The sequence below is a fragment of the Alteromonas sp. 5NS40-0096 genome (genome assembly GCF_057544385.1).
In genome coordinates this window covers 57672-173014 of record NZ_BAAJLQ010000002.1, presented here as the reverse complement: position 1 = coordinate 173014, position 115343 = coordinate 57672, and the positions used below count along the sequence as shown (strand labels likewise).

Below are 115343 nucleotides of genomic sequence, written 5' to 3'. Positions count from 1 at the left end.
AGTGCACTGACGAGTTTTTCGTTCTGGCGAACGAACTCAACTTCGTTATCCGCACCACGCGGTGTTGGGAACTCTGGGCCATTGAAGTAGTTAAGCACGTTAAAGCTTGCAACACGTAAGCCGCCTTCTACTTCAAATAATGGCGCATCTGTACGAGGGTTGCTCTGCACAAACGACAAACCGTTAGTTGGGATCAAGTTGTAGTTATTGAACGCGTAGTGTAATACCCCTTCAGGGTTTACCACACTGTCACCTAGACGCAGTGTATCGTCGTAACTCAGACCCGCTTCAGGGAATGGCACAACATCTGGATTTTGTGCGCTGTTGCCATCGTCGATTAACAGACGATCAACATCATTGGCTGCTTCCAATGCAATTGCTTCTGGGCTGCCCGCCGGGTATTGGTTGGTAGGCGTAAACAAACGCTGAGACGACACTTGGAACTGACCAAAACGGCCTAGATTGAAGTTATCCGTAACAACCAACTCTTGATTGAACGAGATAACCATGCCCTCATAGGCTTCAAGCGAATCCACGCTCTCGAAAGGCATAGCGAGGCTAACTGCATCAATCACATTACCAGAAGACACAACTTCAACACCGCCATCAAGAGTGATTTGAGTCGCATTTCTAAACTCAGAAACCGCACCTGCTAAACGAACCAAATCGCCTTCTGCAGGGAAAGTTTCAAGATTTCTTGCGAAAACAAACAGGCCTTCAGATGTTAAGTCGTTGTCATCTTGGTCAGCACTTTCTTCTTGGATAAAGAAGCCATTCAAGCCAGGAAGTGAGCGAGTCACAACCGCTTCGACATTGACAGTTTGGCCCGCTAACGGCGTTGCCGCACCATCACCTTGAATAGTACTGATTAGCACGTATTCAGTCGGACCTGTTGGATCTGTAGGATCGGTTGGGTCTACGCTGTCAACCGTATGCGAAGCAAAGAAACTGAACGTGTTGCTGCTGTAGCTATCCCATTCAACATCTCTGTCAAAGTTAGGGTTACGAGTTGGGTTACCTTCAGAAATTGATGCTTTGCGCACCAAGGTAACGTTCGCGCCCCAGCCAACACGATTGCCGTACGTACCAAGCGCATCAACAATAGCACCGTCAAAAGACAGTTCAATGTAGTCATCACCGTTGAAGTTAGCTACACCTGAGACCAAATCAGCGCCAGAGGCGATTTGTGCATCAGCTTGGCCATTAACAATAGTAAACGTGCCATTGGCTGGAATCGTGCCGCTGAGTGCGACTGTAGTACCAGCAGAAGTAGAGCCATTAGAATACAAAGCAACTTCGTAACCCGTTAAGCTCACAGGCGCGTTTGTTGGATTGTAAAGCTCTAACGCTTTATTGAAACTCGAGCCTTCGATGTATTCTGAGATAAATACTGCAGCAGATGTCGTTGGTGGTTCAACTGGGTCTACCGGGTCTACTGGGTCAACCGGATCTACCGGGTCAACTGGATCTACCGGGTCCACTGGATCAACCGGACCAGAACCATCACAGCTTGACGCGAAAATCATGTCAGCAAGTTCAGGCTTATCGATAAACGGGTTACGGTTACCTTGGTATTCATAAATGCGGTCGTTACGGGTCGCTTCAAAATCGTCAACTGGGTCACTCTCGTGCCAAGCTAAAAGCGTACACAACTTACCCAAATTCGGTGTGCCCGTGCTTGTCGTGCGGTCAACCAATACCAAATCCGGTGTATTGTCACCTAGACCGTCGTAACGAGTGTCCATGTAGAACATCATACGCGCTACATCACCTTTAACAGCATCACGAGGCTCGAATGAATCGCCGTCAATACGGTTAGCTGGTGCTTCGGCTAATGGGCTATCACTGATATCGAAGTCCAAATTGCCACGCGAGCCATTTACAGAGATATCAGTAGGACGTAAGTGATGGATATCGGTGTAGGCTGATTCGCTGCGAGTTGGGAAGCCATGACTACTTGCCCATACGTGTTCACGATTCCAGTTATCGGGATTGCTCGACTGAGAACCACTGCCGTTGCTCGTTTTTGCAAGTGATTCGCCTTTGTAGAACAAGATCACGTTGTCTGTAGATGACGGGTCTTCGTCAGTTTTCGTCAACGCAGTCCATACTTCCGAATACGTTAGAACTTTATGGTCAAGCGTAATCGTATTGTTGATGATGGCGCGCAATTCTTCTGCAGTTTTGCCTTGAGCAATTGCTGTATCCACATCCATATAATAGGCAGTGGCATCGTATTCTGCGAGTGATTTAATAGGCGCCAGTTCAGGGCAATTGAAACACACGGCTTCACCAGTTCCGGTATCACCACCAGCGCCAGTATCGCCGCCTGTGTCGCCGCCAGTACCTGTATCGCCGCCAGTATCTGTCGAACCGGCTGTCACGCGCACTTGGTTAATAAGCAAGTACTCAGAGCCCGCGCCATTTTGCATAGCAATACGGACTTGTAACGTATTACCAGCGGGAATAGATGCAGTGATGGTAGCATTGGTAAAATCATCGCTCACGGTATGACCATTGCTACTCACGTCAGTTTGAACTAACTGGAAATCACCGCCGTCTACACTGTAGAACACATCGATATAGTCTGATGGTTCGTGATTACCATTCTCAGTTAAGGTGACTTCAAGGGTCGCGCCAGATGCGCCGCTGATATCGATACTGCTGGAATTCCAAATCCCCTCGCCGTCGATATCTCTGGCTTCGAATGCGCCGTTTTGTACTCTAAACCAATCGCTTGTCGCTGTCAGCTGAACGCCAGATGTGTCAATTGACCAGTTTGTGATGCCATCGAGATCAACGACTACGCCGTTGTCTGAAGTGTAGGATGCACCTTTTCCGTCGCTAGACGCAAAATCTTCAAAGTAAAGATTTGCATTTGCACCGAAAGTGCCAGTGGCTAGAACCGCTGACAAAAGGAGCGCTGTTTTACTGCGATTAAAGCGAAGTCGAGACTTAGCTTCTGCCGTATTATTATACATACCCTCGTTTCCCCTGTGTTAAAGTACAGCCAGTTTTAAAGGTTCTGTTAACACAGCAAGGAATTGACTTAAATCTTAAAAAAACTTTAATAAAGTAATAAATTCATAAACTTAAAATCAATAAATAAGTTTATTAATTGAATAGGTAAGCTAATTTCCTAATAAGTTTCGCTTACTGTTAACAAATCAATAAAAAACTCATTAGCTTTGAATTTTTGAACGTATTAATAGATACACCTAATTGGATAAATGCTAGGCAATTTTGCGGGAAATTAGAGGTGACCGACTCAAACGCCCACCATCTGAGTCGGTCTAGGCACAATTAGAAATGAAGATAGAAAGTGGCTTAGTTTTTAACGATTTGGTCACCAAACTCTTTACCAAACCAATCTTTCAACATGGCCTTCTCATACACAAAGGCATCAGAATTTCTTCTCGAAACGATCCTGTCTTGAAACACCATGTCTTTAAGTGACACTTCAGCGGTTTTAATCTCATTGCCGTCGGCGTCAGATAACGAATATGAAAAATCCATTCTTGGGATCCATGGTCTGTCGATTATTCGAACATCCGCCGCCCCAGCTCCAAAACCAGCGAATCGACTCGGCCAAACTTGACCAGCCAAATCTACATCCGTCACTGTCATACTCAGTGAATAGCCTTCAGGGAGGTCTTCTGAAAGGTGCTCCATGTATTTCTCTAGATTGGCAAAAACCCGTTTGCGAAACCCGGCGCGGGTCTCATTCGCGGGGCGAATATCAGTATATGATTTAGGTTCTTCCCAAGTAATTTCTACCCGCCCCTCTTCTTGTGCAAAGCACGAGGCAGAAGCGGCTATGGCAAGCGTACATAACAAAACAGATTTACGCATCATGGCTCTCCGTCGACGTCATTAAGTGATATAAGAGTGTGACCACGCTTAGACTAACAAAGTTTCATTAACTGAAACTGAATTGGCTAGATAAAGACAAAAGTGCTTATTTTGGCCCGCTACCGATCAATGATGTGGACGCCAGTTCTGAACAAAAATAGCGCAGAGATGCGCCTTGAATATGGGGGTTTTTATCGCCTTTTTGGCAGTAGAGCCTATAAAAGTGGTTAACCCCTTCCTTACTTTCCATTACCCCGAACAAGTACTCTTTTTGAAACGGACGCATCGCTTCAAAATTGGGGGCCACTCTGGACTTTAAGCTATCTAGTTCCGCTCTATCTGGGATTTCTGACAGCTCAACCAGCCAATCAGACAAATCCTTTTGAATATCGGCAAAGAAATACTGTACGAAGGGCGAGCGAAGTATAAACAACAACACCACAATCTCTAGTACGATAACTAAACCGCGAAACATGACTCACTTTTCCTCTTAGGCCGACATGTACTAAGCATAATAGACTCATTTAATGACGTACAGACTACCTGTTAATACCTTGATATAGCAATTGATATATTCATGTATAAATGAATAAAAAGGCGCAATGGTGATACACTTAGATGAACAAACGGCGCGAATCATTGATCCATATTAAGTCTTGCTTATATGAGCGAGGTATACTGTCGCCGACTTTGCTAGAAGATGTGAAAAAAGGCTACTGCTATGAATGAGAGAATCCCGGTCAAAAATGTCACACCGGTCAAAATCCATAAATCGGATAAACAAGAATCTCAAAAGCGCTATTCGTCACGAAGCCGTATCTATGTCCGTGCGGTAAAGGGGCCGCTAGAAAACTTCAGGCGGGTATTTGGGCTCTTTTTTCTGGGCTTGTTTGCGGTCATCCCTTGGATTCAATACGACGACCACCAAGCCGTTTTGCTCAACATTGTGGACCAACGTTTCACTATTTTCAGCCTGACCCTATGGCCGCAAGATTTAACCCTATTGGCTTACATTTTTATCGTTGCAGCGTTTGCTTTGTTCTTGGTCACGACTTTTGCTGGTCGAGTTTGGTGTGGGTTTATGTGCCCCCAAACCACGTGGACGTATATTTATACGTGGTTTGAAGAAAAAATAGAGGGCAACAGGAGCAAACGGATCAAACTCGATGAGCGCGCAATGGATTTTGATAAGTTCTGGCGCAAAACACTAAAGCATTTCGCTTGGGTAATGGTCGCTTTACTGACATCACTGACATTTGTAGGCTACTTCACACCAATTGACCGCCTTTTCGTCGATTTTTTCACATTCCAAACCAGTTTTTGGGCAGGCTTTAGCGTCTTGTTTTTTACTTTCTGTACCTATGGCAATGCTGGATTTATGCGGGAAATCATGTGCACTCACATGTGTCCTTATGCGCGTTTTCAGTCCGCGATGTTTGATAAGGATACGTTCACTGTAAGCTACGACCCCAGTCGCGGTGAAAAACGCGGACCTCGTCCTAGAAAACTTTCCCATGGGTCTCTTGCCGAAAAAGGCTTGGGCGAATGTATTGACTGCAACCTTTGTGTGCAGGTCTGCCCCACCGGTATCGATATCCGCAACGGCTTGCAATACGAATGTATCAATTGCGGTGCTTGTGTAGATGCCTGCAATGGCGTCATGGAAAAGATGAATTACCCTACGGGCCTAATTAGCTTCACCTCTGAGGAACGGCTATCTGGTGGCACTACGCATATCATCCGCCCTAAACTCGTCGGTTATTTTGTTGTGCTGCTGATCATGACGGGATTACTCATCACCAACATTATGATGCGAGTCCCTCTTGAAATCGATATTATCCGAGATCGTAATTCACTTTACCGAGAGACCAACCTTGGCCTTATTGAAAACGTCTACACCATCAAAGTACTGAATAAATCTCAGCAGACTTATACATACAACATTCAAGTAGAAGGGCTTCCCGAATATGAGTTTACAGGCGATACTCAGGTCACGGTGAGAGGCGGAGAAGTATTTAGTCTACCGGTTTCTGTCGCAACAGACCCATATAACTTGACAGAACGAGTCACCGATATACATTTCCATGTTTCTACTACAGATGAAAACGGTAACCAAATAGAGGTTAAAGAGCCGACGCGCTTCCTCTATCGTTAGGAGGCATATTTGTCAGACTTTGACTTTTCGGGACTAAACCCCGATACCATTCTCGACGGGATAGAGGCCATCGGTCTGTATCCCGAATCTGGTTTACTAGCACTGAATAGCTATGAAAATCGCGTTTACCAATTTCTCGCTGACGACCGCAAACGGTATGTGGCTAAATTTTATCGCCCCCAGCGATGGACAAACGAACAAATTTTGGAAGAGCACCAATTTGCGAAAGAATTGCAATCGCAAGAAATTCCAGTCGTCGCTCCTCTGACAATTAATGATTCAACTCTTCACGATATCGCTGGGTATCGCTTTGCGCTATTTCCCTCAGTAGGAGGCAGAGAGTTCGAGGTCGATAACTTAGATCAGTTAGAGTGGATGGGCAGATTCATCGGCAGGATTCACAGCGTATCGAGTGCTAGCGCTTTTCAATTTCGCCCGCCACTCAACACAGACACACATTTAGCAACACCGCTAGCGACACTCGAACAGTCTGAACTCATTCCCGATGGTTTAAAAACGGCGTTTTTCGCAATATTAACGCCTTTGATTGAAGCAACACTTTCGCGATATCGTGATTTTGACAAGATTCGTCTGCACGGCGATTGTCACCCCGGAAACATATTGTGGCGCGATGGGCCGAGTTTCGTAGATTTAGATGATTGCCGCATGGGACCAGCGATCCAGGACCTTTGGATGATGTTAAGCGGTGATAGAATGCAACAGCAACTTCAACTCGAAACCCTAGTTGAAGCTTATGAAGAGTTTCATGAATTTGATACGGCGCAACTGGCATTGATTGAGCCCCTACGCGCGATGCGTATGGTGCATTACATGGCATGGCTCAGTGATAGATGGCAAGATCCCGCATTTCCAAAAGCGTTCCCTTGGTTTGGTGAACCCAAATATTGGGAGCAGCAGATTCTGGCACTAAAAGAGCAGTTGGCTGCGCTCGACGAGCCTTTGTTAAAAATAGGATACTGACGTCTAACGTAGAATACCGTTTAGTTGGCGCGGGCCACTACCCAGCCTCGTTAAGGCTGTGTTAACCTAACCCCATTAGAATAAATCAGACGTTAATGTCGATAAATACAAAATCCATACGGAAATATTAATGATGAAAAAAATAGCAGTATTGTTTGTTATGGCGTTACTTCTGCCGCTTCAAGCCATGGCAGTAGAGAAATATAAAGAAGGCGAACACTATGAGGTGTTAGACCACCCTGCGACAGCGAAACCAGAGGTGATGGAGTTCTTCTCATACTGGTGCCCACATTGCTACGCTTTTGAGCCATTAGTTGCTCAAATGAAACAAAAACTCGACCCAGGTACAAAATTCAACAAAGTTCACGTGAACTTCTTGCGCTTCACAACAAAAGCCATTCAAGACGAAGCTACACGTGCACTCATGATCGCAAAAGCACTTAAACAAGAAGAAAAGTTTAACAACGCGGTGTTTAAGTACATCCACGAACAGCGTGCTTCAGTTGCAGGCTTGAATGACCTTCGCAGTTTATTCATCGTCAACGGTGTTGAAGCCGCCGATTTTGACAAAATGAGCAAAAGTTTTGGCGTAAACAGCATGGTGAAGAAAAACGCCAAGCTAATGCAGACTTATGCAAGAGACTTAACTGGCGTACCGACATTTATCGTAAACGGTAAATATAAGCCAACTTTCACTAACGATATGTCACCTGACGATATGGTTGACTTAGTTGTGTGGTTGAGCCGCCTTCAAGACTAATTCATCAAGCCCTCGTAACGAGGGCTTTTTTTGCTCGCGCTACACAGGCTCGCCATTGGTCAGGCGTATTCACATTGCTTAACTGATGTGGGGCATTGTGGGCAATACTCACTCCTCGCAACCACCCCAATAACTTTCGCATTGGCATATTCGACCAAAACTCGCTGTTAGTTTGATTGACTAAATTATTGAGCGAAGGCAAATGAATAACACAGGGTAAATAGCAGCGATTAAAGTATGTGCTACTTTGCAACTTATGTGCTTGCGCAAGTAAAAATTGGACGTTTTGGCTGCTCAGCTCTGGCATATCGACAGGAGAAACAACAAGATATTCATAGTCTTTGGCTAATGACAATGCTTCTACTGCATTGACAATGCCTGCAGCCGGCCCTTGAAAAGGTTTAGATTCGACAACATCGGTATGTCGAGAACCCGCGATGTAGACCGTGCCACATACCGCTTCTAACGTTTCACGACTGATAGAGAGTAAAGAGCGCTGATTCAGCCGCAAAGCGGTCTTGTCGCTTCCCATACGCCGAGAAGCGCCACCTGCCAATACCAAACCAACGCAACGAGTCATAATAGATATTGAGCAGGTTTTACCCCGCTCTTTTCGCCTTTAAAACTTAGTACTAAACCAGATCCAGAGACGATCTGTGTCAACTTTGGCATCGTCTGCAGAATAGGTTGCATACTTGATCGCCGCATTGACATGCTCACCGATTTTAGTCGTGTATTGAATATTAAATTCACTACCGAGATCAGTAACGTCAGCCGTATCTTCATCGGTATCAAACTGATGGAATACCGCTAGCCATTTCCCGCCTAAAGCTTTAGTCGATAACGACAAACGCATGTCCACAAGACCTTGAGCCGGTGTGGCTAGGAACTGATCGCTCCAACCATTAAATTTGTGCAGCGTTGCCAATGGTGTAGAGAAACCATACATACCATCATCAGAACCCAACACTTCATAGCCAAGCTTAGCCGTGATACCAGAGAATACCGCCCCCCCCTCAAGGAGGAAGTAGTCAGCGTCAAAGCTTGTAGTTGCTGTATCGCTGGTCTGTGTTGCATACTGAGCAGTGTAAAGCCACTTCACACTATCAGCTTTATAGTTGCCATCTAGCTTGATACCGTAAGTGTCCAAACTGTTATCCGTATCATTGTCCACTTCTAGCAAATACGCGAAAGAAGTGATCTTACCGATACTCGAGTTGTAAACCGCGTGAATCAAATGATCTTTTGCGTCCAGATCGGCATCTTCGCCAAAAATACGGTTGCGCTGATCAATATAGCTGTATTGAACAGACAAATCTTTGCTAGGCGCATAGATTACTGTAGCAGCATCAAATGTTTGGCGGTCTTGTCGCCACCCAACGTGCCCAACAAAACGATGATCATCTAATGCGATAACTTGGCGGCCTACTTTTACCGTAAGCGCGTCGTTCTTGTACTGAACAAAACCCTGGTCCAATTCAGTAAACTCTGGATCCGCTATCACAGAATAAATACCAGGATTGTAGCCTGAAGGACCAACCGTGTAGTCCCCTTGTCCTAACATGATGCGGTTATCTTCCATCTCAACGACGGCTGAGAAACCATTGTAACTACCCGTTTTAATACCAATACGCGTTCTCAATGTCAGTGCATCTGCGTCTTGCAGTGCATTGTCTTGTTCTGCACTTTCGTATCGAATTCGAAAATCTGCAGATGCTTTAATATCGCTAAGTGCTTTGTACCAGTCTTCAGCCGCGTGCGCTTGTGTTGAAAGTGCCGCACCTACAGACATTGCCAATAAACACAGTGAGCTAGTCAGTTTGGTTGTTTTCATGTGTGTTCCCTAAATTTTGGTTGAGCTTGGCTAACCCACAGTTTCCCGTGGGGTGCCATCTTCATTTCTATGCCTGAGTGTTAAGCTAGCCGTAGCTAGTTGCTATGCCGCGTCAGAATTTTTATTACTGCTTCCTGCGCTGGTTTTCCCTTTTGTATTGACGGGTTCGACCTTTTTTTGCTTCTCATACAAGAAGCGTAGTACATCATGGCGATAATGGTTATATTGCTTATTATCTGCCAATGCGATCCTGTCTCTTGGGCGTGGTAAGTCCACCTCCAAAATTTCACCAATGGTCGCTGAAGGGCCATTGGTCATCATCACGATACGATCAGATAGCAATACGGCTTCGTCCACATCATGAGTAATCATGATTACCGTATTACCAAGATTAGCGTGAATCTCCATTAACGAGTCTTGTAAATGGGCTCTGGTCAATGCGTCAAGTGCACCAAAAGGTTCATCCATCAATAGTACTTTTGGCTCCATAGACAAGGCTCTTGCAATACCCACACGCTGCTTCATTCCACCGGATATTTCACTTGGCAGCTTGTCGATGGCATGAGTCATGTGCACTAATTCTAAGTTATGCATTACCCAGTCACGCGTTTCCGCTTTACTCCGAGCCCTAGTGGTTTGTTTTACCGCTAATTCAACATTTTTGTAGACAGACAACCAAGGTAATAGCGAATGGTTTTGAAACACAACCGCGCGCTCAGGGCCTGGTTCTCTTACTTCTTTGCCGTCTAGCAATACGCCGCCCGTTGTCGCCTCATGTAGTCCTGCCACTATGTTTAGTACAGTAGATTTACCGCACCCAGAGTGGCCAATCAAAGAAACGAACTCACCTTTTTTGATTTTAAGGTTTACGTCGACAAGTGCTGTAAAAGGCCCTTTAGGGGTTGGGAAATCAATACCAACCTGACTCAGTTCTAAATGTGCTCTGTTCATCATTGATTCCTTTAAATTAACGCAATGCGCTGTTTTTATCCCAACTAACCCAACGCTGAATACTCAACATACCGCGGTCTAATACAAAACCTATCGCCCCAATCGTTAGCACCGCCACCATGATTCTCGCCAGCGATTCCGAGCTACCATTTTGGAACTCATCCCAAACGAATTTGCCAAGACCTGGGTTTTGCGCCAACATTTCCGCGGCAATTAACACCATCCAGCCAATCCCGAGTGACAAACGCAAACCGGTGAAAATCATCGGTATTGAAGCGGGTAGTACAATCTTGCGCAAATGCGTCAGCTGATTTAAGCGAAGTACCCGACTGACATTGATCAAATCCTTATCGATATTAGATACACCTACTGCTGTATTAATCAGTGTTGGCCACAAACAGCACAGTGAAACCGTAAATGCAGAAGTGACAAACGACTTTGAAAACATCGGGTCATCGCTCACATAAAGAGCACTTACCACCATAGTGACTAATGGCAGCCAGGCCAACGGTGATACGGGCTTGAACAGCTGAATTAATGGGTTGATAGCGGTATAAGCCGATTTGCTCAAACCACACAAAATACCAACGGGAATGGCTATCAATGATGCGATGACAAACCCTATCATTACCGTATACAAACTCGTCCAAATCTGGTCAAAGAACGTAGGCGCGCCAGTGAATGGGCGAATTTTTGGTTGATAGTCAGGGTCTTTCGCCATTCTCGCTTCGTTGCGTTTTTGTTGGCGCTCGTAAAACTGTGTCGCTTTATCCCGTTGAGCAAAATGCTCATCAATCAAGGTATTGCCCTGTTCCCACACTTGTGCGGGACCAGGAAATTGACCTAATGACGTATCGATAGTTTTTGCTACACCATTCCACAAGGCGAGGAATAACAACAATCCAATGACAGGCAACAGGAAAGCCGGCCCCACAGTAAACAAATTTCGTTTGACGGATTGTGCGTTCAAGTTGGTGATTGAAGTTACAATTTGTGCCGACTTACTCATAGATAATTCCTCAGTCTCATGCAGGTGCTACAGCACTGTTTCGCCTTTCAAACCAATCGAGAATTTTTCGAGGTACGCATTGGGTTTCGTCCCATCGAAAGTCACTTCATCGATAAACTCGGTTTGCGGAGGCTTAAAGCCAGATTCTGTCGCGAAATCCGGGAAATCAGACGCCTTAGCTTTTCCTTCAGCGATAAGCGCTTTAGCCGCTATCGCGTAGATATCCGGGCGGTAAACTTTTTTAGCAGTGTCCATGAACCAGGTATCGGATTTAGGCTCTGCGATTTGTCCCCAGCGGCGCATTTGAGTGAGGTACCAGATGGCGTCACTGTAATAAGGGTATGTCGCGTTATAGCGGAAGAAAACATTGAAATCCGGCACGTCGCGCTTATCGCCTTTTTCATATTCAAAGGTACCTGTCATGCTGTTTGCAATCACATCAGCATCTGCACCAACATAAGCACTTTTTGCCAGAATCTTAACCGCTTCGGGGCGATTAGCATTGTTGTTTTCGTCTAACCACATGGCTGCGCGAATCAAAGCTTTTACAACTCTTAAGTGTGTATTTGGGTTCTTGTCCGCCCATGCTTTACTCACACCGAACACTTTTTCAGGATTGTTTTTCCAAATTTCGTAGTCAGTGATTACGGGCACGCCAATACCTTTAAATACCGCTTGTTGGTTCCAAGGTTCGCCAACGCAATATCCGAAAATAGTTCCCGCTTCCATCGTTGCAGGCATCTGTGGAGGAGGCGTTACACTGAGCAGTGCCTCAGCATCAATTTGGCCCGACGTATCGCCTTTGTGAGGCGCATAGTAGCCTGGGTGGATACCACCAGCAGCTAGCCAGTAGCGAAGTTCATAGTTGTGCGTAGAAACGGGGAATACCATACCCATTTTGAATGGCTTACCCTTCGAGCGATAGTCGTCAACAACCGGCTTTAGATAGTCAGCTTTGATAGGGTGCACAGGCTTGCCATTCTCTTTTGGCACATGAGCCTGCATCTGGCTCCAAATGTCATTTGAAACAGTGATGCCGTTGCCGTTTAAATCCATGCTGAACGCGGTGACAATGTGCGCTTGCGTACCAAAGCCGATAGTTGCGCCCAACGGTTGGCCAGCCAACATGTGAGCACCATCTAATTGACCATCGATGACGCGGTCAAGCAATACTTTCCAATTGGCTTGTGCTTCTAAAGTGACATAGAGACCTTCGTCTTCAAAATAACCCTTTTCATATGCGATAGCTAAAGGCGCCATGTCTGTTAGCTTTATGAAGCCAAACTTGAGTTCTTCCTTTTCAGGCCAATCAATTTCTTCCGCCTGAAGCTGACTCACTACCACAGGTGCTGTCGCTAAAAGAAGCGATGTACTTGCGGCTTTAACCCACTGTTTTACCCTAGAAAATGGGGTAGATGTTTTCATTTGCCTTTCCTCGCAGCCAAAAAAAAAGCCCACCAGCATTGAATGGCGAGCATTCGCTGAGTGGGCTACGTTGCCTTGCTAATAAACCTAATTAGCAAAATATGTTCATTGTTGTTTTCGGTATCCAACTCGCAATACCGCTTTGTTTATTAGTTATTTGCATTATCGATGCCAAAATAAATAAATCTTTTAATTCATGCACTTAACATCATTTTAACGTTGGTAAATATGACTTTCTGATTCGTTGTTGTGCAATGCACGAATTTGTGCACCTTTATGGGGTTGTACCCATTTAATGTCTGCGTAATTGTACCCAACAGATATCAGTGAACAGGCCTAAAAAACGCGGCTTATGCCGCGTTTATTCTTGTTATTTGATTTAAGCTAAAGGGTTTACTCGTTCGCCTTCGTCCTTGCCAGATTTCTCTTGCTTGTCGACTCGCAAGTTCGATATCCAGGCCATCCACCAGCATTAAGTAGGCGGTCAACGAGCGAAGAATAGCGGTATTGCCGTATTCGTGTCTGAACTCGCCTTGCCACACCGATAACATCACTTCAGGCTGGGTCATATCGTCTTTCATAAACCAGCCTTTGCCCTCTGCATCTAATACAGTGGGTTGAGAGTCACATGACAAGAACAATTCGCTTCGTTTCTCAGGTGAGACTTCCGGATCTCCCGCATCGCCTCTAAAGCAAAGCGATTGATTCGCGTAGTGTTGGTTGATGGCTTGGTGCCGTTCATCAACGTGATCGTGGTAAACGCCTTGCACACAAAAAGGGGCATCACTGGGGTTCAATAGCCTTGCTAAGGTGTTAGCGCAGGAACGCAAACCAAGAACTTGGCGCAATAACATCAATTGATGAAGCTGAGGATGTATATGACCTAAATCGACATAAGCTGCACCAATAGTATCTAACTGGTGCTGAGCTTCTCTTGCATTGGTGGCAGGTAAAAGCCCTAACATAGGCAGTACATCACTCGCGAACATACGCGTCGTGGCCTGCTCTTTCGCGCCGTGAATAAATACCTTTTTCCCTTGTTGTACTAGGCATGCTAAGGCCAATAAATACCAGGGCAAATGACGCCTTTTACCGGCATAACAACCAATATCTAGATCTGCCGACAAATTTGAAAACGCCGAAATTTTTACCGCTCGACATGCATCAGTAAATCCGAGTAGCTCATCAACTGTTTCTTCGCGAACCCGCAATAGCATCAAAAATGCGCCTCGTTGGTCCCCGCTAACTTGGCCGTTAAGTAATTGACTCATCGCGTCATAAGCTTGCTCTCGAGTTAACGCCTTACTGCCTTTCTTACCGCGGCCGATGATTTTGATGTACTCATTAAACTCCATGGATTTGCCCTACCTTGCTAAGCAAATCAGTACAAACACCTTGTTGTTTATCCACAACATGACCAAAAATCAATAAAGCTGGACCTTTTAAATCTGCCTGATTAACTCGAGTAGTAATATCGCCTAACTGACCTTTTACAATCCGTTGATCATGACAACAAGCTCGGTCTATCACCGCACAAGGCATAGACGGACTAACGCCTTGGTTCAGAAGACGACGGCCGATGGTTGGAAGCTTTTTCAGCCCCATGTAAAACACTAGCGTTTCGTTATTGAGGGAAGCCGCTAGCTGCTGCCAATCAGGCTCAGCTTCAGCATTTTTTTGATGTGCCGTGATTAATCTTACCCCTTGCGCACACTCTCTTTCTGTCAATGGGATGCCGGTAAAAGCCGACGCTCCAGATGCTGTAGTAATGCCAGGGACAATCGCGAAAGGGATTTGCGCGTCTGTCAACGCGTCAGTTTCTTCCACTGTTCGAGCAAACACTGCCGGATCGCCGCCTTTTAATCGGACTACGCGATTACCTCGCTGGGCAAGTGCTACCATACGCTGCGTAATCGCTGATTGAGCCATACTGTGTTTACCACTGCGTTTGCCAACAAACTCTCGTTTTACGTGACGCGGAATTAACGCAAGTACAGACTCATCGACTAGCCAATCAAATAACACCACGTCAGCGCTTTGTAATAATTGGTAGGCCTTTAGCGTGAGGAGTTGTGCATCGCCTGGGCCAGCGCCAACGATGAAGACCTCACCACCATTTGGGGTCGCGCTTTTTACATCTCGTTGGGTGAAAATGGGATGAGTAAGCCAGCTATCTATCGCGCCAATTAACCTTGCTAAAGGTTTTGAAAATCGTTGTGTAGTTTGTACAAAAGTCATGATTCACTCTCCTGCAACGCCAATTGGGCAGATCTATTTTGGTCAATCAATTGAGCAAGTTCACTACGACATGAACCACAGTTGGTACCGCACTTCAGCTGTGAACCAAGTGTGTCCACACTATCAGCACCTTGCTCAATGGCGTCCAGTATTGGATTTTTTCTCACATTGAAACAGCTACAGACGAGTGGCCCTTGTAGAAACGCGTCGTCTGGCTGTAAGTTCATCAGCTGGCTCATTTGCTGAGGGGAAATCTCACTGTTATCGAAAAGACTATCGACCCAATCGCCGTTTATTTCAAAATCAGTATCACCAATCCAACTCGCCCCTATCAGGTGTTGTTCATGGCAATACACTTGGCGAGACGAGGTTGGGGAGTCGACCGCCAAGTGCTCACCACTTCCACTAAACAAACTGGCAATTTCTTGTCGACAAACCGACAACGTCTGATTGGTTGCAAATCGATACATAGCGTGATGTTTGGATTTGATAAGTGACCAATACTCAAAACACTCCGGAAGTAACCGACTGTCCAGAGGTTGTTTAGTGACCAAGTACCCCTGATTGGTATAACTCACCGGCGTTATGGCGACTGCACCATGCTTGAGTTCTGGCTGTCCTGAAATGCTGTCATGGGCACCAGAAAAGTTTTGCCCCAACGCAATATGACTGCCCCAGGTTTTCGACCAGTGAATAGGCGCGAAAACGGTTTTTCGTCTCAAACCAGATTCAGCCTTCACTGGTAAAACAACGGCATCCCCGCGATTAAAGGCAGTAGTAATCGAAATCAGTGCTTCGTCAACGACTCCCAACTGCTTCATGTCATCAGGATGCATTTGCAGATAAGCTTGATTAGCATGTTGCAATAGTGCTGATGCTAACCCCGTGCGAGTCATGGTATGCCACTGGTCTCGCATTCGACCGCTATTTAATACATAAGGAAAAGCGTCCGATACTTTCTGTGCAGGTAGCTTGGGGATCACTTTAATGAATTGCGCACGGCCTGATGGCGTGAAAAATTTACCGTCTGAGAACAATCGTTTTTGCCCATCGGGGTTTGCCTGGTTCACAGGCCATTGAACGGGTCGTAGCGTGTCGTAATCACGTTGCGTCATCTCACTCAGCCCTGATATATCAAAACCTCGTGTACCCGCATTTTCCTCGCCACTTAGTCGGGCATGCTCTAAAAACACTTCGCGGGGTGAAGAAAAGTCGAAAGCGTCGCCAAACCCCAGTTTTTGAGACACTTCACACATGGCTAACCAATCCGGCTTTGCTTCACCAGAGCACGGTAAAATGCCTCTTTGACGAGAAATTCGACGTTCAGAATTAGTTACTGTCCCGTCTTTTTCTGACCAACCCGCTGCGGGTAACCGGATGTCAGCAAATTTCAACGTATCAGTGTTATCGATACAATCCGACACAACCACGGTATCGCAACGCTTGAGTGCAGCTTCAATGCGCTCGCGATTGGGCATGCTGACAACTGGGTTGGTTGCCATTATCCAAACAAACTTGATTTTCCCATCAGCCATTTGGTCGAATAAGTCGACCGCTTTTAGCCCAGGTTTTTGTGCCATATTGGCAGCATTCCAGAAACGAGCGACACGTTGAATGTCTTCGGGGTTCGCAAAATCCATATGTGCGGCCAATAAATTCGCTAACCCGCCAACCTCTCTTCCCCCCATGGCATTGGGTTGGCCAGTAATCGAAAATGGTCCAGAACCCGGCTTACCTATTTTCCCAGAGGCAAGGTGAACATTGATGATGGCATTACCTTTATCGGTACCTGTATTTGACTGGTTTATCCCCATTGAAAAAAACGTTATCGCTCGTTCAGAACCGCTAAATAACGCATAGAACTCTTTTATTTTATTAACGCTAAGACCACAGTAAGTACTAACTTTCTCTACTGACCATTCTGCCGCGTATTCCAGTGCGGCTTCAAAGCCTTCGGTGTGTGACGCTATGTAACCTATATCCACTTTTCCATTAGCGTGAAGATAGGCTAGCAAACCGTTAAACAGCGCAGCGTCACTACCCGATTTCAGCGATAGGTGAATATCGGCGATAGCACAAGAGGCCGTTTCTCGCGGATCGATAACAACCACATTCATTGACGGATTCGCTTGTTTTGCTCGCTCAATACGTTGATACAAAACCGGGTGTGTCCACGCAGCATTACTTCCAGTTAGGACAATTAAATCGGTGCACTCGAGGTCTTCATAACAGCAGGGAACCAGGTCACCACCAAAAGCGCGTTTATACGCTGCTACGGCCGACGACATACATAGCCTAGAATTGGTATCGATATTAGCGCTGCCAATGAAGCCCTTCATGAGCTTGTTAGCGACATAGTAGTCTTCGGTCAACAACTGCCCTGATACGTAGAACGCGATCGCCTCTGGGCCATGAGTCGCCAAAACATCCTGAATTTTTTGCGCTATGGTGTCGGTGGCTACTGGCCAACTAACTCGATGACCGTTTACTTCAGGGAATAGCAAACGATTTGACGGCGTAATAGTATCGAGTAAATGGCTGCCTTTAACACACAGCTTTCCAAAATTTGCAGGGTGTTCCGGCGACCCATTCAGTCCTACTGCTGTTCGTTGGCTGCCATCGTGTTGTATGTCTATATCTACGCCACACCCCACACCACAGTAAGGGCAAGTGGTTTTTTTCACACAGCTTTGCACGCTGCCTTGCTTCGCTGATTCGTTGCTATCGATGGGGTTTGCCTCATTCATGCATTTATACCCACAGCTCAGCTTAAGACCAAGACTCTGTCGCCATTAATCTCTACATCAAAGGTCGCTACACTCACACTTTCATTTTCGTAGCACTTGCCCGAAATCAATGAAAAGTGCTGTTTATAAAGCGGTGATGCGACTACGACGTCTTCTTCAATCGAACCGATAATCCCACGGTACAAAACGTTGGCTTCGCCAATTGGGTCCCAGTTCGAAATAGCGTAAACTGCTCTGGTTCCCCCCATGGCCACACTGAAAATGGCAACTTCCTGGCCATTAATCAGCGCACAAATACCACTGTTATCGATTAAATCTGCTGTAGAACACACGTCTACCCAATTTTCACTTGCTGCTACCGACACATTCGTCATCACAGTTCTCCTTACAAAACTTCTACTGGAATGAGGGCTTCTTTACTGTGCTTTTCCACTTTTGTGGCTGGTCTCAGCTGACCACGCTCTTCAACAAATTGAATATTGACGTCTTTGCCATCGCTATTGACGAAGCGGCGGAAACGTTTGAGGGATTCGGGGTTTTCGATGGTCGTTTTCCATTCGCACTGATAGGTATCAACCACGTGTTGCATTTGTGCTTCAAGTGAATCGCAAATGCCTAAGGCGTCATCGATCACTACAGATTTGAGGTAATCTAAACCACCTTCCATGTTTTCCATCCATACGGATGTGCGTTGCAATCGGTCTGCCGTTTTGGTGTAGAACATCAACACTCGGTCGATATACTTAACGAGAGTTTCGTCATCTAAGTCAGTTGCAAACAAATCGGCGTGACGAGGCTTCATTCCTCCATTACCGCACACATAGAGGTTCCAACCATTTTCAGTCGCGATCACACCAATGTCTTTGCTTTGGGCCTCGGCACATTCTCGAGTACAGCCTGAAACCGCAAACTTAATTTTGTGTGGTGCACGAAGTCCTTTGTAGCGGTTCTCTAGGTCTATCGCTTGACCGACCGAATCTTGAACGCCATAGCGACACCACGTACTGCCTACACAGGATTTAACAGTACGCAATGCTTTGGCATAGGCGTGACCTGTTTCAAAACCACCTGCAACTAACTTGCCCCAGATGTCCGGTAATTGTTCGACTCGAGCACCAAACAAATCGATGCGCTGACCACCCGTAATTTTTGTGTAGAGCTTGTATTCCTTGGCAATTTCTCCAAGCAATATGAGCTTTTCGGGCGTGATTTCGCCGCCTGGCACACGGGGGACTATGCTGTAGGTACCGTCCTTTTGCATGTTGCCTAAGTAGGTATCATTGGTGTCTTGTAACGGCAAGTGTGACGGTTCGAGAATGTAATCGTTCCACACCGAGGCTAAAATAGACCCCACGGCGGGCTTACAAATGTCACAACCCAATCCTTTACCGTGTTTGGTCAGTAACGTTTCAAAGTCTTTGATACCTTCAACTTTGATAATATGGAATAACGCTTCTCGTGAATGAGGGAAGTGAGAACAAATATCCGTGGACACTTCCACACCACGTTTTTCTAATTCGCCATCGACGACGTTCTTCAATAGCGCCGCACATCCGCCACAACCTGTGCTGGCTTTCGTTTCGGATTTCACATCACCCAAACTGCAGCAACCGCTATCAATAGCCGTCACAATATCGCCTTTGGTGACATTGTGGCACGAACAAATGCTGGCTGAATCTGGCAGCGAATCTGCACCTAGGGATATCGCCTCACCGCTGGACGGCAATATTAACGATTCCGGAGTGTCTGGCAGGGCTATTGAATTCAACGCGTATTGCAGTAAGGTGTCATAGTCTGAGGTATCCCCAACCAGAACGGCACCAATTACATTGGTTTTGCTAGCATCAACCACTAACTTTTTGTAAACACCATCCGGTTGGTTGTGGTAAACATAGGTCAAAGCGCCCGGCGTCTTACCGTGCGCATCGCCAATAGAACCGACTTCAACTCCCATTAGCTTGAGTTTAGTGCTCATATCTGCACCGTTGAAGGTTTCACTACCGCCAGTCAGCGCGGAAGCGACGGTTCTTGCCATCGTGTAACCCGGTGCGACCAAACCAAAAATTCGGTTATCCCACAGTGCACACTCACCGATTGCAAAGATATTCGGGTCAGAGGTTTGGCATTGATTATCGACAACGATGCCGCCTCTTTCGCCAAGGGTTAGCCCCGTCTGTTTAGCGAGGTGATCATTGGGTCGAATACCAGCTGAAAACAGAATCATATCGGTTTCCAACTCAGTGCCATCGGCAAAACACATCTTGTAGCGACAAACGTCTCCTGCCACTATCTCTTGCGTCGCTTTTTGGGTGTGAACCGTCACACCTAAATCGGTGATTTTCGTTTTGAGTACTTCCCCGCCTTCTACATCGAGTTGCACGCCCATTAGTTGCGGCGCGAACTCGACAACATGAGTTTGTAGGCCCGCTTGTTTAAGTGCATTGGCGGCTTCTAAACCAAGTAATCCGCCACCAACCACAACACCTACCTTACTTTGCTGGGCAGACGCCGAAATCGCTTCCAAGTCTTCAATCGTCCGATATACCAAGCAGTGCTCTTGGCTGTTACCCGGAATAGGTGGCACAAAGGGGTAAGATCCTGTCGCCATGACAAGGGTATCGTATTGGTAGGTTTCACCTGCTTCGGTGGTGACAGACTGCTGCTCGCGGTCAATTTCCGTCACCATCGCATTGAGCACATAGTTAATGCCCCAGTCTTGATAGGTTTTCTCATCGGTGAGAGCCAAGTCATCGGCGGTTTTACCAGTGAAAAACTCCGAAAGGTGTACTCTGTCGTAAGCCAGCCTTGGCTCTCCAGACAGTACCGTGATATCGGCATGGACATTTTGCTGCACAAGTTGCTCCACAAAATGGTGTCCCACCATGCCGTTACCAATCACGAGAACCCGCTTTGAACTGATAGATTGATTCATGTAAAAACCCTTTACCGATGCAAAAAAAAACCCACGACTAACTGATGTTAGTCGTGGGCTTCGTTGCCTTTGCTGCCAAGTGGCAGCGATAAATGTTGTGATTTACGCTACATGCATAAACCGATAATTAATTGTGTCCGACGCAGTATCACCACGGAGGACGGCATCGCCGAGCCAGACACGTGTATTCTACTCTTTCAAGTTAAGTGCCAGTCTGAATTATATTAAAAACCCTAATAATTTCAGCACTCTAATGTAAAACCTTATGTATATAACAACCAACTAATGCACCAATAGGGAGCAATTGCTTCCTATTGGTGACTGTTTTTACGCCAGTTTATCCGTAGCTACTCGGTAGCGAGGGTCTTCGTTGACATTGATTTCAACAAACTTGCCCGCTTTGTTTAGCAACCCTCGACACTCCGCACTGATATGGCGAATATGGAGTTTCTTGCCTTGTTGCTCGTATTTCGCAGCAAGACCGTCAAGTGCATCTATACCAGACGAATCCCAGATACGAGACTCATCAAAATCGATTACCACATCTTCTGGGTCATTGTTCACGTCAAACAAATCGCGGAAGTGAGATACAGAACCAAAGAACAATGGTCCTTCGAGCTTATACACTTTCCAACCGTCATCATCGATGTGAGTCGACGCGGCAATATGACGAGCGTGCTTCCAAGCGAAAACAAGCGCTGACACTATCACACCAACAACAACTGCAATTGCTAGATCGGCAATCACGGTCACCGCAGTCACTAGAAACAGGACAAACGCATCCTCTTTGTTCACACCACGAATAATTCTAAATGATGCCCATTCAAAGGTGCCAATTACCACAACAAACATAACGCCAACGAGAGCCGCCAAAGGAATCATCTCGATAAGTGGTGCAGCAAAAAGAATAAAACCGAGTAATACCAGTGCAGCAGTAATACCTGACAATCGACCTCGACCGCCTGAATTAATGTTAATCATGCTTTGACCAATCATGGCACAACCACCCATGCCGCCAAAGAAGCCATTCACCGTATTCGCAACACCTTGGCCAACACACTCTTTGTTACCGCGACCACGAGTATCAGTCATTTCATCAATTAGTGTTAACGTCAATAAGGACTCAATTAAGCCGACCAAACACAAGATGACCGAGGTCGGCAAAATTATCATCAAGGTGTCCCAGTTAAATGGCACTGTAGGAATAGCAAACGTAGGTAATTCACCCGCTAGTGTGGCGCTTTCTCGTTGATCAGCAGGTAACATATCGCGTACGAAATCGATGACGGTACGCGCTTCTAAATCGATGCCGTGAACGATAGCGGTAACGGTAACGATTGCCACCAGCGATGCTGGCACCGCTGTCGTCAATTTAGGCAGTAAATAAATGATTGCCATGGTCAACGCAACTAGACCCAACATGATGTAGAGCATCGAACCTTCCATCCAAGTGTGGACGCCAAGCTCATTGACCATTTTAAACTGACCAAGCTGTGCAAGGAATATCACTATAGCCAAACCATTGACGAATCCAAGCATAACCGGGTATGGCACGAGCCTTATAAATTTACCAAGGCGGAATATCCCGGCCAGTATTTGTAAAATACCAGCGAGTATCACGGCGGCGAACAAATACTGCACGCCATGAGTCGCAACTAGAGCAACCATCACTACAGCCATGGCGCCGGTTGCACCACTGATCATGCCCGGACGGCCACCAATTGCGGAAGTAATCAAGCCCATCATGAAGGCAGCATATAACCCGATCATTGGCTCCACACCCGCAACAAAGGCGAATGCTACAGCCTCGGGAACGAGTGCTAATGCAACTGTAATCCCTGACAACACGTCGTTCTTAACGTTGCTGTCCTGGCGAGTAAAAATGTCAAACATAGGTGTCTCGCGAAGCGTGTCTAAAAATTGGTCGGCGATTCTACCACTAAAAGTAGGGAAAAGCTTTTAACAGTTTGTTAAACACAATTCATGTGAACCATCGAGGTAAGAATTCACTGATTATGAGCATTACTCGCCAAACGTCCCGATATAGGCCACTACCACATTCTTGACATACACTTGGCAATCAACGGCTGTTGAAGGGTCATAATGGCCGCCATTGGTGATGTTGTTTGACAGCACTCGAATACCTAAAAACGGTACATCATAAGCGTGAGCAATCTGAGCAGCCGCGGCGGTTTCCATTTCCTCAACGCTAGTACCAAAATGTTGATGTAGCCAAGCAATACGGTCTAATTCATTGTTCCAAAAGTTGCCACTACCAATGGTCCCCTCCACTACAACACCGCGTTTGTACTTGGATGAGACTGACCTCGCTATGCGAATCAATTGACTGTTACCTAAGTAGTATCGAATCTTTTCGGCGTCTGCAGCACTGTCTCCTTCACCGGCACTGCCTTCAGACGCCATGATATCCATAGGCAGCCATTGCATGGGGTCTGAACCTTCGCCCTTTAACAACCGAGCAGTTTTAAAGTTATTGGCATTGACTGAACGTTTTCCCAATACGATGTCGCCAACATTTAACGTCGGGTCGTGACCACCTGATGTGCCTTGATTAATGATCGCAATCGGCCGGTAACGTTCAATGCCTATCGCGGTGGCCGCCGCCGTGTTTTCCAAGCCCTTGCCAGTTTGCGCCACAACAACTGGGTAGCCATTTAACGAACCAAGGTAAAATGTCGCGTTCCCCGAATGCTCAACTTTCACATCCTGTAACAGGCTGGCGAAATATTCTGCCTCAATAGGCATGGGCCCTTGGATCATTATGGGCGATTTTGGTGCATCGGCAGCACCAATCGAAACGGATTTAAACTGGCTACTTTGGGCCAATGCCCAATGACTCACGAAAAATGAAAAAATGACAACGAGATAACGCACCTGTGTTCCCCATTTTCTAAAATGATGATTCAACCTCTACCAACAAAGGTCATACTGACGACAGATAAAGCCTCTGGTAGTTAAGCCATTGGGCCTGGAAAGCGGGATGTTTCCTTGCGCAGCACGTTCCTCAAACAGGTCGATAGCGCTTTCGTAATCATCGAGTAACTTTTCCTTTGTCTCTTGTTGCACAAAACTATAAGTAAGCGAATTGCGCGACAACTGCTTGATTTCCGACCACGTTAAGTTGAACGCTTTCACGGCAACGAAAAACTCGTCGGTCAAGGTAGAATCCCACATTCCTCTGTCGTCGGTAGATAAAGCAACCGGAATGCCAGTTCGCAAATACTCGGGAAACGGGTGCTGACTAAAATCGTCAACATAACCCAGTAAAAGATTACTAATTAAATTGATTTCAATAAGGTAGCGATTGTTGCGCATCAACAGCATCGTTTGCGGGTCGGAGATCAGATTGACACCATGACCGATGCGGTCAGCCCCTAACATTAACGTATCGCGAACATGAAAATTAGGCTCATCCACTTCACCGGCATGAATCGACATTGGGATCTTGGTAGCGCGATTCCTCAGCTTTCTCAGAACCGGAAGAAAGCGGCTTGGATAACCCTTATCATTATCCTCTCTTCCCGCCATATTGATGCCAACATAACGGTCTCGATGTTGGCCAACAAACTGATAAATCCACTCCAATTGTGCCTCTGCATCTGGCCTAAACCTCAATAACATGTATTGAAAGCGCACTACGACATTCGTGGCTTTAGCATCGGGTTGCTCGAGGCGCTCGTTAAGTATGGCAAGTACTTGTTGTGGTTTGTAAGACGTTCCATCGGGCTTAACCATGTACTCGATGTTGACTTGGGTCTCTAGGTAGCGCACGCCTTCTTCTTGATAAGACTGCATGTTGTGAACCAGCATTTCACCTATGATGATGGGGTTGCGAATGAGCTCATTTAATCTTGCCCAGTGCCGCTCGAAGAATTCGTCACGACCTTCGTGTGGTAGGTGCAACCTTATGCTATCCATCCACGCCATTTTGAGTTGCTCATTTAGCGAGGTGAGAGGCTGATATTCGTTTTTTTTACATTCGCTTAAGCTTTGGTAAGTACTGTGTTGTATCGTTTTAAACAACACTAGCGATTTGTTTCGCCCGAATTCATTGGAAGCCAAACCATCGCACAACAACAATGATGTTTTCGTGTAATAGCGGTAACCGCCATTGCGCTTTTCGTCTGTTGCTAAGGCCCACCACCATTCAGAAAAATTGCTTCCGGTAATGTGGTGATGGATATCACCGCCCTTGGGCATTTGATGCAGCAGCGCATACAGCTGCTCATCTGAATGGGTTTGTTTAAACAGCTCAAACCAAGCGTCCTTTGGCTCAGCACTCAACTGACTGGAAAAAATAAAAACAAAGAGGCCTAGCAGTGTGTATCGAATCGTGGTCATAAAAGCGATGAAAATGGGCCTAAAGATAGTTTCAGACTACTTTAACAACCGCATCAATGACCAGCTAAAATTGAAAATACAGAGTATTAGGTTGCGGATTTATCACCACCGAGGCAAGCGGGTGACGACAACACGCTACCTCCCCTCGCTTCCCATTCACTTGGCGTATAAGTATGCAACGCTAGCGCGTGGACCGGGCCAGAAAGCGCATCAGCAAGCAACCCATTGATTTCTCGATGGCGACCAATTAAACGCTTCCCTTCAAACGCCTCACTGACAACCGTCACTTTAAAATGACTTTGTGCACCGTCAGGCACATTGTGCATGTGACTCTCGTCCAACACATCCAACCATACCGGCGTTAATGCCTCGGTTAATGTTTCGGTAATAAACGCTTTTACTTGCATCGCTATCGCTCGTGTTTAATTTGTCTAAAAGTAAGGTTGATTCTATCACTCAAGGCTTTTTTCGTCTTGTTGATACCGTGGTGATAATATTGCTGGGTTTTGCCCGCCATAATGAGCAAACTGCCGTGCTCCAGTGAAATTACGTGTTTTTCGTTGGTGTGAATATGTTTCAACACAAAAGGTCGAGTTTGCCCAAATGTAACCGAAGCAATAACCGGTTCGGGACCCAATTCAGGCTCATCATCGGCGTGCATTCCCATACTGTCTTGTCCATCTCGATACCAGTTGGCCAATACGCTGTTAAATTTGGCCCCAGTACACAATTCACAATCTCGCTTGATTTGTTTCAGCAAGGGTGTCCAAGGTTGTGGTTTGAGGGTCAAATCTGAGTACTGGTAAACGCAATGAGGTTCACCATGCCAAGACTGCAATCTGGGAATTTTTACCAGTTTGCCGAACATTTTAATGGTATCCTGACGCCACGTCAGTTCTTCCACCAATGCCTGCTGATATTGCGAGGCAACGTCTGGCGCGATCCAATTTGGATAATAAGTGACTTCTCCGTCAATAAGATCGACTTGGTAACAAGGATCTGGTTGAGAGTCGAACAAAGATTGCTGCATAAAATAAACCGAATTACCTTCATTGAGTCATGAATACGCATTTAGAATTACTGAACCGAACACTGTCATTACATCGTTACCCAGCCAAGCACCAACACGTAAGCTTACAAGCATGGGACAGTGCTGATGAATTGGCTATTGAATATTTGCATGACCACTTCGACAATCAAAGTGGTGACAACTTAGGCATTTTCAATGACGATTTTGGTGCGCTGGGCTGTTGGTTCGCTGATAGCACTCCTGTATGGGTGTCTGATTCTCATATCGCGCATTTATCCCTTGCTGAAAATCTAGATGCCAACGGTATCAATACGGTCACCAGTGATTATCGCGTGTCGTCTCCTGTCATGGCGCTGCCAAGTACCAGTCAGTTATCTACGAATTTTGATTGGGTTGTGATCAAAATCCCAAGAACCCTTGCACTACTAGAGCATCAGTTAATTCAATTGCGACAGCACGTCTCTCCAAACACCAAAGTTATCGCTGCAGGCAAAGTAAAATCCATCACCAAAGGCGTACTCGCACTCTTTGAAAAGTACTTGGGCGCTACGAAAACCTCTTTAGCCAAGAAAAAATCGCGACTGATATTTTGTACCCCAGACCAAGATAAGCTTACGCAACCCGTAACATCGCCCTATCCAACGGTGTGGTCTACTCAATTGCCCGGTGGGAAAAGCGTCTCATTGGTCAATCACGCAAACGTATTCTCCAGACAATCACTGGATATTGGCGCGCGAGCGTTACTGCCACACATGCAAGTTTCACCTCATGAGCACATCGTCGATTTGGGATGTGGTAATGGCGTGTTGGGGCTACATGTACTCAATATTGCTCCCGATAGCCAAGTGACGTTTGTCGACGAATCATACATGGCGTTGCAGAGTGCAAAAGACAGTGTTTTGGCCAACTTCCCAGATAAAATTGGACAATGTCAATTTGTCGCAAGTAATTGCTTAGAGTCATTACTCAGCAGCGACTTAGCCACCCCTGTCAGTAAAATCTTTTGCAATCCCCCCTTTCACCAGCAGAATGCCATCACTGATCATATCGCGTGGCAAATGTTTAATGACAGTAAAACACTGTTACAGAAGGGAGGTCACTTAGTTGTAGTGGGTAATCGCCACCTTGATTATCACATTAAGGTCAAACGCGTATTTGGTGGTGTGAAGTTACTTGCAAGTGACAAAAAATTCGTTATTTTGGCTGCAGCAAAACGATAAGGAATGATCATGAAACGTATATTGTGTGTGATGGCGCTTTGCCTGACATTTTCTGCCTTCGCAAAAAAACAAGATGATGGCTCTCAAATCCAGCCAGACAACTACTATCCCGTCGTCAAAATCATCACGTCTATGGGCGACATAACGGTGGAGCTTGATCGCCGCCGAGCGCCGATTACGGTGAACAATTTCTTGCGTTATGTCGACAAGAGAAGTTATGAAGACACCATTATTCATCGCATTGTCCCGAATTATGTCATTCAGGGCGGCGGTTATGACGAAGAGTACAATTCCAAACCCGAATACCCTGATATCTTCAATGAATCGGGAAATGGTTTGAAAAATGACACCTACAGTATTTCCATGGCACGTCAAAATGAACCACACACCGCCAATCGCCAATTTTTCTTCAATATGAAAGACAACACTAATTTAGACCCCGGCAGCCAATGGGGTTATGCCGTGTTTGGGCGGGTAACTGATGGAGAATCTGTGTTGGACGCCATGAATGAAGTCGAAACCGAATACAAGGTACTTGAAGGTTTTGCCGATGCTCCCATCGAAAACATAGTCATTAAAAAGATTGAAATCTTGCCCGCCTACTAGCTCATCATAGTTCAACACGCTGCGTTGTGAATAAAATACTCAACGCAGCGTGACGATGGCCTCGTTCCCCCGTATAGCAGCCCCTAAGGCTTAAAATTGACGCGCTTATCCACGCCGACTTGTCGACGGCAATCTCGCGCTTATCGCTGTGGCGTGTCCTCTTGTGTTTTTGATATCCGTTTTGCCAATACAGGCCTATACTGACTATCAGTTGGACTAACACTTATTGTAAAAGGGTTAATTATGGTTTTCGTAAAACGTTTGTTTCTGCTCACTTGTTGCTTGGCATTTGTAGGTTGCGCTTCCATGGGAGATGGCAGTGTCGCGACCAAAAGGCAAAAGATTCTGGATATGAGAGAGGCCGCCCTTAACCAATTATATCGAGAAAAACCCGACACTCGCTCTCAAATCCAAAGTGCCGCAGGGTACGGCGTGTTTTCCAATGCCAATATTAACTTGCTCATCGTCTCAGCAGGCACAGGTTATGGTGTAGTTAAAGACAATCGTTCTGGCAATCAAACTTATATGAACATGGCTGAAGGCGGTGTTGGTTTGGGACTCGGGGCTAAAGACTACAAAATCATCATGGTATTCCACAACGCCAACGCACTGAACAACTTTGTCGAGAACGGTTGGACCTTTGGAGGCAACGCCGATGCCGCTGCCAAAGCAGGAGAGAAAGGTAAATCGGTAGAGGCAGAGGCCTATTACGGCGATGTGTCAGTCTATACTTTCACAGAAGCAGGCCTGGCGCTACAAGCGACAATCAAGGGCACAAAATTCTGGAAAGACGACAAGCTAAACTAGTGTGTTTGAATCCAGACGCTTAATGTAAAACAGCTGCGCTTGTCCCTCAGACATACTTGAATTGTAAAGCGTGCCTAACTTATCAAATCCGGAATGATGCAATAAACGCATACACGCCGTATTGTCTGTTGCCGTAATTGCCGATATACAAGCGACATCGCCCTGTTCGCGAAGGGTTTCTATCGCTATTGGAATGGCCCGTTGCAGTATGTTTTTACCCCGCGCTTTTGGCAATAAGGCAAAACCTAAATCCGGCTGAGACAAAAACTCGCGCTGAACAAAACCACACAAACCAGCGGCTTGGTTGTCTGATTCCACACACCATAATCCAAAACCCGACTCTGAAAACGAAAGCTGACACTGGCGAATATATGCCATCGCCTGTGCGATGGTTTTTATGTTGCGATCCCCAATAAAACGCAACCACATGGGATCATTGACCAATTCAAGAATAAAATTGGCATCGTCTTGATGTAACATGCGTAAGCTAACTGACACAGTCCCTCCAACGGCAACACTAGATTACCCAATCATACCCAAGAGCCTATCAATAATGGTAGTGGCATCGTTGTCGACTTTTCCGAAGCGAGGATAAACTGGCGCTTGTCTATCCGCTTTTCTCGGGTGCTCCCAATGAGTGGTAGTGTCGATAAAGCATTGTGCTTCGGTTTCACCACCATGCTCTAAACAACCTGCCAAACACGTATCAATATAACTTTGACTCACTGGATAGGATTCGTCGGCTGGTAAAATTTTCAGCGTCTCACATATCCAAAGTTCAGCGTGACTGAGCGCTTCTCGTAATCGCATTTCGTCATCAACATTGTCGGTGAACGACAGTGCATCGCAAGGTACATTGACGAACCGATAGTCTTGCTCCCGGGTTTGAAATGACGGGTTCAAATCTACTGGCAGAAGTTGCGCATTTAGCGAACCAGAGCGATTGGGTGTGGCACCAACATAGGTTTGGGATTCGTGATAAGCACGGGTATACCAGCCTCTTTCAAACCCAGAAACGCGAGTCGCAATACCTGTGGAAAACATATTTGAATGACGTTGGCGACTATCGCGATTAAGCAAGCTGCCGTATGCCAAAATATAATGTGCAGAGTCGTGCTCGGCGAGCCAGCATTCAGTTTGTAACGATTTACGATTCACAATAGGTCTTTCTCACCATAATCAATACACAGCGAGAGCGTAATCTGAATGACCGCTGTAACGCAACTGTTAGCGTTGTCGTATCAGAAACAAAAAACGCAGGCACAAGCCTGCGTTTTCGTTCTTTCAAAGTGGCGTTAGAAGATAGCTCTTACGCCCAACGTGATGTTTCTACCTGGCAACGGTGCCTGATCTTTAAGGAAAGATGTATGCACTCGTGCCTCCTCATCAGTCAGGTTCTCACCCTGTAAGAAGAACACCATGTCAGTTTGGTCGATTGTCATCTCGTACTGAACACGTGCATTGACAAGGGTATAGCCGTCTGTTTGTGTTTCAAATGAAGAGACTTTACCTTGTTCGTCGTACCAAATCGCACCCAGTTCTCCGCTCCACTGGTCAGCATCGTAATTCACTGTTGCACCAACGCGTAAAGGCGGAATACGCGGCAGGTCTTCGTTGTCTAGCTTAGCGCGAATGTAGTCACTGAACACGGTGACACGCCATTCTGGTGACACATCGATAAAGGTTTCCATTTCGAAACCATACAGGTCAGCATCGGCTTGACGGAAATACAGCACTGGGAAGCCTTCTTCTTCCTCATGACCATGCTCATCTGCGTGGTCCATTTCGTCTTCGTGCATTTCATCTTCATGCTCTTCGTCTTCGTGCTCATGACCTTCTTCTAGTGCGATCAGGCCAGTATCAGAAGCGTAAATATAATCATCAACTTGATTGTAGAAAATGCCGAAGCTGTAGCCCCAGTTCCCCGTGTACTTACGGAAAGTTACATCGATATTGGTGCTGACTTCTTCTTTGACATCAACTAAACCTTCACCAATCTCTCCATCTTCATCCAGATCGTAGACTAAACCGAGATCATAAGTTTGAGTTGCGAGGTGTTGACCAGCAGAAAACAGTTCTTGTTGGCTTGGGGCACGTTCACTGTGTGAAACTGATACGGCGATAGAACGGCCTTCATCGTATTCCCAATTTACGCCAGCAGACAATGATAATGCTGTAAAGTCATAATCGGGAAATGCGAAATCTAAGTGCTCTTCGCCATGCTCGTCGCCGTGCTCATCTTCATGCTCTTCGTCTTCGTGATGTTCTTCACCACCTTCGAAGACGGAGTCAATTTCCGTATCCGCTGCTGAATATTCTGTTTGTTCTAAACGCGCGCCCAACTCAATAGTAAAATCGCCAACGTTTTTCTGTTCAATCAAGAATACCGCGTAAGAGTCTGTGTCGACTGCTGGAGTGAAAGCTTCCTCACCCACGGCATCGTATTCAGAAGTATTGGCTTGTACACCAATGACGCCATGCCAACCACCAACACTTTCGTGATGGGCAGAAAAACGAAGGTCTGTGGCTTCATTTGAAAACCTTGTGCCCACCTCTCCTTCTTCGAGCTCAACGTGCTCGTAGTCGGTGTAAGCAGCAGAGAATTTAAGTGCAGAGAAACCTTTAAATGGCGAGAGTAATTCACCTGCCAGTTGATAACGCGTCATATCGACGTCAAGCAATACGCCCTCTTCTTCGCCGTGCTCCTCTTCACCTTCGTGCTCATCATCATGTTCTTCTTCCTCTTCATGATGATGGTCATGTCCCGGTACGCCATATTCGTTGTCTAACTGCTCTACAGAAAATCCAACGAACCCGCGGTCGCCCACATAAGACAAACCCGCATTGAAATTTGTTGTTTCCATCTGGCTGTTTTCTAAGATGCCTTCTGGCTCATCCTCATCGGGCTCGACTGACGCAAAACCAGGAATATCCGCTTCATCGGTTTTACGGGCAAAACCGTCAAAGTGGAAGGCGACATTACCACTGCCCGCAGTGACATCTACCTTACCAAATCGCTCATCATTGACCGTGCTATATCTTAGCTCTGCTTCGCCTTCTACCGATTCAGGCACGTATTGAGGAATACGATTGTCTACGACGTTGACCACACCACCTATCGCGCCACTTCCATATTGCAGAGTCGCCGGGCCTCGCAATACTTCGACTTGCACGGCATTTGAAGTGCTAACCGCAACATTGTGATCCGGGCCAATACGGCTTACGTCTGATACATCGAGTCCGTTTTGAACAATTTTCACTCTAGGACCATCATTACCGCGGATAATTGGGCTGCTCGCAACCGGACCGAAATACGTGCTGTGAACACCCGGGGTGTATTTAATGGTTTCACCAAGCGTCGGTGCTTGACGATTGCGCAACGTCTCGGCAGAAATGACCGAAACTGGCGTAACAGACTCAAGTACCGATGTTTGTAGGGCATTGGCTGTAACCAAAACATTTTCGATGCTTGCTGGTGCCAGAGAAAAATCGACAGTTGTATCGGCAGTAACAGCGCCTAGGTCTTTATCACCGTGAATGTATTGCGGTGAATAGACATGAATATGAACATCATCAAGGTCGACACCAGTAATTTGGTAAACCCCTTGTTCATTGGTAAAAGCGACTTTACGCGATCCTTCAACTTTGACTTCAGCGCCAACAATCGCCTTGCCATTTGTGTCAGTCACTTTTCCAGAGACAGTAGCCGCATGAACATGGGCACCAAACATCGACGCCGCGACGGCGGATGCAATTGCAGTGTGTTTCAACATAGTGAACCTTGAATGTGTGTTATTTTTCGCGATGTTATAACATTTTTCAGGATCAGCCGCTGCAAGTCAATAATGTAACGTTATCACATGTTAAAAAAAAGGGACGAAATGCATTAAAATGAGGCGATATACACTCGTTTAGCCCGTATATCGCCCTATCGCTATATTAATGGAGCTTGAATTTTGGCCCTAACAAGTGGCCAACTTTGCGGCTCAGTAAGGTAAAGATTCCTTTAAAGCGCCCATGCACCGCTAGCTGGTGAAAGGTGTATAAGGACATGTAGACCATTCGCGCCAAACGCCCTTCAACAAACATATTGCCGTTGCTCAATTTTCCCATCAGACTGCCCACTGTGGAGTACTTACTGAAATGCACTAGCGACCCATAGTCGACATATTTGAAGGGCTTCATGGCCGCAGCTTGCATTTTTAATCTGAGGTTAGTGGCAACGGTATCTGCCATCTGATGAGCGGACTGCGCCCTTGGCGGCACCCAACTGCCATCAGGTTGTTGTACGCCAGCACAATCACCAATAACAAAGATATGTTCATCATTTACAGCTTGTAGCTCAGGCGTAACGATGATTTGCCCGATGCGATTTTGTTCAATGTCGGCAATGTTAGATAAAAATGCAGGTGCTTTGACCCCTGCAGCCCACACCTGCATATCACTTTCGATGAGGGTACCGTCAGCAGTGACAAACCCTTGACTCGTGGCTTGGGTGACACGGGTCTCTTCCTTTACCTGAATATCAATTTTCGCTAACGCACTGCGTGCGGCATAGGAGATACGTTCAGGCAATGCAGGGAGAATACGCGGTCCAGCTTCGATAATGGTGATGGCCAATCGATCTGCAGAAATGTTAGGCATGCCATATGTCTTGGCTAGATCACCAATATAATGCAGTTGGGCTGCCAATTCTGTTCCCGTCGCGCCACCGCCGACAATGGCGACATTGAGCTTTTTGCTATTGTCTTGTTGATGGTTAATCTTCAATAGCTGATTGAGCAAGGCTTTGTGGAACCGCTCTGCTTGCGCCAGTGAGTCGAGAAAATAGCTGTGGTCTTTAACGCCTGGCGTACCAAAATCGTTACTGATACTGCCGACAGCAAGCACAAGCGAGTCGTACGCCAAAGTACGCGCAGGTAAAATCTCCTCGCCATCATCACTGACAAGCGGGTCGAGTTGAATATGCTTGTTTTGTCTATCGACACCACTGACGTTACCAAGCTGAAACTGATAACCGTGTCTACTGGCATGGATTGCATATTCCACACCATCGGACTGTTTATCAATAACACCGGCTGCCACTTCGTGTAACAAAGGTTTCCAGACATGTGTTCGGCTACGATCTACTAGAACGATTTCGGCTTGTTTTCGCCTACCTAACGTTCTACTGAGTTTCGTAACCAGTTCTAAACCACCAGCACCTCCACCGACAACAATGATTTTCTGCATAATAATTCCCGTAAGTAATGAAAAATCTGGCTGCTATTGGGAAAGCCAAGCTTCATTTGCCAGTGGTCGGGCAGAAAAAGGGTGAGATTGGGAAATGCCACGGTCATAGAAGGTATCTAAAAATAGCGATGACGTAAGCATGCCTAAAATTGACGGAAAAGTCCAGTTTTCATAGGGGTTACAGGGCAACAAGACCATGTATTTAGCCATCGATTTCCACGTTTGTTTACTACACTTTATTTCGGTGTAATTCAGCATCGATGTAATAGTCGGGCTGTTTCGCAATGGCAATGCTATCATCAAAAGCAACGTCGAATTATCAGAAACAAACAGACCATAGTGACTGAACAAGAAAAAATGTTAGCAGGACTCGGCTATCGCCCAGATGATAAAGCACTTACCGAAAAACGCCTCGCCACCCGCATCAAGCTAGAGCAATTGAACACAACGAGTATGGCCAACGAAAAGAGTCGACTCAAACAAATTCAAGCTTTGTTTGGCACTTCTAGCGACGCTATCCACATTGAGTCGCCTTTTCATTGTGATTACGGTGAAAACATTCACGTTGGCGATAATTTTTACGCCAACTTTGGCTGCGTGATATTAGATGTGGCAGAAGTGCGCATTGGCAACAATTGCTTCATAGCGCCACAAGTTGGTATCTATACCGCCACCCATCCTATTGATCCCACTGAACGGGCAAGTGGCGTAGAGTATGCAAAACCTATTACGATCGGCAATGATTGCTGGATTGGCGGCCACGCTACGATTAACCCCGGCGTTACCTTGGGCAACAACGTTGTGGTAGGTTCAGGTGCCGTCGTGACCCGTTCTTTCGGCGATAACCTCGTCATCGCAGGTAACCCCGCCAAGGTCATAAATACAATTCCCGCTGAATAAAACTCCGGCCTTTGGGGTAGCTAACTGGGGCCGAAAATAGGCCTTGGTTGAATGAAAGACTGTTCCCCTAAACTCAAGCCCTTCTGAGTTTTTTCGCTACCTGTGAAAGAATCTTTTCTCCTTGTTGGTCGTATAATTATCTCCAATGTGTAATGTTTATCGAGGCGTTTTATGAAGTGGTTTTTGGTTGTGTTATCCATGATGTTTTCAACGGTGAGTCTGGCTGACGAAATTAAGTGGCTAGACTACGAAGATGCAAGAGAATTGAAATCGGATAAACCCATTTTCGTTTTTGCAAAGATGCGTTTTTGCTCGACCTGTATCGCTATGGAAGACAATGAATTAAGTGATCCAGCGTTTGTTGCGATGATTAACGATAACTTTATTCCTGTTAAAGAAACCATTAACTTTGGGTTTTCTCGATTTGTGTTTGACGATTTGAAAGACAAGAATGGTGATACGTTAAAGTTTCGTGGTTTTCCGTCGGTAATGATTGTGCAAGGCGACGACTACGCGCTAAGTCAAGGTTACAAGTCATCTAAAGAGCTCACATCTCTGCTATCTAAAGTATTAGAACTCGACGCTAATGCAGGTGAATCCGCAGGCCATTAGTTGGCTTTTATCAACTGAAACATTCGACGTCGCTACACCTCTAGTGTAGAGCTACAAAAAAGTATCATACTTTTTTATTTATGATCTCAAAGGCGTTATCAGACAAGGAGTCGAAGGTAACGTTTCACTAACGGGTGCAGGCATGTGGAGCATAATGGTGAAGCCGCATTGTGTTTTTGTCCCAGCAGCCCGCAAAGAAGGTTGCGACTTTAGCGTTTTGTTGAGTTCACTTTTTTAATAAGACTTTGGCGCATAGGGTTTAGGCTCTGGAAGTAGAGATGGCGTTGAGTCAACATAATTTAAAAATGACTGCCATAAAACAATGGTTCTTTGGTGAGTTAATTCTAATTTGCAGCCTAACCCCATTGCCGTTCTGATGGTTCCGTCGCGCCATGTGTCATAAACCGCACCACAGTGTTCTTCCCGATAACTGAGCCAAGCCTCTTGCCCTTTTTTAATAGAAGCCACAGACACCTCATCTTCCAAGTACCGCTCTAGGCTTTTTGCTAAATATTTAGCCATTACTTTTTCGGCCTCCACAAGATCTTTGTACATGCACTGATTTATGGCGGGCGTTGTCCAAGCCTTATCACAATCTATGTCTTCTTCGGCCAACGCAGAAAAGCTAAAAAAGGTTAGTAGAAAAATCCAAATTTTCATCAATACTCCATGTGCACTTAACGGCCCGCATAACGGGCCCAAATTCGTGGGCTATAATAATGGGCGAAGCGAAGGGAGCCTACGTGTTTTTGTTCCTAGCGAGGCTGTTAATGCGTTTGTTGGTCACACTTCTGTACCTGTTACTTCATACTTAGCAGTTACTGATTTTAAAGAGTGGAACGTATCCCAGTTTTCAACCTTATCCAAAACGTTTGTGAACGATAACAATGACTCCCATTCTTCTATCACCCCTTTTTTCAAACTTGGATCAAACACAAGGTGACTCAAATCATACTCACAATAAACTAACTCATAAAAGTCATATTCTTCGCAATCGATTTTGCAATGTACTCTATAGTGAAACGCAAAGTAAAAGATCTTTTGAGCGCGAGTTTCATCTACGAAAAACTCAGATTGGAGACCAAAATCAGTAATTGTTTTAGGCTTTGATTTTTTTAGCTTTTTGTATTCTTGTTTAAATACTTCCCAACCGTCGCCAATAGTTTCGACCTTTGCATCGTCTAACGCACGGGAAAGAAGAGAACTGATTTGAGGATAAAGATTCAATAGAACTCCGCGTGATTAACATTTAAAAAAAGGGCGCAGACATGTGGGCTATAATGCGAAGCAGCTCCGCGAGTATGCGTCCCAGCGAACGCATTGAGCGTATTAATTGGGTTGTTGTGTTACATTACTGATTCGTCCTTTTGCCTGCAATACCGATAAACAAAAATAGGAAAAACAAAATGCAAGGCATGATGGCAAATAAGGGGCTTTGCAAGAATGCCAAAAGAATTTTTGAAAGAAGGCCTATGCTAAAGTCAGTATTTTCAGGCCAATGCATGAACAAGGATAAAGGAAATAAGACAATAAGTAGTTTTAGGTAAAATATGACCGCGGCCAGTAATGCCTTCTTTGCAGTATCTCTCAATTCATAAATGTTCAATTGTGTAGTATCCAACTGCAGCTAACGCCCGCCATAAACGAGCAAACTTATTTTTAGTTGTGGAGCAGTGTTAATTTGTCCGGCGCACGAAGTGCACGTATTTAATGGCATTGTTATGCGTTTACTGCTCAAATATTGCGTATACTAACTCATTAATTTGAAAAAGATCTGATTCGGTTAAATGTATTTTTAGCTCAACTCCCTTGATGACAGCGCCATTGAAGTTGCCTAGGGCTTGATCGGATATCTCAAAAACCCAACCTATTTGGGTTTACCTGTCACAGATAATTGAAATAGGCCTGAATATATGACCTTAGATACCTTGATACTGTTTTCTATTGCTTGCCTCTCGCTAAATCTGATCCCAGGTCCAGATGTGATTTATATCGTGTCTAACACGATGAAAGGCTCGATTAGTAACGGTATTAAAGCTTCACTTGGCTTAGGTATCGGCTACTTTTTCCACACACTTGCTGCTTGTATCGGTCTATCGGCACTCATTTTAAGTTCTTCTGTCGCCTTTACTCTTGTCAAGTGGTTAGGCGCCTTGTACTTGGCATACCTTGGCTGCACTGCCATCTACCACGCTTGGAAAGGCAAACCTAAACTTGCGGTGGATAACCAAACCGTGCACAACAGAGGCGTGTTAAAACAAGGCATCATTGTCAGTATTCTCAACCCCAAAGTCGCCTTGTTTTTTCTGTCTTTCTTACCTCAATTTGTCGATACCGCAGCAGGTAATACTACATACCAACTGCTGTTTCTCGGTGTATGGTTTACGCTGTTAGCAACGATGTGCAACCTCTTATATGCCCTAATAGGAGGATGGCTTTTGTCTCAGCCCAAAGCCGCAAGCTATGCAAAAATCATCGAGTTTATATCTGGTGGGCTGTTACTCGGTCTAGCTGGGAAAATTGCGCTCGATGATGCCGCGTAAACGCTAAGCTCGAGATACAGGGAAACTCAGTACTTCTTCAATTCTCGCCGCACCGGTTTTTAGCATCAAAAGCCTGTCAACGCCGAGAGCCACGCCGGCACATTGTGGCAATCCGTTGTCGAGAGCGTCAAGGAGATGGTGATCGATTGGCCGAACGGGTAAGCCTTGTGCCTGACGTTGTTCATTATCTTTTATAAAGCGACGAGATTGCTCGTCAGCCCGCTGTAACTCATTAAATCCGTTGGCAAGTTCACAACCTTTGTAATAAACCTCGAATCGGTCTGCAACTCGGTTGTCAGCGTCATTAAGCTTAGCCAATGACGCTTGAGAAGCCGGAAAGTCATAAACAAAACACGGAACATCAGCACCAATTTGTGGTTCGATCACTTCTGAGAATAGCAACTGAAGTTTACTGTCGTCGTCGATATCGTCACCGAAGACATCTATCTTATGGTCACTCATCAATTTGTTTAACTGCGCACTGCTGGTAACTAAAGGATCTATGCCCAAGAAGCGTATAAATAAGGATTGATAGGTGTAACGATCAGCGCTACCACATGCCAAAACAAGTTGCAGCAAACTGTCGACTTCACTCATCAATTGGTGATGGTCAAAGCCCACGCGGTACCATTCCAGCATGGTAAATTCAGGATTGTGCCACCGCCCTTCACCTTCATGGCGAAACGCTTTACAAATTTGGAAAATAGAGCACGAATACATACTCAGAATACGCTTCATGGCGTATTCAGGGCTAGTTTGCAAATACAACGACTGAGGCTGTCCAGATTGACTAAAATCAAACTGGCAAGAAAAACCGTCTATGTAAACGTCTGTAACCGTACTGTGACTAAGCAGTGGTGTTTCCACTTCCAGTACATCTCGGTCGGCAAAGAATTGACGTATTTGGGATAGTAGCTCGGCTCGTGCTTTTATTGCCGGCAGTCCTGCCGTTGGTTGCCAAGTAGAATGAGTAGACACAAAGAAAGAGACAGAGTCTTTCGACTCCGTCTTTACTTATTATTTTTGTACGCGAGAGACGTATTCGCCACTGCGCGTGTCAACTTTGATCACTTCACCAATTTGAATGAACAAAGGTACGCGAACAACAGCGCCAGTAGATAAGGTTGCAGGCTTACCACCAGTACCCGCAGTGTCACCTTTCAAACCAGGGTCAGTTTCAGTGACTTCCAGTTCAACAAAGTTTGGCGGCGTAACAGTGATAGGTGAACCGTTCCACAATGTGATAGTGCATACATCGTTTTCTACCAACCATTTTTGGTTGTCGCCAACGGCTTTTTGGTCCGCAGGAATTTGTTCGAATGTATCATTATTCATAAAGTGATAGAATTCGCCATCATTGTACAGGTAGGCCAGTTCCGTATCCAAAACGTCTGCGCCTTCCACCGATTCACCAGAACGGAAGGTTTTTTCCAGCACTTTGCCAGTGATCAGTTTACGAATTTTTACGCGGTTAAACGCTTGGCCTTTACCGGGTTTTACGTATTCGTTTTCTAGGATGTTACATGGTTCGCCGTCCAGCATAATCTTTAGGCCGGCTTTGAATTCGTTAGTGCTGAAATTAGCCATAATTCCTCTGTTTGAACATAGGTTGAGCAAATAAGTGGCGCAAATAATACCGAAAAAACCCATCTCTGTAGAGCAGAACTGGCAAAAAGAATTAGCAAATAGCTTTACAAGCCCTGAAAAACTGCTGGAATTTCTTGATTTAGACGTGGAAACCTACCAAAAACACGGTAGCGCAAGGCGCTTGTTTCCCATGCGAGTCCCTCGCCATTTCGCCACTCTTATGAACAAAGGCGATTGGAATGACCCCTTGCTCAAGCAAGTCATGCCGCACGCGGACGAGTTTGTTGTCGAGCCCGGTTTTAGTACTGACCCATTGGAAGAGCATGATACCGCCGGGCGCGGTGTATTACACAAATACTTAAATCGCGCCCTCTTTATCGTTCGCGGCGGGTGTGCGGTAAATTGCCGATATTGCTTTCGCCGGCATTTTCCTTACTCGGACAATGCAGTAAACAAACAGCAATGGCAAGATGCGATTGATTATGTTGCGAATGACAAAGCACTAGATGAAGTGATTTTTTCTGGTGGCGATCCACTCATGGCCAGAGATGATCATTTGGCGTGGTTGGGTAATGCGTTAACGACAATACCACATATGAAACGCCTGCGTATTCATACCCGTTTACCGGTTGTATTGCCAGAGCGACTCGACCACGACTTTGTTCAGTGGTTTACACGAATCCCTCTACAGCGCATTCTCGTGTTACATATTAATCATGCCAATGAAGTCAGTGATGCGCTCAAGCAGCGATTGAAACCGCTTAAAGAGGCTGGTGTTACGCTATTGAACCAAGCCGTCCTGCTCAAAGGCGTCAATGACAGTGTGAATGCACAAATTGCACTCAATGAAGCCGTGTTCGACGCAGGTATTATGCCCTATTACCTGCACCTATTAGACAAGGTACAAGGTGCGGCACATTTTGATATCAGTGAATTCGATGCCAAGGCAATGATGGCGGAAGTGATAAAGCGTCAGCCAGGCTATTTGGTACCAAAACTCGTGAGAGAAATTGGTGGCCAACCTGGCAAAACGCCGGTCGATCTCGGTCTCTACCCTAGTGATTAAGCAAACGTATTGATGTTACCACCAATAGCTGGATTCGCTGAGCTAGGTTGTGGTACGTCAGCTGATTCTAAAAGCTGAAGCGTCGCTTGGCCTTCTTGTTCTTGCTGACCTTTGGCAAGTTTAAGAGAAGCCACTTCAAGTGACGCACCGGACGAACTAGGGGCTTGCGCACCTTGAATATCCATACCAGTATCCTTGTATTGTTGTCTCTTAACTTGAGACATCGTTAAAAAGCGGGCAGAATTGCCCGCTTCAGATTCTTATCGGCCGTTCATTAGTTATCTTTAGCAATTTCACTAAAAAACATTGTACGAGCCGTTAACCTTGGCAGAGGTAGCAAGATGTCGGCGTACTAAACCGACTGCACACTCGCTAAAACCAAAACAAATAGGCAATTTTTTCATGCAAGCAATTCATGAGCAGTTACAACAAACAGTCGCAGACCTGCATCGCAAAGCCATTGATGCAGATAAAAAGTTAGATCAACTTCAACAGTCACAACAAGGCAAGTTTTCTGCGATTTTTGACAAAGACAGTGGGTTTGAGTCAGATGCCAAGCGCTTTGGCCCATACGTGCAAGAAATTGCGCAAGACTGGCAAGCGTTGAAAACGGCACCGAGCCAAGAGTTCGAAACGCAACTCACTTCACTGGTCAAAAAAATTGAGACTATCCTGACCACTATTGCCCAATTCAATGGCGCATTAAAAGGCTAGGGAATACAACGGCACTTGCGCGATGCGCCCTTTAATATCATCGACTTGTGCCAGATATTGGGGGCTATCTACGGTGTAATAGTCACGTTCAAAATCGCGCTTAGAAATGCCTTCTGGTAAACCTAATATGGAAGGAAAAAACGTTCTCTCAGAGGCATTGGAAGCCAATATTCGTTGAACCGCTTGTGCCGTTTTTTGATCGGTAGAGACTTGTGCAAATTCCATCCCCGCCATATCAGCAGCTAAATCAACAAAGCTATATCCGCTACCGCCAATCGCTCGGTCCATCAGCTCTTTGAATTCTCCAATAGCCAAAGACACCCCCCGCTCAGACAATAATTGAATCGCTGCAGACAAAATAAAGTGCCTTGCTAAGTCATTACGCCCCGCTATCTCAGCGTGAGAAACTGGTTGTAAGGGCCGACTAGGTATCGGCTGAATGTCGCCAATTAAAGGCGAAATACGTTGATGGCCGATGTAAGCAGCAAGCGCCAAAATAACAGCTTGGTTATGCCTGTAGGCGTCACGCTCATTACTTTGCCTTTTGGCTAGCGCCATACCAACAGATAGATAATCTGATACCGACACTGGAGTGGCGCCCCGCGAGACAGAATGATCGTGAAAGTAAGCGAGGTAATAAGCGGTTAATGCCTCTAACTCCTCGTCTCTGTCTCCACCAATATTGGCCGACGCGTCACGCATTGCTTTGAGTAAAGGATGCAAGGGTTTCATCGTCAGTGTGAGCGTTTGCTCATCCATCTTCACCGCCGACACACTGGCAATCGCTTGAGTCGCAATATCCGAATGCGTGTATTGATTGGTAATAAACTCCAGCATGGATAAGCCAAATTCGCCTGGGATATAGAGATCACCAATTCGAAAGTAGTCAAAAGAAAGGGAGTTTCCCGGTAATAATTTCGTTTCTAGATTGAGAAAATAGCCGTCGAGTGGCGAGGGTAATTCAACGGTTACCTTAGCAATACTACCGTCGCTCTCCAATGCCACTTCCCCTTTTATTTCATCTCGAGCTCGCTGAACTAAACCCACGACACTAGCAAACTGGTTTTCAGAGATGATGAGAGTGTGTTGGGCGTGGCGCTCTTTAATGCTGCGGCCAAGTTGGTCCAATAGTTGTTTAACAGTATCAGCATGATCGACCTGTTGCGATGCTGACACATCGACATCAGGCGTCGACTGCACTAGGGTCACAAAACCAATGATCGGGAGTAAAAGTATCAATAAGAATAAGAAAACAACACGCATAGCAACAGCAAATCAGCCTACGAAGACAAATGGAATTTGGAATACGCGCCAATCATATATCAGACGGCGACTGATGTAATCAACGATTCTCCCGTGCCATTGAGTCATACCAATCACTTAGTGAGTTGAAGCGCCCACACGCCCCTTCAAACGCCAAACTCTCGGTTAAAACTGTTGGGATAACTGCGCAGCTTATACCCGCACCTAATGCCGCCCGCATGCCGTGTTCGGTGTCTTCTACTGCGACACATTGACTCGCATTCACACCCAATTGTTGCATGGCCAATAGATAACAGTCAGGGGCAGGTTTACTGTGAATCACATCTTCAACCGCCACAATAGTTGAAAAGCACTCACCAATGCCATACGTTGATAGCGTTGTGTTGACAGATTCGCGAGACCCACCAGTTACGATACCCAAAACGTATCCGGCGTCGTAAGCCCGGCGTACCACATCAACCGTATCCGCCATAGCGGGGAATGCCTGTTTGGCGAGATAAGCCGTCAAACTTTGGTGTTTTTTACCTTCTAGTACAGATGCCTCTACTGACAAAGAGAATGCCTTCACCACATCAATAGCATTTTGCGTCGTTGGTACACCAGCCATATTTTCTTGATAAAACGCGAAACCCAAATCGACACCATAGTCCTTTAATACCTGTTTCCAAAGGGCATAATGTGTGGTTTCTGAATCTATCAAGGTGCCATCGTGGTCAAATAAAATTGTCGTTTTCATATCTAGGGCCTGTTGACCTTTGTGGTGCGAATGTTGTTCTGCCTGAGCATCGTTGATAGCAGTAAAGCGTCATCTTCGAAAGAAAGGCGTTTAGGATGTATCTCGACCAGAGTATCGAATTTTTGCTCGGTGCGCCCCTTGAAATTATTGAAGTTTCGCCAAGTTGCAATCTTTATAGGGTAGATTACCCAGTGCCAATGCTCGAAATTTCACAATATCCATGAAATAAATCGGGATTTAGCAGGGTCTACATGACAAATCAGACCAAATGACGCTATACAAACCGATCATTTTATGGGCAAACTAGCGTAGTAGGAAAAGGCTAACTAGTCTTGTATCTGAACAAGTGTTGTTTGTTCTTAGAGTTAGTTGATGGGTTGTATTTTGTCGAGCCATTTTAGGCATGGGAGCTGGCAAGGCATATTTGGTCGCCTAGACCTTACAACAAGCGGGAAAGTATTTTGAATCACCACTATATAAAAATAATCGGCCAAGGTTTGGGCTTCATCAATGCGCTGACGGACGAGCAGTTTACTTCGAGTCCTGGTAATGGAGCTAGCCCTGTAGGCAAGCACTTTAGACATATTTTGGATCACTTCACGTGTATTATCGACGGTTACAAAGATGGTGTGATCAATTATGAAAATCGCCGCAGAGGTAGCAACCTCGAATCCAACCGCCTAAGCGCGATTGTGGAGTTTGAGCGCGTTCAAGCTTGGCTTGACTCTCTTTCTGCCACGGAAGCCGGTAAAACGGTTACCGTCATTTGTGATGTCGGTGTTGGCGAAACGGCAATTGCTTCTGTACCAAGCAGTGTTGGTCGCGAGCTTATGTTCGCTACGAGTCACGCCACTCACCATTACGCACTCATCAAAAACCTCGTTAAAGGGGTGGCGACGGAAGCACATTTTGGTATTGCGCCATCAACAGTCAACAACGACGCAAGTTTGCAGGCGCAATAAACGCCTGCCCCCATTACTCTTCTTCGGTAGTGTCTAACGCTGCCTCAGCTTCTTCTTTCTCCGCTTGCTTAACAAGTTCGTCGACAAATTGTTCGTAAGTTGCCGTCATCGACGATAAATCTACGTCGATTTCTGTCTTCCATGTTTTACCAAAGTCAGCAGTACTGACGATTTGTCCTTGGTCACACAGAAAATACAGAACGTCTTCACGAGTTAGTTGGGGTAAGAAACTGTAGCACCCATCCTTTGCGTCGCCATGTGCCGTCCATCCATTTCTATCGTCACTTGATTCAACAGGAGCGGTCAAAATTTTCAGATCTGATGCTTTCGTTTGGTTTCTACCTTTCACACGTCCAACCGTGATAACGCCAGCGGTTGACGTATAGCCCGGCAAACTGACATCCGTCTTGCTGTCGTCAAACAAATTTAATCGGCGCCAGATCGATGTCCAAGAATCGCCATCATCAAAACTGATAACTTGATCGCCCACACCGTCCCACTGACTCACCTCTACTCCAACCAACACGTTGTTTTCAAGTTGAGCCACGCTGCGCATAGACTCGCCTTTTTTGGTTACCCAAGTGTCGCCGTTATAGTCGAGGATTTTATTATCATTAAGGATTCGTAAACCACCTGATTGGGTAATGAATGGGAACAAACCGCCATTTTGAACAAGCCAGTCATTTGGGTCTTTACGGGTAAAGGCGCCCATTCGTTTCCACTGTTGCGTAATTTGGTCAAACGTATAAGCCGAGTATTGCTTAGCAGAACTGGTCAAAGCGAAATTAGTTTCACTTCCCTTGCCAAACCAGACGATGGCTTCTCTGGGAGGCACAGGTTGACTCACTTGCCAGTCACCATTTACCAACGAAAACAACTGCCCTCGTTCGCCGCCAATGTGCAATCCTTGCTCGCTCTCAAATACAGCAGATATGCGCGAGTTTGTGGGCAAATCGAGTTGCTGCCAATTGCCATCATTGGAAAGAACACGCAATTGACCAAATTTCGACGCGAGTGCGCCAACACCGTAGCCATCCAACCTCAATGCTTGCGACGAATACGCATTTTGCCGACTTAACTCGCTTAATTTACCGCGAAATGAATCAAGTCCATCGTCTTCCCAGCCCAGAGTGATATCCGTTTTTAGACTAGACGCGATAGCTGGGTAGTGACTCAGCACAAAATCACTCAACTTCTGTTTTTCTTCAACCCGCGTAACAAACGCTTTTGATTGGGAAGAATTACTCCAAAATGATTTCTCTTTAATGCTAAGCAGTGGCTGAAATACTACAGTCCCCAAGTCCGAAACGTTATTAGCGCCAACGGAAAAGCGGCCAGCTGAGAACATTACAGGCATCGTTAACCATGAGCTCATGTCACCATTGCTAAAAAAGCTATACAAGGTAGAAATCATGTACTTGCCTTCGGGCATGCTACCGACAAACAATTGGCTGTCGATAGTGCCTTGATTAACCGGTGTAAGAGAATAAAATTCAGGTTCCCAATCGACTTTTTCAGGGTCAAACTTCTCTTTCTTTGACTTTGCCTTTTCTTTGGCTAATGCAATGGCATTGGCTTTTATTTCGTCGATATTATCTGTGCGAAACGCTATCACTTCCGTCCACCCCTGATGGAATGTGCCGAGACGGTCCGTATTGTTGACGACTTGCACCACAACCGCACCATGGCCAGCTTTTAACGGTTCATTGGCCGAAATGCGTGTGTTTTGGATGGTATTTACCGCACAACCGGACAGTACAAATAGGAGTAATAAACTTAACAACGCAATGCGCATAGTGTCATTCCTTTGAATAGGGCGTTCAACTTGAGTGAAACAGTAACAGTGAAGATTACTGTAAAAGATAATGCCCTACGACACAAATTATCATCAACTAGACGCTTGTTGAGTTTTGTTTTTTCTGCTGTATGTTTAGCGGGTGAGCCACGTTATTGATCGAGATTAATACAGGAAGAACAGAAATGCTCATTACCCGAGTCACCACTATTTTACTTATCCTATGCCTAACGCTCGGTATAGCGATGAACACTAATGCGCAAACGCCTACAAATACTCCAATAGCCAAGGCTTTGGACCAATTTCACCAAGCAGCCAGTGAAGCCGATGGTGAAACTTACTTCGGCTTACTCGCAGAGAATGCGGTTTTCATTGGTACTGATGGCAGCGAACGATGGACTAAAGCACAATTTGAACAGTTTGCTTCCCCCTATTTTGCAAAGGGGACGGGCTGGACCTACCACCCCAGAGACCGCCACGTTCAATTAAGCGCAGACGGCAAAGTGGCGTGGTTTGATGAAATGCTAGATAACCAAAGTTATGGTGAATGCAGAGGAACAGGTGTGCTCGTACTGACAGAAAACGGCTGGAAAATCATGCAATATCATTTAACGATTCCCTTACCCAATGATTTGGCTAAAGATATCGTTCAGCAAATACGAGCTTACCAACAATAGAATTTAAATCGCGGGTGTGAATCCGCGATTTCATTTATTGATTTGCTGCCAAATACCCATCTAGCCCCTTGCCTAGGTACATTTTTAACAACTTCTTTGGCGCGGTAGGTAGATGAACACTGAGCAACAACCCCGGCGTCTGAGCAAAATTGGGGTCTAATCCCAAACAATGAAACTTTGCCCCTAAATTATGATACTGCTTTACCAGCACAGGCACGCCTTTACCGTCAGGTTCAAGTTGTGAAATCACCCAATCTAAACTGTCAATGTCTCCACCATGAGTGACCAAGTATTGCTCAAGCTCTTCAAATCGAGGATGGTCAAACGTGCATTTCGCCGACACGTGGTCGCCATTTTTAATAAGAAAACGTTGAATAAAGTAAACCGATAAGGGTTGGTACATTTTGCTCAATGACACTGTACCATACAACGTCTGGTATTCAGGGTGTTTGGTAACAAAATGGCCAATACCTTTAAACAGCAATAGCAAGCCGTGAAAACTGCGCTGTTGGGATTCAATCAGAAAAGAACGGCCCATTTCTAAACACGGGTGTTGTTGATTGATAAACCCGTCTTCAAAATTAAACATACGCGACAAATACAAGCCCGCAACGCCATCTTTCGACGTGAGGTTATCCGTTTGTCCCATACGATAGGCACCAATAATTTGCCTTGCTTGCTTGTCATAAATGAACAATTGCGTATAGGTTTTATCAAAGTCGTCACCGTCTTGGGGCTTGCCACTGCCCTCTTTATGTCGGCGAAACTCCACTTCACGCAAGCGCTGAATTTCAGCAATGCAATGCGGTAACTGGTGCCAGTATCCATAGTAAACATCATAATGTTTGAAACTGACTAAGTGTTGCTCGTCTGGTAGTGCCGCGATTTCAGTTTCGAGATCCTCTGGCTGTTGTGGCTCAGCAATTGGCTCAAATGTCGTTTTTTCATCTTCTGCCCATCTGTACAGGTTATCCTGAGCATTCGCATAGGTTAGTACATTGAGCATATCCGTTTGCTGCTGGGCAGACATAAAGTCAGGTAAATTTTCCACTAAGCCTCCGCTTTTAAAGTTAATCGTTTTGCCGCCACTCGCTAGCATTTCACGCACCAACATCAACATTCGAAAGCGAAAATAGATTTTTCCCAATGCATAAAAGATAGGTCGGTTTTGCCCGCCAATAAATACCGGCAAAATGGGCGCTTCAGCTTGCTTTGCAAGACTTGCGACCATTCGATTCCAAGGGTGATCGGTCACGTGATCGTTGTGTTGAGGGTAACTGACCCTGCCGGCAGGAAAAATCACCAACACCCCACCGCTAGACAACCATTTTTTGGCTTCTTTCAGTGACTTAGCATTTCCTCTCGCATTGGTAGCGAGTGGGTTGGTAAAGATAAAATAGGGAGCAATTTCTTCAAATACCCCTAATGCCCGATTAACGAAGACGCGCACATCTTTTCGCTGCTTGAGCATTTCGCCAAGCACGGCCACGCCCTCGATCCCACCATAAGGATGGTTGGCTACCACGACTGCGGGCCCGGTCTTTGGCACGGCATTAAACGCTTCGGTACCATCAAGACGGATGTCTAATAACTGCATGACACGTGCGCAAAAAGATTCAGCATCTAGCCCCTCGAGTTTTCCGTCTTGAAAAACCCGATCCATTTTGTTTAAGCCGATAATGTAGTCAACAATGCGAAGTAACGCTTTTTTGTAAAATGGCGTCGTCGGTGTGGCTAACCAACTGACGAGAGACAGTCGTCGAGAAGCTTGAGTCATAGTGATATCGCGGTGTAAAAAAATCGGTATTGGTGTCGAGCTAATCGACCGTAACACTTCGATTTCTATTTCATTTTTATTGTGCAGACACTATGACAAAAGTCCCCCCGCTAATGCAAGGGTAGACTGAATTTGACTGACAAAAATCACTTGAAGGCCATAGCTTGCATACATTAAGTCAAGGGATGATAGTCAACGTCGAAACCAAATGCTCTTGGTGAAACGACATCCAACGCGCTGGGTTGGCGATAGAAATCGGGGCAGCCCACCGCAAAAACGGCAACCCGCTGGCCATATTTCAGGCGTTCAGCGTTAATTGGTGTCGAAGTTTCATAGTCCACAATAACAATCAAATCAGGCACACTGGCAACGACATCTGAATCTACACTAGCGATCAAATATTCATTTTTGATCGCAATGGTCATCGGCGAGCCCGCACCACTAAATGGTTTAACGGTAACGCTACCTACATCATAGCCGCCGATAATCTGAGTTGATTTATCCGTCACTTTGCCCGTGTAGAGTAGTCGGCAAGGCCCATACACCGACTCCTCGAACAAACTCACTAGGTGAGGCAACATGTTTTCGGCATTGCCTTTCTCACGCTGCAGCAATTTGCCCAACGTCACGGCAAAGCTCAGTGTACTGGGGATAATGGCGCGTTTAACAAAATCACCGCGCATGGGATGTTCCGCAGCGGTGATCATTCCTCCTGCCGTCATTGCAAAACTGCGAATATGACGCTCGTATGTCGCAGTTGTGTCGGTTTCGAATGTCGCCAGATTACCCGCATAATCTCTGGCCACAGCAGGAGTGGGCTTCGCCCCCGCAATGGCGTATGTCATCATTTGCGCTTCAGGTAAAGCTCTGCCCATACCATCGCCATCGATTACCGGAATACCTTTAGTCACCGCTGCGATGATCGGCAGCAGTGAATTTCCCCCGCCAATTTCAAATGGCGCCACGACATCAATCTCGCGACCAACATGTTTTTCGTAGGCATCGAGAGTCGCGCTGGCTTCATCGACTGATGGCAATAGCTCAAGACTCACAGTGGGTGCCCCAACCGCACCAATTGCTACTACATGAGCGTCGTCCTTTATGCTATCGACAGACAATAACGAAACCGGCCCATGAGTTTTCAAAACCTGTTTGGTGATTAGCATCGGTAAATACGGGTCTCCGCCTCCGCCTGTTGCCAAAAATACAGAGCCCAAACACAAAGCATCAAGGTCTTTCACGTCTAGTGTATTCATTCTTGTTCACCTGTTGTCTTGGCCGTATTGAAAATGGAAAGCTCGCCAATCACTCGGATTCTTACTTTGTGCATATTGCCATCCATATAGGGCACATCGGTTTCTTCCACTTCGGTTACGGCGATTGATGAGGGCTCAGCCCCAGCCGTTATTGCGCGCGCTATGGCTTGTTCTCTTACTATGGCGATCGCTTGTTCACGCCCCAGCTCGGCGTAAGACACTAAACTTTCAGCTTCGCCCCCGACTTGAGCAATTGCAGCACCTATCGCATTCGCAACACCGGCATTTTCAGGCCTTAACACTTGGGAGGCACAGGATAAATCACCTTGTATCAGAATAGCGCCGCCTCCAACGAGGATAACAGGAACAGGGTCAGCATTAGGTTTCATCATTTCAATGCTCTCATCCAACATGTTCTGCATTGTTTGCAATGCCGTTTTTACTGTGGATTGGGATACGTTTTCGAGATTGCTCTCATCGCCAACGTTCGCTCCGCCCGATGCTACGGCTATATCGGTTGCCGTTAAGCGGTTACCGCCAAACACTAAGCCTTCCTGTACCAAGTTATGACCGCTTGATTGTGGGCCAATTTGTAACCCGTCTGTCGACACATAACTGCCCCCTCCTAAGCCTAGTGCCTTAATATCTGGCATTCTAAAATTGGTTCTCACGCCCCCGACATCAACAACCACATTAGATTGCCGAGGAAAGCCATTTTGCAATACACCGATATCCGATGTGGTGCCGCCAATATCCACAACGATGGCATGTTCCATTCCGGTTAACTTGAAAGCTCCGCGCAGTGAATTGGTTGGTCCAGAGGCAAACGTCAACGCGGGAAAACGTCGCACAAACTCGGCGTTCATTAAAGTTCCGTCGTTCTGGCTGATAAAAACGGGACACTGAAAACCGTATGCTTTCAAGGATGATTGAAATGCGTCAACAACGCGGTCAGCAAAAGGCAGTAACGCCGCATTTAAAATGGCAGCATTTTCTCTCTCAAGTAAACCCAACGACCCTATTTGGTGAGACAAGGTTCCACGAATTGTTGGAATCGCCTTTTTTAGCTTCTCCCATAATAGCGTTTCCGGTTGTGCGTTCATGGTCGAAAATGCCGATGAGATGGCTACCACACTGAGCCCTTTCGCCTTGATGTCGGCAACAACGGCATCCAGTTCAGTTTGGTCAATAGCGGCAACAGGGTGGCCGTCATAGAGATAGCCGCCATGGCATTCATACACGTGCTCGCCAATCATCTGAGACAGGTCTTCCGGCCAATCACACATAGGCGCACAGCCTTTGCCACTGGGTAACGCGACGCGGATGACCGCGACCTCACTCAAATGCCTGCGTTCGACTACGGCATTGGTAAACTGAGTTGTGCCTATCATGATCGCTTCAACCGCTGATTGTGAGACGCCACTTTGCTGCAAAAGCACTTCAATAGATTCGCGAATACCACTGGCCACATCACTAGTGGTCAACGATTTATTGACAGTTAGAACGCGGTCACCGTCCATCAATACTGAGTCGGTATGGGTTCCGCCGACATCGATACCAATACGCATACACTTTTCCTCACAAACTTGGGTGACGAGCTTTGTCTCGCCACCTCATCAATACGAAATACAAACTAGCCGACGCAAAAATTGCATCGAGTGCCGCGATACTGGTCAATGAAGGTATCGAGTAGTGAGGAGCTGCAATAGCGAAAAACGCCCCAAAAGCCCAAGCAACGATCGCAGGCCAATTCACTTTCTGAGTTATCGAAGACTGTTCGAAATAAGCCTTGCGATTAAAGTAGATGAAATCCATCGCTACAATACCGGCAACGGGTACGAAAACAGCCGTCAAAATGGAGAGGAAATCAATAAAGTAATCGAGAATGTTAGCGAAGGCGGCGACAGTTCCCAAGGCACCCAGTGCAAGTGTAATGGTTTTCTCTCGATCGACATTCAAACTCGCTGACGTTGCTAGCCTCGCACTGTACAAATTTAATGAGTTGAGTATCCAACTGCCCGCGACAATAACAATCAGTACCCAGCTTCCGATACCCATCGCCAGTAGTAACGATAAGATATCATTTTGCAGCAAGGCGACTGCGGCATAGCCTGCGATAATCATGGCCAAAGATTGCGCAACAAAGTACGACCAAAATGCAGTATGAACGCCGCCCGAGGTTTGTCGACTAAACCTCGTGATATCCGGCAAGATAATGGCACCGATAATAATGACACCGACAATCAAGCTAACCCCAGCACTGACACTCAACCCTTCGGGTAACTGCTGATCGATAAAACTAACAAGGGTCATTTGGGTTGTCGCTATGTGAGCAAGGCCAATAGCTACGGCGACCATGATGGGTACTAACAATACAGACAAGCGATTGATTGCGCCAAATCCGACTAGTGTGGTGCCAATCATTAGCGCACCAGCGAGTCCCTCTATAATCCAGTCATCTATGCCCTGCCCCAATGTCGCAAAGAGGACCTGATTGACTGAGGCCGCAAATAAGTCGAGATTCAATCCAAACCAGCCTATTAGCGACAGAGAAAAGAAAAAGTTAAGAGCACTGGCACCGCGTTGACCAAAGGCAACGTTCACAAGTAAGTAGGCGCTCTTTCTTGTTTTAGCGCCCATCCAGCCCATGAAGCCACCAATAGCCGTGAGCAAGGAAGCGCCGATAAACAAAGCCCAAAGCGCAGATTTTACCGACATACCAGCAAACAGCTCGATACCCGTCATGAATGTCGGTATCGAAAATGACACCATGGCAGAGACAGAGGCAACGCGCGCCCAGTGGACTAGCTCGTTGTCGGTGACAGGGCTAGATTCAATTTCGTATGGTGGTTCCACCAGAGACTCCCTTTGCTATGAATCATCCCAGTGTAAGTAAGATAACGCTAAATATCTCATCGATATGTGGCGGTTTTAAAAAAGATTCTTTTGAATTACAGTCTGTATGACGTATTTGTTTTTGCCGCATGCATGGGCTTACCCCTCTGATTCTGAGCTTCACAAATGCAATAGAGATAAGCACGTTATGAATACAATCAATTTTGGTGCGCCATGAGTTCCTCAAAAAAAACCATAAAGCTGGACAGTTACAACAAGAAAATTCTCGCGTTGATTCACAAAGAGGCGGATATATCCAACCAAGATTTAGCCGACAGAGTTGGGCTGTCACCCAGTGCGTGTTTTCAGCGCAAAAAAGCCCTACAAGAAGCGGGTTACTTCTTTAACTTCCACACCGAAATGGACCTAGATCGTATTTGTGAACACGTACTCGCCTATGTTGAGTTTACCTTAGTAAAGAATACAGGGGATTATCAAAAACGATTTGAAAAGGCCATTGAGGCAATTCCAGAGTTTATGGACTGTATGCGGATCAGTGGTGAGAAAGATTATATTTCCTTTACATGCTTTCCTAACCTCAACGACCTGAACAGCACATGCGACATGTTAGGCAGCAAATCAGAACTCGGCATTCAGCACATCGAAATCCGCCCGGTTCTGGCTCGCACCAAATGGTATTTGGGCTATCCTCTGGACAAGCTCAAATGGGTTGAATAGCGCGACCAAAATGGCAATTAAATAAGTCTTTGCAAAACAGAAACATATCAAAAAAATATTATATTTATGTATATCAAAATGATCTAACTCAAAAATAGCCAAGTACCAATATTAGACTTTAGTATAAAAGAGTAATGCCATGGAAAGTCTAATCCGGTTTTTGAGTCAGTATAAAATCAGCAAAAAGTTGATTGCGCTGCCCACGGTTTTATTAGTGCTGACAATCACCATTGGTGTGCTGAGCAGCATACGATTAGATCAGTTAGACCAAGAAGTTCAAGGGATCACTCGAGATCTAGCCCCTGACGCCGGCGCCGCAACCGAATTATTGGAACATTTGTTTATGATGCGACTGGCCGTAAAGGACTACGCAAGACTAGGTAGCTCTATCAATGAAGATAACTTTGAAGTGCGATCTCGACAATTTGATACGACGCTAACTCAGACCAAACCGAGTATTCAAAACCCTCAACGCCAACAGATTCTGACGCAAATAGACGAACTGAAAGCGCAATACACACAAACCTTTTTCACGAAAGTCGTACCCGCATCAAATCAAATTGATACCATCCAGAACCAACAGTTAAATGTTATTGGGCCGCGTTTTATTGCAGCTCTCGACACTCTGATATCCCAGAAAAGCGGACCGACTAAAGTCGCCTTAGACAATATAAAAACGCAAATGCTGGCAGCCCGATTAGCCGTGTTTAAATACCGGCAAGACAGCTCCGAGGCGCAATACACTGCAGCGTTACAGATTTTAGACAAGGTGATTTCTCAGTCGCAAGCAATCGATGCGTTGCAGCCCTCACTTTTACAAGATGCATTGTCTTACCGAGAAAGCTTCGGTGCGTTAGTCGACGCAGCCAACCAAAAAATCGACAACGTAGCGCTACTTGATACTATCGGCCCGCAAATGGCGGCACTCGCCGGGGACTTAAGCGATAGCGTATTTGATTCGCTGGAAGACAAAGGCGAGGAAGTGGAAGTGACTGTGTCAAACACCTTGTCGACTTTGATGAGCCTGACATTGATTGCGACCCTATTTGGTATCGGATTTTCCGTTGTTATTGCACAAGGAATTTTACGCCCTATTCGCAATACTACTAACATGTTAAAAGACATCGCCCATGGCGAAGGCGATTTGACCCAACGTTTGGACACCGTGGGTAAAGATGAGATTGCCGAACTGAGCCAATACTTCAATCAATTTATCTCTTCAATTCAAACACTGGTTAGTGAAATTCAAAGCGCGGCTTATCAGATTGGCTCTGCCTCAGAGGAGCTTTCGGTTGTGTCGATGCAAACCAGCAATACCGTCAGTGCCCAATCTGCAGCAGTCAATAATGCCACACAAATAAAAGACAAGCTGGTCGCGGCAGATAGTGACGTAGCGTGTCGCTCAAACGATGCAATGGAAACCACTGATAAAGCCAGTCGGGAAGCGTCCACAGTGGAAGCCGCTGTCGTGTCATCAGTGCAAGGGATCACCAGCTTGGCAACTAACCTAGGTAATTCTAAAGAGGTCATTGAACAACTCAGCCACGATAGCGACCGCATTGGCCAAGTACTTACCATCATTAACTCTATCACTGAGCAAATCAATCTACTGGCGTTAAATGCCGCCATTGAAGCCGCAAGAGCGGGAGATGCGGGGAGAGGATTTGCTGTTGTAGCGGATGAAGTCAGAACACTCGCACAGCGCACACAAAGTTCGACAGAAGAAATTGAATCATCGATCAACAGCGTGATCACCATCAGTAAAAAAGCATCACAGACCATTGATGAGAGCCTTACTGTTGCCAATGACGTGGCGAAATCCTCTTGTGATATGCAACAGCAATTGGCTAATGCTATACATCTCATTAGCGCAGCCAATAGCAGTAATCAAACTATTCGTGAAGCGACTGACACTAAACGAGAACACCTCAATGCGCTGGTACATCAACTGGAATCGGTCAGCAGCTCTCTGACGGACTCCAAAATGTCAGCGAGGCAGTCATCTGAATCCAGTGAGGAATTGGCTAGCTTAGGCGCGCAATTGCAAACACTGGTAGATAACTTCAAAGTTTGAACTCAGGGTCGGATGACATTGTGAATACGTATGCAGTTGATTGTTTCAGCGCTAGACAATCATTAACCTCCTGTTTACATATAAATGGAGGTATCAATGTCAGTATCCAAAATTCTAGTGCCCAGCTTATTCACGCTAATGAGCAGTGCGGTCATGGCCAAAACCGTCGAAGTCGGCTCTCCCGATGGCAACATCAAAGTCTACGTATCGGATGATGCGAAACAAATTCACTATTGGGTTGAATACGATGGAAAGGCCGTAATCGAACACTCCAAAATGGGACTGGTCTTTAATCATTCTGATGCGTTTCTAAAGCCGCTTAGCATCGGCAAAACATCAACCAATCAGGTGAACAGTTCATGGGAACAACCTTGGGGTGAACGCCGTATAGTTCAAGATAAGCACAATGAACTTGCCTTCGAACTGAACTCTGAATCTGGCGAAAGTATTGACTACACTATTCGTTTTCGCGTGTTCGACGATGGTGTCGGCTTTCGCTACGAAAACCATCAAGTACCATCAACATCTATCGCTATAACGGGAGAGTTAACTGAATTTAGAATCCCCAACGCCAGCAAAGGCGAAGCATTATGGATACCCTCTCGTGGCTGGAATCGATACGAATATATTTACAATGAAACGCCCATTACTGACATTGATCGCGCTCATACTCCCTTAACGATGACATTCGACTCTGGCATTAACGTCAGTGTGCATGAAGCCGCACTTGTCGACTTTGCCTCTATGTCTCTTGACCAAAAGCGCCCCGGTGTATTGGTGGCAGACCTCGCACCACGCAGTGATGGCTTAAAGGTGAAAACCCATGGCGGATTTACAACCCCATGGCGGACTTTGCAAATTGCCAAAGATGGTCCAGGTTTACTCAACTCTTCACTGATACTCAATCTTAACGAACCCAACAAATTGGGTAATGTCGATTGGGTAGAGCCAGGTAAATATGTCGGTATTTGGTGGGGAATGCATTTGGGTGTTGAATCGTGGGGCAGCGGCGATAAGCACGGTGCCACTACCGAAAATACCAAACGCTACATCGACTTTGCCGCAAAATACGGTTTTGATGGCGTATTAGTTGAGGGCTGGAACATCGGCTGGGATGGCAGTTGGTTTAACAATGGTGACGTATTCAGTTTCACCCAAAGCTATCCCGACTTTGATATCAAAGCCGTCACCGATTACGCCAAAACAAAAGGCGTGAGGCTTATCGGGCACCACGAGACTTCGGGTTCAGTTAGCAACTATGAAAACCAAATGGAGGCGGCATACCAACTGTATGCAGACCACGGTGTTGCGCAAATTAAGACAGGTTATGTTGCTGACGGCGGTGGTGTTAAACGCATCGACGAACAGGGTCAAATCCGCAATGAGTGGCACGATAGTCAATTCACCGTCAATCACTATCTACACAGTGTAAAAACGGCGGCAAAATACAACATTAGTATCAACACACATGAACCTATAAAAGACACCGGACTGCGTCGAACCTACCCTAATTGGCTGGCGCGCGAAGGAGCAAGAGGGCAAGAGTTTAATGCTTGGGGATCGCCCCCCAACCCGCCTGAGCATACGGTAATGCTGACTTATACCCGTTTGTTGTCTGGTCCTATGGACTTTACACCGGGTATTTTCAATCTCGCTTATCAAGGTTTGGACGCAGAAAATCGCGTACAAACCACTCTTGCGAAACAACTCGCGTTATACGTTGTGCTGTACAGCCCGATACAAATGGCTGCAGATTTACCAGAGCACTATGAAGCCAACCTTGCGCCATTCCAATTCATTCAAGACGTACCGACGGACTGGGAACAGAGCGTAGCGTTAGCGGGCGATGTCGGTGACTACGTTGTTTTTGCACGTCAGGCTCGAGATTCACAAGAGTGGTTTTTGGGTGCGATTACCGACGAAAAAGCCAGAACGGTCGACGTGACATTGGATTTTTTGAAGGACGGCCAGGCTTACCGTGCTCAAATATACCAAGATGGTGACAAAGCTGATTGGAAAACCAATCCGTATGACATCGATATTGTCGAAAAAACGGTTACCGCCAAAGACAAGCTGACATTAAAAATGGCGACGAGCGGCGGCGTTGCTATTCGCTTCATTCCCCTCAAATAATCCCAAAAGGTGGCTACAGATAGAGTAGCCACTCTTTTCTTACTGTAGATTTCCACTCATTCATCGAGATATCAGCGAAATTTCACGCTGACGTCAGGTTATTTACTCTCTAATCCGTCACTTTGTTGCCAATGTTTCACTTTCATTTCGCTTCAAAGGACACCTAAATGAAAACACTTACCGCTTTGTTGTTCGGTTTTACCTCATTAAGCATTTTAGCCGCATCACCGGACACGTTTTTCGGACAATCGATACCCGACCAAACGCCACAAGTATTTGCCCCAGGCACAGTATCGACTAATAACTGGGAAATGAACGGCGCTTTTTCTCAAGATATGACGACTTACTATTTTGTACGAGAAGTCGAGATAGCCAAATCAATGACTCAACAATTTGTTGCCCTATCGTACGAAAACAACCAATTAAAGACCCGTGTTATCTCGCCTCGCGTCGGGCATCCGTTTGTTTCTCCCGACGGCAATACGCTGCACTTGGGCAAGCGTTTCATGCAAAAAACCGCCAATGGATGGTCAACCATAAAATCACTCAATTCAGACTTTGATTCCTATCGCATCATGAGCTTAACGGCATCGCTCAATGGCACCTACGCGTTTGATGACGCGTCAAAAGGTGCTGATGGCCTTTTGTATTATTCGAAGTTAAACGATGGCCAACGACAGCGCCCAATGCCGTTTCCCGATGTAATAAACACTGGCCAATACAACGCTCATCCTTTTATCGCACCTGATGAGTCTTACATCATCTGGGATGGTCAACGAAATAGCGATGTTCGTAACGCCAACTTGTTTATTAGCTTCAAACAAGCAGATGGCACTTGGGGGCGAGCGATTGAAATGGGACCAGACATCAATACCCCAGCGGCAGAATTTGGTGCAAAAGTAACACCCGACGGTAAATACCTATTCTTTTCACGCAACCAAGGAAATTTTGAATGGGTAAATCACAAGGGCGAAATCGAGGAAATTCCAAATATTGATATCTTCTGGGTTGATGCCGTTGTTATTCAAAACCTAAAAGCACAGTCAACGATAAGACAATAAACGTCTTGATTCCATTGCCGCAAACCTGATAATTGTTAGCCCAAACAACAAGAAGTACGATATGGAAATTAGAAAACTCAATAGCCTAAGAGGGCTGGCTGCCCTGATTGTTTTCGTCACACATTTCAGCGATATCACCCATTGGCTCGATGGTTTGTTTGGGGGCGGCACGGGCCAATATGGCGTCATGTTGTTTTTCATTCTGAGTGGATTTTTACTGGCTTACCTTTACGCTTCTCGACCGTTTGAAAAAGTGCATATTCACGCCTACCTTGTAGCACGAGCGGCGAGAGTACTGCCGCTCTATATCGCCGTAGTCATGCTCTCTTACCTGCTGTCAGTCAATAATCTCTCTGGTTTATATGCCATTAACACTGTGCCCGAATTGTTATCACACTTGTTGTTTATGCGCGGCGAAAGCGTGCTGTGGAGTATTCCTCCAGAAATCCATTTCTACATCATATTCATAGGTTTATGGGCACTGGTTACCCACCGGAAAGGCTATGTTTACGCACTGATTGCAGCAACAATGATACTGTTGTTTTTAACCAACTACCCTCGACTGTACGGCGAGATTAACGGAGTCAGTTACAACGCGTTTCAGAGCTTGCGAAGCTTGCCTTTCTTTTTTGTCGGAATGGTAATGGGTATGCACTATGCGAGTTTTAACGTGCCTGCGTATATGAAAAAACATCGATATGTACTGGCGTTGCTACTCATCCCAATGTTGTTTCCTGAACTCACACCTGTCACCTCAGATGCCGTAAGAAAAATGTGGCTGAGCTTTGAAGTCTTGTTTGTAATGAGCTGTGTCTTTTTTTGCGTAGTATTTTTAGTGCCAGATAACAACCTTCTTCTCGCCAATCCCATCGGTGATTTTTTAGGAAAAATCTCGTTCTCTTTGTACTTGTTGCACATGCCGATAATAGAGGTGATAAATCAATTTCCACTCGCAATAGAAACTAAACTCGTCGCTGCCTTAGTGGCTTCAATTGGCGTGGCAAGCATCACGTTTTACGGTTTCGAAAAGCCCTGTGCAACAGCATTGAGAAAAGCATTTATCAAAACCAAAAAAGGCAGCTAAGCTGCCTTTGTATGTTTGTTGTGAAGTGATTACACCACTTCAGCCATATCACCTTTGCTCTCGAGCCATTGCTTGCGATCACCGGCCCGCTTTTTAGCGAGCAGCATATCCATCATTTCAATCATGGCATCAGCGTCTTCGATGGTTAGCTGAACTAGCCGACGTGTGTTCGGATCCATGGTGGTTTCACGCAACTGAATTGGATTCATTTCACCCAATCCTTTGAAGCGTTGAACGTTAACTTTACCGCGTTTTTTCTCAGCCTCGATACGATCCAAAATGCCTTGTTTTTCACCTTCATCGAGGGCGTAAAAGACTTCTTTACCGACGTCTATTCTGAATAAGGGCGGCATGGCGACATAAACGTGGCCTTGCTCTACCAAAGTGCGGAAGTGTCTAACAAACAAAGCGCACAGCAATGTGGCTATGTGCAAACCATCCGAGTCTGCATCCGCTAGGATACAAATTTTGCCATATCGCAAGCCTGATAAATCGGTGGAATCGGGGTCGATTCCCAATGCTACAGAAATGTCGTGAATTTCTTGAGACGCCAACACTTGTGACGAATCAACTTCCCAGCTATTTAAGATTTTGCCTCGCAGCGGCATAATGGCTTGGAACTCTCTGTCACGTGCTTGTTTGGCAGAGCCTCCTGCTGAATCCCCTTCGACCAAAAAGAGCTCAGAGTGGTTGATATCCTGAGACGCACAATCGGTCAGCTTGCCTGGTAGTGCTGGCCCTTGTGTTACTTTTTTGCGAGCGACCTTTTTCACTTGGCGCAAACGACGCTGAGCATTGCTGATACACATTTCGGCCAAGGATTCTGCGATGTCAGTGTGCGTGTTTAGCCACAGACTGAATGCATCTTTAACTACACCCGAAACAAATGCCGCGGCTTGTCTTGAACTCAAGCGTTCTTTCGTTTGCCCTGCAAATTGCGGATCCTGCATTTTCGTTGACAAAATATAGGCACAGCGATCCCAAATATCATCTGGCGTGAGTTTCACACCACGTGGCAGTAGGTTTCTGAATTCACAGAATTCGCGCATTGATTCAAGTAAACCTTGACGTAAGCCATTGACATGCGTACCACCTTGAGCTGTCGGGATCAGGTTTACGTAGCTTTCAGTAACCAATTCGCCGCCCTCAGGTAACCACATTACGGCCCAATCTGCCGCTTCTGAGTTGCCTGAAAAGTTGCCTACAAATGGTGTATCGTCAGGTAAGGTTTCGTATTCTTTGACCGAGCTGTATAGGTAGTCTCGCAACCCATCTTCGTAATACCACTCGATGGATTCTTTTGTGTTCTTATCCTCAAACTTAATGCGCAGTCCTGGGCAAAGAACGGCTTTCGCGCGCAAATTGTGTTTAAGTCGGGTTACCGAAAATTTTGCGCTATCAAAATACTGAGGGTCCGGCCAAAAGTGCACGCTGGTACCCGTATTGCGCTTACCACAGGTATCGACAATTTGCAGGTCTTCGGCTTTGTCGCCATTCTCAAATGCTATCTGATACACATTTGAATCTCGGCGAATCGAAACCGACACGCGAGTCGATAAGGCATTAACCACGGAGATACCTACACCGTGTAAGCCGCCAGAAAAAGCGTAATTCTTATTCGAGAATTTCCCACCCGCGTGAAGCTTCGTCATAATCAGCTCGACGCCAGATATTCCCTCTTCAGGGTGAATATCAACGGGCATACCACGGCCGTCATCAACAACTTCCAATGACTGGTCAACGTGAAGTATCACTTTAATATTTTTTGCAAACCCCGCCAGTGCTTCATCCACACTGTTATCGATGACTTCTTGTCCCAAGTGGTTAGGACGTTGGGTATCGGTATACATGCCAGGGCGGCGTTGTACGGGTTCAAGGCCATTTAAGACCTCAATCGCATCAGAATTATATTTATCAGACATAGTTTTATATTATTGTTGTCGTAAAGCCGAGATGCTGTGGTTAACTCGATGGTAACAGGGCAAAGGCAGCTGAGCAATTATCCTTGTACGCCTAAAAATGCAACGATATCGGGTAAGTGCTGATCGTAATCAACAAAGCTATGGTCTCCTCCCATTTCAATCACCAAGCTCGACTCGCGATACTTAGTTTGCGCTTGTCGATAGTCCAAAGTTTCATCACCGGTTTGCAATAAAACGTGATATCGCTCTGGTGCTTTCAAAACGGGCGTATCCATCGCTTTTAAAAACGTCATATCATTTTCAACGAGCGTAAATGACTCACCGCTATAGGGGTTGACGTGTTCACCTAAGTACCCTCTTAGTAGTTCGTACGGTTTGACCGCGGGATTGACAATAACCGCCTTTCCTCCGTGCTTTTCAACCAGCCAGGTTGAAAGGAATCCCCCCATTGAACTGCCAATGACTTTCAGGCCACCGGCCAATAACTGCGGTTTCTCTTCGAGCAACGTATTCAACTGCTCAGCAACTTTAGACGGGTAGTTAGACAATTGTGGGACAACTAATTCAACATTGGGAAAATGTTGTTGGAAAAAGGCGTGAGTTTGTTGCGCCTTAACTGACTTTGGTGAACTCAAAAATCCATGTAGGTATAACACTGCGCTCATTAGCACCTCCTGACTTCTGATTGCCATCGGCCATCAGTATGTAACGTAAATTGTCGGTATCCCGGTCTATCATCCGCTAAGCCGAATGCTTTTTGCATTGCCCATTGCCAGCATGTTGATGGCGAGGACACTATCGATTTATTGTCGACCTTGTGCTCTACAGCATGATGAATATGCCCGTGCATCACAAGCTCAATTTGAGACTGTTGGGCCAACCAATCAAGAAACTGATCTGCGCCATCAAGGTAATGTTTGTCCATCCAACTGGCTGTCGCAATGGGATGGTGATGGATTGCCAACAGATGGTGGGCGTCAGATATCGGGGCAACTCGAGAGCTCAGCTCACCAAGTGTTGATGCCGTAATTTGGCCTTTTGCCCCCTTTCCTCGCGTATCGATTCCCCAAAGCATCCAAGGTCCAACTGCCACACCATTTTCTAATGGCAAAAACCGTGAAGCCAAGTACTTATCAAAAAACGGGTTATTATCGTGGTTGCCTGGAATGACGTACCAAGGTGTGTCGGGTAAAAAACTCGACATCAATGTAACAAAATGTTGATAGCTTGCTTCGCTATCATCGCCGCTAATATCACCTGTGACAAGCACCACATCAGGGTCATATTGTGCAATATCTCGCAATACTACCTGAAGTGTATCGTAGGGGTTGATGTCGCCATATGCGGTGCGTTGCCTACTGGCTAACAAGTGGCAATCGCTAATCTGGTAGAGCTTTACAGGGTGAATCATCTAGGTTTCGGATAGATTCTCAGACTTGAGCGTCAAACAAAACTGCAACCACTCAGCCAAAAATAAGTTAATCATGTGTTTTTCATTTGGCTGGCGCATTTTCGCATTGGGATAGTCATACTTCGCCGCGAAGGCTCCGGTATTTTGGCTGCTAATGACCTCTGCCATACGGGCGTCGTGGTACATCTGCACTGTCATTTTTGGCTTCAAAAACTGCGGTGTTTTTGCACTGGTTTGGGAGATCGCCAACGTGGTTGTGAACCTCGCTGTCTCAAGAATTTGGATTTTGTATTCTTGATGCTTGGTCACCCGAAATCGATAGCTTTTGTCATCTGGATCTATGTCCGGCATCAAACGCAGCAATCGAGCGTAATTATGCTCGCACAGCGCTTGCATTGTAGGGAGATGGGGGACATATTTTCGCGATGATAATTTCACGATTTGGGCTTACCTGTATATCTTCGTTATTTCACCGTTGGTTGCCATTGGGCAAGCAAGGATGACTTATGCATAAAAAACCATTGTAGCGCAATAATGGCCGCTGCGTTGTCAATTCTTCCACTCTGTAACCATTCGTATGCGTCATTCTCACTTACCCGATGGACAAGTATATCTTCAGATTCGTATTCGAGGCCGTGGACGCCAGTTGCTTTGGTGGCATCGGTTTGAGCGACATAGATATGCAACCTTTCAGTGGTTCCACCTGGACTAGATAAATAGCTCAGCGCCTTAGTCAAATGAGTCAACTCAATTCCCGCTTCCTCTTGCGCTTCTCTGTGGCAAACGTCATCGGCATCCTCACCTTCATCGATAATGCCTGCAATCACCTCAATTAACCAAGGTGTATTTGATGTTGCCATCGCCCCCAAGCGAAACTGCTCGATCAGTACGAATTCTTGAGTGGCTGGATCATAAGGAAGTACCGCAATAGCATGGCCGCGTTCAAACATTTCGCGCTGAAAAGGCCGACTCCACCCGCCATCGAAGAGTCGATGTCGCAGCTCATACTTAACCATTTTAAAAAACCCTGTATATACTGGGGTTTTATGTATAATTTCTACATCAGATGAGTTAAAACGCTGAATTTTGGTGCTCATTCACTCTCTCTTTGCAATGAGTTTGGGAGTATTATTGTCAGAAATTTACTACAAATTACTTGTAAATTTTAGGTATCGCCCCAAGTTTACACGCTTCGCTAATTGGGGAGCGTACTTCAAGTGCAACATATTCTGTTACACTTGTACAAGGACTGTTACCACAATAAGCTGTTGAATAGCAGTATAATTTATACACACTGAAAGACCTGAAGAACCCAAAGATGGGTTTGCTGACATCATTAAAGGCATAAACATGAAAAGAACACTATTGTCGTTCCTGGTAGGTATGGGCCTTACTGCCACTGCCATGGCTGACGATTTACTGCAAGTATATCAACAAGCGCTTTCAAACGATCCTGTTGTAAATCGTGCAAAAGCAAACCGCGACTCTGCATTTGAAGGTATTGCATTAAGCAGAGCAAATTTGTTGCCACAAATTTCTGCGAGCATGGGCTACACGCGAAGTACTCGTGACAACACTAACCCGATCACAGTTGACGACGATAACGATCCAGATACACCTGATGTATTCGCTGGCTTCTTCGTATTCGAAAACGAAACGACAACAACTAGCCTAAACGCTAACTTACAAATGTCGCTATACGACCACGCCAACTGGTTAGGTCTAAACCGTGCAGAACTCGTCGCTCAACAAAGTGAAGTGACCTACTCTGCCGAACTTCAACGCCTCATTTCAAGAACGGTTACTGCCTACCTTGCAGTATTGCGCGAGCGCGATAATGTTGAGTTTATCAAAGCAGAGAAGCGCTCAATCGAACGCCAACTTGAACAAACCAAGCAACGTTTCGAAGTGGGCTTAACCGCTATCACCGACGTACACGAAGCGCAGGCAAACTACGACAACACCATTGCTCAAGAAATCCGCGCAGAAAACCAGTTCGAACTGCGCCTTGAAGAGCTGCGTGAGATCACAGGTAAGTACCACAAAGATTTATCAATACTCGACACGGATAAATTCAGTGCTGACCGTCCGACACCTGAAAAGGTAACCGATTGGTTGAGCATGGCTGAAGAGCAAAACCTAGACTTATTGGCGCAGCGTTTCGCTAAAGACATTGCCAAAGAAGATATCGACATTGCCACTTCTGGCCACTACCCTACGCTTTCTCTAAATGGTAGCTACGGCCAAACCGATACTACCGTTATCGGCGGAGCAGCGGACGGCAGTGACCTAGACATCCCAAAACTGAACAACCAGTCTATTGGTATTCAGCTTGATGTCCCAATTTACCTAGGCGGCAGAGTAAGCGCTAACTCGGCACAAGCTCGCCATAACTATGTTGCTGCTTCTGAGACACTTGAGCTGACTCACCGTCAAACAGTGCGCTCGGTTCGCAGTTCATACAACGACGTAAGTGCGGCAATCTCTACTATCCGCGCTCTCGAGCAAGCTGTAATTTCAGCAGAGAGTGCACTGAAAGCCACAGAAGCAGGCTTTGATGTTGGTACTCGTACAATCGTAGACGTACTAGAAAGCACGCGTAACCTATTTGATGCCCGCCGTAATTTAGCTGGCGCGCGTTACGACTTCATTCAAGCCGTTGTTAGCCTTAAGCAAGCAGCTGGTAACTTGAACAAAAGTGACGTAGAAATGATCAACAGAGGGCTATCAGCAGCAGCTGAGTAACCCTGTAGATATGCAAAAGGGGCGTCATAGTAAATGACGCCCCTTTTTTGTATCTCGTTAACTGTGCTAGCTATTTTCCAACCGCAAATGGCGCACTATTTGACTCTGATTTCATCTGAGCAATCAAAGACAAGATGGATTCTAGTTCTTCTTTAAGCTGAACAGCTTGGGTTCGCGTAGGGGAAAATTCTGTTAGTTGCTTACTTACAGTTTCTAATTTTCCTTGCAAAGAACGAATAGAGTCATCCATGATACACACTTTCTGGTGGTTATTAACCCGACAAGTATAGCCATATAACTAACGTAAACACAACTTTTACTCAATATGCAAGCAAGCGTACTTCAAGCCAAATTCGAACGCATACGTTCAAACAAGATGTTTGAGCTATTCGTTATCAGCGTCATCATTGTTTCAGCACTATTAGTTGGCGCAAAAACGTATGACATGCCACCTACAGTTGGTTCTATCACACTACTGCTAGATTGGTTTATCAGTGCCTTTTTTCTGGTCGAAATTTCGATTCGATTTATGGCAGAGCCAATAAAGCGGAATTTCTTCAAAAGCTTCTGGAACCTGTTCGATACACTCATTGTGCTGGTCAGTTTGATTCCTGCCGACAATACCGATCTTGCCTTAATCGCACGATTGGTTCGGGTTTTTAGAGTGCTCAGAATGATATCTATCATTCCAGAACTGAGAATATTGCTGGTGTCACTCGTTAAAGCTCTGCCACAACTGGGCTACGTCATGCTCTTGATGTTTATTATCTTCTACATCTATGCGGCAGTTGGCAGCACCCTGTTCGAAACGATAAACCCTGTGTTGTGGGGCGATATTACAATTTCACTGCTGACATTGTTCAGAGTGATGACCTTCGAAGATTGGACAGACGTAATGTACGAAACCATGGAAGTCTACCCAATCAGTTGGTTGTATTATTTAACCTTTATTTTCTTTACCGCTTTTGCATTTTTAAACATGGTGATTGGCATTGTTGTCAATGTGATGGAACAAGAGAATGAAAAGGCGCGTAAAGCAGAGGCACAAGAAAATCACGAACCAACTCTCAATGACGTAATGGTTGAACTGAAATCGCTGCGCCATGAAGTTAACCAGCTTCGCCAATACAAGGCAGACTAACCTATCAAAAAAGGAGGCTTAGCCTCCTTTTTTGATAGGTTACACCTTTTGCTACAGCTGGTACTCTCGTTTGAGCGATTCCAATCTTTGTGCCATATCGGGGCGGGTAAGGCTTCGGTCTTTGATCTTACGCTCTGCTAAACGGCGTTGATCTGATTTTAACAAGAGTTCGATGTAATTAACGTAAACTTCTTCATTCCGCACCGCCACGATATCTGTGATTTTTTCATAGGTTTTCAGAGCCGCTTCCATATCACCCATCGCCAATTGGATTTGCCCTAACGTATCCAGGGTATCAGGGTTTGCAGGTTGCAACTCAACCGCTCGTGTTGCACTTTGCAGCGCGTCATCAAATTGCCCTTCTTGCAATTGCAAGTATGCCAAGTTGTTAAAGGCAATATGGTTACGAGGGGTTTGCTCAACCGCTTTTTTGTACATTTCAATCGCGTCAGTTGGTTGTTTTTGCAGTGTTCGTTCAGCAAACAACATCAAAGCAGCGGTGTCCTCAGGTGCCGCTTCTGTATGCTTTGCTAAAAACTCGTAGGCTTTTTGCTGTTGATTCGCCCCTTCGTAAGCGGTTAACACGATAGCCATGTTACGCGTGTTAGGGTTCGCCTCGTAGTTGGCAATAGCATCGCCGATAGCCGCTTCAAACTCGCCTTTGAGAATATGTAATCTGGCAGAAATTCCCTTAACGAAAGGCAACGCCAATACCCCTTCATCTTGCGCATCCAAAATACGCTGTGCCTCATCTGCTTTTCGAGTTACGGCCAGAAAGTGTGCCTCTAGTAATGCAAATTGAGTATCCTGACGTTGGGCTCGTGTTGCTCTTACTAAAGCAAGGGCATCTTCGAATTTGCCTTGTACATCATCAATCAATAACTTACCCAAAACCGCGCTGCGATCACTTGGATAGTAGGACAGCCAGCTGTTGTAATGCGCTTCTGCTTCACGTAGCTGATTGGTTTGTAATAGTGCTTGCCCTTTTACTGACCAAAAGTCAGTTTGCGTCGTTCTATCACCTTCGATAGGCAGCAAGAGTTCAGCGACTTCAGTACTGCGCCCTTCTACCAACAAAGCCTTTGCGTAGCCAAGGCGCAACCCTAAGTTATCTTGCGCATTAGTGTATTGCGTTTTGTAGTCCTCAAGCGCTGCTTTGGTGTCACCTTGCTCCCTAGCTATGGCGTATTGCACCGCTAAGCTGAGTAAATTACTCGGCTGTGCCTTAAGTAATTCTCGATTCAAACTATAGGCTTTATCTAGGTCTTGTTGAGAAATCGCGTAGTTAACTTCAGCAAATTTAACATCTTCACTGTCGGGCGCCATGGCTTTGGCTTTGGCTAATGCGGCCTCTGCTTTGGCATTATCTTGGTTTTGCAATGCCAATTGCATCTCAAGTAGCCAAGGCGTGTAATCACTGGGCTCATCTTGTTGCCATTTGACAATGAGCTCCTGCGCTTTATCTTGCTGCCCACCTGACAAGTAAGCTTGTGCAAGAATGCGGCGAAGATTCGCATTTTCTTCGCTTTTCCCCACCGCATCTTCTAAGGTTACTAGCCCGTCGAGATCGTTCATTGATAACTGCAACACCCCGAGTCTAGCGAGATCTTCTGCCGTTGTACTGACTTCACTTGAACGGTCAATCATGCTTTGTGCGTCTTTGAGCTTGCCTTCTTTGACCAGTTGATAGCCTGCCATAGAAAACAAGGAAGCATCGCCATCACCTTTGCCTGTGATACGTTTGAGAATTGAGGTTGCTGAATCGCTTTGCCCTTCTTTAAGCTGAGCGTCAGCTAACATTCGCAGCCCAGCATGATTTTCTGGTAACTCGGATGCGATCATCGACATATAACGAATCACTGCTGGGTAATCTTGTTGTTGGTAAGCACTAAAACCTGCAGTCAACCACAGCGCGGGGTCATTTCTACCTTGTTGAATTGCTGTCTCAAAAGCTTGCAATGCACCTTCGTAATTTTGCTCATCAGCAAGAATGAAGCCTTTGTATTGGTTGAGTAACGGATGTAAATCATTCAGTGCCAGTAATTGATCGACATAGACTTCGGCATCGCTAAATTGTTGCTGCTCAACCAACAATGCGGCCAGCGTAAATTTGTTTTGAATATCGTCGGGGTACGTCTTGACGTAATTACGATAAACATCAATAGCTTGCTCAGGTTTACTCAAAAACAAAGACAATCGTGCATATTGAAGCATCACGTCTTTGTTAAGCGGGGCCTGTTCACGAAGTAAAGCCGTGAGTTCCAATGCCCGCTCGTAGTCTTCGTCCAGCACCGCCTTAAAAGAAGATACCAGCCCCTTGTATACCGATGATGTATCCAATGCTTCGGTATCTTCTATTAATACGCGAGCTTCTAAATCCTTTTCTAACTGTACTAATGCTTGTAACTTGTAAAAGTTGACTTCGGCTTGCTCAACCGCCGTCAATGACAACCCTTGCGTATCCATTGACGCGAGGGCATTTTCAGCCCCAGTTTGTTGATAAGCTAAAGACAACAAAGGGACAACCTGACCTGCGGGGTGACCCAATTCCAGCGCCTTGTTCAACTCTTTTTCGGCACTGGCGAAATCACGAGATTCGATGTAGAGCTGCCCTAATTCAAAGCGAATAGCTGGATCTTGTGGGGCAAGTTGTACAGCATTTTTGTAAGCGATAACGGCAGCGGGCACATCACCAGCGTCGATGTACTGGCGAGCCTCTAATACATGAGATTCAGGCGTGGCTTTACTGCAACCAGAAACAGCCAATGCCACTCCAATGGCTAAACTCAGTGCGGTAACAACGCGTCGATTTTGTTTTTTTAGTTTTATCATTTTACCGTTTTGCCTCTCTGTCCCTTAGTTGAGTACCGCTAATTCGCGGTCACGTTACTCACTTATTTTGGATTAAATTCATGATAACACCACAAAAAAAGGTTAAATACCTCGTAAATCAACCAATTCATAGCAACTGTGGCCGTTATCGAATATAATATAGGTTTTGCAATATCAGCTGGCTAGAAGACTAGTCATACCCGCCGAACTCATCAGGATCATTAATGACCACGACCGTCGAAGTGACATTTAAAGAACTCAACCTGCCAGAACCTATCTTACAAGCGTTAGAAAAGGTTGGCTACGAGAAACCATCGCCGATACAGGCAGAAAGTATACCCTTGCTACTCGAGGGTCATGATTTATTGGGTCAAGCCCAAACGGGGACAGGTAAAACAGCTGCGTTTGCCCTACCTATGCTTGCCAATATCGATCCACAAGAGAATGTTCCGCAATTGTTGGTATTGGCTCCTACTCGTGAGTTGGCAATTCAGGTCGCTGAAGCATTTCAGGTTTATGCAAGCTTCTCTAAGAAGATTCGCGTATTGCCTATCTACGGTGGTCAGTCGTATGACAACCAAATTCGCCAGTTGAAGCGCGGCGTTCAAGTTGTCGTTGGTACGCCAGGCCGCGTTATTGATCACATCAAGCGCGGTACGCTGAAATTAAAAGATCTTAAATTCATGGTGCTTGACGAAGCAGACGAAATGCTACGTATGGGCTTCATCGATGACGTCGAGCTAATCCTTAGTCACGCGCCTGAAGAACGCCAAACAGCGTTATTCTCCGCGACAATGCCGGGGCCAATCAAAAAGATCGCCGACCGTTATTTGTCTGAACCCAAGTACGTTAAAATCGCGTCAAAGGTCAGTACAGCTAGCACCATTAAACAACGCTATTGTCAGGTTGCAGGCCACCACAAATTAGAAGCTTTGACCCGTATCATGGAAGTTGAGCCTTTTGACGGCATGATCATTTTCGTCAGAACGAAGACTGCGACAGTCGAATTGGCTGAAAAACTCAGTGCTCGTGGCTATGACGTTGAGCCATTAAACGGCGATATCCCACAGAATGCTCGTGAGCGCACTGTTGAGCGATTGAAGCAAGGTAAGATAGATATTCTGGTCGCTACTGATGTTGTTGCTCGAGGTTTGGACGTCGAGCGCGTAAGCCACGTTATCAACTTCGATATTCCTTACGACACTGAATCGTATGTCCATCGCATCGGTCGTACTGGCCGCGCAGGACGCAGTGGAGATGCCATATTATTCATCTCTCACCGCGAAAAGCGTTTGTTGTTTGCCATTGAGAAAACAACCAAACAAACCATTGAAGCGATGCCAATCCCTTCGGTTAGCCAAGTTAACGAAAATCGTTTGGAAAAATTCAAACAATCGGTTGTAGAGGCGTGTAACGACGACTCAATTGAATCGTTGATGCCAATCGTCGATATGATTCAAGAAGCTTCAGAAGCGTCACCAGAAGTACTAGTTGCAGCGCTAGTGAAGCTTGCGCAGGGTGATGAGCCGCTGTTACTTAACGAAAAAGACAGTCCAGATCTCAATGCGAGAGCACCTCGTGATTCTCGTGATCGCCGCAACCAAGGTGGTCGCGACGGCCGTGATGGTCGAGACAGTCGCCGAGGTAGAACACCGAAAGGCAAACGCGCGCCGGAAGAAGGCATGCAGCGCTACCGTATTGACGTTGGCCATTCACACGGCGCGAAGCCTGGCAACATTGTCGGTGCTATCGCCAATGAAGCCAATATCAACAGTAAACACATAGGTGCTATCGAAATTTACGATAATTTCAGTACCGTGGATTTACCTATGGGTATGCCTAAAGAGACCAAGGACATTCTACAAAATACTCGCGTAAGCGGGCAGCGCATGTCGATTAGAGAGTGGTCAGACACCCCTCCTGGTCGTCGTAAAGATAAGAAGCGCAACTAAAGCCCATTGGGTTGTTTATTCCAAATCAGAATATAAATGCATCTTTAATTAGTTTTGATTTATAAACAACCCAGTCAAAATAGCGCATGATTTTACTCTGTTAACGTGACACAGGTTTTGACTATGCGCTACTTTCCCATCTTTCTTGATACTCAACGCTTACACGCACTCGTTGTTGGCGCTGGTGAAGTTGGCGCGCGCAAGCTGGAGCTACTGCTAAAAAGCGAAGCTCAGGTTACCGTGGTTGCCCCTTGGATGTGTGATACTGTCATTCGCCTCGGCGACGATCCAAGAGTGACACTCATCAAGCGAGAGTTTGAAGCTACGGACCTCGATAACAAAGATGCCGTATTCGTGGCAACAGACAGTGACGCTGTCAATCGCAATGTGCATCAGCTTGCTACTGAACGCAAGATACTGGTCAATGTTGTTGATAACACACCTCTGTGCCAATTTATTACCCCAACGATTATCGACCGCTCTCCCATTGTCATTGCCGCGAGTAGCGGTGGAGTTGCGCCAGTTTTATTGCGCTTTATTCGACAGAAACTTGAATCACTCTTACCTGCTAACTTGAGTAAACTCGGTGCCTTTTCAGAAAAATTCCGCGAGAACGTGAAACAAGGCTTAAAGTCAGTGACAGAACGTCGCTACTTTTGGGAAGACGTATTAGATGGCGATATTGCTGAAGCGGTTGTCAATGGACAAGAAAGCAAAGCTGACGCCATGTTGCTCAACGCCCTAGAACAAGCGAAAGCCGATTCAAAGGTACAAGGCCAAGTCTACTTAGTAGGCGCGGGTCCGGGCGACCCAGATCTCCTGACATTTCGCGCATTGCGCTTAATGCAAAAAGCCGATGTAGTGGTGTACGACCGCTTGGTGTCTCCTCAAATTCTCGAGTTAGTCAGACGTGATGCCGAAAAGATTTATGTCGGTAAAGCCAAAAGTAACCACACATTACCCCAAGAGGACATCAACCAATTGATGGTCGATGAAGCCAAAAAAGGCAATCGAGTGGTAAGACTCAAGGGAGGCGACCCCTTTATTTTTGGTCGCGGAGGCGAAGAAATCCAAACACTGGTCGAAGCAGGTGTTGAATTTCAAGTCGTACCGGGTATCACGGCGGCAAATGGAGCCTCAAGCTATGCCGGTATACCTCTGACTCATCGAGACCATGCTCAATCTGTCGTATTCGCCACCGGCCACCTTAGGGATAACACCATCGATCTCAACTGGCCAGCACTTGCTCACGAAAATCAAACTGTGGTCTTTTATATGGGTCTCACAGGTCTCTCTGTGATCTGTGAGAAGTTAATGGAACACGGTATGCCAGCCTCAATGCCAATTGCATTAGTGCAATCTGCAACGACAGCACAACAGCGAGTTGTCACAGGCACCCTTGAGAATATTCTCGACAATCCAGAAACTGCACAAATGAAGCCGCCTACACTAATTATCGTCGGCAGCGTGGTATCCCTTCGCGATACACTAGATTGGTACTCGGTGGATAATTAATATACAGTAATCATACGTTTGGTTTATTCGTGGGTTACACGTTATTCGCGCGCTAGTCATTTTTCTTCTTTCTGTGTTTGCCTTTGATACATCGGCGGACCAGCTGATGTTTGAAAAACGCAATGCTGACAATACCATCTCCTACCATTATAAGTGGACCGATAAAGACGATATCGAGCAAAGCATTGCTTTTGCACTCGACAAAAAGATGGTCAATGCCATTCCTCAATCTCAAGCCGTTTATCGTCCGTCATTAGCTCAGCGACACGTCACTGTTTCTCTGTTAAAAGCAGCTCGAAACGTTGATCCCAAAAAAGCCATTATCGACATTCGGCAACAACAAGAGCGAGTCAATATTGGCATTAAAAGCCATGATCAAAATACCATTGAAATGCTCAGCAAAGAATTCGGCGCACTCAAAGACAAAGCGTTTGAAGACTATCTCTACGAACGTTATTACATGCAGTATGAAACGCCAATGCGAGAGCCTGTGGTAAAACCTGATCACATTCGATATGTGGGTATGAGTACCGAAGCATTAATTCCATTGTCGCAAGCGTTTTATGAAAAGCTTGGAGGGCAATCAGAAGCAAGAGAATACTTAAATTTGTTGTTGGGTTGGTTGCAGTCAATCCCTTACGATACGCTAGAAGACAGAACGACGAGTCACGGCTCAGGGTTTTCTCCACCAATTACTGTGTTAAACCAAAACCAGGGAGATTGTGATAGTAAATCGGTTATTGCCGCTTCAATTACGCGGTCGTTTTTACCTAACACACCAATGGTCATGGTTTTTCTGCGAAATCACGCGTTGCTTGGATTGGCTATAGGCGCCAAAGAGACAGATGACATCATCACCTATAACGGCGTGCCTTATGTTTTATTTGACCCAACTGGGCCAGCACTTTTTGAAGTCGGTCAGGTCAGCTCAAACACCCGTTCCGACATTGCGGCGCATCAATATACCGTTGAAACCATTCCCAAGATTTAATACAGGCTCATTTGAGTTTATCGAACTTGGTCACAACGGTATTACGGCCGAGCTTTTTCGCTTCATACAAACTTTCATCAGCTGTCACAATAAGCGATTCGGGTTGGCCTTTGCGGCTAGGTATTGCCATCGCCGCGCCTACACTGATTGTCACGACTTTGGCCGCTTGCGATTTGTCATGACGAATCTGTAAACGTTCAATGCCCGCTCTTAGCTTCTCACATAACTGCACCACATCTTCAGGTTCGCATTCTCGCAATACTACCGCAAATTCTTCGCCGCCATAACGCGCTACATGATCTGACGAACGACTGGCTAAACGCTGAATACAAGCTGCCACTCGCTTCAAGCAGCTGTCCCCTACTGCATGCCCATAGTGATCGTTGTACTGTTTAAAATAGTCGATATCGATGAACAAGAGCCCAACACTGCGGCCTTTGCGTTGTGCGTGGCTCCATTCATCCGCCAAATGACGATCAAAGCTTCGCCGATTAGGGATATTGGTCAAGCCGTCAATATTGGCATACACCTCGAGCAAATCGGTTTTTTGTTTCAGCTCTAACAGATTGGAAACTCTGGCTTTGACCAAGGCAATGTGAAAAGGCTTGCGCAAGTAATCCAACGCCCCCAATTGTAAACCGTGAAGTTCAGACTCATCAGAGCCCTCGCCCGTTACAAACATAATGGGTATAGACATGGTTTCAGGGTTGGCTTTAACTTGTGAACAAATATCATAGCCGCTGAGATCAGGTAGGTTAATGTCTAACAAGATGAGATCAGGAGGATCGCGATGAATGATTTCGAGAGCGGCTTTACCTGAAGTTGCAGCGTTAACCCTGCACATTTCTTCCAATGCATTTTCGAGCAGCGCGATGTTTATTACATCATCGTCCACTACCAAAACCGACGACGATTCAAAGGACTTCATACTTTTTTCCTTAAGCAGTAATCGACCTGAGTGCCTCACAATACCAGTATTTAGTCGATTGCAAAGACAATTTTGTTTTATACCCGATGCAACACAGAACAATCATAGGTGATTGAACTTACATGGATACTACCAAAAAAAGTGAAAGCGTAAGGTATCTGCGCAAACACACTAGCGGTGTTAGGTATAAACTCAGGTTATCCACTATGCTAAGAGCACTGACCTTAACTTTAGGTTAAGCGCCCATAACCACAAGTTATAGTGATTGTATAACATCTTCCTTTTGGTACTTAATTCATTGGCCTTGAGGCATATATCGCCATTACCAGAAAAGAAGTATTAGACGACATTTAGCGCAACCCAGAACATAACCAAAGGTTATACCTTTACTATAAAGGGTTGTTGTTTTTTCGACTTTGTTGCGAGTATGTTAATGACTCTGAGAGAAATAGAACCAACTAATACGAAACAGCATAACGGGAGTCGCACATGAAAACGAAAACGCATACCGTCTTCTCGCAACACATTTTGGCAGTCTGTGTTAGCGCGGCGATAGCAGGTACATCATTTTCAACCTTGGCACAGACCACTGAAGACAAAGATTCAGAGTCTATCGAGAAAATACAAGTCCTAGGTTCAAACATCAAAGGCAGTACCATTACCGGCACACTTCCGGTAACCGAACTATCCGAAGAAGACATTTTAGCGACGGGCGCTGTTGACGGCGAAGAGCTGCTTCGCGCCATCCCGCAAATCGGTTCTGTGGGCTTCACATCAACGCGAGGAGGCAATACGGGTGTTAACGCCGCTAGGGGCGATGTTGGCTCGTTCAACTTAAGAAGCGTCGGTGAGGGCAACACTCTCGTATTGCTAAATGGTCGCCGTATGGTTAACCACCCGATTACTCAAACAAGCTTTGGCGTACCGGTAACGTCGGCCAACTCCAACACGCTACCAGTGCTAGGCCTGAATCGAATAGAAGTTTTACGAGACGGCGCAGGTGCATTGTACGGTGCTGACGCTGTAGCTGGTGTAGTGAATTATGTTACCCGCACAGAAAGTGAAGGGGGTCAGGTGAATGTGCGATTTGGTTCCGAAGCGGGAACAAGTCGCGAAGATTTGACCTTACAAGCTGAAAAAGGCTTTGAATTTAATGATGGCGCGACCTACTGGTTGATCAGCGGTAGCTATGACAATAAGAAAGGCATTTTGGCCTCAGAAAAAGACTATGCGGCAAATCAAGATTTGCGCAGTCGCGCTCCAGAATTATTCGCAGGTGATACTGACCTCGATAACCGTTCAACCCTTGAACCTTGGGCTGATATTCACTGGTTGGGATTAGCCAGTAGTATTGATGATTACATCATTCGCCCAATTTCTTATATCAACGATGCCGGTGACCAGGTAACCGCTGCAACCTGTGGTGGTGGTGCTTTACCTGACGGAGGCGGCATTATCGGCGACGTTTGTCTTGAACAAACGGGGAGCCACAACAGAGCGTTGAGACCTAACCGCAACGAAGTAAGGACTTTGATCCCTGATATCGAGCGCGTCAATCTGTACTCGAACATCAGCCATGAATTAGAAAATGGCACCGAGTTCTACAACGAATCCACCTATTACTATGCGAAGACTGAACGTCAATGGGAACAAAGCGCCATACTGAGTAACGGCACTTTTGAAGTACCAGCAGACAGTTATTGGAACCCCTTTGGGCCAGTTACCTTTGCCGATGGCCGAGCAAACCCGAATCGGATTCCAGGCTTGGATACCAGTATTGTCCCAGAAGAAGGCCTTCCTTATAACCTCAGAATACGACCAACTGATGTTGGCCCTCGTCAAGTAGAAGTCGAGAGCACTAGCTATCGATTCCTCAACGGCTTACGCGGCACGTGGAACGACTGGGATTGGGATACAGGTTTGCTTTACAGCAAGGCGAAAACCACCGATACCGCCAACAACAGAATCAGCTCGCCGTTGTTCTTGGCACAATTGAGCTTAGACACAGAACAAGCATACAACCCCTTTACTGGCGTCAATAATGCCGTACCTTCGAGTATCATTGATTTGTCGCCAAACCCGCAATCGAGTATTGACCCTTTCTTGGTCAGCGCTGTGAGAGAAGCAGAAACATCATTAACACTATTGGATTTTAAAGTTTCTAATCCTTACCTCTTCAAGTTACCAGCGGGTGATGCAGGTATCGCTTTGGGTGTTGAGTGGCGCAAAGAAACATTGGATGAAGATAATTCAGATATTTTTGACGGTAGCCGCCCATTCGTTGAAGGCAATTCTGATCCGGTGAATTTGAGTTCACTCGAAGGAAGCTCAGTCAGACCTGATATCAGTGCAGACCGCAAAGTCTTCTCCGCCTACGCCGAATTGGTCATGCCCATTTTGCGTGATGCGCCACTGGCGCACAGTGTAGATGTGCAATTGGCGGCCCGATATGAAGATTTTGACGATATTGGCAACATTACTCGACCCAAGATGGCAGTTTCATGGTTCCCGATAGAATCGTTACAAATTCGCGGTGCAATTTCAAAAGGCTTTAGAGCACCAAACCTCATTCAATTGCGTTCTCCAGGCACGTCAATCACAACCGGTGTAGATGATTTTGCTGAAAACTCGCTTGATGAAAATGGAAACGTCGTTGTCAATGCGACAACACTTGCTGACGGCGGTCCAGGTAACGGTAACTATTTGCTGGAAACTTCAGGTAACGCCAATCTACAACCGGAAGAAAGTGAAAACATCAGTCTCGGCTTCACCGTTAGGCCTGCAGACGGTTTGATCGTGACATTTGATTGGTGGGAAATCGAAACAGAGGGCACGGTTGGCGTCTTGTCAGATGAGAACGAATCACGTCTTGACCTCGTATTGCGCGGCGAGGGTTCATTCAATCCCCGTGTTATTCGAGGAACACCTGATGAGGACAATCCATTAGGCGAGATCGTGCAAATTGTACGTGAATACAAAAACCTGAATACCCGGACCATCAGTGGCTATGATTTGAGTGTTAATTATGGCTTCGACACTAGCGTGGGTAGCTTTGACGTTAAGTTCAACACCGCCAGAACCCTTAAGTTTGACCAGTCTCCTGGTGGCGATGCGGCAAGAATCGTAGAAGCGGGCGCTGACCCAATCGTCCTCGGTAGCGATGTCGGCGATATTGTTGGCACCTCTCGTATCCCAGAATGGCGTGGTACGGCATCATTGCGCTGGACAAGCACAGATAACTTGTGGACTTCGCGGGTATTTGCAAATTACGTTGGTGACGTGCTGGAAACTTCAGTAAGAACCACCGTCGACGGTGAAACCGTATTCTTGGAAGTGGATCCTATGACAACGGTTAATTGGTCACTCACGCGCAGAGATGCATTTGACACCGAAGACCTAGATTTAACCTTCGGTATCAATAACGTCACTGACCGTGATCCACCATTAGCGGATACCACTTTTGGTTATACAGGCACATTGCATTCGAGCCGAAGCCGTTACTTCTATATGACAGGAAGATATCGCTTCTAGGCCGAGGGACAATATGTATCCCTTTACGTTATAGGGCTCGTATGAGCCCTTTTTTTCGATCAGCTTGGTGTTTAAATATGAAAATGATAAGTGGATTCGTCGCGTGGCTTGGCCTAGTAACTATGGCCAATGCTTGTGACTTTAACGACGTCCTTTTTCACGCTGACTTCCCTATGGGCAGGCTCAATCATTGTGAGCAAATCTCGCCACAACAATTTACGCTGCACTTTCAACCAGAAAATCGTCCAATCAACAGCAGCGCTTGGTATGCATTTCAAGTGAAAAGCACTACACCACAAACCTTATCCTTAACACTGACTTTTGATGGTGACTTACCTCGCTATCTCCCCAAAATAAGCCGCGACGGCCAATCATGGCAAACGATACCCTTCGCTACCTCTAAAGCAGGTTTTGAGATAGCAGTAGAGGTAGATAAACAGCCGCTGTGGATTGCGGGTCAAGAACTCATCACGAACCAAACATATGCAGATTGGTTTAACGCACAAAAAAACGCCGCGAAGAACAAGACAGAACGGCGGTTCTTTGAATTGGGCCGATCAACTCAAGGTCGACACATTCAGGCAATCACCAGTTTGGCAGAAAATAGCAATGAATGGGTCATTTTAATTGGCCGTCAACATCCGCCGGAAGTGACTGGTGCTTTAGCTATGCTGCCGTTTGTCGAAAATCTTTTAAGTGATTCGACAATGGCCAAACAGTTTAGACAGCGGTTCAATTTATTGATTGTTCCTAACGTGAATCCCGACGGTGTCGCTGCCGGTAATTGGCGTCACAATACTCGGGGTAAGGACCTCAATCGAGACTGGAATCAGTTTGAACAAACGGAAACTCGCTTGATTCACAATGTCTTGCAGAAGTTAGTGCAAGACAAGCAGAAGATTGTTTTTGCGTTGGACTTTCACTCAACCCAAGAAGATGTTTTCTACACCATTCCCAGTGATGCAGGCATTGTCCCTAAAGACTTGGCCAACCTGTGGTTAGATACGATTAATCAGCAAACTAACCGTTTTTTCAAAGTTCGTAATAAACCGGGTAATAGCCCAGGAAGAGGTATATTTAAACAATATATTGCTGACACATATCGAGTTCACGGTGTGACGTTTGAATTGGGCGACAATACCAACAGGCAGCTTATTAAACAAATCGCCACTGTGAGTGCGCAGACGTTTATGTCACTCATGACAAGTACTGACCCTAGTGATTTCTACCTACCAGAGGACTCGGAACAATGAGTTTTGCCGTCGCGCTCAGAACCAAACGATGTGCACTCGCTTTGCTTGCGATCACCCTAAATGGTTGTGCGAACCAACACCGTCAAGATTTACCCGAAATCGATATGCTTATCGTAAACGGCAGCGTCTATTCCGGCAATGACACCCTCAATCGAAATCTTGATGTCGGGCTGTGTGGCAAAGTCATTTGTGCGATCGAGCCAACGGGAACTCATACCCTTGTCGCAAAACAAACCATCGACGCCAATGGCTACGTGGTGAGCCCAGGTTTTATCGATCCCCACACGCACACATTCGCTGAGCTATCGAGTGATGACCAACACTTCAATCTCAATTATCTTTACCAAGGCGTGACAACCGTGGTCAATGGCAACGACGGCGGCGGCCCTGCACGCTTCAGAGAAGCCCTTGCCCGCATCAATCCACATGGCGTTGGTACGAATTTCGCAATGTTCGCCGGTCACGGCAGCTTGAGAAAGTCGGTCATGGGTACCGCCAAACGCCAAGCCTCGCCTCAAGAGCTCGCACAAATGGAAGCGCTTCTTGAACAAGCCATGAAAGAGGGAGCGTTAGGGTTATCGACTGGCTTGTATTATGTCCCCGGTCAATTTGCAGATACCAAAGAAATTATTGCGCTGGCGATCATTGCTTCTCAATTCGGCGGTATATACGAAACGCATATTCGAGACGAGAGCTCTTTTAACATTGGCTTTCTCAAAGCGATAGATGAAGCGATCGAAATAGCACAGCAAGCGAGTATTCCTTTGCACTTAGCTCACATTAAAGCACTTGGTGTTGATGTGTGGGGGCAAAGCTATGACGCCATAGAACGAATCGAACACGCGAATAAAAATGGTATTAAGGTCACCGCTGACCAATATCCATGGCTGGCTTCTGGCACTAACATACACAGTGCAGTCGTTCCCAAATGGGCACTCGCTGACTCCAATGATGCCTTTTTATCACGCCTTGAAGACCCTACTCTTATTGAACGAATTCGACTTGAGATCACCGATAACATTCGCCGCCGTGGAGGCGCAGACAAACTTTTAATCACCGCGTCTCAGCAAACAGAATGGGTAGGAAAAACCCTTCAAGATCTGGCCGACCAATGGTCAATAACTCCCACTGAAGCCACACTAAAAATGGTACGTTTAGGTCGCCATCGCGTGGCGTCTTACAATATGAACCCCAAGGATGTAGAGAACTTCATGGCACAACCTTGGGTAGTGACATCTTCTGATGGTACCAATGGACACCCGAGAAAATACGCCAGCTTCCCGAAAAAATTCCGTCAGTATGTGAAAGACAAAGCGCTTTTGACGACTGGCGAATTTATTCACCGTAGCTCAGGGCTAACTGCTGACATTTTGGGCATTGAAGACCGCGGTACGCTTGATGTCGGTAAAGCAGCGGATGTATTGATTTTCGACCCGAATAATTTCTCAGACGAAGCTAACTTCGAACAATGGGATGTGCTATCAAGCGGTGTGAAGTATATTTTCGTCAATGGCCAAAGTGTCATTGAAAATGGGCAATTCACCGGCAGACTCGCCGGAGAGTTCGTCAGACCAGCCCGAGTCCAGCGCGCCCCAAAATCGAAAGGACAACTATGAAAAAGCAACTCCTCATAGCATTGAGCCTCTGCGCCATCTCGTTGAATGCCGCTGGAGCAGATCAAAAAGCTACCTCATCTCACCCGTATCATCTGTCAAAAACTGGCATTGTTCGTTATCAAGATGTGTTTCATCCAGTCGTTGCCGAACGGGGCATGGTCTCCAGTCAAAATGCGCTGGCGACAGAAGTCGGGGTCGACATACTGAAACGCGGCGGAAATGCAATTGATGCGGCAGTTGCCGTTGGTTTTTCCCTTGCGGTCACTTTGCCACGAGCAGGCAACTTAGGGGGTGGCGGTTTCATGCTGTTTCACTCCGCTGAGCAAAACAAAAATATTGCCATCGACTATCGAGAAACTGCACCTTCTGGGGTCAGTGCTCAACACTTTTTAACGCCTGACGGAGAAAAAGACAGAAACTCCCCGCTTTCTTGGGATGCGGCTGGTGTGCCAGGTACGGTAGCAGGGATGTACGATGCGTGGCAGAAATACGGCAGTAAAAAGCTATCGTGGCAGCAACTGCTACAACCCGCTATTGATTTTGCAGAGCAAGGCTTTGTCGTTAACTATGACCTTGCCCAAATTCTTGCCAGCAAGCAAACTCAGTTAAGCCAAAACGAAGCAGCAAAACACGCATTTTACAAACCCGATGGCACCATTTACCGCCACGGAGAGCGGTTTAAGCAACCCGATTTGGCATGGACGTTAAAACAGATTGCCAAAGGCGGTAAAGCCGCCTTTTACACCGGCCCTATAGCTGAGAAAATTGCAGCTGATATGCAAAAACACGGTGGTCACATAGACCTCGACGATTTGCGTCAATATCAGACGATTTTCAAGACGCCAGTGATGGGAGACTATCGAGGCTACCAAATTCTCGCTATGCCGCCTCCCAGTTCTGGTGGCGTCACGGTTATTGGTATTCTCAACATAATGGAGCAGTTCCCCTTACCGCAATGGGGGCCCGCTAGTGACACATTTCACGTCATGGCCGAGGCAATGAAGTTTGGCTTTGCCGACCGTGGTACCTACATGGCAGATCCGGCTTATTATGATGTGCCCGTCGCTTGGCTAATCGACAAACAAAGGGCTAAAACGCTAGCCGCAAAAATCAACATGGATACAGCTATCGATGCAACGTCTCTCAAAGGCGATATCTACACGGGTGAAAGCCCGTCGACGACGCATTTTTCGATTGTTGATAGTCAAGGCAATGCCGTCTCCAATACCTATACGCTGGGTTATTCCTTTGGCAATGGTAAGGTTGTCTCGGGCACGGGCTTCTTATTGAATAATCAAATCCACACTTTTTCCGTACGAGCTGGCATACCCGGCGCAAAGGGATTTATCGCGAGTACCGCTAACAAACTTGAAGCAGGTAAGCGACCAGTTAGCTCGCAATCGCCGATCATAGTGATGCGCGACGACCAGGTTTTCTTGGTCACTGGCAGTCCCGGTGGCAGCAGAATCATTAATGCAGTAGTACAAATGGTAAGCCATACCATAGATCACCAAATGAACATTGCTGAAGCCACTAACCAGCGACGTATTCATCATCAATGGATTCCCGATAGGCTAGAGGTTGAGCCAGGGTTTAACCGAGATACTATCAAGGCGCTACGGGCGAAAGGGCAAAATGTAGAAGAAACCTTCACGATGGGAAGTACCCAGTCTATTGTGATAAAAAACGGCTTTATTTATGGTGCATCTGACCCACGCCGTCCCAATGCGCTATCAAAAGGCTATTAAATACTATGTCCACTCAACGAGAAACAAGAGCCTTGTGTTATGCTTAAAAAACCGAGTAAATCAATACGGTACACAGTATGCGATTGAGACACATTGAAATTTTCCATGCCATTTACACTACGGGGTCTATCACCAGTGCGGCCAAGATGCTCTGTGTCTCACAGCCCTCCGTGAGTAAAGTACTCGCCCATGCAGAAGTGCAACTGGGCTTTCTTTTGTTTGAACGGGCGAAAGGGAAACTCATTCCCACCACAGAAGCCGATATGCTGTTTTCTGAAGTCGACAGTATTTATAAGCAGTTGTCGTCCATCAAGAAAAAAGCGGAAAACATCAAACGCAGTGAGAGTGGCCTGGTTGATATTGCCATTAGTCCTGCGCTAGGCTTCGAATTGATCCCCAACGCGATCGCCAAATTTCACGAGGTGCATCCGGATGTGCAATTTCGGATCAAGACCCTGCACAACGACGACGCGCTGCAAACTTTACTCGAACACCGATGTGACCTTGCAATACTCTTTTCTTCCCCCGAAATGCCTGGCGTTAACGAGATTGATTTAGGCGCGAGTGAAATGGTCATTATGTACCCAACAGAGGAATTTCCAGACTCACCTGAGGCAATGCCCATTGAAGCGCTTGCTGACCAAGAATTGATAGGAATATGGGACAGCGGACCTTTGGGAGAATTGATTTGGAATCGCATTGCCCATAGTGGCCTAGACGTATCGTCATCAACTCAAGTTGATACTTACTACATCGCTGCCAGCTTGGTAAGTAAGGGCATAGGTTGCTGCACTATCGATAGCCTGACAGCAAAAGCCAATCAGAAAGATAATGTCGGCTTGGCTTCCTTCGCCCCTCCCATTCCTATTCAGGTGAAAGGTTTGCATCTAGAAACACAACCCCTGCCTCGTATCTGTCGAGACTTTCTTGAACTGGTAAGGGCAGAAATCGAAGCAAATCGATAGTGGTAACCGCTCAAATGTCTTGTCTTAAGGTAATTGGGTTTGCTAGTCTGCGCGAAGGTTTTACTAAAAGACTTACTGCGCATGATGGACCCATTGCCCTATTTACAAGAGATCAGTTTCAAGGATGAACGCAGTAGAGCGCTGACACATTATCCGTTCTCAATCCCTGCCGTTAAACATCTACAAACACTTTCTGAAAAATCGCATAACTAGGAGAAAATATTGGGCGAACCAGATTATAGCAAGTACTCACTAACCGAATTACATCAAGCTTTAGACAGCATCGATAAAGAAGCGTATCCAGAACGCCTCAATGCGATACAGCACCGTATCGATAAACTCGAGTCTCAGCACGGTACAATCGACGCAGAAAAAACAACACAAAGCACCGAAAAAAAACCACTGGGACCAGTGGGTTTGGCATTCGTATTTGCTATGACGGCATTGTTTGTTTGGTTAAGTGTCAATGCTCTGCTTACAGGTGAAATTTCGGGTAAACGAGGCCATGTCTACACCTGGGAAGCAAGCCCTAACATGTTTTTGTTTATGCTCGGTGTGAATCTATTTGTCGTCGGCGTATTGATCAATGTCATTGTCAAAACAAGGCGACTGACACAGAAAGCAAAACAAGCCGAGCACGGTTCTTGATGGTATTGCTAGGGCGGTAAAGCAATACCATCAAAGCTTTTATCTAGGATTCTAGTTGGCTTTGGTATTGCTTCCGGTAGCGTTTCGTCAGTTTTGCACTTCTTAACTGGTCTTTGATCAACGCCAATAATGGCGAGGCATTTAACTTGGGTGATTTGCCTCGGCCAAGTCTTCGCAAGTCTTGTTTGACTAAACTCATTGTCGCCAAACCGGATAAGGTTTTATCTTTCCAGTTCACTACAGGAATATGGCCAACGACATCCGGTTGGACTTGCCATAAATTTGGCAAATCAGGTACCGATGCCAACGCACTGGCCATACCCACAAGCTCAACGCCACTGTCGATAACCTTGTTTGCCACACTCAAGCGGCGTACACCACCTGTTGTCATAATTGGCATCTTGGCATCACGCGCAATTTTCTCGGCAAATTCCAAAAAATAAGCTTCACGTGCGAGTGTGCGCCCATCAGCGGTTCTGCCCTGCATGGCTGGGGCTTCATAACTACCACCAGAGAGTTCGACAAAATCGACCTTTAACTCGCCTAACAGCGCAATCACTTGAGCCGCGTCGTCGATATCAAACCCGCCACGCTGAAAGTCGGCAGAGTTTAGCTTCACTGAAACGATAAATTCATCGCCACAGGCGAGACGAATTCCCTTCACTATGTCTAATAGGAGTTTAGCTCGACTATTGATGTCACCACCCCACTCATCGTCCCTTTTATTCGTTAAAGGGGAGAGAAACTGGGCAATGAGATAACCGTGAGCTGCGTGAACTTGAATACCATCAAATCCGGCTTTTTGAGCCTGTGTCGCTGTAGTAGTAAAGCGCGCTATGAGATCTTGAATCTCTTCATTCGTCATCGCTTTTGGTTGCCCAAACATGGCAGAGTGCTTACCCATATTCAGAGGGATATTTGAAGGTGAAAGTACTTTGCCCCCCATTTTTTTGAAAACTTGACGACCGGGATGGTTGATTTGCATGACGACAAGCGTGTCATTTTGCCGTGCCTTGGAAGCTAAAGTTTCGAAAGGCGCAAGATCCGTATCTTTTTCTAATACGACGCCACCGGGCCCTGTCATTGCCAGATGATCGACCATTACATTGCCCGTCAGAATCATGCCAACGCCACCTCGTGCCCAAGCGTCATAAAGATTGAACAACATCTGTCCAGGGACTTGGTGATTTTCCGCTAGGTTTTCTTCCATTGCCGCTTTCACTAAACGGTTTTTCACCGTTTTTCCGCTCGGCAATACAAAAGGTGTAAACGCTGATGAAGTATCCGACAGGTTTGACATAGAACACGCTCCAAGAAATAGATGCAATCACTATAACCTTAAAGTAAGCTTTAAGGTCAACATGCATTTTGGAGAAAGTGATGCGTATCGGTGAACTCGCCGAAAAGTCAGGCGTTAACGCCAGTACTATTCGGTTCTATGAAAAGTCTGGACTTATTCCCAAAGCCGAACGAAAAGCCAATGGGTATCGGGTTTATGATACAAGTGCGCTGGAACGCCTACAATTGATTCGCTTTAGCCAAAGTCTGGGTTTTACGCTCAACGAATTGCCAGGTCTTTTACACGCAGAAGCAGGTTTCGACCATGATTTGATCATGAGTCGGCTTAAACAAAAGCAAGCCGAGATTGACACCTTACTCGCTCAATTAACGAGAAAGAAAAGCAAAATGGCAGCATTAATTCATCAAATCGAAAATCACTGGGCTGATGGCGAGTGTATGCCAGTCGACGAACTGGCCTCGCTATTAGCAAACACTGACCACTAATGAAAAGGACATGTAATGAAAAAGCTCGTAGCAGCAATAGTCGCTCTTTCAACCTTAACGAGTTGCTCTGATAGCGAAGTTGGCGATGTTGGTTTGGGCTGGTTTACGCTAAAAGATATCTCAATTTCCAGCTTAGTCGACGAAGATATACCAGGTGTGACCTGCCATATTGCATCCATCGATGCAGATTTGAGCTTTTCCGATCCCAGTGACAGCTCGATAGCCTGTCGCCAAACCGGAGAAATCACGCCAGAGATGATCGCGAAAATCGATAAAAGCAAATCAGGTGAAGTGGTTTTTAAGCAATCTAAAAGTATCTTTTTTAAAACGATGAAGGTACGCAGAATCTACGATGCGAAAAATCAGACCTTGTTGTACCTGTCTTATACGACCAAGGAAACAGAGGGTAGCTTTAAGCATAGCCTATCAACCGTGCCACTGTGGGGAACCTCGGCTTATATTGCACCAACAGCGACGTCAAACTAACACCGCGAGTTTCACTTGCCTAGGTGTTGCAGGATTTCGAGCGCCTAGGCTTGAACTGACCCACCCTCGCGGTGTGAATGTTATCTGCGATAGACCTTGTTCATTGACCAATCTGGCAAGTGCAAAAGTAAGGAACTGAGCCTGATTTGGTCTAGTTATAGCCCAGATTGAAGCACTTATACTCACTAGAAAACAACTTTACTTGATTGTCTAGCTTGCGGTAATTGGAAATAGGATTTGCCGGTTTCGGCCGATCCGCTTGGGTGTTTTTCTGCTTCGCTGATTGTGGTTTCGTCATGACTTTGCCCTCTTAGTAATGTTTCTAACCTACCAAAATCGGCTGTCAAAATAACATTCTCAAAATTACACAACACATAGCCAAATTGAATGATTGCCCCATGCGTTTTAATGCTTCGCCTCACAACAAAAGGAATGACCAAATTTCATCAACAAGGGTTACTATCTAATTGGCCGCGAATGTTTAATCGCTATACCACATCAAGCGCTATAGTGAGCATTTAGACACCCAAACAACTAAAGTGAGATTGACTAAGGATTTTAAAATGCCTGCACCCCTACTGTACCCGCAAACCAACCCAAAGCTGGCTGAACAGCTCAGTATTGAGAAAGCACAGGGCATTTACGTTTATGATAATAAAGGCAAAGCATACCTAGAAGGTTTATCTGGATTATGGTCAGCTTCACTTGGCTATGGTAATCAAGAACTGATAGAGGCCGCGACGACTCAGTTGGAAAAGCTCTCTTTCGCGCCGCTGTTTGGCGGTCGAACCCATGAGCCTGCCATGGCATTGTCCGAGCGTTTAGCCGATATGGTTCCTATCGACAATGCCAAAGTATTTTTTGGTAATAGCGGCAGTGATGCCAACGATACCCTGCTGAAAATTTTGCGATACTACAATCACGTTGAAGGTCGCCCAAACAAGAAAAAAGTCATCTCGCGCCAGCGTGGCTACCATGGTGTAACGCTATCCAGTAGCTGCTTAACCGGGCTACCCGCACTACACAGTAATTTTGATCTGCCAATCGATGAGCTTGGTATTTTGCACACGGATTGCCCGCACTACTATCGCAATAGTCTGCCTGGAGAGAGTGAAGAGGCATTTTGTGATAGGTTGATTCGCAACGTCGAACAGCTAATCGCAAAAGAAGGGGCAGAGACGATCGCTGCGTTTATCGCTGAACCCGTCAATGGCGCCGGAGGTGTAGTTGTTCCGCCAAATGGCTATTTTGCCAAGCTCCAAACGCTGTTGCAGAAGAACGATATCATGTTAATCGCCGATGAGGTCATCACTGGCTTCGGTCGAACAGGCCAGGCGTTTGGCTCTAATACTTTCGACATAAAACCCGACATGATGACATTAGCCAAGGCAATGTCTGCGTCTTATTTGCCAATCAGCGCTTCGGTTATTTCTGATGAGATATACCAAGCCCTAGTCGATCCCGCGGATAAAGTCGGCGTATTTGGTCATGGTTATACTTATTCAGGTCATCCGGTTTGTGCCGCCGTTGCTTTGAAAACACTTGAGATATATCAAAGAGATAACCTTTTCGACTATGCTCGAACGGCTGGTGATTACATGCAAAGTAAACTACGTCCACTCGGTTCTATGAATTGTGTGGGAGAGGTAAGAGGCGTAGGCATGATAGCGGCCCTTGAAATAGTCTCAGATAAAGCGCAAAAAACAGCAGATGCTGCACTGACTGGGAAAATCGTAAATCAATGCTTGGAAAATGGGCTAATCGTTCGTCAAATATATGGCAACACCATCGCCATTTGCCCTCCTCTAATCATTACCCATGAACAAATAGATGAGTTGGTGGATAAGCTATCGCGCGCCATCGCTGCGTTTTGTTTATAGACATTGCATGGGACATCTCATCCCAGTGACTGCATTGAGTTAAAGGGAAGCGCGACTTCCCTTTTTTATTGGTGCACCTCGCAAAGAGAGAATTTATACACTTGAAAAATATAGTATTTTTTAGCCCATAACCTAAGGTTATTGTTTGTTTTACTCTTCGAATTTCTTCTATTTTTGTTAAACCGTTACAGTATTCAATATAGAGCAAAGAGCCTATTTGCAGTATTTGGATATCGCGACGTTTCAGGCGATACGTTATGGAGTCACAGGAAATGAATAATATTGGCGAGCATCGCACCAGTAACGGAAAACTCAACGCATTACGCAAAGCAGTTGCCTTAGACTGGCTCAACGATGAGTTACCACTGGCGGGCTTTATCGATATTGAAGGCGTCAAGCAAACCATTTCACAACTCAAAGCCAGTTTCCCAAGTCATTTCCACCATCATTTCGCTGTCAAGGCGAACAGTATTCACGGTGTTCTCAAACTGCTTTGTGAGCAAGGTATCGGCGCGGAAGTCGCAAGCCCCGGCGAATTGGCGCAAGCACTAAAAGCAGGTTTCGCTAAAACAGATATTGTGTTTGATGAACCAGCCAAGTCATTCAAGGTTATCGAACAAGCGATTACATCAGGCGTTAACCTCAACATAGATAACTTCCAAGAGTTTGATTTAGTTTGTGACTTGGTCAACAAACACAAGCCCGATGGCAACTTTGGGTTTCGAATCAATCCGCAAATTGGCGCGGGCTCCATTGAAGCAATGAGTACAGCAACAAAGACCTCAAAGTTTGGTGTGCCATTGGCCGATCCTGGCGTGCGAGAAAAAATCATTAGTGCATACAAAGCGCACCCTTGGCTTAACGCTATTCACTCACATGTCGGTTCACAAGGTTGCCCATTACCCTTAATGGCAAAAGGCATTGAAGAGGTGGTCAACCTTGTCGAAGAAATCAACGATCAAATTGGCCATCAGCAGGTTAAACACATCAATATTGGTGGCGGTTTAACCGTTAACTTTAAAGGTGAAGAAGTCACACCAACATTCAAAGCGTATTCTGATGTACTTGCCGAGCGCGTCCCTGCATTGTTCTCGGGAAAATATCGGATTATCACGGAATTTGGTCGAACCATCATGGCAAAAAACGGCTTCTTCGCGGCAAAAGTTGAGTATGCCAAAATCAGTGGTGGCAGGCGTATAGCGATAACCCATGGTGGTTCACAAATCGCCGCTCGCACCACATTTATGCCGGACGCATGGCCATTGCGAATTACGGCTCATGATGCATCGGGTGATATCAAAAACAGTCGTCCTGTTATGCAAGACATTGCTGGGCCGTGTTGTTTTGCCGGAGATCTGCTCGCCAGTGAACGCATGCTGCCTGAACTTGCCCGACACGACCTGATTATGGTCCATGAAACGGGCGCCTATTATTTTTCTAATCCGTTTTACTACAATAGTTTGCCTGCTCCTCCGGTCTATGGTTTTGAGCGCGAAGGAGACTCGACCGTGCTCACTGTCATTCGCGAAGGGCAAACTATTGAACAAATGATGTCAGTAATAGGTTAACCTTAGCGTTAATTAAAACAATAACAAAGCTGGAGTTGCGCTAATGAAATCAATGAAATCACCTGCGCTTTTGGTTTTCATATTTGGTCTGGTGGCAGCGCTCTATCTCGGGCAATATCATGCAAAAACGTGGATTGAACAATCGCAAACACTGCCTGTTCTCACTGACGAGCTAGGTCTGGATTACATTTCGAAGGACGGCGAAAAGGTCGCCGTGGATTCCCTTCCCGCTTATTCTGCATCCCCGTTGAATCAACAAGCGCTAGACAAAATCACTGACACCCCTCAGATCGCCCAACAATGGGTTCGCGATGGCGATGAAGTGAAATTACTTAAGCCGGGGTTCCACTATGGTTTTTGGTCTTTGTTACCGGCGTTTATCACGATATTGCTCTGTGTTGTAACCCGAGAGCCACTCATTTCTTTGCTGTCTGGAGTGATCATCGGCGCATTGCTGATGACCGAATACAACATTATCGATAATGTATTGGTCAGTAACTTAGCCTCTCCGAGCGCTGCAGGTATCCTTGTGCTGTATCTTTGGTTGCTTGGCGGATTGCTTGGCCTGTGGTCGAAAACAGGAGCCGCAAGTGCGTTTGCTCAATACATGGCAACACATTATGTAAAAGGCCCAAAATCAGCCAAATTAGTGGCATGGTTTTTAGGCGTATTGTTCTTCCAAGGCGGCACAATGAGCACGGTTTTAGTCGGAACAACTGTACGCCCTCTCGCCGACAAAGCCAAAGTCAGCCACGAGGAAATGAGTTATATCGTGGATTCGACCTCATCGCCTATTGCTTCAGTGCTGGCCTTTAACGCATGGCCTGCTTACATCCAAGCATTGATTTTTGTCCCTGGTGTGACGTTTTTGGCGACGGAAGCTGACCGTCTGAGTTTCTTCTTTCAGAGTGTACCACTGAGTTTTTACGGCATTCTGGCAGTCATAGGGACTTTGCTACTCAGCTTAGATATTACGAAGTTTTCTGGCCGACGTATTCGAGAAGCACGTCAACGCGCTATCAATACTGGCGAGCTCGACGGGCCAAACGCTATGCCGCTCAGTGCCAAAGAGTTGCGAGAGACTGATGTACCTGAGAATTACACACCCCACGTGCTTGAATTTGTTTTGCCCTTGGTAACACTCATCTCTACAGCGGTGTTAACGTTTGTGTTTATGGGCACACCTAAAGTCACCTGGGCATTTGGTCTTGCTCTGGCTATGTCATTTTTTATCGCGTTGTTCAAAGGCATGTCATTATCAAATTTAGTAGAAGGATTTGGCAATGGTCTGAAAGGCGTGGTATTCGCTTCCGTGATTTTAATGCTAGCCGTCACCATAGGGGCAATCAGCAAGGAAATAGGTGGAGGTTTATATCTCGTCTCATTATTGGGAGAAAGCGTGCCATTTTGGCTGTTACCAGTTTTACTGCAAATCATGACTATGGTTATCGCGTTTTCTACGGGAACCAGTTGGGGCACCTACGCCATCGCTTTTCCATTGGCCATGCCGTTGGCTTGGGCAATTGCTCAGTCTCAAGGATTAGCCAGTCCAGAATTGTTCATGATGGTTTGTTTTGCGACTATCTTAAATGGCAGCGTTTATGGCGACCAGTGTTCGCCCATATCCGATACCACAATTTTGAGTTCGATGACGACGGGTTGTGACCTCATGGATCACGTGAAGTCGCAGATTGTACCTGCAACTTTTGCTGCGGTTACGGCGGCCATATTGTGGACTTTGACCGTCCTCTTGTTTGTATAGAGAGCATGCTGCAAAAAGTTGGTGCTGGTACAAACCAGCACCGATAATCACCCGCTTTTTATTATGGCACGGGCCGGCCTTAAAGTTACCGCCTCACAGCGTAATGGTCGTTGTGTCAGCCGTTTTACTCGTTCTGAACTTTATTTCGGTTAATTTCACATCGGTGATTTTTGCGCCATCTAGTAGACCTACCGTTTCACTACTGAAAGTTTCCGTGGCATAGCCTTCAAGAGTAATGCAACCAACCTGCCCTTTCTTTTTAGGGCCATCATTGGTTGAGTAGTACTTATCTCCAATACCGACACAATAAAACGTATCACCGGAGTGATTGGTGACTCTCCACTGACCTCGTGGTAGGTATTTTTTAGAAAAGTACGTTCGGTATTGAATCGTCAAGATCGCTCGATTCTCACGCTTAATCGTCTTTTCATCTTGCCATTCAGACCAATCTCCAGACACAGCAGGTTTTACGAAGGCGAAGAAAACAAAGGGAACCCAAAACAACATTTTCACATTCATCATGATCTCCTTTTTACCTTTGACGCATTTCTAACGAAAAGAGTGAGTAATACTAGAAGTAATAAAATAGAAGAAGGCTCAGATACCTTGCTGACTCTCACCAATGCAGTACTGCCATTGCTAAAGAACTGAGAGGTCGTTTCATTGATCCATCTAACCTGACCATCATCTAAGCGGCAAGTCGTGGAGCAAACTGTTCCCATACTAAAATCAGCGGCATTGATCAAACCATTGCCATTCAAGTCAGAACCAAAAAGTACTCTCGCAAAACTTCCAGTAATGCCAAGACTATTGTAATAAGCCGTGAGAGAGCTATTTATATTCGTTGGTCCAAATAGCTCTACAATTTGAATTATGGGGTCGGCAAAAAAATCGTTTACGTCGCCTGGGGTGTAATAAATTCGTTGAAATGCGGTTTCGCTACTACTGAAAGAAGTAACAGAATCTGTAGTAACAAAACTAGCATTAGCCCCAAAATTAAATGCATTGAGAAGAGCTGCCATTTCGTCATTGGAAGCGAGCCGCCAGCCACCACCATCGTAACTATTAGCAACACTAGAAACAGCATCAGCTAGAGGAACACCATCGAGCACATCCCACTGTAACCATTCCAGCCCTGTTGCATCGTTTGTGACTATGTTAGTGGCTTCATTTAGGGTGTAGCCGTTATATGAAATAATTCCGGCATGAGTAAATTGACTACAGATCAGTAGTAAGACGACAATTAACGGCTTCGACATGGTACATTCCCTTGTTTTGTGTTCTTTCTTTAAAAGTTAGTTTTAACCTCTGTTAGCGCAGCGCACTAACACTTAAAAACTATATATAAACAAGAGAGTAGTAGGTTTAAATTGTTGTGAAATGTTTTGAAAGATTTTGAATCAACACGATATTGAAGGTATTTACTGCGACTTATCACCTTCGACAATAAAGGTATCAACATAGTCGTACAATGATAAGGACTCCACCGCAACTGCCTGCCCCCCCAAAGATTTTATTTCTTCAACCAATTCAGGTGTAGAGTGCCAAGTGTAAAGTATGAAGGGAGTTTGGTTATTCATCGCCCGTATCTTTTCGAGTAAATGAATACCGGCCAGCTTGTCGTCATGACGGCCCATATCAGAAATAACTAACTGGTATTGATACAGTGACAATAAGCGCAATGCTTCTTCCGTCGATTCGACAGAATAGACCGCTATTTTGTTGGATTCAAAATGCGCTCGTTCTTTTTCATTATTAATAGGATTGTCATCGACCCACAAAATTCGGTAGTTCGCCCCCACTGGCTCCTGTGTAATAAGTGTATGAGTCTCTCGCTCAATGTTGGTCGCCAACAATAATAGCAACAGGAGAGAGCCTACCAATAAGAGTGCCACCGTCGTTTTTCTAGTTAACGGGTTTGCGATTGTTGGGGAGGTTGAAGGCGTGGGTTCGCTAGTTTGTTCCAGCTGTTTAGCCAATTCAACGGCAAGTCGATAGCCTTTGCCGTGCACTGTTTGCAATAGAGGGCCATTATAGCCTGCCGTTTTGAATATCTTGCGGGTGTCTGAGATCAACTTGGACAACGACCAGTCGCTGACGACGGTATCGGGCCACGCGGCTTTGAGTAATTGTTGTTTCGTACACGTATTGGGATAGGCGTTGATCAATTGCTCAAAAATGACAAATGCCCTATCGTCTATATCGACCAATGTTCCCTGTACCATCAACTGACGGTTAGTAAAGTCGAGGCTAAACTCTTGAAAATCCCTAAACAAGATGAGGTCCTACGCAACTATCATTTAACAAATTCAAATCGCTGCAACATCATACAGCAACATTCAACACGCACTAGCGTAGAACAATTTGTTTGTTTTTGAAACTCGATGAGACTAACTGCATTGAGCCGTCCAAAAAGCAATAACGGTTAGGTTACTGCTTTTGAGACGCTCATTTTGGGCACAATGCCGTGTCCCCCTGTGTCGTTATAAACGAGTCTAGAGCTGTTCTTCGGCAAATTCAGCCAGACGGCTTCTGACCACACCGTCCAAATTAATCGTTGCGCTGCCCGAAAAGTTTTTAAACTTCTCGACTAGGTAGGTCAATCCAGACGTAACGGCGCTCAAGTAATTGCTATCTATTTGCGCTAAGTTACCGCCACAGATTAGCTTAGTGCCCTCGCCACAGCGGGTAATAATGGTCTTTAGCTGAGAGGCCGTTAAGTTCTGCGACTCATCCAAGATAACGATGGAATTTTGAATGCTCCTGCCGCGCATAAAGTTAACTGACTTGAACTGAATATTGGCTTTTTCCATGATGTAGTTCATCGAACCTTTGACGTTCTCATCGTGTTTGTGAAGCACTTCTAAAGAGTCTGTTATTGCCGCTAACCAAGGTGCCATTTTTTCCTCTTCTGTACCAGGTAAGAAACCAATAGACTCGGCGATCTCGGGCGTGCTACGAGTTACGATGATCTTGTCATACATGTTCTTCTCTACCACCATCTCGAGCGCTGCCGCTAAGGCCAACAAAGTTTTACCGCTACCGGCGGGGCCTGTCAGAACGACTAAATCAATATGGGGGTCGAGTAACGCGTGTAACGCCATGGCTTGGCCAATGTTTTTCGGGGAAATTCCCCAAGCATGCCGTCCCATTAACCGTTCATAGCCCAGATCTAAGACTTCGAGCTCATCTGAGGTAATGGATTCGACGAGACCCGCAAAATGCCCTGTATCATCAACTAAAAACTCGTTTACATAGGCTTCTGGCAGCATCGATTTAGGAATCGTGTGTATGGTGTCGCGTCCTTCCGTTCGACTATCGACTGATTTCACTTTTTCCCAAAAATCACCTTCAAACTGGTGATAGCCTTTGGACAAGTATTTTATATCACTGACGAGTTGGTCAGTTCGGTAATCTTCGACATTATCTAGCCCCGCGCCTTTTGCTTTAAGCCGCATATTAAGGTCTTTAGTGACCAATACGACTTGTTGTGGTGCATGGGACGCCTGCAACATCAGTGCGACATTTATGATTCGATTGTCATTTTCGTTACTGGTGAAGACTTGTTGCGATTCAGCCATATTCAAATCGGCGTAAATCGAAAGCTCGCCCGAAGGTGCCGCGTCGCCCGCACCAAGCCCCTTCATTGAGACCCCTGCGATCAATTCTTCGGGTTTAGCATCGTGTAATAGGTCTTCCATTGAACGAATAGAAACACGGGCATCTCGGGCGACGTCCTTTTTACTGTCCTTGATATAGTCGAGTTCTTCGAGCACCGTCATAGGAACAACAACGTCGTGTTCTTTGAAAGAAGTAAAAGCTAGCGGTTCGTGTAACAGGATGTTGGTATCTAATACGTAGATTTTGATATCTGGGGATTTTTTTCGTGGCATCCGTCGCTCCGTAGGTCATAACTAAGCGCGCTTAACTGCTGCGTGCGTTAAAGCGTCTCGCGTCGGGAGCGAATGCAAGTTGAATCGAACCACTCACTCCGTGTCGCGTCGACTCACATACTCACCATAATCCACTTTCGTGACATTTACACTTAATTTTCACGTTAATTTGTAAATTAAATTGAATTGCTATTGTGACCGCAGGAGGCCCGCGATTTATGCTACACTTTGTTGATACCACCCACTTGTTGCAGGTAGTGTAGAAGATGAAAAAAATCGACTTTTCTGCCTACTTTTGCGCGCTTCATTTTGCGTCTTCATCACTTCACCAGTACAATACGCGCCCGATTGAATTAAGTAGATATTATGAGCTCAAACAACGTCTTTTCCGTAGGCCAACGCTGGCTGAGTAATACCGAATCCGAACTGGGTTTAGGTGCCGTTATCAGTGTCGATTTTCGCGCTGTAGAAATGCTGTATCCCGCTACAGGCGAGAGCCGTATTTACACAAAAGACAACGCCCCTCTAACTCGCTTAGCATTCGAGGTTGGCGATACGGTCAAAAGTCAGGATGGCTGGGAGCTTACCATCACTGAAGTCGAAGACCACAATGATGTTCTGATATACCTCGGATTTCGAGAAGACACCAAAGAGCAAGTGCGTCTGCCAGAAACGTTTTTAGACCACCACATCAAACTCAATCAACCGGAAAAGCGGTTGTTCAACGGCCAACTCGATGCGCCTAAATGGTTCGATTTGCGCCTTGCTTCGACCCAATATTTACATCAACGCGCAAAGTCTTCGACAATTGGCTTAACGGGAGCCCGAATCGAACTGATTCCCCATCAGATACACATTGCCTCCGAAGTGGGTCAACGCCATGCTCCAAGAGTATTACTTGCTGACGAGGTGGGGTTGGGTAAAACCATTGAAGCCGCATTGATCATCCACCAGCAAATCATGACGGGAAAGGCATCTAGGGTTTTGATCGTTGTACCTAACTCCTTGGTCCACCAATGGTTGGTAGAAATGTTACGCCGTGTCAATTTGGCCTTTTCTATATTCGACGAAGACCGATGCGAGGCATTGACCGAAGAGTTAGACAACCCATTTGACAATGATCAGCTGGTACTGTGTAGCTTGGATTTTTTACGCGACAATCCAGAACGCCAAGCCCAAGTATTAGATACCAGTTGGGATCTGTTAGTGGTCGATGAAGCGCACCATTTAGCTTGGTCCAAAGACGTGCCGTCGCAAGAATACCTGTTAGTAGAACAGCTCGCGCAGCATATTCCCGCAGTGCTGTTGTTAACGGCAACACCAGACCAATTGGGCCATGAGAGCCATTTTGCCCGACTTCGCCTTCTCGATCCGGCTCGCTTCCATGATTACCACTCGTTTATTGCAGAAGAAAACCAGTATAGCGCCCTTGCAGAGGCAGTAAGTCCACTGTTAGAAGACGAACCTCTGACGCTCGAGCAAAAGGCAAGGTTAGTCGAGTTAGCGCCTGAAATCATGGCACATCACGAAGTATTAGACACACCAGAACAACGTGAACCTTTGTTAAAGCAACTTATCGACTGCCATGGTACAGGTCGAATTTTATTTCGAAATCGCAGAGCGGGAATAGAAGGCTTCCCTGAACGAATTTTACATAACTACACATTGCCCTTACCTGATGCCTATCAACCGATGACGACAGGAAGCGACCTTACATTAGCACTCTACCCCGAGCGCGATGCGTCACTCGTGGACAGCTGGACGGACATTGATCCCAGAGTAGAGTGGTTACTTGAGTTTTTACCTCAAGTGAAGCCAGCGAAAGTCCTATTGATATGTGCCAGCGATGTCACCGTCCAGCAGTTGTCTGAAGCGATACGGGTGAAATCAGGGATCCGTCATGCGGTATTCCACAAAGGCATGAGTATTGTCGAACGCGATAAAGCCGCTCACTATTTTGCGCAAGAGGAAGACGGTGCACAGATACTCTTGTGTAGTGAGATTGGTAGTGAAGGCCGTAACTTCCAGTTTGCCAAGCATCTCGTATTGTTTGATTTACCGCTAACGCCTGATCTTCTCGAACAACGTATTGGACGCCTAGACCGTATCGGGCAGAAAAATGACGTGAATATCCATGTGCCTGTATTTGAAAGTACGGCTCAGAACGTATTGTCACAGTGGTATACCCATGGATTGAACGCCTTTGATGAAACCTGCCCAACAGGTTCGGCAGTATTCGATGCATTGAAAACTGACCTTATCGGTGCGTTGTTGCACCCGAGTGACCAAAGCTTAACTGACAACCTGATAGCACAGAGTAAAACCCTTAACGACAACCTGAAGCAACAATTGGAAGAAGGCCGCGATAGACTGTTGGAACTCAATGCGTCAGGCTCAGGTAAAGTCGACACATTACTCGAAGATATTGTTGAGCTTGATTCAAACATTGACTTGCAGCGCTTTATGGGCCGACTGCTTGATGCCCTTGGTGTACAGCAAGAAGAAAAGGGTAATGATTGCTTTATCCTCAAGCCTACCGAACGCATGGTTAGCCATCTCCCGGGGCTTGACCCCGAAGGTATGACAGTCACTTACCGCCGCCGCGTTGCGACCACCTTGGAGCACGTGCATTTCTTAAGCTGGGATCACCCGCTTGTGCACAATGCGATGGATATGGTGCTTACTGATACTCACGGCAGGGCTAGTGTCGGCTTTATCGCGGATAAAACTCTGCCTAAAGGCGCTTATTGGCTGGAAGCCATTTATGTTTTGGCGGCCAAAGCCCCCTCGGCATTGCAACTTTCACGGTTCTTACCCTCGACTCCTATCCGACTGTGTTTGGACGCGCAAGGGAATCCTGTGGAGCTGGATTTTGATGTAACCAAAGGCCCGGGCAAAAAGATTAGTCACCAACTCGCACAAGCATTGCAACAGCCCATTGCATTGCATTTAGAAAAAGCACAACGCCTTGCGCACAGTAAAGCCAATGAAATTCTGAGTGAAGCCTTGTCATCCATGCACGGTGCACTTGGCGCAGAATGTCAACGCTTACGCGATTTGCAGGCACAAAACCCGGCGGTTCGCGACGAGGAAATCGAGTTCATCGAGTTGCAAATGAAGGCCTTAGATAAAGTACTACAGGAAGCAGATATTCAGCTTGATGCCTTGCGAATTGTGGTAAACAACCCCTAATGGCAAATCCACCGTTCGTTTATTCGCCACCACAATCGCCTTTTCTCGACATCGTTTATTACGACAACGATATTATTGTGGCGAATAAGCCCAGCGGGTTATTGACGGTGCCAGGAAAAGATCCTGCGCACCGCGACTCGCTTATCACCAGAATTAATCTCGTTTGGCCTACGGCTAAAATCGTACACCGCCTCGACATGGCGACGTCGGGTATCATTATTCTGGCGATGAATAAAGATAGCCACAGGCACCTATCTCGCCAATTTGAGACCCGAAAAACCAAAAAACGCTATTTCGCTCGTGTTTTCGGCACACTTGCTCAAACGTCTGGAGAAATTAATCTGCCTTTGATTTGCGATTGGCCAAATCGCCCCAAACAGATGGTCGATTTCGACAACGGCAAACCCGCGCAAACGCATTATTCCTTGGTTCAACAGGCACCTGATTGGGCGTTAGTTAAGCTCTTGCCAGTCACGGGGCGCTCACATCAATTACGGGTTCATATGCTGTCTCTTGGCCACCCTATTTTGGGCGACCGTCTTTACGCTTCAGCGCAAGCCCTAACGATGGCCGACCGGTTGCAGTTGCACGCACAATGCCTCGGTATCTTTCATCCAGTGACAAATGAATGGCATAACTTTTCGGCACCCTTGCCCTTTGACAATTGCGCACCTCTCAATGATGAGTCACTAGTCGCACTGTAATCCGCCAACACGTTACAGCGCTAAATGTTTTACAGCATGTGTCGATAACCTGACTATTCCTATGACATAAAATCGAGGCGATGTGGCTTTTTTTGGTCTAGCAAAACGCAATATTTCTAGTTTGCTGATACTGTGTTTAGCACTCGTGCTTTGCTCTATGCCTACACTCGCCCAGGTCCAAGACGACTACCTTCGCTACATGCCAGAAAACCAATACAGTACATTGCTGGTTGGCGAGACGTCGGTCCCCATATTTGATAGTGAGCCAACCACACCACTCTCTAAAGGTGCGGTCATCATCCTAGTCTCGACGGGTCAATATGGTTTGAATTTTTCCGAAGGACAACAACTTGCCACCATGCTCAATTCTTGGGGGTGGTACACCACGGTAGTACCCTATGCCTTGGCGGTAGATAGCTCGGAAGACATGGTTAAATCGATGGAAGGTGGCTCGGCGCCTATTGACAGTATGTTGCATCCCTCCGTCGATTATCAATCGACGCAAACGCAAATGATGCAGCTGATTGCCGCGCTCTACAACCACACATCCAACCACCAAGGCTTCAAAATTATTGTCAGTCACGGTATGCATGCGGCGCATATTTTAGCCCTGACGGCAGAAGGACAAATCGCACCGCCGGATAGTTTGGTCACCATTTCGCCATATTGGCCAGAGCGGATGCACAACCAAAAAGTCACAGATAATGTTGCCATGACTACCAGCCCATTGTTGGACATTGGCGCGCCTCAGTCTAACAACTGGGATGCGATGACGTTATCTGACCGAAGACACAAAGCAATACGCCAACTCAAAATGCACTACAGGCAAAAGGTGATTAATGGCAGCCGAGTAGCATCCTCTGGCCAACCGGACGCCCTCTCCCCGCATGTCGCTTGGCTGAGTAAGGAGATTCAAGGCTGGCTCACCCACATGGGTTGGTAACCTTCTGATTTTGTTCTTTATTGGCACAATGAGTTGACCGTCTGGACAAAGCTACTATCTACGCCTATGATTTACACATGCCCACTATAGTCCGACGAAAAAGCCCGTGTTTCCTTACACCTGCTTTTTGGTTTTGTCGCATTATTGCGTATGTGGAAGGAAAATCACACGAGGGTGGCTATACTTTTGTGAAGAACTCATTGGCGACCGCAATCCGTGCTAGTAAAACCGTTCATAGACAATAAAGCGAAACAGTTGTGCTTTTATCTTCGAGCATATTGGCTGGGCGAGATCCCCTATGGCGAAATCGAATTGTTTTTCTGGGACACCCTCGAAGAGTGGTGTCAGGTCACCGATAAATTCGAACACCCCTATTCCCAAAAAGAACGAGTATTTTGGCATCTATTGCACCAAGCCCATTTCTGGTCTGAAGACAAACTGAAGTACGATCAGTATTTAGTTGAGGAATTGACGAATTGTGTTGCCTTCTTGGAAGGTAAAGGCATGTGCCCATTCGATTGTATTGGTATTCGCCCTTAGGTCATTTCATCTCGCTATCCCACGTTGGCGAGATACCTGGTACAAGTCATTAAGCAGTGTTTTGTCGGTTGTTGCATCCCCTTTCAATTCATGATCAAATGGCCAAGCCTTTCATTTGGAAACTAGTTATCTGTGACCCAACTTCTTACGGTTTTTAAAGACCGACGCTTAGTCAGTGTTTTTTTCTTTGGTATTGCCAGCGGCTTTCCTTGGTTAATGATAGGTTCCATCATGACCGCTTGGCTTGCCGATGAATCACTCTCTCGTTCAACCATTGGCTTGTTCGGGGCGGTTTTTGCTGTTTATTCAATTAACTTTTTATGGTCTCCTCTTGTTGACCGTATCAAGTTACCTTATCTCGGTCAGCGCCGTGGTTGGATTATCACAATGCAAAGCATCATCGCCATTGCCTGTGTGTTCATGTCGACATTGGACGCGCAACAGAGCCTTTACACCATGGCTTTTATTGGCGTTATTATCGGGCTGGCTTCCGCTACACAAGATATCGCCATCGATGCGTTTCGTATCGATGTGATTGACGAGAATGAAAAAGATAAGCTGTCCGCGGCGTCTTCGGTAGCGACTGCGGGTTGGTGGACAGGGTATGGTGGTTTAGGTGCCATTCCCTTCTTTTTGGTCGATTTCACTCAACTACAATGGCCCGATATCTACTTGTTTATGGCCGCTGGAATGGGTTTACTGATGATGGCAACCTTATGGTCGAAAGAGCCAGTCGTCAATCGAGCTGAAACTTTGCAAGCTGCCGCTCAACGTTACGAACATTCCACGGGGCAACAAAACGCCTTGCTCACATGGTTACTGGTGACGCTTGTTGAACCATTTCGCGAATTCTTTACCCGCAATGGTGTGCAATTCGCGCTATCTATTCTGTTATTCATTTTCTTGTTCAAAATTGGCGAAGCCTTTTTGGGCAAAATGAGTCTCGTTTTTTACAAGGAGATTGGCTTCAGTAATGCAGAGATAGGCAGCCTATCCAAACTATTGAACTGGGGCGTGACCATCATTTTCTCCATTATTGGTGGCATGGTGAATATCAAATACGGTATTTATCGCGGTCTCATGATTGCGGGAATTGCAATGGCAGCCAGCAATTTGATGTTCAGCGTTATTGCTTTAGTCGGCCCTAATCCTTGGCTTTTCGCGGCAACGGTAATTGTTGATGGCTTCACAGCGTCTTGGAGCACGGTCGCGATGGTGGCATTTATCTCACTGATGTGTAACAAAACATTCAGTGCCACACAATACGCCTTAATGGCATCATTGAGCGTCGCAGGACGAACCGTACTGGCGTCAACCAGCGGCTTTTTAGTCGACGGTTTGAATGGCAATTGGTCGCTGTTTTTTTTACTCACCGCCTTAATGGTCATCCCCAGCCTGCTATTTTTGCGAGCGCTAAAAGGTAAAATCACTGAACAAGAGCAAAATAGCGTGTAAATACAAGCTATTTGTCGATTTCGTACCATTACCACTTTGACAAACAAAGCTGCCCCCTTCTATCTTCAATAGACAGGGATCAAAAAGTGGGAAAAGCGTGGATAGCGAAAGGTTACAGGGGATGTTCACCAAGACATATGTCTCGGCACTGGCAGGCATCGCATTGTTGATCGCTATTGCTTTTTCCTATTCGCTATTCATACACCAAGAACAAACCTTATCACCCAGTATTATTAACAAATCGGGTATGCAGCGCATGCTATCCCAACGCATTGCATTGCTTTACGAATTGTTAGTGAGCAGCAACCGCCTAACCAACGAACAACGTCAGTCTATCCAAAGAGAATTGCGATTCCGCGCCCAAGAATTTTTAATCAATCACGAAATGATCACTGGCTCTCAACCGATAGAAGGTGAAATTCATTCACTATCGCCAGCACTCAGCGACTACTACTTTGGCGCGGATAACCCACTGGACACTCGAGTTCGTGCCTATGCAACTGACGCTTTGCTCGTATCTGATATGACACCATTGGAATTGGCCAACCAAGAGCGCAAAAGCGTGTCAGAGATCACAACGATCCTCAACCAACTCGATACTGCCGTAAGAATGTTCGAAGATGAACTTAATGCCAGTATCGAATCGCAAAAACGGGCTGACATCTTCTTTTGGACATTGATTAACGTATGCCTAGTGTTGTTGGGCATTGCCTTATTTAGGCCACTCGCTCGCCGCTTGTTTTATACAGAGGAAGAAGTAGTAGATGACTCTCCTCTTGGCAAAGAGCGCCTGCGGAAAATTCGTGCGAGACAAATTCGCTCAGAATACGTTGCCAAGTTGAGTCATGAATTCCGCACACCCATGAATGCCATTATTGGTACCCTTGAATTGTTACCCAATCTACAAGAAAAACAGTCCTTACTGACCAAGCGGGCAGAGCGCGCTTGTTATCAGATGCTTCGATTGACCGATAATTTGCTAGACATACTCGATGAGGAACAACACCACCAGCCCCCGCCACGTGTGCCTTTTGACTTAATCAGGTTACTCGACGATACCATTTCACCCATGTCAGCCGTAGCGAGAGATAAAAGTTTAGATTTGTATGTTAGCTGCAAAAGAACGCTCCCCCATTACGTCGAGGGCTATCCCAGTGCGATAGCAAAAGCGATTGAAAATGTGCTTGATAACGCCGTAAAGTTCACCGCAAAAGGCGAAATCAGCGTCAGTGTAGACATCAGTGTAGAGGACAAGCGTTTACTACTCAGCATTGATGTGACTGACAGTGGCATTGGCATGCGCCCAAGCGATGTCTCGATCATTTTCGAACGCTTTACCCAAGTGTACATAGGTCCGAAATATCGTTATTCCGGGGCAGGTGTAGGCCTTGCCGTGGCCAAAGAGCAGTTATCTGTGATTGGCGGCACAATCACAGCGGTCAGTGACCTCGGCGCGGGCTCGACCTTTTCTATCAAGGTACCTGTTTATCCATCGGCTATTTCAACTATTGATCAACACGCACCGCCGCAGGGCAAGTTCGCAGTAATCGATGATATTGAAATTAGCCGTCTACACCTGCAAAACTTGATCAAAACCGAGGGCTTTTCAGTCGATATCTACAAATCTGCCGCTGAATTCTTAAGCAAGAAAGACGCGATTACAGATTACCTCGGTATTTTCACCGACTACTTCATGCCGGGAATAGACGGTGTTGAATTGGCTGAGGCGGTATCGGCAATGTACGGTACAAAAGCCCCCCCGGTAGTTCTGCTGTCTGCCACACCCGATATCGCAAACATCGTTGCACTAAGTGATGCTCAGGTATGGCAAACCTTCGTCAAACCGCTAGATATCAATCGGTTTATTGATAGCTTGCACCAACTGTCCAGTCGTGAAAAACAAATCGCAGTGAGTAAATTAGACTCGGAAATTTTGATTGTCGAAGACGAGCCAGTAAATGCAGAAATTATGGTTCATATGGTCACTAATTTAGGCTACAAAGCCACTCACGTCAGCGATGGTGAAGATGCGATTAACTTGTGCAGTACCACGTCATTTAGTGTCATTTTGATGGATATCAGCTTACCTGATGTATCGGGAATCGAAGTAGCACGAATACTGAGGGAAAAGGGAGTGACTACTCCGATTGTCGCAGTCACCGCACACAGTTATGAGTCGGATAAACTTGAAACCCGGCAGGCGGGAATGCGTTATCACTTAGTAAAACCTGTATCTTATCAAGAACTGAAAAACACATTGTCACTATCAATATCAATTGATGCTTACAAAGCCCTTTCATAGTTCGTGATTCGAGACTGGTTTCTGCCACCTAATTTGGCATCGTAAAGCGCCTGATCCGCATATTCTAACCAAGCCATTGCGGAAGGACATACCGGGTTATATTCGGCAAGGCCAAGGCTTACCGTATAACGAATTTCTTGCCCCTCATGCTCAACAATCAATGCTTGAGCCAAGAGTCGAATGCGTTCCGCTACAATTTTGGCATTTTCTGCCGTTGCATCAGTCAGTACCACGGCAAATTCTTCACCACCATAACGACCGGCTAAATCCGTCTCACGAATACTCTTCTTAATGACTCTAGCCAACGACTGAATGACTTTATCGCCAGCTTGGTGACCATAGGTATCGTTGACCTTTTTAAAGTGGTCAATGTCCAACATAATCGCCGTTACAGGCTTTTCTCTGCGCTTGGCCAGTTTATAGATGTTGTCGAATCGCTCTTGCCAATATCGGCGATTGTACAAGCCAGTTAAACCATCGACCCGGCTCATCACTTTGAGTTCTTCGTTTAACCCTTCAACTCTCAGTTTACTCAACGCTTGGTCTGTCACATCGTAGATCATCATACACAACCTATCGATTTCCCCCGTGCTCGACACGAGAGGGAACATGGTGACATTCTGGTACATCACACTTGAGGCCGAAGTAACAGGGCGATTGCTCGAAAATCGGAACAAATATGGCCGTTGTTCCCAAATTAAAAACACAGGCGTATTGAGGTTAAACACAGGCTCTGCTTTCGCGGTTAACCAGGCCTCATCGATATCAGGAAAACTTGTGAACAAGGACTTACCCATTACCTGAGATGGCAATAAATTACTGTGATTTTCCATAAATTGGTTCCACGCTTGCACGTTGAACGCTTTATCAATAACCACAATGCCCACTTCAATCGAGCCTAGTAAGTCTTGTTGCCAGTGAATATCGGCTAAATCAGATATAGACATCGGCTACTCCTCACTGACTGAAACAAGACGTTGATACACTTTTTCCATCGCGTGATCTGGAAACAGTAACAACAAATCAAAGCTGATATCTCGGCTCTTAATCGCATAGCCGATTTCGATTGCCATGAGTTTGCTCCAACGGGAAATGTTGTCGCTCAGCAATACGTCTAAGCCGCGATGTCGGCCTAAAACGATGGGGTGACTATGACTAAACTTGACGTTGAGTTGAGATGAAAGCGCATTCAAACAAGCACCAATAAGGATGTTAGAAACGTCCATCAATGCCTCTAACTCTAGATGTTCAGAGTTTTTAATACTGTCATAACCCAATAGTGTAATGATATTCGTGGTATTGGTGTCGTTAAAAATGACCAATGCCTCACCTTGAATACCCGCGCTGACAAAACCTTTTGATACCGCAGAAACCCGTTCATTTGCATTGATCTCAGCAATTGCCATGTGAAGTTCATTGGTTTCGATGAAGTTCACGTTGGGAATAGGCAAATCAATAAACTCACCTAAGGTTCTCGCGAGGTTTTCCCCGGCTTGGCCCATTGCCACATTAACTAGCTCACGGTAGGCGTCAATGCGATCATCTTGAGAGTCAGATACGCTGGTTTCGACAATCTTGCGCTTTTTGGCATCGCCATCGCCGGAGTAAATACCGTATTGTCGCAATAGCGCAACCAACTTCTGGTTATCGATTGGCTTGCGAATAAAGTCCAGAGCCCCCATCGCCAGCATGCGCTCTCGTGCTTCAGGTTGAACATCTCCCGAAACAACTACAACCATTGTAGGCAAATCTTCTTTGCGAATGACTTCCATTGTTTGATAGCCGTCGAGAACAGGCATATTGAGATCAAGGAACAGGACGTCGCCCTTTCCTTGCTTGATCATATCAAGTGCTTGCTGTCCATGTTCAGCGAAATTGATTTCAACATCCCAACCATCGGGGATCGATTTCGCCATTTGCTTTCGCGCAAAACGAGAATCGTCGCATATCAAGACTTGTGTCGTCATCACACTCTCCTATATCGCAACGGGTGCTTTTATGTGAGGGTGACTTTGATAGTCAACAAGCTGAAAGTCATCAAACGTGAATGAGAATATATCTTTGACCTCTGGGTTTATTTCCATCTTCGGTCTTGGATACGGCGTTCTCGACAGTTGTAAATCCGCTTGTTCAAGATGATTTGAATATAAATGTGCATCGCCAAAAGTATGTACGAAATCGCCAGGTTCAAGGTCACACACTTGGGCAACCATCATGGTCAACAATGCGTAACTGGCGATATTAAATGGCACACCTAAAAAGACGTCGCCACTGCGCTGATACAACTGACAGGATAGCTTACCGTCGAGCACGTAAAACTGAAACATGGTATGGCATGGTGGCAATGCCTGCTTTCCATTGCTCGCATTCTCTCTTGGAGAGTACTGAGTATCTGGTAATACCGCAGGATTCCAAGCACTGACAATAAGGCGACGGGAATCTGGATTCGTTTTGATCTGGTCAATTAACTCACTAATCTGGTCAACGGTTTGCCCGTCTTGAGTTGGCCAACTGCGCCATTGGTGGCCGTAAACAGGCCCTAGCTCACCGTCAACTGTTGCCCATTCATCCCAAATCGATACGCCATTATCTTTCAAATACGCAATATTGGTCTCGCCTTTGAGAAACCACAACAATTCATGGATGATAGACTTCAGGTGGCACTTTTTCGTCGTCACCAACGGGAAGCCTTCCGATAAGTCAAAACGCATTTGGTAACCAAATACGCTGAGTGTACCTGTGCCCGTTCGGTCTTCTTTTTTGATGCCGTTATCCCTAACGTGGCGCATCAACTTCAAATACTCTTTCATGTTTTGTTCTTATTAGTTTTTGGTCGCAGTGGTCTTTTGATTTCGATAGGCGGCGGCGATCAACCAAGCACCTAGCAATATCATTGGCATACTCAGCAATTGACCTTGGCTCAACCCTACTTGATACAAACCTAAATGCGCATCAGGTTCGCGGAAGAATTCAATAATGAACCTGAAAGTACCGTATCCCAACAAAAATACGCCGCTTATCGCTCCAGTAGGCCTCGGTTTCGCTGAATATAGCCAGAGTATAATAAACAGTATTACACCTTCGAGTGCAAATTCATATAGCTGAGATGGGTGGCGCGGAATATTCCCTGCATTGGGGAAGATAACAGCCCAAGCAACATCCGTTTGCCTACCCCAAAGTTCAGCATTTAAGAAGTTTCCAATACGCCCAGCGCCCAACCCAATAGGCACCAATGGCGCAATAAAATCACCAACGGTTAAAAACGTTGTACCTAACCGTTTTGACTGTAGATACAACGCAGCCAATACGCCGAGCAGGCCGCCGTGGAAAGACATTCCCCCCGTCCAAATCTTAAAGAGATACAGTGGGTCGTCTAAAAACAAACCAAACTGATAGAATAAAACATACCCAATGCGACCACCGAGAATAACGCCTAAAAACCCCCAAAAAAGCAGGTCGCCTAGTTGGTCTTTGCTCCAGCCCGTTTGCGGTAAGCGGCGGTTTGCCAATAAATATGCGGCGATAAAACCAATTAGGTACATCATGCCGTACCAGCGAACACTCAGATCTCCAATCGAAAAAATCACTGGATCAATAGCTGGAAATACAAAAAAGTCCTCGTTCCCCATGTGTTAGGTCATTCCTATAATCATTTTTAAACTAATTAGTACCAACAAACCTGCAAATACCTTTTTGAGTTTGTCAGTTTGAAGATTTTGTCCAATTCGCGCGCCTACTCCGGCGGTGAACACAGAAGTGGCAGCAATACTGAGTGTCGCAGGCCAGTATACGTATCCTAACGTGCTATCAGGTAGAGCCTGCCCCCACCCTGCATAGATAAAGCTGGATGTACCGAAAATGGCGATCACGATACCACTCAATGCTGCGCAGCCGATGGCGATGCGAATATTGACTTGAAGCAATATCAGAGCCGGTACCAACAATGCACCTCCGCCAATACCCATTATCGCAGCAAGAATACCAGCGATAAGGCCTACGATAACCAGTAGCAACGGCTTGGCTTCGAATCGCGAGGGTTTAGGTTTCCCAAACACCATCTGCGCCGCGACGCCCAATACCAGAACCGCAAAAACAACCGTTAGCTGTTGTGCTGGTAGCATACTGGCAATCTGTGCCCCCATGGTTGCACCAAAAGCAATACCCAACGCCACCCATATGACAATGGAGGTGTCTAAATTCCCCAACTTATAATGGGCACGCGCCGAGGACATGCCAGTAAAAATAATCGTCGAGAGCGATGTGGCGATAGCAATAGGCATTGCTACAGAAGCATCAAAAGCAAGGTGCTCTGTAAACAAATAGCTCAAAACAGGCACGATAATTAGACCGCCGCCAATCCCCAACATGCCCGCTAACACCCCAACAATACTGCCTAACAACAAGCAAGCAATCACGAATAGCAACATGGAAAAAATTCACTGTTTTAGGTGTTTGATGCACCGAGGTTAAATTCCGCTCTAGGTTAACACATCTGCATGAACGAATTGAACCAGTGTCAATGATGACAATCTATTCACGTTAGTGTTTAAACACTAGAGGTAATGCGGTGAGAGGTGTATCTTAAGCGCCGGCTCGTACTAACCCACCCAACGCTTTTTGTTCGAGATACGTGTTTACGTACTCAAATACGTCTTCATGAGTTTCTGCCGTAAGTGCCATTGACAGTAGCGCCTCGCTCTCTTCTAAGCTGACATTGCGAAGTACCCAATTGATTTTTCTCAAGCTATGGACGTTCATACTCAAACGGCGATACCCCATGCCTAGCAATAGTATCGCCCCACCGGGTTCGCCCGCTATTTCACCACAAATGGTCACAGGCACATTATACTGTTCAGCTTGACGGACAATGTCGTATAACGCGGACAGTACGGCTGGATGATAACTATTATAGAGGCCAGCAACACGAGCATTGTTGCGGTCAACCGCGAGTAGATATTGGGTTAAGTCATTACTACCGACAGAGAAAAAATCGACTTTTGCCGCTAGCTGAGGCAATTGGTAAAGCACCGAAGGGACTTCGATCATGACCCCGACTTTAGGCCTGTACAATTTCAACCCTTGGCCTTTAATTTCATCGGCGATTTCGAAAAACGCTTGCTCAATCAAACGAGTGGCTTCGTTAACTTCACTGATCGACGAAATCATGGGCAACATGATTTGCAAGTTTTTCAAGCCTATACTCGCTCGCAACATGGCGCGAATTTGAACGAGAAAAATTTCAGGATGATCTAACGTCAATCTGACACCACGCCACCCTAAAAATGGGTTTTCTTCGGTTATCGGGAAGTAAGGCAATGGTTTATCGCCACCAACATCCAAAGTACGCATAGTAATACTCTTCTCCGGCGCGCTTTCAAGCACACGTCGGTATAGTTTTACTTGTTCGTCTTCCGAGGGGAAACTTTCACGCAACATGAAGGGGATTTCTGTGCGATACAAACCGACCCCACTGCCTTGCTTGTGCGATACGACTTCTATTTCCGCAGACAAGCCCGCATTGATAAACAATGCCATGTCGCAGCCATCTTCCGTGCAGCAAGGCTGGTCGGCTTCTTGTTCTATTTTTTGTGCAAAGAGGGCTTCTTCTTCAATCAGCGCGGTAAACTCATCGAGAATACTTTGCTCTGGCGACACAATGACTTCACCGGAATAACCATCGAGCAATATGGCTTTGCTTTCGAGAAGTTTTGGCGATAACGTTTGGCACCCCATCACCGCGGGCACACCCATCGCGCGAGCTAAAATTGCCGCATGAGAGTTGTTTGACCCGCGAATTGAAATAATACCTTTTAGATATTCCCGAGGGAATTCCGCTAACATAGTGGCGGACACTTCTTCTGCAACCAAAATGGTATCCCATTCCGGCAACTTGGTTTCTACGTCACCACCGCCAGAGACGGACAAAATATTAATTAAAATTCGGTTGGATAAATCGATGATGTCAATGGCGCGTTCTTGCATGTATGGATCTTCCATACTTCGAAAACGCGCGGCGTAGTCATCAATCACCATTTTTAATGACGAGCCCGCATCCCATCCTTCGCGAATCTTGGCTTCGACCTCTCGCCCTAAACTGTTGGCGTCGAGCAGGTGATGATAGAGCTGAAAGATAGATCTCACATCATCTGGAATTTCAGATTCCAAGCCCTTCGACAACTCATCTACATGGCCGCGCGTAATTTCGACGCCACGACGATACAACTTAATTTGATTGTCGGTATCTTTGCTTTTTCTCACTACCCAGTTTCGCAAATCCACTTTGGAATCGGCTGCATAGCCTATTCCTTTTGCCAAACCCGGGGAGCCACCAATGCCATGCACTTTGTTTTGCTGCAAAGTCAGATTCACAGAAGTATTGGCGACTAACGCGCCACGCATTTGTGCATTGGCTATTTCAAGCGCAAGTTGGGCAGCAAGCGTGACCAGAAACGCCTCTTCATCTTCACTGAAGCGTCGCATCTCACTTTGTTGCATTGTCAATACGCCAACAACGCGACGTTGGTGGATTATCGGCGTACCAAGAAAAGCGTTGTAGTTTTCTTCTTTTACTTCGGGGTAGTGTTTAAATCGAGGGTGCTGATGCGCATTGCGAATATTAAGAGGCTCTTCGCGCTGGCCTACAAGACCAATTAGGCCTTCGTTAAAACCAATACGGACCCGTTCCACTGCTTCTGGGTCTAGACCATCAGTGGCCTTTAACACGAATTCTTGATTGTCGTAATCGGCGAGATAAATAGAGCACGAATCGACTCCCATCGTGCTTTTTACGCGACTGGCGAGCTTGAACAACGCAACGTCGAGTTGCGGGATCTGGGTGACCTCCTGAACAATACGCTTGAGTATTGTCAGCATGTTGCCTTTGCTTGCAACTTTATCGACCACCCTATCTCCTTAATTACGTCGTCGTCGGCGAGGACGGCGTTGCTGTCCACCGTGTTTTTGTTGTGCTTGCATAATCGCGCCAGAAAATTCCTTTAGCGCACGGCGATATACATCGCGTTTAAACGACACAACATTTCGAATCGGATACCAGTAACTTACCCACCGCCAGTCATCAAATTCAGGATGACCAGATTTGAGTAAGTCGACATCTTTTTCAGCACAATCTAAGCGAAGCAAAAACCATTTTTGTTTTTGCCCTATACAAACCGGATTGCTGTCTTGGCGTATCAAACGCTTCGGCAACTTATATCGCATCCAGTTGCGTGTCACACTGAGGATTGTCACGTCTTTAGGTGTTAACCCAACTTCCTCGTGTAGCTCCCTGTACATCGCTTGTTCTGCAGTTTCCCCTTCATCAATTCCGCCTTGTGGAAACTGCCATGAATGTTGACCATAACGTCTTGCCCAAAATACTTGACCCATTTTGTTGCAAATCACTATGCCCACATTCGAACGGAATCCATCGGCGTCAATCACTCAGACTCCTGGGCACTTTAGACTTTTCTATCCTTGCATTCTTCCATAAACTAGAGCCCTTTCAAAGCATTAATATTCACCAACGGAAACTAGCTGCCATGCATGTGCCCACCCACAGTCCACAAACCGCGGAAGAACTGATAGAACGTGCACAGCAACTCGCAGGCTTCTCTCTTGGGGAATTGGCATCCATGGCGAAGGTATCGACGCCACAACACTTGCGCCGTCACAAAGGATGGGCTGGCCAATTACTCGAGCTCTGGCTAGGCGCTACGGCGGGTTCCAAACCCACCCAAGACTTTCCCGATCTCGGCATCGAGCTCAAAACCATTCCAATTAGTCATGTCGGTACGCCATTAGAAACCACCTATGTGTGCTATGCCCCTTTGCTAAATCCGCCCGGTATTGTTTGGGAAACCTCTAATGTCTTTTTGAAATTACAGCAGGTGCTATGGGTTCCTGTCGATGGTGAGAGAGAGATTCCCATTGCTGAGCGACGTATCGCTACTCCCTTCTTGTGGCAACCAAATGAAGAGCAAAACGCGCTATTGAAAGCGGATTGGGAAGAACACAATGAGCTGATCACGCTAGGACGAGTAGAAGAAATTACTGCTCGCCATGGTAACGTTATGCAGATTCGCCCTAAAGCAGCTAATGGCGGAGTGCTCACAGACGCTCTCGGGCCCGATGGCGCTCGTATTCGCACCCGCCCGCGCGGCTATTATTTACGCAAAGCGTTTACCGAAAATATCATTGCAAATGCTTTCGCTGGCTAGCAGGGGCAACACGCCCTAGTCATGAGTTTCAAATTTGTTCATGTACTTTACGAACACGCCACTGAGGAACTTTTCTGAATTGAAGCCCAAGCGCTTCGCCACGGCAGAAATCTTAGCGTCACTTCGCAGCAGGACTTTTTTGGCATATTCCAGTCGGTAGTGAAAAATAAAAGCCCGAAAATTACGTTTGAGTAGCGCTCTTGTGGTGATAGCAAGTTCGGTTGGCTCTACGTTGGCCATTGCCGCAAAGTCAGTCATCCTTAATCCCACTTTTTTATACGCTTTGTGCTCAATCACTGCCCGCTCTGCCCTCTGCAGTATGGCTTTCATTGCTTCACTGCCCAGTACCATATTCTCCAGACGCTGATAATTGATTGGTGATGGCGAGCTGCGCTTAGTGTCTAAACAATACATCAAAACCAAAAGCGTCATGGTGGCAAAACACAAATGAAACAGGGTTTGCCAGTGTTCAAAAGGCAAGATACCGAACGCAACAAAAGACACCACAACGATACAAATAAAGCCAATACCGACAGTTGTAGCCATAGCACCGGCCATACCTTTGAGTTTAAACTGGTCAATATCGACAACTTGCTCAGGCAAATACCTGTGGTAAACCTGTAAGATTTCAGTCAACACTATACCGATAACCAAGCACCCAAAACCGCTTATCCAATAGGGTAAGTAGACATACCAATAACCCAGGGGATCGCCAATTGGCGCTTGCCGATAGAGCATGTGTTTAGTTTCTGGCGCGACAAAAAGTAAGGGGACTTGTGCGCCGAGGGCGAGTAGTACGGGTAGCCAAGGCAACAGTAGTGACTTGGCTGAAATTTTAGTGACTTTAGGCCTAATAGCCTTATACGCGAAGGCCATAACCAGCAGAGGCACAAAGGTAAACACGCCGACCATACCAGCCAGATAACTGCCTCCTGGTAACAACTGAATCGCTTCCTCCACCAGACTGAATGGCCAAGCAATAAGCATAAATACCAGAGGATTGGGGTTTTCTAGTTTTTCAAAACGCGATGCCAATACGCCACAGGCTATTAACCACAATATGGCCCCGCCTGCCACAATATAGCTGCTGATCAATTGTATGGTGGTCAATTGATGGACCCTCTGTTCATCCTTTCACGTTTACCAGTACACTTCTGCATGTAACGCCACTTGTCTGCTGCGCTCCATGACATTCAGCAAATTAGTCACTTTTTCTTCTGCCCAATGAGAAAGGTCCTCGTGGGCTTCTAAATCCGATTCTTTTAGCGACCGTTGCAACATTTTAAGCGCTTTTAATTCATCAATCCCTGCCATTAAGTCTAGCCAAGGTGCGCGATATTGTCCGCGTGCACTGGCGAATAAATTCGCCAGCACAAACCCCGTCATCAAGGCTTGGCTCAGTTTGGGTTCGCTGGCGATGTAATCCACACTGTGCATCGTTTTACTGTCTGGCATACATTGCTGC

Annotated in this window: 98 protein-coding genes (2 of these 98 cut by a window edge); 41 read left to right on the top strand and 57 right to left on the bottom strand. The window is 46.1% G+C overall.

Annotated features, from left to right (window positions below):
* From AC27G9_RS06705 to AC27G9_RS06695, 3 genes are all read right to left on the bottom strand, one after another.
* Positions 1-2981, bottom strand: partial view of an ExeM/NucH family extracellular endonuclease gene (locus tag AC27G9_RS06705; protein ID WP_487072360.1) — the 5' portion only. The gene continues 1021 nt to the left of window position 1, outside the view; only the first 2981 of its 4002 coding nucleotides appear in the window; it begins with the start codon at positions 2979-2981; the stop codon falls past the left edge of the window.
* A 346-nt stretch (positions 2982-3327) separates the two neighbouring features.
* Positions 3328-3855: a DUF3016 domain-containing protein gene (locus tag AC27G9_RS06700; protein WP_487072358.1), complete on the bottom strand. Its 528-nt coding sequence runs from the start codon at positions 3853-3855 to the stop codon at positions 3328-3330.
* 103 nt (positions 3856-3958) lie between these two features.
* Positions 3959-4327 (bottom strand): hypothetical protein, encoded by a 369-nt coding sequence (locus AC27G9_RS06695; RefSeq protein ID WP_487072356.1) that lies wholly within the window; start codon positions 4325-4327, stop codon positions 3959-3961.
* Positions 4328-4573: 246 nt separating this feature from the next.
* Between AC27G9_RS06695 and ccoG the strand changes: the two genes are divergently transcribed.
* The 3 genes from ccoG to AC27G9_RS06680 all read left to right on the top strand — a co-directional run bounded on the left by ccoG (position 4574) and on the right by AC27G9_RS06680 (position 7748).
* Positions 4574-6007 (top strand): cytochrome c oxidase accessory protein CcoG, encoded by a 1434-nt coding sequence (gene ccoG, locus AC27G9_RS06690; RefSeq protein ID WP_487072354.1) that lies wholly within the window; start codon positions 4574-4576, stop codon positions 6005-6007.
* Between the two features lie 9 nt (positions 6008-6016).
* On the top strand, positions 6017-6988 hold the full coding sequence (locus AC27G9_RS06685) for a serine/threonine protein kinase (protein WP_487072352.1): 972 nt from the start codon (positions 6017-6019) through the stop codon (positions 6986-6988).
* Positions 6989-7121: 133 nt separating this feature from the next.
* Positions 7122-7748 (top strand): thiol:disulfide interchange protein DsbA/DsbL, encoded by a 627-nt coding sequence (locus AC27G9_RS06680; protein ID WP_487073635.1) that lies wholly within the window; start codon positions 7122-7124, stop codon positions 7746-7748.
* 4 nt (positions 7749-7752) lie between these two features.
* Here AC27G9_RS06680 and mobA read toward each other — a convergent pair whose 3' ends face one another.
* The 15 genes from mobA to AC27G9_RS06605 form a co-directional block, all read right to left on the bottom strand.
* Positions 7753-8328 carry a molybdenum cofactor guanylyltransferase gene (mobA, locus tag AC27G9_RS06675; protein WP_487072350.1) on the bottom strand — a complete coding sequence of 192 codons (576 nt, stop codon included), beginning with the start codon at positions 8326-8328 and terminating at the stop codon, positions 7753-7755.
* A gap of 39 nt (positions 8329-8367) precedes the next feature.
* A complete protein-coding gene (locus tag AC27G9_RS06670; RefSeq protein ID WP_487072348.1) occupies positions 8368-9582 on the bottom strand; it encodes an alginate export family protein in 1215 nt (404 codons plus the stop codon).
* Between the two features lie 102 nt (positions 9583-9684).
* Positions 9685-10533, bottom strand: coding sequence for an ABC transporter ATP-binding protein (locus AC27G9_RS06665; protein ID WP_487073633.1), 849 nt, complete (start codon positions 10531-10533; stop codon positions 9685-9687).
* A 16-nt stretch (positions 10534-10549) separates the two neighbouring features.
* Complete coding sequence (locus AC27G9_RS06660; RefSeq protein ID WP_487072346.1) at positions 10550-11542, bottom strand: ABC transporter permease; 993 nt, start codon at positions 11540-11542, stop codon at positions 10550-10552.
* Positions 11543-11569: 27 nt separating this feature from the next.
* The gene (locus AC27G9_RS06655; protein WP_487072344.1) at positions 11570-12967 is read right to left on the bottom strand and encodes a CmpA/NrtA family ABC transporter substrate-binding protein; all 1398 of its coding nucleotides are present in this window, start codon (positions 12965-12967) and stop codon (positions 11570-11572) included.
* Positions 12968-13317: 350 nt separating this feature from the next.
* On the bottom strand, positions 13318-14322 hold the full coding sequence (locus AC27G9_RS06650) for a glycosyl transferase family protein (protein ID WP_487072342.1): 1005 nt from the start codon (positions 14320-14322) through the stop codon (positions 13318-13320).
* Positions 14312-15205, bottom strand: a complete 894-nt coding sequence (gene cobA, locus AC27G9_RS06645; protein WP_487072340.1) for a uroporphyrinogen-III C-methyltransferase — start codon at positions 15203-15205, stop codon at positions 14312-14314. Before cobA ends, AC27G9_RS06650 begins: the two co-directional genes overlap by 11 nt.
* On the bottom strand, positions 15202-17952 hold the full coding sequence (locus AC27G9_RS06640; RefSeq protein WP_487072338.1) for a nitrate reductase: 2751 nt from the start codon (positions 17950-17952) through the stop codon (positions 15202-15204). Before AC27G9_RS06640 ends, cobA begins: the two co-directional genes overlap by 4 nt.
* Before the next feature lie 17 nt (positions 17953-17969).
* Complete coding sequence (gene nirD / locus AC27G9_RS06635; RefSeq protein ID WP_487072336.1) at positions 17970-18326, bottom strand: nitrite reductase small subunit NirD; 357 nt, start codon at positions 18324-18326, stop codon at positions 17970-17972.
* 11 nt (positions 18327-18337) lie between these two features.
* Positions 18338-20884: a nitrite reductase large subunit NirB gene (gene nirB, locus AC27G9_RS06630; RefSeq protein ID WP_487072334.1), complete on the bottom strand. Its 2547-nt coding sequence runs from the start codon at positions 20882-20884 to the stop codon at positions 18338-18340.
* Positions 20885-21211: 327 nt separating this feature from the next.
* The gene (locus tag AC27G9_RS06625; protein WP_487072332.1) at positions 21212-22777 is read right to left on the bottom strand and encodes a SulP family inorganic anion transporter; all 1566 of its coding nucleotides are present in this window, start codon (positions 22775-22777) and stop codon (positions 21212-21214) included.
* 129 nt (positions 22778-22906) lie between these two features.
* Positions 22907-23779: a 5'-methylthioadenosine/S-adenosylhomocysteine nucleosidase gene (locus tag AC27G9_RS06620; RefSeq protein WP_487072330.1), complete on the bottom strand. Its 873-nt coding sequence runs from the start codon at positions 23777-23779 to the stop codon at positions 22907-22909.
* Positions 23780-23815: 36 nt separating this feature from the next.
* On the bottom strand, positions 23816-25246 hold the full coding sequence (locus tag AC27G9_RS06615; protein WP_487072328.1) for an adenosine deaminase family protein: 1431 nt from the start codon (positions 25244-25246) through the stop codon (positions 23816-23818).
* 86 nt (positions 25247-25332) lie between these two features.
* A complete protein-coding gene (locus tag AC27G9_RS06610) occupies positions 25333-25653 on the bottom strand; it encodes a BolA family protein (protein WP_487072326.1) in 321 nt (106 codons plus the stop codon).
* Between the two features lie 2 nt (positions 25654-25655).
* Positions 25656-26276 carry an alpha-ketoglutarate-dependent dioxygenase AlkB family protein gene (locus AC27G9_RS06605; RefSeq protein ID WP_487072324.1) on the bottom strand — a complete coding sequence of 207 codons (621 nt, stop codon included), beginning with the start codon at positions 26274-26276 and terminating at the stop codon, positions 25656-25658.
* A 29-nt stretch (positions 26277-26305) separates the two neighbouring features.
* On the opposite strand from AC27G9_RS06605, the gene AC27G9_RS06600 reads away from it, so the two are divergent.
* The 3 genes from AC27G9_RS06600 to AC27G9_RS06590 all read left to right on the top strand — a co-directional run bounded on the left by AC27G9_RS06600 (position 26306) and on the right by AC27G9_RS06590 (position 28909).
* Positions 26306-27496 carry a methyltransferase gene (locus AC27G9_RS06600; RefSeq protein ID WP_487072322.1) on the top strand — a complete coding sequence of 397 codons (1191 nt, stop codon included), beginning with the start codon at positions 26306-26308 and terminating at the stop codon, positions 27494-27496.
* A 9-nt stretch (positions 27497-27505) separates the two neighbouring features.
* Positions 27506-28102: a peptidylprolyl isomerase gene (locus AC27G9_RS06595; RefSeq protein ID WP_487072320.1), complete on the top strand. Its 597-nt coding sequence runs from the start codon at positions 27506-27508 to the stop codon at positions 28100-28102.
* 243 nt (positions 28103-28345) lie between these two features.
* On the top strand, positions 28346-28909 hold the full coding sequence (locus tag AC27G9_RS06590) for a lipid-binding SYLF domain-containing protein (protein WP_487072318.1): 564 nt from the start codon (positions 28346-28348) through the stop codon (positions 28907-28909).
* Here AC27G9_RS06590 and AC27G9_RS06585 read toward each other — a convergent pair.
* The 5 genes from AC27G9_RS06585 to AC27G9_RS06565 form a co-directional block, all read right to left on the bottom strand.
* The gene (locus AC27G9_RS06585) at positions 28901-29407 is read right to left on the bottom strand and encodes a GNAT family N-acetyltransferase (RefSeq protein ID WP_487072316.1); all 507 of its coding nucleotides are present in this window, start codon (positions 29405-29407) and stop codon (positions 28901-28903) included. The two genes, AC27G9_RS06590 and AC27G9_RS06585, sit on opposite strands and share 9 nt — an antisense overlap.
* A gap of 24 nt (positions 29408-29431) precedes the next feature.
* Complete coding sequence (locus AC27G9_RS06580) at positions 29432-30067, bottom strand: gamma-glutamylcyclotransferase (RefSeq protein WP_487072314.1); 636 nt, start codon at positions 30065-30067, stop codon at positions 29432-29434.
* A gap of 137 nt (positions 30068-30204) precedes the next feature.
* Positions 30205-32679, bottom strand: coding sequence for a TonB-dependent receptor (locus AC27G9_RS06575; protein WP_487073631.1), 2475 nt, complete (start codon positions 32677-32679; stop codon positions 30205-30207).
* Positions 32680-32848: 169 nt separating this feature from the next.
* Positions 32849-34141, bottom strand: coding sequence for an NAD(P)/FAD-dependent oxidoreductase (locus AC27G9_RS06570; protein WP_487072312.1), 1293 nt, complete (start codon positions 34139-34141; stop codon positions 32849-32851).
* 33 nt (positions 34142-34174) lie between these two features.
* Entirely contained in the window at positions 34175-34351 is a 177-nt protein-coding gene (locus AC27G9_RS06565; RefSeq protein WP_487072310.1) for a hypothetical protein, read from the bottom strand.
* 129 nt (positions 34352-34480) lie between these two features.
* Between AC27G9_RS06565 and AC27G9_RS06560 the strand changes: the two genes are divergently transcribed.
* Complete coding sequence (locus tag AC27G9_RS06560; RefSeq protein WP_487072308.1) at positions 34481-35041, top strand: sugar O-acetyltransferase; 561 nt, start codon at positions 34481-34483, stop codon at positions 35039-35041.
* Positions 35042-35212: 171 nt separating this feature from the next.
* A complete protein-coding gene (locus AC27G9_RS06555; RefSeq protein ID WP_487072306.1) occupies positions 35213-35653 on the top strand; it encodes a thioredoxin family protein in 441 nt (146 codons plus the stop codon).
* Positions 35654-35887: 234 nt separating this feature from the next.
* On the opposite strand, the gene AC27G9_RS06550 is transcribed toward AC27G9_RS06555, so the two are convergent.
* Positions 35888-36313 carry a lysozyme inhibitor LprI family protein gene (locus AC27G9_RS06550; RefSeq protein ID WP_487072304.1) on the bottom strand — a complete coding sequence of 142 codons (426 nt, stop codon included), beginning with the start codon at positions 36311-36313 and terminating at the stop codon, positions 35888-35890.
* A 123-nt stretch (positions 36314-36436) separates the two neighbouring features.
* A complete protein-coding gene (locus tag AC27G9_RS06545; RefSeq protein WP_487072302.1) occupies positions 36437-36880 on the bottom strand; it encodes a hypothetical protein in 444 nt (147 codons plus the stop codon).
* A gap of 686 nt (positions 36881-37566) precedes the next feature.
* Between AC27G9_RS06545 and AC27G9_RS06540 the strand changes: the two genes are divergently transcribed.
* Positions 37567-38196: a LysE family translocator gene (locus AC27G9_RS06540; protein WP_487072300.1), complete on the top strand. Its 630-nt coding sequence runs from the start codon at positions 37567-37569 to the stop codon at positions 38194-38196.
* Between the two features lie 3 nt (positions 38197-38199).
* Here AC27G9_RS06540 and epmA read toward each other — a convergent pair whose 3' ends face one another.
* Both epmA and efp read right to left on the bottom strand, forming a co-directional pair.
* Positions 38200-39174, bottom strand: coding sequence for an elongation factor P--(R)-beta-lysine ligase (gene epmA / locus AC27G9_RS06535; protein ID WP_487072298.1), 975 nt, complete (start codon positions 39172-39174; stop codon positions 38200-38202).
* A gap of 39 nt (positions 39175-39213) precedes the next feature.
* On the bottom strand, positions 39214-39783 hold the full coding sequence (efp, locus tag AC27G9_RS06530) for an elongation factor P (protein WP_487072296.1): 570 nt from the start codon (positions 39781-39783) through the stop codon (positions 39214-39216).
* A 34-nt stretch (positions 39784-39817) separates the two neighbouring features.
* On the opposite strand from efp, the gene epmB reads away from it, so the two are divergent.
* Positions 39818-40849: an EF-P beta-lysylation protein EpmB gene (gene epmB / locus AC27G9_RS06525; protein ID WP_487072294.1), complete on the top strand. Its 1032-nt coding sequence runs from the start codon at positions 39818-39820 to the stop codon at positions 40847-40849.
* Here epmB and AC27G9_RS06520 read toward each other — a convergent pair.
* Entirely contained in the window at positions 40846-41034 is a 189-nt protein-coding gene (locus AC27G9_RS06520; RefSeq protein WP_487072292.1) for a hypothetical protein, read from the bottom strand. The two genes, epmB and AC27G9_RS06520, sit on opposite strands and share 4 nt — an antisense overlap.
* Before the next feature lie 217 nt (positions 41035-41251).
* Between AC27G9_RS06520 and priC the strand changes: the two genes are divergently transcribed.
* Positions 41252-41563, top strand: coding sequence for a primosomal replication protein PriC (gene priC / locus AC27G9_RS06515; protein ID WP_487072290.1), 312 nt, complete (start codon positions 41252-41254; stop codon positions 41561-41563).
* On the opposite strand, the gene AC27G9_RS06510 is transcribed toward priC, so the two are convergent.
* Both AC27G9_RS06510 and AC27G9_RS06505 read right to left on the bottom strand, forming a co-directional pair.
* Positions 41552-42763, bottom strand: a complete 1212-nt coding sequence (locus AC27G9_RS06510) for a hypothetical protein (protein ID WP_487072288.1) — start codon at positions 42761-42763, stop codon at positions 41552-41554. The genes priC and AC27G9_RS06510 overlap by 12 nt on opposite strands.
* Before the next feature lie 142 nt (positions 42764-42905).
* A complete protein-coding gene (locus AC27G9_RS06505; protein ID WP_487072286.1) occupies positions 42906-43562 on the bottom strand; it encodes an HAD family hydrolase in 657 nt (218 codons plus the stop codon).
* Positions 43563-44023: 461 nt separating this feature from the next.
* Between AC27G9_RS06505 and AC27G9_RS06500 the strand changes: the two genes are divergently transcribed.
* Positions 44024-44524, top strand: a complete 501-nt coding sequence (locus AC27G9_RS06500) for a DinB family protein (RefSeq protein ID WP_487072284.1) — start codon at positions 44024-44026, stop codon at positions 44522-44524.
* 13 nt (positions 44525-44537) lie between these two features.
* Here AC27G9_RS06500 and AC27G9_RS06495 read toward each other — a convergent pair whose 3' ends face one another.
* Positions 44538-46319, bottom strand: a complete 1782-nt coding sequence (locus tag AC27G9_RS06495) for a hypothetical protein (protein WP_487072282.1) — start codon at positions 46317-46319, stop codon at positions 44538-44540.
* A gap of 185 nt (positions 46320-46504) precedes the next feature.
* Between AC27G9_RS06495 and AC27G9_RS06490 the strand changes: the two genes are divergently transcribed.
* On the top strand, positions 46505-46996 hold the full coding sequence (locus AC27G9_RS06490) for a nuclear transport factor 2 family protein (RefSeq protein ID WP_487072280.1): 492 nt from the start codon (positions 46505-46507) through the stop codon (positions 46994-46996).
* Positions 46997-47030: 34 nt separating this feature from the next.
* Here the strand turns inward: AC27G9_RS06490 and AC27G9_RS06485 are convergent, their stop codons facing one another.
* From AC27G9_RS06485 to AC27G9_RS06470, 4 genes are all read right to left on the bottom strand, one after another.
* Complete coding sequence (locus tag AC27G9_RS06485) at positions 47031-48773, bottom strand: bifunctional lysophospholipid acyltransferase family protein/GNAT family N-acetyltransferase (protein ID WP_487072278.1); 1743 nt, start codon at positions 48771-48773, stop codon at positions 47031-47033.
* A 173-nt stretch (positions 48774-48946) separates the two neighbouring features.
* Entirely contained in the window at positions 48947-50029 is a 1083-nt protein-coding gene (locus AC27G9_RS06480; RefSeq protein WP_487072276.1) for an S-methyl thiohydantoin desulfurase family protein, read from the bottom strand.
* Entirely contained in the window at positions 50026-51597 is a 1572-nt protein-coding gene (locus AC27G9_RS06475) for a hydantoinase/oxoprolinase N-terminal domain-containing protein (RefSeq protein ID WP_487072274.1), read from the bottom strand. Before AC27G9_RS06475 ends, AC27G9_RS06480 begins: the two co-directional genes overlap by 4 nt.
* A gap of 10 nt (positions 51598-51607) precedes the next feature.
* Entirely contained in the window at positions 51608-52885 is a 1278-nt protein-coding gene (locus tag AC27G9_RS06470) for a purine-cytosine permease family protein (RefSeq protein ID WP_487072272.1), read from the bottom strand.
* 213 nt (positions 52886-53098) lie between these two features.
* Between AC27G9_RS06470 and AC27G9_RS06465 the strand changes: the two genes are divergently transcribed.
* From AC27G9_RS06465 to AC27G9_RS06445, 5 genes are all read left to right on the top strand, one after another.
* Positions 53099-53602, top strand: a complete 504-nt coding sequence (locus AC27G9_RS06465) for an Lrp/AsnC family transcriptional regulator (RefSeq protein ID WP_487072270.1) — start codon at positions 53099-53101, stop codon at positions 53600-53602.
* Positions 53603-53741: 139 nt separating this feature from the next.
* Positions 53742-55676 (top strand): HAMP domain-containing methyl-accepting chemotaxis protein, encoded by a 1935-nt coding sequence (locus tag AC27G9_RS06460; protein WP_487072268.1) that lies wholly within the window; start codon positions 53742-53744, stop codon positions 55674-55676.
* 84 nt (positions 55677-55760) lie between these two features.
* A complete protein-coding gene (locus AC27G9_RS06455) occupies positions 55761-57809 on the top strand; it encodes a glycoside hydrolase family 97 protein (protein WP_487072266.1) in 2049 nt (682 codons plus the stop codon).
* A 167-nt stretch (positions 57810-57976) separates the two neighbouring features.
* Positions 57977-58870 (top strand): TolB-like translocation protein, encoded by an 894-nt coding sequence (locus AC27G9_RS06450; RefSeq protein WP_487072264.1) that lies wholly within the window; start codon positions 57977-57979, stop codon positions 58868-58870.
* 61 nt (positions 58871-58931) lie between these two features.
* Entirely contained in the window at positions 58932-59954 is a 1023-nt protein-coding gene (locus AC27G9_RS06445) for an acyltransferase family protein (protein WP_487072262.1), read from the top strand.
* Between the two features lie 29 nt (positions 59955-59983).
* Here AC27G9_RS06445 and parE read toward each other — a convergent pair whose 3' ends face one another.
* The 5 genes from parE to nudF form a co-directional block, all read right to left on the bottom strand.
* On the bottom strand, positions 59984-61876 hold the full coding sequence (gene parE, locus AC27G9_RS06440; protein WP_487072260.1) for a DNA topoisomerase IV subunit B: 1893 nt from the start codon (positions 61874-61876) through the stop codon (positions 59984-59986).
* A gap of 77 nt (positions 61877-61953) precedes the next feature.
* Positions 61954-62541 (bottom strand): YqiA/YcfP family alpha/beta fold hydrolase, encoded by a 588-nt coding sequence (locus AC27G9_RS06435; RefSeq protein WP_487072258.1) that lies wholly within the window; start codon positions 62539-62541, stop codon positions 61954-61956.
* Entirely contained in the window at positions 62541-63287 is a 747-nt protein-coding gene (locus AC27G9_RS06430) for a metallophosphoesterase family protein (protein ID WP_487072256.1), read from the bottom strand. The genes AC27G9_RS06435 and AC27G9_RS06430 overlap by 1 nt, the downstream gene beginning before the upstream one ends.
* Positions 63288-63728 (bottom strand): DUF1249 domain-containing protein, encoded by a 441-nt coding sequence (locus tag AC27G9_RS06425; protein ID WP_487073629.1) that lies wholly within the window; start codon positions 63726-63728, stop codon positions 63288-63290. It lies immediately after the preceding gene.
* A gap of 23 nt (positions 63729-63751) precedes the next feature.
* Positions 63752-64384 carry an ADP-ribose diphosphatase gene (nudF, locus tag AC27G9_RS06420; protein ID WP_487072254.1) on the bottom strand — a complete coding sequence of 211 codons (633 nt, stop codon included), beginning with the start codon at positions 64382-64384 and terminating at the stop codon, positions 63752-63754.
* A 253-nt stretch (positions 64385-64637) separates the two neighbouring features.
* Between nudF and tolC the strand changes: the two genes are divergently transcribed.
* Positions 64638-66032, top strand: a complete 1395-nt coding sequence (gene tolC, locus AC27G9_RS06415; RefSeq protein ID WP_487072252.1) for an outer membrane channel protein TolC — start codon at positions 64638-64640, stop codon at positions 66030-66032.
* A gap of 70 nt (positions 66033-66102) precedes the next feature.
* Here the strand turns inward: tolC and AC27G9_RS06410 are convergent, their stop codons facing one another.
* The gene (locus tag AC27G9_RS06410; protein WP_487072250.1) at positions 66103-66282 is read right to left on the bottom strand and encodes a hypothetical protein; all 180 of its coding nucleotides are present in this window, start codon (positions 66280-66282) and stop codon (positions 66103-66105) included.
* Between the two features lie 75 nt (positions 66283-66357).
* Between AC27G9_RS06410 and AC27G9_RS06405 the strand changes: the two genes are divergently transcribed.
* Positions 66358-67173, top strand: coding sequence for an ion transporter (locus AC27G9_RS06405; RefSeq protein ID WP_487072248.1), 816 nt, complete (start codon positions 66358-66360; stop codon positions 67171-67173).
* A gap of 51 nt (positions 67174-67224) precedes the next feature.
* Here AC27G9_RS06405 and prsT read toward each other — a convergent pair whose 3' ends face one another.
* A complete protein-coding gene (prsT, locus tag AC27G9_RS06400; RefSeq protein ID WP_487072246.1) occupies positions 67225-70005 on the bottom strand; it encodes an XrtA/PEP-CTERM system TPR-repeat protein PrsT in 2781 nt (926 codons plus the stop codon).
* A 224-nt stretch (positions 70006-70229) separates the two neighbouring features.
* Between prsT and AC27G9_RS06395 the strand changes: the two genes are divergently transcribed.
* The 3 genes from AC27G9_RS06395 (at position 70230) to AC27G9_RS06385 (ending at position 74463) form a co-directional block, all read left to right on the top strand.
* Positions 70230-71957 carry a DEAD/DEAH box helicase gene (locus AC27G9_RS06395; protein ID WP_487072244.1) on the top strand — a complete coding sequence of 576 codons (1728 nt, stop codon included), beginning with the start codon at positions 70230-70232 and terminating at the stop codon, positions 71955-71957.
* 123 nt (positions 71958-72080) lie between these two features.
* Complete coding sequence (cysG, locus tag AC27G9_RS06390; protein WP_487072242.1) at positions 72081-73472, top strand: siroheme synthase CysG; 1392 nt, start codon at positions 72081-72083, stop codon at positions 73470-73472.
* A 106-nt stretch (positions 73473-73578) separates the two neighbouring features.
* Positions 73579-74463 (top strand): hypothetical protein, encoded by an 885-nt coding sequence (locus AC27G9_RS06385; protein ID WP_487072240.1) that lies wholly within the window; start codon positions 73579-73581, stop codon positions 74461-74463.
* A gap of 7 nt (positions 74464-74470) precedes the next feature.
* On the opposite strand, the gene AC27G9_RS06380 is transcribed toward AC27G9_RS06385, so the two are convergent.
* Positions 74471-75391 (bottom strand): diguanylate cyclase domain-containing protein, encoded by a 921-nt coding sequence (locus AC27G9_RS06380; RefSeq protein ID WP_487072238.1) that lies wholly within the window; start codon positions 75389-75391, stop codon positions 74471-74473.
* A gap of 489 nt (positions 75392-75880) precedes the next feature.
* Here AC27G9_RS06380 and AC27G9_RS06375 point away from each other — a divergent pair, with 489 nt between their 5' ends.
* The 6 genes from AC27G9_RS06375 (at position 75881) to AC27G9_RS06350 (ending at position 85152) form a co-directional block, all read left to right on the top strand.
* Entirely contained in the window at positions 75881-78922 is a 3042-nt protein-coding gene (locus AC27G9_RS06375) for a TonB-dependent receptor domain-containing protein (protein WP_487072236.1), read from the top strand.
* Between the two features lie 77 nt (positions 78923-78999).
* On the top strand, positions 79000-80175 hold the full coding sequence (locus AC27G9_RS06370) for a M14 family metallopeptidase (protein WP_487072234.1): 1176 nt from the start codon (positions 79000-79002) through the stop codon (positions 80173-80175).
* Positions 80172-81791, top strand: a complete 1620-nt coding sequence (locus tag AC27G9_RS06365; RefSeq protein WP_487072232.1) for an N-acyl-D-amino-acid deacylase family protein — start codon at positions 80172-80174, stop codon at positions 81789-81791. Before AC27G9_RS06370 ends, AC27G9_RS06365 begins: the two co-directional genes overlap by 4 nt.
* Positions 81788-83539, top strand: a complete 1752-nt coding sequence (gene ggt, locus AC27G9_RS06360; protein ID WP_487072230.1) for a gamma-glutamyltransferase — start codon at positions 81788-81790, stop codon at positions 83537-83539. Before AC27G9_RS06365 ends, ggt begins: the two co-directional genes overlap by 4 nt.
* 77 nt (positions 83540-83616) lie before the next feature.
* Positions 83617-84504, top strand: coding sequence for a LysR family transcriptional regulator (locus tag AC27G9_RS06355; RefSeq protein ID WP_487072228.1), 888 nt, complete (start codon positions 83617-83619; stop codon positions 84502-84504).
* A 222-nt stretch (positions 84505-84726) separates the two neighbouring features.
* A complete protein-coding gene (locus AC27G9_RS06350) occupies positions 84727-85152 on the top strand; it encodes a hypothetical protein (RefSeq protein ID WP_487072226.1) in 426 nt (141 codons plus the stop codon).
* Positions 85153-85195: 43 nt separating this feature from the next.
* Here AC27G9_RS06350 and AC27G9_RS06345 read toward each other — a convergent pair whose 3' ends face one another.
* Positions 85196-86452, bottom strand: a complete 1257-nt coding sequence (locus tag AC27G9_RS06345) for an NADH:flavin oxidoreductase/NADH oxidase family protein (RefSeq protein WP_487072224.1) — start codon at positions 86450-86452, stop codon at positions 85196-85198.
* Positions 86453-86532: 80 nt separating this feature from the next.
* On the opposite strand from AC27G9_RS06345, the gene AC27G9_RS06340 reads away from it, so the two are divergent.
* From AC27G9_RS06340 to AC27G9_RS06320, 5 genes are all read left to right on the top strand, one after another.
* On the top strand, positions 86533-86937 hold the full coding sequence (locus tag AC27G9_RS06340) for a MerR family transcriptional regulator (protein WP_487072222.1): 405 nt from the start codon (positions 86533-86535) through the stop codon (positions 86935-86937).
* Positions 86938-86952: 15 nt separating this feature from the next.
* Entirely contained in the window at positions 86953-87423 is a 471-nt protein-coding gene (locus AC27G9_RS06335) for a CreA family protein (RefSeq protein ID WP_487072220.1), read from the top strand.
* Between the two features lie 563 nt (positions 87424-87986).
* Positions 87987-89303 (top strand): aminotransferase, encoded by a 1317-nt coding sequence (locus AC27G9_RS06330; protein ID WP_487072218.1) that lies wholly within the window; start codon positions 87987-87989, stop codon positions 89301-89303.
* A gap of 257 nt (positions 89304-89560) precedes the next feature.
* Positions 89561-90871, top strand: a complete 1311-nt coding sequence (locus AC27G9_RS06325; RefSeq protein ID WP_487072216.1) for a type III PLP-dependent enzyme domain-containing protein — start codon at positions 89561-89563, stop codon at positions 90869-90871.
* A gap of 43 nt (positions 90872-90914) precedes the next feature.
* Positions 90915-92633, top strand: a complete 1719-nt coding sequence (locus tag AC27G9_RS06320) for a Na+/H+ antiporter NhaC family protein (RefSeq protein ID WP_487072214.1) — start codon at positions 90915-90917, stop codon at positions 92631-92633.
* 93 nt (positions 92634-92726) lie between these two features.
* Here the strand turns inward: AC27G9_RS06320 and AC27G9_RS06315 are convergent, their stop codons facing one another.
* From AC27G9_RS06315 to AC27G9_RS06300, 4 genes are all read right to left on the bottom strand, one after another.
* Complete coding sequence (locus AC27G9_RS06315; RefSeq protein ID WP_487072212.1) at positions 92727-93155, bottom strand: hypothetical protein; 429 nt, start codon at positions 93153-93155, stop codon at positions 92727-92729.
* Entirely contained in the window at positions 93152-93892 is a 741-nt protein-coding gene (locus AC27G9_RS06310; protein WP_487072210.1) for a hypothetical protein, read from the bottom strand. The genes AC27G9_RS06315 and AC27G9_RS06310 overlap by 4 nt, the downstream gene beginning before the upstream one ends.
* Positions 93893-94054: 162 nt before the next feature.
* Entirely contained in the window at positions 94055-94909 is an 855-nt protein-coding gene (locus AC27G9_RS06305; protein ID WP_487072208.1) for a response regulator, read from the bottom strand.
* A 219-nt stretch (positions 94910-95128) separates the two neighbouring features.
* Positions 95129-96526 carry a PhoH family protein gene (locus tag AC27G9_RS06300; protein ID WP_487072206.1) on the bottom strand — a complete coding sequence of 466 codons (1398 nt, stop codon included), beginning with the start codon at positions 96524-96526 and terminating at the stop codon, positions 95129-95131.
* Between the two features lie 366 nt (positions 96527-96892).
* On the opposite strand from AC27G9_RS06300, the gene rapA reads away from it, so the two are divergent.
* The 6 genes from rapA (at position 96893) to AC27G9_RS06270 (ending at position 105662) form a co-directional block, all read left to right on the top strand.
* The gene (gene rapA, locus AC27G9_RS06295) at positions 96893-99718 is read left to right on the top strand and encodes an RNA polymerase-associated protein RapA (RefSeq protein ID WP_487072204.1); all 2826 of its coding nucleotides are present in this window, start codon (positions 96893-96895) and stop codon (positions 99716-99718) included.
* Positions 99718-100422, top strand: a complete 705-nt coding sequence (locus tag AC27G9_RS06290; protein ID WP_487072202.1) for a pseudouridine synthase — start codon at positions 99718-99720, stop codon at positions 100420-100422. Before rapA ends, AC27G9_RS06290 begins: the two co-directional genes overlap by 1 nt.
* 82 nt (positions 100423-100504) lie before the next feature.
* Entirely contained in the window at positions 100505-101365 is an 861-nt protein-coding gene (locus AC27G9_RS06285; RefSeq protein WP_487072200.1) for a DUF3530 family protein, read from the top strand.
* A 216-nt stretch (positions 101366-101581) separates the two neighbouring features.
* On the top strand, positions 101582-101905 hold the full coding sequence (locus AC27G9_RS06280; RefSeq protein ID WP_487072198.1) for a hypothetical protein: 324 nt from the start codon (positions 101582-101584) through the stop codon (positions 101903-101905).
* A 132-nt stretch (positions 101906-102037) separates the two neighbouring features.
* Positions 102038-103360 (top strand): AmpG family muropeptide MFS transporter, encoded by a 1323-nt coding sequence (locus AC27G9_RS06275; protein ID WP_487072196.1) that lies wholly within the window; start codon positions 102038-102040, stop codon positions 103358-103360.
* A gap of 121 nt (positions 103361-103481) precedes the next feature.
* Complete coding sequence (locus AC27G9_RS06270) at positions 103482-105662, top strand: response regulator (RefSeq protein WP_487072194.1); 2181 nt, start codon at positions 103482-103484, stop codon at positions 105660-105662.
* Here the strand turns inward: AC27G9_RS06270 and AC27G9_RS06265 are convergent.
* From AC27G9_RS06265 to rppH, 7 genes are all read right to left on the bottom strand, one after another.
* Positions 105644-106609 carry a GGDEF domain-containing protein gene (locus AC27G9_RS06265; RefSeq protein ID WP_487072192.1) on the bottom strand — a complete coding sequence of 322 codons (966 nt, stop codon included), beginning with the start codon at positions 106607-106609 and terminating at the stop codon, positions 105644-105646. The two genes, AC27G9_RS06270 and AC27G9_RS06265, sit on opposite strands and share 19 nt — an antisense overlap.
* 3 nt (positions 106610-106612) lie before the next feature.
* Positions 106613-107629 (bottom strand): response regulator, encoded by a 1017-nt coding sequence (locus AC27G9_RS06260; RefSeq protein WP_487072190.1) that lies wholly within the window; start codon positions 107627-107629, stop codon positions 106613-106615.
* A 9-nt stretch (positions 107630-107638) separates the two neighbouring features.
* The gene (locus tag AC27G9_RS06255; protein ID WP_487072188.1) at positions 107639-108472 is read right to left on the bottom strand and encodes a thymidylate synthase; all 834 of its coding nucleotides are present in this window, start codon (positions 108470-108472) and stop codon (positions 107639-107641) included.
* 12 nt (positions 108473-108484) lie between these two features.
* Positions 108485-109291 (bottom strand): prolipoprotein diacylglyceryl transferase, encoded by an 807-nt coding sequence (gene lgt, locus AC27G9_RS06250; protein ID WP_487072186.1) that lies wholly within the window; start codon positions 109289-109291, stop codon positions 108485-108487.
* Positions 109292-109294: 3 nt separating this feature from the next.
* Positions 109295-110089 (bottom strand): sulfite exporter TauE/SafE family protein, encoded by a 795-nt coding sequence (locus AC27G9_RS06245; RefSeq protein WP_487072184.1) that lies wholly within the window; start codon positions 110087-110089, stop codon positions 109295-109297.
* A 154-nt stretch (positions 110090-110243) separates the two neighbouring features.
* On the bottom strand, positions 110244-112535 hold the full coding sequence (gene ptsP, locus AC27G9_RS06240; RefSeq protein WP_487073627.1) for a phosphoenolpyruvate--protein phosphotransferase: 2292 nt from the start codon (positions 112533-112535) through the stop codon (positions 110244-110246).
* A 39-nt stretch (positions 112536-112574) separates the two neighbouring features.
* Positions 112575-113102, bottom strand: coding sequence for an RNA pyrophosphohydrolase (gene rppH / locus AC27G9_RS06235; RefSeq protein ID WP_487072182.1), 528 nt, complete (start codon positions 113100-113102; stop codon positions 112575-112577).
* 98 nt (positions 113103-113200) lie between these two features.
* On the opposite strand from rppH, the gene mutH reads away from it, so the two are divergent.
* A complete protein-coding gene (gene mutH, locus AC27G9_RS06230; RefSeq protein ID WP_487072180.1) occupies positions 113201-113878 on the top strand; it encodes a DNA mismatch repair endonuclease MutH in 678 nt (225 codons plus the stop codon).
* Positions 113879-113893: 15 nt separating this feature from the next.
* Here the strand turns inward: mutH and AC27G9_RS06225 are convergent, their stop codons facing one another.
* Positions 113894-114988 carry a helix-turn-helix domain-containing protein gene (locus AC27G9_RS06225; RefSeq protein WP_487072178.1) on the bottom strand — a complete coding sequence of 365 codons (1095 nt, stop codon included), beginning with the start codon at positions 114986-114988 and terminating at the stop codon, positions 113894-113896.
* A gap of 30 nt (positions 114989-115018) precedes the next feature.
* On the bottom strand, positions 115019-115343 hold the end of the coding sequence (locus tag AC27G9_RS06220; protein WP_487072176.1) for a CYTH domain-containing protein. Its footprint extends 1181 nt past the window's final position; the window shows 325 of its 1506 coding nt (coding positions 1182-1506); its start codon lies off the right edge, out of view; the stop codon is at positions 115019-115021.

Excerpts from the sequence above, each read along its gene's own strand:
- AC27G9_RS06615 (WP_487072328.1), bottom strand. The coding sequence starts at position 25,246 with ATGACCACGATTCGATACACACTGCTAGGCCTCTTTGTTTTTATTTTT.
- nudF (WP_487072254.1), bottom strand. The coding sequence starts at position 64,384 with ATGAGCACCAAAATTCAGCGTTTTAACTCATCTGATGTAGAAATTATA.
- AC27G9_RS06540 (WP_487072300.1), top strand. The coding sequence starts at position 37,567 with ATGACCTTAGATACCTTGATACTGTTTTCTATTGCTTGCCTCTCGCTA.
- AC27G9_RS06610 (WP_487072326.1), bottom strand. The coding sequence starts at position 25,653 with ATGCAAGTAAAAGCGTTTATTACCGAAACATTAACCGAGGCATTAACG.
- AC27G9_RS06320 (WP_487072214.1), top strand. The coding sequence starts at position 90,915 with ATGAAATCAATGAAATCACCTGCGCTTTTGGTTTTCATATTTGGTCTG.
- parE (WP_487072260.1), bottom strand. The coding sequence starts at position 61,876 with ATGTCTGATAAATATAATTCTGATGCGATTGAGGTCTTAAATGGCCTT.
- ccoG (WP_487072354.1), top strand. The coding sequence starts at position 4,574 with ATGAATGAGAGAATCCCGGTCAAAAATGTCACACCGGTCAAAATCCAT.
- AC27G9_RS06355 (WP_487072228.1), top strand. The coding sequence starts at position 83,617 with ATGCGATTGAGACACATTGAAATTTTCCATGCCATTTACACTACGGGG.
- AC27G9_RS06405 (WP_487072248.1), top strand. The coding sequence starts at position 66,358 with ATGCAAGCAAGCGTACTTCAAGCCAAATTCGAACGCATACGTTCAAAC.
- AC27G9_RS06595 (WP_487072320.1), top strand. The coding sequence starts at position 27,506 with ATGAAACGTATATTGTGTGTGATGGCGCTTTGCCTGACATTTTCTGCC.
- rapA (WP_487072204.1), top strand. The coding sequence starts at position 96,893 with ATGAGCTCAAACAACGTCTTTTCCGTAGGCCAACGCTGGCTGAGTAAT.
- nirB (WP_487072334.1), bottom strand. The coding sequence starts at position 20,884 with ATGAATCAATCTATCAGTTCAAAGCGGGTTCTCGTGATTGGTAACGGC.
- AC27G9_RS06460 (WP_487072268.1), top strand. The coding sequence starts at position 53,742 with ATGGAAAGTCTAATCCGGTTTTTGAGTCAGTATAAAATCAGCAAAAAG.
- priC (WP_487072290.1), top strand. The coding sequence starts at position 41,252 with ATGCAAGCAATTCATGAGCAGTTACAACAAACAGTCGCAGACCTGCAT.
- AC27G9_RS06465 (WP_487072270.1), top strand. The coding sequence starts at position 53,099 with ATGAGTTCCTCAAAAAAAACCATAAAGCTGGACAGTTACAACAAGAAA.
- AC27G9_RS06255 (WP_487072188.1), bottom strand. The coding sequence starts at position 108,472 with ATGAAAGAGTATTTGAAGTTGATGCGCCACGTTAGGGATAACGGCATC.
- AC27G9_RS06310 (WP_487072210.1), bottom strand. The coding sequence starts at position 93,892 with ATGTCGAAGCCGTTAATTGTCGTCTTACTACTGATCTGTAGTCAATTT.
- nirD (WP_487072336.1), bottom strand. The coding sequence starts at position 18,326 with ATGACGAATGTGTCGGTAGCAGCAAGTGAAAATTGGGTAGACGTGTGT.
- AC27G9_RS06600 (WP_487072322.1), top strand. The coding sequence starts at position 26,306 with ATGAATACGCATTTAGAATTACTGAACCGAACACTGTCATTACATCGT.
- AC27G9_RS06265 (WP_487072192.1), bottom strand. The coding sequence starts at position 106,609 with ATGTCTATATCTGATTTAGCCGATATTCACTGGCAACAAGACTTACTA.
- AC27G9_RS06565 (WP_487072310.1), bottom strand. The coding sequence starts at position 34,351 with ATGGCTAAATACATGGTCTTGTTGCCCTGTAACCCCTATGAAAACTGG.
- AC27G9_RS06260 (WP_487072190.1), bottom strand. The coding sequence starts at position 107,629 with ATGACGACACAAGTCTTGATATGCGACGATTCTCGTTTTGCGCGAAAG.
- AC27G9_RS06410 (WP_487072250.1), bottom strand. The coding sequence starts at position 66,282 with ATGGATGACTCTATTCGTTCTTTGCAAGGAAAATTAGAAACTGTAAGT.
- AC27G9_RS06290 (WP_487072202.1), top strand. The coding sequence starts at position 99,718 with ATGGCAAATCCACCGTTCGTTTATTCGCCACCACAATCGCCTTTTCTC.
- AC27G9_RS06480 (WP_487072276.1), bottom strand. The coding sequence starts at position 50,029 with ATGAATACACTAGACGTGAAAGACCTTGATGCTTTGTGTTTGGGCTCT.
- AC27G9_RS06605 (WP_487072324.1), bottom strand. The coding sequence starts at position 26,276 with ATGCAGCAATCTTTGTTCGACTCTCAACCAGATCCTTGTTACCAAGTC.
- AC27G9_RS06695 (WP_487072356.1), bottom strand. The coding sequence starts at position 4,327 with ATGTTTCGCGGTTTAGTTATCGTACTAGAGATTGTGGTGTTGTTGTTT.
- cobA (WP_487072340.1), bottom strand. The coding sequence starts at position 15,205 with ATGACTTTTGTACAAACTACACAACGATTTTCAAAACCTTTAGCAAGG.
- AC27G9_RS06640 (WP_487072338.1), bottom strand. The coding sequence starts at position 17,952 with ATGAATGAGGCAAACCCCATCGATAGCAACGAATCAGCGAAGCAAGGC.
- AC27G9_RS06435 (WP_487072258.1), bottom strand. The coding sequence starts at position 62,541 with ATGAGCGCAGTGTTATACCTACATGGATTTTTGAGTTCACCAAAGTCA.
- AC27G9_RS06450 (WP_487072264.1), top strand. The coding sequence starts at position 57,977 with ATGAAAACACTTACCGCTTTGTTGTTCGGTTTTACCTCATTAAGCATT.
- AC27G9_RS06505 (WP_487072286.1), bottom strand. The coding sequence starts at position 43,562 with ATGAAAACGACAATTTTATTTGACCACGATGGCACCTTGATAGATTCA.
- cysG (WP_487072242.1), top strand. The coding sequence starts at position 72,081 with ATGCGCTACTTTCCCATCTTTCTTGATACTCAACGCTTACACGCACTC.
- AC27G9_RS06555 (WP_487072306.1), top strand. The coding sequence starts at position 35,213 with ATGAAGTGGTTTTTGGTTGTGTTATCCATGATGTTTTCAACGGTGAGT.
- prsT (WP_487072246.1), bottom strand. The coding sequence starts at position 70,005 with ATGATAAAACTAAAAAAACAAAATCGACGCGTTGTTACCGCACTGAGT.
- AC27G9_RS06475 (WP_487072274.1), bottom strand. The coding sequence starts at position 51,597 with ATGCGTATTGGTATCGATGTCGGCGGAACCCATACCGACTCAGTATTG.
- AC27G9_RS06455 (WP_487072266.1), top strand. The coding sequence starts at position 55,761 with ATGGAGGTATCAATGTCAGTATCCAAAATTCTAGTGCCCAGCTTATTC.
- AC27G9_RS06325 (WP_487072216.1), top strand. The coding sequence starts at position 89,561 with ATGGAGTCACAGGAAATGAATAATATTGGCGAGCATCGCACCAGTAAC.
- ggt (WP_487072230.1), top strand. The coding sequence starts at position 81,788 with ATGAAAAAGCAACTCCTCATAGCATTGAGCCTCTGCGCCATCTCGTTG.
- mutH (WP_487072180.1), top strand. The coding sequence starts at position 113,201 with ATGCATGTGCCCACCCACAGTCCACAAACCGCGGAAGAACTGATAGAA.
- AC27G9_RS06385 (WP_487072240.1), top strand. The coding sequence starts at position 73,579 with ATGTTTGAAAAACGCAATGCTGACAATACCATCTCCTACCATTATAAG.
- AC27G9_RS06660 (WP_487072346.1), bottom strand. The coding sequence starts at position 11,542 with ATGAGTAAGTCGGCACAAATTGTAACTTCAATCACCAACTTGAACGCA.
- AC27G9_RS06380 (WP_487072238.1), bottom strand. The coding sequence starts at position 75,391 with ATGAAGTCCTTTGAATCGTCGTCGGTTTTGGTAGTGGACGATGATGTA.
- AC27G9_RS06590 (WP_487072318.1), top strand. The coding sequence starts at position 28,346 with ATGGTTTTCGTAAAACGTTTGTTTCTGCTCACTTGTTGCTTGGCATTT.
- AC27G9_RS06395 (WP_487072244.1), top strand. The coding sequence starts at position 70,230 with ATGACCACGACCGTCGAAGTGACATTTAAAGAACTCAACCTGCCAGAA.
- AC27G9_RS06665 (WP_487073633.1), bottom strand. The coding sequence starts at position 10,533 with ATGAACAGAGCACATTTAGAACTGAGTCAGGTTGGTATTGATTTCCCA.
- AC27G9_RS06520 (WP_487072292.1), bottom strand. The coding sequence starts at position 41,034 with ATGGATATTCAAGGTGCGCAAGCCCCTAGTTCGTCCGGTGCGTCACTT.
- AC27G9_RS06655 (WP_487072344.1), bottom strand. The coding sequence starts at position 12,967 with ATGAAAACATCTACCCCATTTTCTAGGGTAAAACAGTGGGTTAAAGCC.
- AC27G9_RS06365 (WP_487072232.1), top strand. The coding sequence starts at position 80,172 with ATGAGTTTTGCCGTCGCGCTCAGAACCAAACGATGTGCACTCGCTTTG.
- AC27G9_RS06445 (WP_487072262.1), top strand. The coding sequence starts at position 58,932 with ATGGAAATTAGAAAACTCAATAGCCTAAGAGGGCTGGCTGCCCTGATT.
- AC27G9_RS06485 (WP_487072278.1), bottom strand. The coding sequence starts at position 48,773 with ATGACTCAAGCTTCTCGACGACTGTCTCTCGTCAGTTGGTTAGCCACA.
- AC27G9_RS06370 (WP_487072234.1), top strand. The coding sequence starts at position 79,000 with ATGAAAATGATAAGTGGATTCGTCGCGTGGCTTGGCCTAGTAACTATG.
- AC27G9_RS06700 (WP_487072358.1), bottom strand. The coding sequence starts at position 3,855 with ATGATGCGTAAATCTGTTTTGTTATGTACGCTTGCCATAGCCGCTTCT.
- AC27G9_RS06335 (WP_487072220.1), top strand. The coding sequence starts at position 86,953 with ATGAAAAAGCTCGTAGCAGCAATAGTCGCTCTTTCAACCTTAACGAGT.
- lgt (WP_487072186.1), bottom strand. The coding sequence starts at position 109,291 with ATGGGGAACGAGGACTTTTTTGTATTTCCAGCTATTGATCCAGTGATT.
- AC27G9_RS06345 (WP_487072224.1), bottom strand. The coding sequence starts at position 86,452 with ATGTCAAACCTGTCGGATACTTCATCAGCGTTTACACCTTTTGTATTG.
- AC27G9_RS06625 (WP_487072332.1), bottom strand. The coding sequence starts at position 22,777 with ATGTTTGACATTTTTACTCGCCAGGACAGCAACGTTAAGAACGACGTG.
- AC27G9_RS06270 (WP_487072194.1), top strand. The coding sequence starts at position 103,482 with ATGTTCACCAAGACATATGTCTCGGCACTGGCAGGCATCGCATTGTTG.
- AC27G9_RS06680 (WP_487073635.1), top strand. The coding sequence starts at position 7,122 with ATGAAAAAAATAGCAGTATTGTTTGTTATGGCGTTACTTCTGCCGCTT.
- AC27G9_RS06340 (WP_487072222.1), top strand. The coding sequence starts at position 86,533 with ATGCGTATCGGTGAACTCGCCGAAAAGTCAGGCGTTAACGCCAGTACT.
- AC27G9_RS06495 (WP_487072282.1), bottom strand. The coding sequence starts at position 46,319 with ATGCGCATTGCGTTGTTAAGTTTATTACTCCTATTTGTACTGTCCGGT.
- AC27G9_RS06490 (WP_487072280.1), top strand. The coding sequence starts at position 46,505 with ATGCTCATTACCCGAGTCACCACTATTTTACTTATCCTATGCCTAACG.
- AC27G9_RS06570 (WP_487072312.1), bottom strand. The coding sequence starts at position 34,141 with ATGCAGAAAATCATTGTTGTCGGTGGAGGTGCTGGTGGTTTAGAACTG.
- efp (WP_487072296.1), bottom strand. The coding sequence starts at position 39,783 with ATGGCTAATTTCAGCACTAACGAATTCAAAGCCGGCCTAAAGATTATG.
- AC27G9_RS06550 (WP_487072304.1), bottom strand. The coding sequence starts at position 36,313 with ATGAAAATTTGGATTTTTCTACTAACCTTTTTTAGCTTTTCTGCGTTG.
- AC27G9_RS06670 (WP_487072348.1), bottom strand. The coding sequence starts at position 9,582 with ATGAAAACAACCAAACTGACTAGCTCACTGTGTTTATTGGCAATGTCT.
- AC27G9_RS06245 (WP_487072184.1), bottom strand. The coding sequence starts at position 110,089 with ATGTTGCTATTCGTGATTGCTTGCTTGTTGTTAGGCAGTATTGTTGGG.
- mobA (WP_487072350.1), bottom strand. The coding sequence starts at position 8,328 with ATGACTCGTTGCGTTGGTTTGGTATTGGCAGGTGGCGCTTCTCGGCGT.
- AC27G9_RS06650 (WP_487072342.1), bottom strand. The coding sequence starts at position 14,322 with ATGGAGTTTAATGAGTACATCAAAATCATCGGCCGCGGTAAGAAAGGC.
- AC27G9_RS06430 (WP_487072256.1), bottom strand. The coding sequence starts at position 63,287 with ATGATTCACCCTGTAAAGCTCTACCAGATTAGCGATTGCCACTTGTTA.
- AC27G9_RS06300 (WP_487072206.1), bottom strand. The coding sequence starts at position 96,526 with ATGCCACGAAAAAAATCCCCAGATATCAAAATCTACGTATTAGATACC.
- AC27G9_RS06330 (WP_487072218.1), top strand. The coding sequence starts at position 87,987 with ATGCCTGCACCCCTACTGTACCCGCAAACCAACCCAAAGCTGGCTGAA.
- AC27G9_RS06375 (WP_487072236.1), top strand. The coding sequence starts at position 75,881 with ATGAAAACGAAAACGCATACCGTCTTCTCGCAACACATTTTGGCAGTC.
- tolC (WP_487072252.1), top strand. The coding sequence starts at position 64,638 with ATGAAAAGAACACTATTGTCGTTCCTGGTAGGTATGGGCCTTACTGCC.
- AC27G9_RS06315 (WP_487072212.1), bottom strand. The coding sequence starts at position 93,155 with ATGATGAATGTGAAAATGTTGTTTTGGGTTCCCTTTGTTTTCTTCGCC.
- ptsP (WP_487073627.1), bottom strand. The coding sequence starts at position 112,535 with ATGCTGACAATACTCAAGCGTATTGTTCAGGAGGTCACCCAGATCCCG.